Origin of the sequence: Paenibacillus sp. FSL M7-1455 (assembly GCF_038004655.1) — a bacterium.
Classification (GTDB): Bacteria; Bacillota; Bacilli; order Paenibacillales; family Paenibacillaceae; genus Paenibacillus_AQ; species Paenibacillus_AQ cookii.
Genome location: NZ_JBBORO010000001.1, coordinates 2,889,583 through 3,004,925 on the forward strand (window position 1 = coordinate 2,889,583; position 115,343 = coordinate 3,004,925).

Annotated in this window: 107 protein-coding genes, 2 pseudogenes and 1 riboswitch (2 of these 110 only partly in view); of the genes and pseudogenes, 46 read left to right on the forward strand and 63 right to left on the reverse strand. The window is 52.2% G+C overall.

All coding sequences use genetic code 11. The features are described 5' to 3' along the window. A protein-coding gene (locus NYE48_RS13315; RefSeq protein WP_340999012.1) for an RNA polymerase sigma factor crosses the window boundary here: on the forward strand, positions 1 to 598 show its 3' portion. Its footprint begins 20 nt before the window's first position; the window shows 598 of its 618 coding nt (coding positions 21-618); the start codon falls outside the window, past its left edge; it ends in the stop codon at positions 596 to 598. Continuing rightward, entirely contained in the window at positions 567 to 1,418 is an 852-nt protein-coding gene (locus NYE48_RS13320) for an anti-sigma factor domain-containing protein (RefSeq protein WP_340999013.1), read from the forward strand. Before NYE48_RS13315 ends, NYE48_RS13320 begins: the two co-directional genes overlap by 32 nt. A 52-nt stretch (positions 1,419 to 1,470) precedes the next feature. Here NYE48_RS13320 and queF read toward each other — a convergent pair whose 3' ends face one another. The 5 genes from queF to NYE48_RS13345 form a co-directional block, all read right to left on the reverse strand. Further along, the gene (gene queF, locus NYE48_RS13325; protein ID WP_212949620.1) at positions 1,471 to 1,968 is read right to left on the reverse strand and encodes a preQ(1) synthase; all 498 of its coding nucleotides are present in this window, start codon (positions 1,966 to 1,968) and stop codon (positions 1,471 to 1,473) included. A gap of 29 nt (positions 1,969 to 1,997) precedes the next feature. Next, positions 1,998 to 2,756, reverse strand: a complete 759-nt coding sequence (queE, locus tag NYE48_RS13330; protein ID WP_036709741.1) for a 7-carboxy-7-deazaguanine synthase QueE — start codon at positions 2,754 to 2,756, stop codon at positions 1,998 to 2,000. Next, positions 2,753 to 3,244 (reverse strand): 6-carboxytetrahydropterin synthase QueD, encoded by a 492-nt coding sequence (gene queD / locus NYE48_RS13335; protein ID WP_341000653.1) that lies wholly within the window; start codon positions 3,242 to 3,244, stop codon positions 2,753 to 2,755. The genes queE and queD overlap by 4 nt, the downstream gene beginning before the upstream one ends. Then, positions 3,244 to 3,912: a 7-cyano-7-deazaguanine synthase QueC gene (gene queC, locus NYE48_RS13340; protein WP_340999014.1), complete on the reverse strand. Its 669-nt coding sequence runs from the start codon at positions 3,910 to 3,912 to the stop codon at positions 3,244 to 3,246. Before queC ends, queD begins: the two co-directional genes overlap by 1 nt. A 128-nt stretch (positions 3,913 to 4,040) precedes the next feature. After that, positions 4,041 to 4,079, reverse strand: a riboswitch (PreQ1 riboswitch). Between the two features lie 258 nt (positions 4,080 to 4,337). Then, positions 4,338 to 4,979, reverse strand: coding sequence for an FMN-dependent NADH-azoreductase (locus tag NYE48_RS13345; protein ID WP_036709738.1), 642 nt, complete (start codon positions 4,977 to 4,979; stop codon positions 4,338 to 4,340). A 321-nt stretch (positions 4,980 to 5,300) separates the two neighbouring features. On the opposite strand from NYE48_RS13345, the gene NYE48_RS13350 reads away from it, so the two are divergent. Beyond that, positions 5,301 to 6,119, forward strand: coding sequence for a Cof-type HAD-IIB family hydrolase (locus tag NYE48_RS13350; protein ID WP_340999015.1), 819 nt, complete (start codon positions 5,301 to 5,303; stop codon positions 6,117 to 6,119). Between the two features lie 74 nt (positions 6,120 to 6,193). On the opposite strand, the gene NYE48_RS13355 is transcribed toward NYE48_RS13350, so the two are convergent. From NYE48_RS13355 to NYE48_RS13370, 4 genes are all read right to left on the reverse strand, one after another. Continuing rightward, a complete protein-coding gene (locus tag NYE48_RS13355) occupies positions 6,194 to 6,655 on the reverse strand; it encodes a hypothetical protein (RefSeq protein WP_340999016.1) in 462 nt (153 codons plus the stop codon). 159 nt (positions 6,656 to 6,814) lie between these two features. After that, the gene (locus NYE48_RS13360; RefSeq protein ID WP_340999017.1) at positions 6,815 to 7,789 is read right to left on the reverse strand and encodes an electron transfer flavoprotein subunit alpha/FixB family protein; all 975 of its coding nucleotides are present in this window, start codon (positions 7,787 to 7,789) and stop codon (positions 6,815 to 6,817) included. A gap of 88 nt (positions 7,790 to 7,877) precedes the next feature. Further along, positions 7,878 to 8,642, reverse strand: coding sequence for an electron transfer flavoprotein subunit beta/FixA family protein (locus tag NYE48_RS13365; protein ID WP_036709730.1), 765 nt, complete (start codon positions 8,640 to 8,642; stop codon positions 7,878 to 7,880). A 34-nt stretch (positions 8,643 to 8,676) separates the two neighbouring features. Continuing rightward, on the reverse strand, positions 8,677 to 9,273 hold the full coding sequence (locus NYE48_RS13370) for a TetR/AcrR family transcriptional regulator (RefSeq protein ID WP_036709727.1): 597 nt from the start codon (positions 9,271 to 9,273) through the stop codon (positions 8,677 to 8,679). A 261-nt stretch (positions 9,274 to 9,534) separates the two neighbouring features. On the opposite strand from NYE48_RS13370, the gene NYE48_RS13375 reads away from it, so the two are divergent. From NYE48_RS13375 to NYE48_RS13405, 7 genes are all read left to right on the forward strand, one after another. Further along, positions 9,535 to 11,712, forward strand: a complete 2,178-nt coding sequence (locus tag NYE48_RS13375; RefSeq protein ID WP_340999018.1) for a heterodisulfide reductase-related iron-sulfur binding cluster — start codon at positions 9,535 to 9,537, stop codon at positions 11,710 to 11,712. Beyond that, a complete protein-coding gene (locus tag NYE48_RS13380) occupies positions 11,709 to 14,111 on the forward strand; it encodes a 3-hydroxyacyl-CoA dehydrogenase/enoyl-CoA hydratase family protein (protein ID WP_340999019.1) in 2,403 nt (800 codons plus the stop codon). Before NYE48_RS13375 ends, NYE48_RS13380 begins: the two co-directional genes overlap by 4 nt. Positions 14,112 to 14,135: 24 nt before the next feature. Further along, positions 14,136 to 15,320 carry an acetyl-CoA C-acetyltransferase gene (locus tag NYE48_RS13385; RefSeq protein ID WP_340999020.1) on the forward strand — a complete coding sequence of 395 codons (1,185 nt, stop codon included), beginning with the start codon at positions 14,136 to 14,138 and terminating at the stop codon, positions 15,318 to 15,320. 24 nt (positions 15,321 to 15,344) lie between these two features. Beyond that, entirely contained in the window at positions 15,345 to 17,126 is a 1,782-nt protein-coding gene (locus NYE48_RS13390; RefSeq protein WP_339324927.1) for an acyl-CoA dehydrogenase family protein, read from the forward strand. A 170-nt stretch (positions 17,127 to 17,296) separates the two neighbouring features. After that, positions 17,297 to 18,991 carry an AMP-binding protein gene (locus NYE48_RS13395; protein ID WP_340999021.1) on the forward strand — a complete coding sequence of 565 codons (1,695 nt, stop codon included), beginning with the start codon at positions 17,297 to 17,299 and terminating at the stop codon, positions 18,989 to 18,991. 74 nt (positions 18,992 to 19,065) lie between these two features. Continuing rightward, the gene (locus NYE48_RS13400) at positions 19,066 to 19,506 is read left to right on the forward strand and encodes a PaaI family thioesterase (protein WP_340999022.1); all 441 of its coding nucleotides are present in this window, start codon (positions 19,066 to 19,068) and stop codon (positions 19,504 to 19,506) included. Between the two features lie 17 nt (positions 19,507 to 19,523). Continuing rightward, entirely contained in the window at positions 19,524 to 19,844 is a 321-nt protein-coding gene (locus NYE48_RS13405) for an SCP2 sterol-binding domain-containing protein (RefSeq protein ID WP_340999023.1), read from the forward strand. 136 nt (positions 19,845 to 19,980) lie between these two features. On the opposite strand, the gene NYE48_RS13410 is transcribed toward NYE48_RS13405, so the two are convergent. Both NYE48_RS13410 and NYE48_RS13415 read right to left on the reverse strand, forming a co-directional pair. After that, the gene (locus NYE48_RS13410; protein WP_340999024.1) at positions 19,981 to 20,853 is read right to left on the reverse strand and encodes an aminoglycoside 6-adenylyltransferase; all 873 of its coding nucleotides are present in this window, start codon (positions 20,851 to 20,853) and stop codon (positions 19,981 to 19,983) included. A 1-nt stretch (position 20,854) separates the two neighbouring features. Next, positions 20,855 to 21,709 carry an SDR family oxidoreductase gene (locus NYE48_RS13415; protein ID WP_340999025.1) on the reverse strand — a complete coding sequence of 285 codons (855 nt, stop codon included), beginning with the start codon at positions 21,707 to 21,709 and terminating at the stop codon, positions 20,855 to 20,857. A 242-nt stretch (positions 21,710 to 21,951) separates the two neighbouring features. Here NYE48_RS13415 and NYE48_RS28235 point away from each other — a divergent pair. Continuing rightward, a pseudogene (locus NYE48_RS28235) lies at positions 21,952 to 22,278 on the forward strand (MFS transporter); the annotation flags it as partial. Positions 22,279 to 22,291: 13 nt separating this feature from the next. Then, positions 22,292 to 22,939: an MFS transporter gene (locus tag NYE48_RS13420; RefSeq protein WP_445324069.1), complete on the forward strand. Its 648-nt coding sequence runs from the start codon at positions 22,292 to 22,294 to the stop codon at positions 22,937 to 22,939. A gap of 230 nt (positions 22,940 to 23,169) precedes the next feature. On the opposite strand, the gene NYE48_RS13425 is transcribed toward NYE48_RS13420, so the two are convergent. Further along, positions 23,170 to 24,525 carry a lytic polysaccharide monooxygenase gene (locus tag NYE48_RS13425; RefSeq protein WP_340999027.1) on the reverse strand — a complete coding sequence of 452 codons (1,356 nt, stop codon included), beginning with the start codon at positions 24,523 to 24,525 and terminating at the stop codon, positions 23,170 to 23,172. Positions 24,526 to 25,229: 704 nt separating this feature from the next. On the opposite strand from NYE48_RS13425, the gene NYE48_RS13430 reads away from it, so the two are divergent. The 6 genes from NYE48_RS13430 to NYE48_RS13455 all read left to right on the forward strand — a co-directional run bounded on the left by NYE48_RS13430 (position 25,230) and on the right by NYE48_RS13455 (position 32,679). After that, the gene (locus NYE48_RS13430; protein ID WP_340999028.1) at positions 25,230 to 25,949 is read left to right on the forward strand and encodes a YebC/PmpR family DNA-binding transcriptional regulator; all 720 of its coding nucleotides are present in this window, start codon (positions 25,230 to 25,232) and stop codon (positions 25,947 to 25,949) included. 253 nt (positions 25,950 to 26,202) lie between these two features. Then, positions 26,203 to 27,249, forward strand: coding sequence for a LacI family DNA-binding transcriptional regulator (locus tag NYE48_RS13435; RefSeq protein ID WP_340999029.1), 1,047 nt, complete (start codon positions 26,203 to 26,205; stop codon positions 27,247 to 27,249). A gap of 527 nt (positions 27,250 to 27,776) precedes the next feature. Next, on the forward strand, positions 27,777 to 28,739 hold the full coding sequence (locus tag NYE48_RS13440; RefSeq protein ID WP_445323986.1) for an ABC transporter permease: 963 nt from the start codon (positions 27,777 to 27,779) through the stop codon (positions 28,737 to 28,739). 12 nt (positions 28,740 to 28,751) lie between these two features. Beyond that, entirely contained in the window at positions 28,752 to 29,636 is an 885-nt protein-coding gene (locus NYE48_RS13445) for a carbohydrate ABC transporter permease (RefSeq protein ID WP_340999030.1), read from the forward strand. Positions 29,637 to 29,681: 45 nt separating this feature from the next. Further along, a complete protein-coding gene (locus tag NYE48_RS13450; protein ID WP_340999031.1) occupies positions 29,682 to 31,304 on the forward strand; it encodes an extracellular solute-binding protein in 1,623 nt (540 codons plus the stop codon). Positions 31,305 to 31,407: 103 nt separating this feature from the next. After that, a complete protein-coding gene (locus NYE48_RS13455) occupies positions 31,408 to 32,679 on the forward strand; it encodes a Gfo/Idh/MocA family protein (protein WP_340999032.1) in 1,272 nt (423 codons plus the stop codon). A gap of 130 nt (positions 32,680 to 32,809) precedes the next feature. On the opposite strand, the gene NYE48_RS13460 is transcribed toward NYE48_RS13455, so the two are convergent. Then, positions 32,810 to 33,127, reverse strand: coding sequence for a hypothetical protein (locus NYE48_RS13460; RefSeq protein WP_340999033.1), 318 nt, complete (start codon positions 33,125 to 33,127; stop codon positions 32,810 to 32,812). Between the two features lie 19 nt (positions 33,128 to 33,146). Beyond that, positions 33,147 to 33,380: a hypothetical protein gene (locus NYE48_RS13465; protein ID WP_036709694.1), complete on the reverse strand. Its 234-nt coding sequence runs from the start codon at positions 33,378 to 33,380 to the stop codon at positions 33,147 to 33,149. Positions 33,381 to 33,740: 360 nt separating this feature from the next. Here NYE48_RS13465 and NYE48_RS13470 point away from each other — a divergent pair, with 360 nt between their 5' ends. The 4 genes from NYE48_RS13470 (at position 33,741) to NYE48_RS13485 (ending at position 36,962) form a co-directional block, all read left to right on the forward strand. Next, entirely contained in the window at positions 33,741 to 34,352 is a 612-nt protein-coding gene (locus tag NYE48_RS13470; RefSeq protein WP_341000655.1) for a helix-turn-helix transcriptional regulator, read from the forward strand. 13 nt (positions 34,353 to 34,365) lie between these two features. Further along, on the forward strand, positions 34,366 to 35,169 hold the full coding sequence (locus NYE48_RS13475; protein ID WP_212949583.1) for a pyruvate, water dikinase regulatory protein: 804 nt from the start codon (positions 34,366 to 34,368) through the stop codon (positions 35,167 to 35,169). A 58-nt stretch (positions 35,170 to 35,227) separates the two neighbouring features. Further along, positions 35,228 to 36,202 (forward strand): class II fructose-bisphosphatase, encoded by a 975-nt coding sequence (gene glpX / locus NYE48_RS13480; RefSeq protein ID WP_340999034.1) that lies wholly within the window; start codon positions 35,228 to 35,230, stop codon positions 36,200 to 36,202. 370 nt (positions 36,203 to 36,572) lie between these two features. Continuing rightward, a complete protein-coding gene (locus tag NYE48_RS13485) occupies positions 36,573 to 36,962 on the forward strand; it encodes a RidA family protein (RefSeq protein ID WP_036709690.1) in 390 nt (129 codons plus the stop codon). A 93-nt stretch (positions 36,963 to 37,055) separates the two neighbouring features. On the opposite strand, the gene NYE48_RS13490 is transcribed toward NYE48_RS13485, so the two are convergent. Further along, positions 37,056 to 37,901 carry an NmrA/HSCARG family protein gene (locus tag NYE48_RS13490; protein WP_340999035.1) on the reverse strand — a complete coding sequence of 282 codons (846 nt, stop codon included), beginning with the start codon at positions 37,899 to 37,901 and terminating at the stop codon, positions 37,056 to 37,058. Between the two features lie 142 nt (positions 37,902 to 38,043). On the opposite strand from NYE48_RS13490, the gene NYE48_RS13495 reads away from it, so the two are divergent. The 4 genes from NYE48_RS13495 to NYE48_RS13510 all read left to right on the forward strand — a co-directional run bounded on the left by NYE48_RS13495 (position 38,044) and on the right by NYE48_RS13510 (position 41,636). Continuing rightward, positions 38,044 to 38,382, forward strand: a complete 339-nt coding sequence (locus NYE48_RS13495; RefSeq protein ID WP_036709685.1) for a winged helix-turn-helix transcriptional regulator — start codon at positions 38,044 to 38,046, stop codon at positions 38,380 to 38,382. 45 nt (positions 38,383 to 38,427) lie between these two features. Further along, entirely contained in the window at positions 38,428 to 39,435 is a 1,008-nt protein-coding gene (locus NYE48_RS13500; protein ID WP_340999036.1) for a phosphotransferase family protein, read from the forward strand. A gap of 246 nt (positions 39,436 to 39,681) precedes the next feature. After that, positions 39,682 to 40,176 carry a sigma-70 family RNA polymerase sigma factor gene (locus NYE48_RS13505; protein ID WP_340999037.1) on the forward strand — a complete coding sequence of 165 codons (495 nt, stop codon included), beginning with the start codon at positions 39,682 to 39,684 and terminating at the stop codon, positions 40,174 to 40,176. A gap of 20 nt (positions 40,177 to 40,196) precedes the next feature. Continuing rightward, positions 40,197 to 41,636, forward strand: a complete 1,440-nt coding sequence (locus NYE48_RS13510) for a hypothetical protein (protein WP_340999038.1) — start codon at positions 40,197 to 40,199, stop codon at positions 41,634 to 41,636. Between the two features lie 149 nt (positions 41,637 to 41,785). Here NYE48_RS13510 and NYE48_RS13515 read toward each other — a convergent pair whose 3' ends face one another. Next, positions 41,786 to 42,463 (reverse strand): cyclase family protein, encoded by a 678-nt coding sequence (locus NYE48_RS13515; RefSeq protein WP_340999039.1) that lies wholly within the window; start codon positions 42,461 to 42,463, stop codon positions 41,786 to 41,788. A 137-nt stretch (positions 42,464 to 42,600) separates the two neighbouring features. Here NYE48_RS13515 and NYE48_RS13520 point away from each other — a divergent pair, with 137 nt between their 5' ends. The 9 genes from NYE48_RS13520 (at position 42,601) to xerS (ending at position 49,748) form a co-directional block, all read left to right on the forward strand. Beyond that, complete coding sequence (locus tag NYE48_RS13520) at positions 42,601 to 43,155, forward strand: PadR family transcriptional regulator (RefSeq protein WP_156124568.1); 555 nt, start codon at positions 42,601 to 42,603, stop codon at positions 43,153 to 43,155. Position 43,156: 1 nt separating this feature from the next. Beyond that, a complete protein-coding gene (locus NYE48_RS13525; RefSeq protein WP_340999040.1) occupies positions 43,157 to 44,137 on the forward strand; it encodes a BtrH N-terminal domain-containing protein in 981 nt (326 codons plus the stop codon). Between the two features lie 87 nt (positions 44,138 to 44,224). Then, on the forward strand, positions 44,225 to 45,196 hold the full coding sequence (locus tag NYE48_RS13530; RefSeq protein ID WP_340999041.1) for a helix-turn-helix transcriptional regulator: 972 nt from the start codon (positions 44,225 to 44,227) through the stop codon (positions 45,194 to 45,196). 95 nt (positions 45,197 to 45,291) lie between these two features. After that, positions 45,292 to 45,810, forward strand: coding sequence for a DinB family protein (locus NYE48_RS13535; RefSeq protein ID WP_036709676.1), 519 nt, complete (start codon positions 45,292 to 45,294; stop codon positions 45,808 to 45,810). A gap of 37 nt (positions 45,811 to 45,847) precedes the next feature. Continuing rightward, a complete protein-coding gene (locus tag NYE48_RS13540; RefSeq protein WP_036709673.1) occupies positions 45,848 to 46,387 on the forward strand; it encodes a DUF1697 domain-containing protein in 540 nt (179 codons plus the stop codon). Between the two features lie 144 nt (positions 46,388 to 46,531). Further along, positions 46,532 to 46,864, forward strand: a complete 333-nt coding sequence (locus NYE48_RS13545) for a winged helix-turn-helix transcriptional regulator (protein WP_036709672.1) — start codon at positions 46,532 to 46,534, stop codon at positions 46,862 to 46,864. Between the two features lie 227 nt (positions 46,865 to 47,091). Beyond that, positions 47,092 to 47,820, forward strand: a complete 729-nt coding sequence (locus NYE48_RS13550) for an NAD(P)-dependent oxidoreductase (protein ID WP_340999042.1) — start codon at positions 47,092 to 47,094, stop codon at positions 47,818 to 47,820. A gap of 14 nt (positions 47,821 to 47,834) precedes the next feature. Continuing rightward, positions 47,835 to 48,293 (forward strand): DUF2269 family protein, encoded by a 459-nt coding sequence (locus tag NYE48_RS13555; RefSeq protein WP_212949570.1) that lies wholly within the window; start codon positions 47,835 to 47,837, stop codon positions 48,291 to 48,293. Between the two features lie 384 nt (positions 48,294 to 48,677). Beyond that, the gene (gene xerS, locus NYE48_RS13560) at positions 48,678 to 49,748 is read left to right on the forward strand and encodes a tyrosine recombinase XerS (protein ID WP_340999043.1); all 1,071 of its coding nucleotides are present in this window, start codon (positions 48,678 to 48,680) and stop codon (positions 49,746 to 49,748) included. Positions 49,749 to 49,911: 163 nt separating this feature from the next. Here the strand turns inward: xerS and NYE48_RS13570 are convergent, their stop codons facing one another. After that, a complete protein-coding gene (locus NYE48_RS13570) occupies positions 49,912 to 50,346 on the reverse strand; it encodes a hypothetical protein (protein ID WP_246536841.1) in 435 nt (144 codons plus the stop codon). Between the two features lie 246 nt (positions 50,347 to 50,592). Here NYE48_RS13570 and NYE48_RS13575 point away from each other — a divergent pair, with 246 nt between their 5' ends. Then, positions 50,593 to 51,255 carry a serine hydrolase gene (locus NYE48_RS13575; protein ID WP_340999044.1) on the forward strand — a complete coding sequence of 221 codons (663 nt, stop codon included), beginning with the start codon at positions 50,593 to 50,595 and terminating at the stop codon, positions 51,253 to 51,255. Positions 51,256 to 51,570: 315 nt separating this feature from the next. Here NYE48_RS13575 and NYE48_RS13580 read toward each other — a convergent pair. From NYE48_RS13580 to NYE48_RS13620, 9 genes and pseudogenes are all read right to left on the reverse strand, one after another. Then, positions 51,571 to 51,945: pseudogene (locus tag NYE48_RS13580) on the reverse strand (response regulator transcription factor); the annotation flags it as partial. Positions 51,946 to 52,287: 342 nt separating this feature from the next. Then, positions 52,288 to 53,121: a carbohydrate ABC transporter permease gene (locus NYE48_RS13585; protein ID WP_340999045.1), complete on the reverse strand. Its 834-nt coding sequence runs from the start codon at positions 53,119 to 53,121 to the stop codon at positions 52,288 to 52,290. A 26-nt stretch (positions 53,122 to 53,147) separates the two neighbouring features. Then, positions 53,148 to 54,026, reverse strand: a complete 879-nt coding sequence (locus tag NYE48_RS13590) for a carbohydrate ABC transporter permease (RefSeq protein ID WP_081992359.1) — start codon at positions 54,024 to 54,026, stop codon at positions 53,148 to 53,150. 195 nt (positions 54,027 to 54,221) lie between these two features. Continuing rightward, positions 54,222 to 55,553: an ABC transporter substrate-binding protein gene (locus tag NYE48_RS13595; RefSeq protein ID WP_212949563.1), complete on the reverse strand. Its 1,332-nt coding sequence runs from the start codon at positions 55,551 to 55,553 to the stop codon at positions 54,222 to 54,224. A 157-nt stretch (positions 55,554 to 55,710) separates the two neighbouring features. Further along, a complete protein-coding gene (locus tag NYE48_RS13600) occupies positions 55,711 to 56,547 on the reverse strand; it encodes a response regulator (RefSeq protein WP_331480304.1) in 837 nt (278 codons plus the stop codon). Then, entirely contained in the window at positions 56,522 to 58,315 is a 1,794-nt protein-coding gene (locus tag NYE48_RS13605; RefSeq protein ID WP_212949559.1) for a sensor histidine kinase, read from the reverse strand. Before NYE48_RS13605 ends, NYE48_RS13600 begins: the two co-directional genes overlap by 26 nt. A 613-nt stretch (positions 58,316 to 58,928) precedes the next feature. Further along, on the reverse strand, positions 58,929 to 60,812 hold the full coding sequence (locus NYE48_RS13610) for a discoidin domain-containing protein (protein WP_340999046.1): 1,884 nt from the start codon (positions 60,810 to 60,812) through the stop codon (positions 58,929 to 58,931). A gap of 129 nt (positions 60,813 to 60,941) precedes the next feature. Then, positions 60,942 to 62,327 (reverse strand): response regulator, encoded by a 1,386-nt coding sequence (locus NYE48_RS13615; RefSeq protein ID WP_340999047.1) that lies wholly within the window; start codon positions 62,325 to 62,327, stop codon positions 60,942 to 60,944. Next, complete coding sequence (locus tag NYE48_RS13620) at positions 62,324 to 64,024, reverse strand: sensor histidine kinase (RefSeq protein ID WP_341000656.1); 1,701 nt, start codon at positions 64,022 to 64,024, stop codon at positions 62,324 to 62,326. The genes NYE48_RS13615 and NYE48_RS13620 overlap by 4 nt, the downstream gene beginning before the upstream one ends. A 254-nt stretch (positions 64,025 to 64,278) precedes the next feature. Between NYE48_RS13620 and NYE48_RS13625 the strand changes: the two genes are divergently transcribed. The 3 genes from NYE48_RS13625 to NYE48_RS13635 are packed head-to-tail and all read left to right on the forward strand — an operon-like array spanning position 64,279 to position 67,822. Then, a complete protein-coding gene (locus NYE48_RS13625; RefSeq protein ID WP_341000657.1) occupies positions 64,279 to 65,214 on the forward strand; it encodes an ABC transporter permease in 936 nt (311 codons plus the stop codon). Positions 65,215 to 65,228: 14 nt separating this feature from the next. Continuing rightward, positions 65,229 to 66,098, forward strand: coding sequence for a carbohydrate ABC transporter permease (locus NYE48_RS13630; protein ID WP_340999048.1), 870 nt, complete (start codon positions 65,229 to 65,231; stop codon positions 66,096 to 66,098). A 41-nt stretch (positions 66,099 to 66,139) separates the two neighbouring features. After that, positions 66,140 to 67,822: a hypothetical protein gene (locus tag NYE48_RS13635; protein ID WP_340999049.1), complete on the forward strand. Its 1,683-nt coding sequence runs from the start codon at positions 66,140 to 66,142 to the stop codon at positions 67,820 to 67,822. Between the two features lie 522 nt (positions 67,823 to 68,344). On the opposite strand, the gene NYE48_RS13640 is transcribed toward NYE48_RS13635, so the two are convergent. Continuing rightward, positions 68,345 to 68,797 (reverse strand): VOC family protein, encoded by a 453-nt coding sequence (locus NYE48_RS13640; protein ID WP_340999050.1) that lies wholly within the window; start codon positions 68,795 to 68,797, stop codon positions 68,345 to 68,347. Positions 68,798 to 69,098: 301 nt separating this feature from the next. On the opposite strand from NYE48_RS13640, the gene NYE48_RS13645 reads away from it, so the two are divergent. Next, positions 69,099 to 69,329, forward strand: a complete 231-nt coding sequence (locus NYE48_RS13645) for a hypothetical protein (RefSeq protein WP_340999051.1) — start codon at positions 69,099 to 69,101, stop codon at positions 69,327 to 69,329. Positions 69,330 to 69,385: 56 nt separating this feature from the next. Here NYE48_RS13645 and NYE48_RS13650 read toward each other — a convergent pair whose 3' ends face one another. Further along, on the reverse strand, positions 69,386 to 70,249 hold the full coding sequence (locus NYE48_RS13650) for a LysR family transcriptional regulator (RefSeq protein ID WP_340999052.1): 864 nt from the start codon (positions 70,247 to 70,249) through the stop codon (positions 69,386 to 69,388). A 139-nt stretch (positions 70,250 to 70,388) separates the two neighbouring features. On the opposite strand from NYE48_RS13650, the gene NYE48_RS13655 reads away from it, so the two are divergent. Continuing rightward, entirely contained in the window at positions 70,389 to 71,606 is a 1,218-nt protein-coding gene (locus NYE48_RS13655; protein ID WP_340999053.1) for an MFS transporter, read from the forward strand. 482 nt (positions 71,607 to 72,088) lie between these two features. Here the strand turns inward: NYE48_RS13655 and hxlB are convergent, their stop codons facing one another. The 11 genes from hxlB to NYE48_RS13705 all read right to left on the reverse strand — a co-directional run bounded on the left by hxlB (position 72,089) and on the right by NYE48_RS13705 (position 84,193). Further along, complete coding sequence (gene hxlB, locus NYE48_RS13660; RefSeq protein WP_036715412.1) at positions 72,089 to 72,640, reverse strand: 6-phospho-3-hexuloisomerase; 552 nt, start codon at positions 72,638 to 72,640, stop codon at positions 72,089 to 72,091. A gap of 134 nt (positions 72,641 to 72,774) precedes the next feature. Continuing rightward, on the reverse strand, positions 72,775 to 73,578 hold the full coding sequence (locus NYE48_RS13665) for an orotidine 5'-phosphate decarboxylase / HUMPS family protein (RefSeq protein WP_340999054.1): 804 nt from the start codon (positions 73,576 to 73,578) through the stop codon (positions 72,775 to 72,777). Further along, complete coding sequence (locus NYE48_RS13670) at positions 73,575 to 74,876, reverse strand: MFS transporter (protein ID WP_340999055.1); 1,302 nt, start codon at positions 74,874 to 74,876, stop codon at positions 73,575 to 73,577. The genes NYE48_RS13665 and NYE48_RS13670 overlap by 4 nt, the downstream gene beginning before the upstream one ends. After that, complete coding sequence (locus tag NYE48_RS13675; RefSeq protein ID WP_212949549.1) at positions 74,873 to 75,835, reverse strand: sugar kinase; 963 nt, start codon at positions 75,833 to 75,835, stop codon at positions 74,873 to 74,875. The genes NYE48_RS13670 and NYE48_RS13675 overlap by 4 nt, the downstream gene beginning before the upstream one ends. A gap of 40 nt (positions 75,836 to 75,875) precedes the next feature. After that, complete coding sequence (locus NYE48_RS13680) at positions 75,876 to 76,724, reverse strand: sugar phosphate isomerase/epimerase family protein (RefSeq protein WP_340999056.1); 849 nt, start codon at positions 76,722 to 76,724, stop codon at positions 75,876 to 75,878. A 288-nt stretch (positions 76,725 to 77,012) separates the two neighbouring features. Then, positions 77,013 to 78,020: a LacI family DNA-binding transcriptional regulator gene (locus NYE48_RS13685; RefSeq protein WP_340999057.1), complete on the reverse strand. Its 1,008-nt coding sequence runs from the start codon at positions 78,018 to 78,020 to the stop codon at positions 77,013 to 77,015. Positions 78,021 to 78,166: 146 nt separating this feature from the next. Next, complete coding sequence (locus tag NYE48_RS13690; RefSeq protein ID WP_340999058.1) at positions 78,167 to 79,246, reverse strand: ankyrin repeat domain-containing protein; 1,080 nt, start codon at positions 79,244 to 79,246, stop codon at positions 78,167 to 78,169. An 88-nt stretch (positions 79,247 to 79,334) separates the two neighbouring features. Further along, positions 79,335 to 80,066, reverse strand: a complete 732-nt coding sequence (locus NYE48_RS13695; RefSeq protein WP_036715404.1) for a hypothetical protein — start codon at positions 80,064 to 80,066, stop codon at positions 79,335 to 79,337. A gap of 165 nt (positions 80,067 to 80,231) precedes the next feature. After that, positions 80,232 to 80,525, reverse strand: coding sequence for a GNAT family N-acetyltransferase (locus NYE48_RS28240; protein ID WP_445324070.1), 294 nt, complete (start codon positions 80,523 to 80,525; stop codon positions 80,232 to 80,234). A gap of 296 nt (positions 80,526 to 80,821) precedes the next feature. Beyond that, on the reverse strand, positions 80,822 to 82,753 hold the full coding sequence (locus tag NYE48_RS13700; protein ID WP_340999059.1) for a fructose-1,6-bisphosphatase: 1,932 nt from the start codon (positions 82,751 to 82,753) through the stop codon (positions 80,822 to 80,824). A 171-nt stretch (positions 82,754 to 82,924) separates the two neighbouring features. After that, positions 82,925 to 84,193 carry a DUF4073 domain-containing protein gene (locus tag NYE48_RS13705; RefSeq protein ID WP_340999060.1) on the reverse strand — a complete coding sequence of 423 codons (1,269 nt, stop codon included), beginning with the start codon at positions 84,191 to 84,193 and terminating at the stop codon, positions 82,925 to 82,927. A 261-nt stretch (positions 84,194 to 84,454) separates the two neighbouring features. On the opposite strand from NYE48_RS13705, the gene NYE48_RS13710 reads away from it, so the two are divergent. Beyond that, complete coding sequence (locus NYE48_RS13710) at positions 84,455 to 84,865, forward strand: hypothetical protein (protein WP_340999061.1); 411 nt, start codon at positions 84,455 to 84,457, stop codon at positions 84,863 to 84,865. Between the two features lie 4 nt (positions 84,866 to 84,869). Then, complete coding sequence (locus NYE48_RS13715; protein WP_340999062.1) at positions 84,870 to 85,232, forward strand: FAD-dependent oxidoreductase; 363 nt, start codon at positions 84,870 to 84,872, stop codon at positions 85,230 to 85,232. Positions 85,233 to 85,866: 634 nt separating this feature from the next. Here NYE48_RS13715 and NYE48_RS13720 read toward each other — a convergent pair. The 9 genes from NYE48_RS13720 to NYE48_RS13760 all read right to left on the reverse strand — a co-directional run bounded on the left by NYE48_RS13720 (position 85,867) and on the right by NYE48_RS13760 (position 91,031). Then, complete coding sequence (locus NYE48_RS13720) at positions 85,867 to 86,487, reverse strand: TVP38/TMEM64 family protein (protein WP_340999063.1); 621 nt, start codon at positions 86,485 to 86,487, stop codon at positions 85,867 to 85,869. A 148-nt stretch (positions 86,488 to 86,635) separates the two neighbouring features. Continuing rightward, positions 86,636 to 87,139, reverse strand: a complete 504-nt coding sequence (locus NYE48_RS13725) for a DUF3600 domain-containing protein (RefSeq protein WP_036714803.1) — start codon at positions 87,137 to 87,139, stop codon at positions 86,636 to 86,638. Further along, positions 87,129 to 87,692 (reverse strand): sigma-70 family RNA polymerase sigma factor, encoded by a 564-nt coding sequence (locus NYE48_RS13730; protein ID WP_036714805.1) that lies wholly within the window; start codon positions 87,690 to 87,692, stop codon positions 87,129 to 87,131. The genes NYE48_RS13725 and NYE48_RS13730 overlap by 11 nt, the downstream gene beginning before the upstream one ends. Positions 87,693 to 87,902: 210 nt before the next feature. Beyond that, a complete protein-coding gene (locus NYE48_RS13735; protein WP_340999064.1) occupies positions 87,903 to 88,664 on the reverse strand; it encodes an ABC transporter permease in 762 nt (253 codons plus the stop codon). Positions 88,665 to 88,667: 3 nt separating this feature from the next. Next, positions 88,668 to 89,426: an ABC transporter ATP-binding protein gene (locus NYE48_RS13740; protein ID WP_340999065.1), complete on the reverse strand. Its 759-nt coding sequence runs from the start codon at positions 89,424 to 89,426 to the stop codon at positions 88,668 to 88,670. Positions 89,427 to 89,441: 15 nt separating this feature from the next. Next, positions 89,442 to 89,792: a DUF1048 domain-containing protein gene (locus NYE48_RS13745; RefSeq protein WP_340999066.1), complete on the reverse strand. Its 351-nt coding sequence runs from the start codon at positions 89,790 to 89,792 to the stop codon at positions 89,442 to 89,444. Between the two features lie 9 nt (positions 89,793 to 89,801). Then, positions 89,802 to 90,149: a DUF1048 domain-containing protein gene (locus NYE48_RS13750; RefSeq protein WP_036714812.1), complete on the reverse strand. Its 348-nt coding sequence runs from the start codon at positions 90,147 to 90,149 to the stop codon at positions 89,802 to 89,804. Continuing rightward, a complete protein-coding gene (locus NYE48_RS13755) occupies positions 90,146 to 90,454 on the reverse strand; it encodes a PadR family transcriptional regulator (RefSeq protein WP_281422527.1) in 309 nt (102 codons plus the stop codon). The genes NYE48_RS13750 and NYE48_RS13755 overlap by 4 nt, the downstream gene beginning before the upstream one ends. A gap of 244 nt (positions 90,455 to 90,698) precedes the next feature. Beyond that, positions 90,699 to 91,031 carry an iron-sulfur cluster biosynthesis family protein gene (locus NYE48_RS13760; protein WP_036714827.1) on the reverse strand — a complete coding sequence of 111 codons (333 nt, stop codon included), beginning with the start codon at positions 91,029 to 91,031 and terminating at the stop codon, positions 90,699 to 90,701. Positions 91,032 to 91,199: 168 nt separating this feature from the next. On the opposite strand from NYE48_RS13760, the gene NYE48_RS13765 reads away from it, so the two are divergent. Further along, positions 91,200 to 91,802, forward strand: a complete 603-nt coding sequence (locus NYE48_RS13765) for a TetR/AcrR family transcriptional regulator (RefSeq protein ID WP_340999067.1) — start codon at positions 91,200 to 91,202, stop codon at positions 91,800 to 91,802. 5 nt (positions 91,803 to 91,807) lie between these two features. Beyond that, positions 91,808 to 92,554, forward strand: coding sequence for a type I methionyl aminopeptidase (gene map, locus NYE48_RS13770; protein ID WP_340999068.1), 747 nt, complete (start codon positions 91,808 to 91,810; stop codon positions 92,552 to 92,554). 244 nt (positions 92,555 to 92,798) lie between these two features. Here map and NYE48_RS13775 read toward each other — a convergent pair whose 3' ends face one another. The 6 genes from NYE48_RS13775 to NYE48_RS13800 form a co-directional block, all read right to left on the reverse strand. Next, positions 92,799 to 93,662, reverse strand: coding sequence for a pentapeptide repeat-containing protein (locus NYE48_RS13775; protein ID WP_340999069.1), 864 nt, complete (start codon positions 93,660 to 93,662; stop codon positions 92,799 to 92,801). A 14-nt stretch (positions 93,663 to 93,676) separates the two neighbouring features. Then, entirely contained in the window at positions 93,677 to 94,006 is a 330-nt protein-coding gene (locus NYE48_RS13780) for a PadR family transcriptional regulator (protein WP_036714822.1), read from the reverse strand. 256 nt (positions 94,007 to 94,262) lie between these two features. Beyond that, on the reverse strand, positions 94,263 to 94,841 hold the full coding sequence (locus NYE48_RS13785) for an MBL fold metallo-hydrolase (RefSeq protein ID WP_340999070.1): 579 nt from the start codon (positions 94,839 to 94,841) through the stop codon (positions 94,263 to 94,265). 15 nt (positions 94,842 to 94,856) lie between these two features. Then, a complete protein-coding gene (locus NYE48_RS13790) occupies positions 94,857 to 95,381 on the reverse strand; it encodes a DUF5946 family protein (RefSeq protein ID WP_340999071.1) in 525 nt (174 codons plus the stop codon). A 379-nt stretch (positions 95,382 to 95,760) separates the two neighbouring features. Beyond that, positions 95,761 to 96,981 (reverse strand): MFS transporter, encoded by a 1,221-nt coding sequence (locus NYE48_RS13795; RefSeq protein WP_340999072.1) that lies wholly within the window; start codon positions 96,979 to 96,981, stop codon positions 95,761 to 95,763. A gap of 514 nt (positions 96,982 to 97,495) precedes the next feature. Continuing rightward, positions 97,496 to 97,933 carry an Rrf2 family transcriptional regulator gene (locus NYE48_RS13800; protein ID WP_212952216.1) on the reverse strand — a complete coding sequence of 146 codons (438 nt, stop codon included), beginning with the start codon at positions 97,931 to 97,933 and terminating at the stop codon, positions 97,496 to 97,498. 242 nt (positions 97,934 to 98,175) lie between these two features. Between NYE48_RS13800 and NYE48_RS13805 the strand changes: the two genes are divergently transcribed. Further along, entirely contained in the window at positions 98,176 to 100,350 is a 2,175-nt protein-coding gene (locus tag NYE48_RS13805) for a catalase (RefSeq protein WP_340999073.1), read from the forward strand. A 591-nt stretch (positions 100,351 to 100,941) separates the two neighbouring features. Here the strand turns inward: NYE48_RS13805 and NYE48_RS13810 are convergent. The 9 genes from NYE48_RS13810 to NYE48_RS13850 all read right to left on the reverse strand — a co-directional run. Next, positions 100,942 to 102,441 (reverse strand): DHA2 family efflux MFS transporter permease subunit, encoded by a 1,500-nt coding sequence (locus tag NYE48_RS13810; RefSeq protein WP_340999074.1) that lies wholly within the window; start codon positions 102,439 to 102,441, stop codon positions 100,942 to 100,944. Between the two features lie 34 nt (positions 102,442 to 102,475). Beyond that, the gene (locus tag NYE48_RS13815; protein ID WP_340999075.1) at positions 102,476 to 104,665 is read right to left on the reverse strand and encodes an ABC transporter ATP-binding protein; all 2,190 of its coding nucleotides are present in this window, start codon (positions 104,663 to 104,665) and stop codon (positions 102,476 to 102,478) included. Positions 104,666 to 104,681: 16 nt separating this feature from the next. Continuing rightward, positions 104,682 to 105,578 carry an ABC transporter permease gene (locus tag NYE48_RS13820; RefSeq protein ID WP_340999076.1) on the reverse strand — a complete coding sequence of 299 codons (897 nt, stop codon included), beginning with the start codon at positions 105,576 to 105,578 and terminating at the stop codon, positions 104,682 to 104,684. Positions 105,579 to 105,597: 19 nt separating this feature from the next. Then, positions 105,598 to 106,524, reverse strand: coding sequence for an ABC transporter permease (locus tag NYE48_RS13825; RefSeq protein ID WP_340999077.1), 927 nt, complete (start codon positions 106,522 to 106,524; stop codon positions 105,598 to 105,600). Between the two features lie 19 nt (positions 106,525 to 106,543). Beyond that, entirely contained in the window at positions 106,544 to 108,199 is a 1,656-nt protein-coding gene (locus NYE48_RS13830; protein WP_340999078.1) for an ABC transporter substrate-binding protein, read from the reverse strand. 83 nt (positions 108,200 to 108,282) lie between these two features. Continuing rightward, complete coding sequence (locus NYE48_RS13835; RefSeq protein ID WP_340999079.1) at positions 108,283 to 109,611, reverse strand: LLM class flavin-dependent oxidoreductase; 1,329 nt, start codon at positions 109,609 to 109,611, stop codon at positions 108,283 to 108,285. A 390-nt stretch (positions 109,612 to 110,001) separates the two neighbouring features. Further along, on the reverse strand, positions 110,002 to 110,202 hold the full coding sequence (locus NYE48_RS13840; RefSeq protein WP_212952222.1) for a hypothetical protein: 201 nt from the start codon (positions 110,200 to 110,202) through the stop codon (positions 110,002 to 110,004). A gap of 328 nt (positions 110,203 to 110,530) precedes the next feature. After that, positions 110,531 to 113,710: a bifunctional cytochrome P450/NADPH--P450 reductase gene (locus tag NYE48_RS13845; RefSeq protein WP_340999080.1), complete on the reverse strand. Its 3,180-nt coding sequence runs from the start codon at positions 113,708 to 113,710 to the stop codon at positions 110,531 to 110,533. Between the two features lie 504 nt (positions 113,711 to 114,214). Continuing rightward, a protein-coding gene (locus tag NYE48_RS13850; RefSeq protein ID WP_340999081.1) for a M56 family metallopeptidase crosses the window boundary here: on the reverse strand, positions 114,215 to 115,343 show its 3' portion. 725 nt of this gene lie beyond the right edge of the window; only the last 1,129 of its 1,854 coding nucleotides appear in the window; the start codon falls outside the window, past its right edge; its stop codon occupies positions 114,215 to 114,217.

Consider the following 115,343-nt stretch of genomic DNA (forward strand, 5'->3'; position numbering starts at 1 on the left):
GTGGCTCAAAGAAATTGCGCGAGGCTCGGCGTCAGCCTTTAACCGTTTCTATGATGCGTATGCTCCCATGGTTTTCCGGTTAGCGGAACACTGGCTGAAGGACGCGGCCGAAGCGGAGGATGTCTGCCAGGAAATTTTTATCGAAGTGATGCAAAGGGCCGATCAATACGATCCGGAACGGGGGAGCGTCGAAGCTTGGCTGGCGGTTCGGGTTCGGAGCAGGGCCATGGACCGGCTGCGCAAGAAACAGCGTATCGCCGCCATGGAACAAAGCGAAGCAAATCTGGCCGAGTCGGAGCGTGCGCTTTATCTCGAATCCGCCGAATTGGAAGCGTTCCGTCATCTGGACCGCGAACGGATCCGGCATGCCATGAGGGGCATACCGCCTTTGCAGCGCATGGCCCTCTACGGGAGCTATATCATGCAGCTCTCGCATCGTGAGCTTGCCGACAGGATGCAGAAGCCGGTGGGGACCGTCAAATCCTTGATCCGGTACGGCATCCGGAATTTGCGCGGACAATTGCAGGAAAACCAGACCAAGCGGGCAGCAAACGGAGGTGAGGCGCATGCGTTCATGGAATCCGGTAAATGGGAGTGAGGAAAGGCTCGGTTCCTGCGTTGAACTGCCTGAGGAGAAGCTGGTCGATTACGTCATGAACCGTTTGGGGGAAACGGACCGGTTGCGGGTTGCGGGACATGTTGCGCAATGCGCCCGCTGCGCAGAAAAGCTGCGCGAATGGGAGCTGTTAATGCAGGTGCCCGAAATGCAGTCCCTCTGCCTTCCACGGCAGGATGCGGCAGTGATGGACGAAGGGATCGCCGTTTTGCAGGAACAACGGTCTGCCCGTCAGGTCCGCGAAACCTTGGAACCTCCCGCACGTTTAGGCAGAAGGCTGAAAGCCCGAGCTTCGCTGCGCTCTTTGCGAATCAAGGTTTGGCACAACCGCCGCTTTATTTTTCCGGGCGCTGCCGCGGCCGCGTTGGCCATATTCTTGTTTGTCGGACTGTTTACGTTCAAGCACCAGGCAGACCCGTCCTCCGAATCGATCGAGCGGCAAGTATCCACCAAAATCGCGTTCATGCAATCCGCCGATTACGATAAATATTCCATTGCGCCGCTGCCGCCGCTTCACGGTCCGGGAGGCGTGTGGCTCAATCCGGACTCCGGAGAGCTGCTGATCGTCATGGACGGCCTGACCCCGTCCGAAGAGAAGGATTACCAGGTATGGCTTCAGCATGAGCAGCAATCCTTCAGCGCGGGCATGATGCTGACCCGTAATCTCCAGGGGAAAGGGGATTATTACGGATTCGGCATCATGAACCCCGACCGGATCGTGATCAGTTTGGAGCCGAAAGGGGGAAGCCGGGTGCAAACCGGGCCGGAGGCCGTCAGAATCAATGTCAACAAACAGCCGTAACCAAAGGAAAAAGCCGCATTTCTGCGGCTTTTTTTTGCATTCCTCGGCGGAATTAGCGGTTATCTATTTTTTCCGGGTACAGGTCATGGTTCATCAATCGCTGTTCGGCCATTTTTTCATATTTGGTGCCGGGTTTGCCGTAGTTGCAATAAGGATCGATGGAAATGCCTCCGCGCGGCGTAAATTTGCCCCACACTTCGATGTACCGCGGGTCCATCAACTTGATCAGATCGTTCATGATGATGTTCATGCAGTCTTCATGGAAATCGCCATGGTTGCGGAAGCTGAACAGGTACAGCTTAAGCGATTTGCTCTCGACCATTTTCTGATCCGGAATGTAGCTGATATGCAGCGTCGCAAAATCCGGCTGGCCCGTAATCGGGCATAAACTCGTAAACTCGGGAAAATTGAATTTCACGAAATAATCGCGGTAAGCATGTTTATTGTCAAAGCTCTCCAGCACCTCGGGCGCGTACTTAAAAACGTATTTCGTCCCTTGGTTGCCAAGAAGCGTCAAATCTTTCATTTCTTCAGGTTGTCTGCCGGTCATTTCAGTTTCCTCCTTAGTCGGTCAGCGCGCTAGACGCCTCGTTTGTTGCCCCATACCAGCGTGTGAAGCTGCGGAAGGACCCTTACGTCGTTCAGGGTTTCCGACGCCGTCACTTTGTCGATAAGCCTTTCATACTGCAGCAGCAGATCGGCGGCATGGTTTTCCTTGTCCATTCGCGATATGTCCGCGTTCCCGACCTGCAAATACATCGGGGCGCCGGGATAACGGGCATGCACGGTTTGCGCGTACGCGAGGTCGCGGTCGTCGAAAATGACGACCTTCAAGCTGTACGCATAGGGAGCAGGGCGTTTGCGAAGCCGCTCCACGATGTCGTCCAGGCGCTCCCAATCGGTCGTCATCCCGGAGCTTGGCGGCTTCGGCGATATCGTGACTTCATCGATCTCCGCCAGCCAATCCTGCCATCTCGAGCCTTGGGTTTCTACGGCGATCCGGATGCCTTCGGATCGAAGCAGTTCCACGAGGGAAGAGAGCTGGGGAAGGAGAAGCGGGTTGCCGCCTGAAATCGTCACATGCGAGAAGCGGTTTCCTCCGATGCGTTTCAGCTCGTCCCATATTTCCGCGGCGTTCATCTTCCGGATGTCCTTCACGCCGCTTCCGTCCCAAGTAAATGCGGAGTCGCACCAAGCGCAGGAGTAGTCGCAGCCGGCGGTGCGCACAAACATCGTTTTTTGGCCGATGACCATCCCTTCCCCTTGGACCGTTGGACCGAATATCTCCAATACCGGAATGGGGGGAGGGGACTTCACGGTGCTGCGCGTTTCGCTCATGCTTCCACCCACTCTCTCCGGAATTCGGCGTAGCTGGTCGGCGTTTCGTATAATCTCACGAATTCCGTGCGGCCTTGCTCGATCAGATCGGCATACGGCTTATCGGCAAGCGCGGCTTCCATTTGCTCATACAGCCAAACCGCCATGTTTTCCGCGGTCGTGTTCATCGGAGGCAGCGTTTCATTGAGATAACGATGGTCGAGATAAGGTTCGATCCGCTGCTTCCATATTTCTTTGACCAGCCCAAAATCGGCAGCGATTCCGATCTCGTTCGGGTAGGCGCTGATCCCGAACACCGCTTTATAGGTATGGCCATGCAGATTTTTGCATTTCCCTTCGTAAGCGTGCAGGTGATGGGCGGCGTCAAAAGTGAATTCTTTGCTGACCATGACGCGGTAATGGCGGTATTTCAGTTCGCTTGGCTGAATGTCGGTTCCCAGCTGCTGCAGATTCTCGACGATCCGGAATTCGCCCGGCGTTCGGCCCATCATCGGGATGCCTCCAACGTCCGGCGCTCCAGATATTGTTCCAGGCCTTTGCGCCGCAGCTGGCATGAAGGGCATTCGCCGCAACCGTCGCCGATGACGCCGTTGTAGCAGGTCAGCGTCCGCTCGCGAACAAAATCGAATGCGCCGAGATCGTCCGCCATGGCCCACGTTTCGGCTTTATCCAGCCACATCAGCGGCGTGTGGATGACGAAATTGTAATCCATCGCCAAATTCAAGGTCACGTTCAGCGACTTGACGAAAGAGTCCCGGCAATCCGGATATCCGCTGAAATCCGTTTCGCAAACGCCGGTCACCAGATGTCTGGCGCCGGTCACCTTGGCCAGCACGGCCGCAAAGCTGAGGAACAGATGATTTCGTCCTTCGACGAAGGTGCTCGGGAGCTCGCCGTCTTCCTGCGTAATTTCGATATCGCTGCGGGTAAGGGCGTTCGGGGCGAGCTGATTGAGCAGACTCATATCCAGAACGGTGTTTTTGACGCCGAGTTCTTTGGCGATCTCTTGCGCGCATTCGATCTCCAGGCGATGCCGCTGGCCGTAGTCGAACGTGACCGTTTCTACCTCCGCAAACTGCTTCGTGGCCCAAAACAGGCAAGTGGTGCTGTCTTGGCCGCCGCTGAAGACGACGACCGCTTTTTCGTTTTTGAGCATAAAAAAACCTCTCCATCTTCAAAATTTGTCGTACAAGCGCGGATAAAACGCTTCTACCTTCGAAGAGAGAGGGTTCTTGAACTGACCGTAAAAAACAAGCCCAGACGGAAATAAACCCGACGGGCGACCTTAGTTTTTTATAGAGGGAGTTCGCGAACCTCTCCCGGGCGGTGTATTACCGCAGCCGGATTTTCTTCTGTTTTGTGCGCGATTGAATCGCACCAATGGTATTATAGCACAATCTATGGCTTTGTGGATACGTCCGCGTCATATCGATAGTCCTGATTGATCGGCATGAACCGCCGATAGAATTTTTCGCCTACCGGCACGACTTCGGCAAAAGAAAGGAAACACCTTTAAGGTGCGCCGCGAACGGAGGACCGTAAAGGTGTTTCCTGAAAAGCCGGTTCGATCGGGATGCCCGATTAAGCGTGTTGAAGCACCAATTTATTGGCAACTTCCTTCACTTTGTTCAGGCCGGCTTCGATGATTTCGCTTGCTTTATCCGGCATCGCGTTGTGGCCTTCGATCACGACTTCGTCGAGAATGGTCATGCCGAATACGCCGCCGAAGACGTTGCGCATGTAGTTGACGGCCATTTCCATCGGCGCGGTTTCCGGCGTGGAGTAAACGCCGCCGCGAGCGTTCAGGAAGATCGCTTTTTTGTCCGGCATCAACGAAATCATGTTGCCTTCCGCGTCATATTTAAAGGCGAAACCTGCAGCGTAGACATAATCGATGAATGTTTGCAATTTGGCAGGGATCGTCAGGTTCCACAGAGGGAATGCGAACACGACGACGTCAGCAGCCGTCAAAGCGTCCATCGCTTTTTGTTTGGCAGCCACGAGGCGTTGTTCGAGGTCGGTCAATGCTCCGCCGTTTTGCATTTTGCCGAAGGCATTGAACAGGTCTTGTCCAAAGTAAGGCGTATCTTCTTCATATACGTCGTATGTCGTTACGTTCAGGTTCTCTGCGCCTTTGACGGCTTCCATGAATGTTTCGTACATTTTACTGGAAACGGCATCGGACGCCGGACGGTTGTTGGCTTTTACGACTAATACGTTCATGTTGTTTCTTCCTCCTAAAGTCGACACAAAGATGGACTTGGTTCAGTACAATATCTTGTGTTCGTGATTTTTGATATCAAGCAAATTGATATAGTTGAATTGTAAGCAACTTTCAAAAATTCTGCAACCCCCAAAATATGATTTTTTGAAGACGCGAACCATAAAAGTTCAAAGAATATTCAATTTTGTAGGGGCGGGTCGGCACGGACTTGCACAAAAGGACCCGAAAACGACGCCTTATGCTTACGAATAAATCGTGATATAGTAGAGGAATGGTTTCGAATCTTTCGATCTATCACATATAAAAAGGATGTTGCCAACATGAAATACAAAATGATCGTTTTGGACCTGGACGATACGCTGCTCCGCGACGACCTGACCATTTCGCCCCGCACGAAAGAGGCGTTGATGGCCGCGCAGAAAGAAGGCGTAAAAGTGGTGCTGGCATCCGGGCGTCCGACTTTCGGGATGAAGCCGATCGCCAAGGAGCTTGAGCTGGAGAAGTTCGGGAGCTACATTTTATCGTTTAACGGCGCAAAAATTACCGATTGCCGGACGGAAGAAGAGATCTTCAGCAGCACATTGTCCGTCGAAACGGTACAAAGACTGTACCGGATCAGCCAAGAAGAAGGGCTGTCCATCTTGACTTACGGCAAGGATCATATCATCACGGAGCAAAGCAACGAATACGTCGAGATCGAATCCGGCCTGACCGGGATGCGCATTCAAGAAACGGCAAGCTTCGTCGAAACCGTTCAGGAGCCGGTCGTCAAAACGTTGATGGTCGGAGATCCCGACAAGGTGGCGGAAGCGGAGAAAAAATTGCAGCGGCAATTGGCCGGCGAACTCAGCGTCATGCGCTCGAAGCCGTTTTTCCTGGAATTCACCGAAGCGGGCGTCGATAAGGGGACGAGCCTGCATCAACTGATCGGCCGCCTGGGCATCAAGCAGGAGGAAGTGATCGCCATGGGCGACAGCTCGAACGATCTGCCGATGATCCGTTTTGCCGGCCTTGGGGTTGCCATGGGCAATGCCCGGGATGAGATCAAGGAAGCCGCCGATTACGTGACAGACTCCAACATGGACGACGGCGTGGCGAAGGTGATCGAAAAATTCGTATTTGCCTATCAAGAGGTTTGAAAACAAACAACCGGTGTTGGCCGAACGGCTAACCCGGTTGTTTTTCGGTAAGTTCAAGCGGTTTCATCATCGTGTCATTTCAAAGTGAACGTTGCGGCGGCGGCCGCGTCACTCCATTCGACCCGAAGCGAATATGTTCCGGATTTTAGATTTTTGAACGTTTTGGCGTCCGTATAAGCTTCTCCTTGCGCGAGATCGATGTAGTCCTTGATCGGAACCGCGCCTTTTTCCACGAGGGCGTCGTCTTTCCAAAGCGTATATTTTGCGCCGCCTACGATGTGCAAGCGACGTTCCGTTTGGTTGTGGAAGGTGTACGTCGCTTTGACGCTTGATCCTGCCGCTTCGATCTTGATTTTTCCTTCCAAACGGCCTGCGGCGATGCCATGGGAAGACGGTAACCCATTGGAGGACGGCATCTCCTGTTTGGGCGTCGAGGCGGCGGTAGGGAGGGAGGTTCCTTTTGAAATCTCATGGCAGCTTGCCAGCATGGCCGAAGCGATGATGATTGACAAAAGGAGCAGAGACGCGTTTTTCATGGTTTTTTCACCTCGCTTTACGCCTGCTTTTCTCTATCCGTAGACGTAGGGGAGGCTGATTTTGTTGCTGCGGGATCGTCATAGACGGGCAGTAAAAAAGCATGGGAACGGTCCGCCTTTCAACGAACCCGTATCCATGCTTTTTCGCGAACATTCGGATTAAACCAGCACCTTGCGGAACTCTTGGGTAAGCAGCGGCACGACCTCGAACAGATCGCCGACGATGCCGTAATCCGCGATCTTGAAGATCGGCGCCTCCGGATCTTTGTTGATCGCGATGATGATCCGGGACTGGCTCATGCCGGCCAAATGCTGAATCGCGCCGCTGATGCCGCAGGCGATGTAGATTTCGGGCGTCACCACTTTGCCGGTCTGGCCGATTTGCATCGAATAGTCGCAGTATCCGGCATCGCATGCGGCACGGGAGGCGCCGACGGCGCCGTGCAATACCTCGGCCAGCTCTTCCAGCGGCTTGAAGCCTTCCGCGCTTTTGACGCCGCGGCCGCCGGAAACGACGATTTTGGCTTCGGTCAGATCGACTTTGCCCGAGGTTTTGCGGACGATGTCCTTGACGATGGAGCGGAGGGAGCCGGACGGTGCATAATCCAATTCGACGATTTCAGCGGGCGAGGACGCGGGCGCGGCCGGGCTGAAATTGTTCGGACGGATCGTAACGACCTGGGGACCGCCCGTAAATTGCCGCTGCTCGAAAGCTTTGCCTGCGTAAATCGGCCGGGTGAACAAGACGTCGTCACCGTTTTTTTCGATGGCGGTCACGTCGGAGATTTGCCCTGCGCCCAGATGCGCCGCAATGGCGGGAGCCAGATCGCGTCCGAGCGCGGTATGCCCTAAAACGACCGCATCCGGCTTCGCGCGTTCAAAAACGGTCTTCATCACGTCCAGATAACTTTCCGGATTATAAATTTCAAGATCGGGATGATCGACGGAATAGACATGACCTTCCACGTAGTTTGCCAGCTCCGACGCAAGCGTCGTGATTTGCGAACCGATGAGGACGGACGCGACGTCGTCCCCTTCCTGCTTGGCGGCGGATACCGCTTGAAGCGCTTCCAGCGAAACTTGGCGCAGGCTGCCCCCGCGAACCTCGGCTACCACGATATACGTTTTACCCATATCAGATTCCTCCTTTAACGGTTAAAACCATATAGCAACTGCTTATTGCCCCAATTGGGCAGTTTTTTTGCTCGCCAACAACGCTTACTTAGATCAGCTTGGCTTCGGTGCGCAGCAGATTGACCAGTTCGGCCGCCTGCTGGGCGTAATCGCCTTGGAGAATCCGTCCGGCTTGGCGCTGCGGCGGCAGGGAAAGGGAGACGCGTTTCGTTTTTGCCGCCGCCTCGTCCGTGATCCCCAGCTCGGCAGGCGCGATATGATGGAATGGCTTCTTTTTGGCTTTCATGATGCCCGGCAGGGAAGGGTAACGGGGATCATTGAGCCCTTGCTGGGCCGTAAACACGGCGGGAAGAGCGACTTCCAGCGTTTCCGTGTCGCCTTCGGCATCGCGCTCCACGGCCGCCTTCTGCCCGTCGATGGCCAATTTGGTGACGGAGGAGGTATGCGGAAGGCCAAGCAGCTCCGCCAGCCGGACCGCGACCTGTCCGCCGCCGCTGTCGACCGAGAAGTTGCCTCCAAGTATCAGGTCCGCAGACTGCTTTTCCAGGTATGCCGCAAGGAGGCGGGAAACCGTATATTCATCCGACTCCAAGCCGTCGTTTCCGATCAATACCGCCTCGTCCGCTCCCATCGCCAGCGCCGTTCGCAGCGCCTCGGCCGTCCGTTCGGGCCCGACGCCGACCACGGTTACCGTTCCGCCGTGTTGATCCCTTTGCAGCAGCGCTTCCTCAACGGCATATTCGTCGTAAGGATTGATGACGTACTTCACGCCGTCGTCGGAAATTTCCCCATTTTGAATCACGATCCGTTCCTCCGTATCGAAGGTCTGTTTCAGCAGTACAAAGATATTCATGCGGCAAACTCCTCTCATTTTATATTGGCAGGCGCTAAACGCCGCCGAATGATTTTAGTCCTCTCAGAAAAAAATCAACCGTCTTGTCGACCTGGGCGGAAAGGGAGTATTTCCGTCCCGAGATCAGCCAGGAGGTGACGACTTCGTCCATGGCGCCGAAGATCAGCAGCCGGGTCAGCTTCGCGTCGAGGTCCTTGCGGAAAGCCCCCTCCGCCATGCCTCTTTCCACAATATGCTCGATGAGCTGAATATAGGGCTTGACGACAAGTCCGATGGCCTTGCGCAGCTCAAGGGAGCTTTGTCTCAGCTCGATTTGGGTGACATAGGCGAGGTTCACGTTATTTTCGAGTTCGTTAAAATGGATTTCGCACACCTTGCGCAGCGCGTCCTCCGCCGTAGTCGATTCCTTGATGCTGCTGTGGAACATCCCGACCAGGTTGCCGAGGCGTTCCTGAAACAGGGAAATAAGGATATCTTCCTTGTTTTTAAAATATAGATATATCGTACCGTCCGCGACACCAGCCTCCTTTGCGATCTTGGAAATTTGGGAGCCGTGAAAACCGTTCTCCGCAATGACCTTTAAAGCCGCATCCAAAATTAACTCATATTTTTCCAATTTTCTACTTGTCATCAGGCCACCCCAGTGATAGAATTCAATTAACTGAATGAATGCTCATTCATTTTTCTTAATCTTAATGGTAAAGGATGCCAGTTGTCAATCGTTTAAGACAAGATTTGTTGGAAAGGTTTTGCGGCGGTTTGGTTAAGGGAAGGCCTTCATTTACGGCGCAACCGTTGCTGCCATGTTTCGGCAATGTCGCATTTTGTAACCGCTATCTATAGTAAATAAGTTATTTAATGCCTTTTATATCAATAAAGGGAGGAACCGCGAATGATGTGGCAAATGGTCAATTTGATCTTGTTTCTCACTGCGGCAGGTTACGGCATCTACCTCTTTTACAAAGCGGTATACCACCGGATCCTGTACGTGAAGCTCGGCAAGCCGTCCGACTTTCGCAAGCAGCGCGAAGGAAAATGGGGCGAATTCCTGTCGCAGGTATTCGGGCAGAAGAAGCTGTTTAAAGACTTGAAAAGCGGCATCATGCACGTCGTCGTCTTTTACGGCTTCATCATTCTTCAATTCGGCGCCCTGGATTTGATCGTCAAAGGTTTGACAGGCGGAGGCCATCTGCCGCTGCCGGCTTACGACGTATTCGGGCTGCTGCAGGAGATAACCGTCATCCTCATTTTGGCGGCCATCGGTTACGCGGCATACCGCCGGTACGGCGAGAAGCTGCCGCGACTCAAAAAAGGCTGGAAGCCGAGCATCGTCATCTTCTTTATTTTCTTCCTCATGTTGTCGGTCGTTTTTTCCCTGGGTTTCGAAAGAGTATGGCTTGAACAGGAGCCCTCGGGATACGCGCCTATTTCTTCGCTGCTGGCAGCGCTTTTCGGCGGACTATCCACGTCGGCTGCCCAAATCCTATTCTACGCATGCTGGTGGGCGCATCTGCTCATTTTGCTCGCATTCCTTGTTTATGTGCCGCAATCCAAACATTTTCATTTGATGTCCGCACCGGTCAACATCTATCTCGGCCGCTCCGAGCCGGTCGGCAAACTTAGCAAGCTCGATCTGGAAGACGAAGAAGCGGAAAGCTTCGGCGTCGGCAAAATCGAAGATTTCACGCAAAAGCAGATGATCGACTTTTACGCTTGCGTTGAATGCGGCCGCTGCACGAGCGTCTGCCCGGCATCCAATACCGGCAAAGCGCTGTCCCCGATGCATCTGATCGTCAAGCTGCGCGACCATTTAACGGAAAAAGGGACCGCCGTTACCGGAAAATCGCCTTACGTGCCGGAATTCGCTTTTTCGACCATCGGTGCCCACGCGTTGTCTGCCTCTTACGGGGAACCCGAGTTTGACGGCGTCGAGATCACGGATATCCGTCCGACCCTGGCCTGGCAAAAATCGACTTGGACGCATCAAGCCAAAGATCCGAAGGACTTGAACCTGATCGGCGACGTCATGACGGAAGAAGAAATCTGGTCGTGCACGACGTGCCGCAACTGCGAAGACCAATGCCCAGTCGGCAACGAGCATGTGGACAAAATCATCGATTTGCGCAGACATCTGGTGCTCATGGAAGGCAGCATGCCGACCGAAGGCCAACGCGCGCTGCAGAATATCGAGAGGCAAAGCAATCCGTGGGGGCTCAATCGCAACGACCGCGCCAACTGGAGCGGGGAAGTGGAAGGAATAAAAGTGCCGACCGTCAAGGATAACCCCGGTTTCGAATATTTGTTTTTCGTCGGTTCCATGGGGTCTTATGATCTCCGCAGCCGAAAAGTGTCCAGAGCTTTCGTCCGGCTGCTGAATGAAGCGGGCGTCAATTACGCCATCCTCGGCAACGAGGAGAAAAATTCGGGCGACACGCCGCGCCGCATGGGCAATGAAATGCTTTTTCAGCAGCTTTGCATGGAAAATATCGCAACGTTCGAAAAATACGGAGTCCAAAAAATCGTGACCGCGTGCCCGCACACCTTCAACACCTTCAAAAACGAATACCCGGAATTCGGGCTGGAAGGCGTGGAGGTGGTTCACCATACGCAGCTTCTGGATCAATTGATCCGCCAAGGCAAGCTGAAGCCGAAACATGAGGTCAAGGAGCGCATCGTGTATCACGACTCCTGCTACCTCGGGCGCTACAACGACGTTTACGACCAGCCCCGCGACGTGCTCCGGGCGATTCCGGGCGTCGAGCTCGTCGAAATGAAGCGCACCCGCGAAAACGCGATGTGCTGCGGCGCCGGCGGCGGGATGATGTGGATGGAGGAGACCTCCGGCAAACGCGTCAACCTGGCGCGGACGGAGCAGGCGCTCGAAACGAACCCGGGCATCATCAGCAGCGCGTGCCCTTACTGCCTGACGATGATGGAGGACGGGACCAAAGCGAAGGAAGTCGAAGAGCGTGTGAAAGCGAAGGATGTCGCGGAAATATTGGAGCTTTCCGTATTCGGCGGCCATCCCGCTCACAATAAAGGACTAGAAATGGAGGCAAGCGCACAATGAACAAAGCCATTCGCAAAGCAGCCGTCATCGGCTCGGGAATCATGGGTTCCGGCATCGCGGCACATCTGGCCAACGTCGGCATCCCGTGCTTATTGCTGGATATCGTTCCGCGGCAGTTGACCGAAGAAGAGACGGCCAAAGGATTGACCCTGGAACATCCGTCGGTACGAAACCGGCTTGCGGCTTCGGCAATCGCGAAGCTGGCCAAGACGAAGCCGGCTCCCCTTTACGACCCAGCGTTCGCCGAACGCATCACGCCTGGCAACCTGGACGACCATCTGTCCCGGCTTGCCGAGGTTGATTGGATCATCGAGGTCGTGGTCGAGAATCTGGAAGTGAAAAAGGGATTGCTTGAAAAAATCGAAAGCGTGTGGAAGCCGGGCATCATCGTCAGCTCCAATACTTCCGGCATCTCGATCAACGCAATGGCGGCGGACCGGAGCGAAGCGTTCAAAAAGCATTTTATGGGAACGCACTTCTTCAACCCGCCAAGATACATGAAGCTGCTGGAAATCATCCCCGGCGAGCAAACGGATCCGGCGCTTGTGGACTTTATGAAGGGATTTTGCGAAAAGGCGCTCGGCAAAGGCGTCGTGCTCGCCAAAGATACGCCGAACTTTATCGCCAACCGCATCGGAACTTATGGACTGCTCGTGACGCTGAAGGAAATGACCGACAACGGTTTTACCGTGGAAGAGGTCGATGCCGTCACCGGCCCGGCGATGGGGCGTCCGAAGAGCGCTACCTTCCGCACGCTGGATCTGGTCGGTCTGGACACGTTCGTGCATGTCGCGAACAACGTCTATGACAACGTGACGGACGAAAAGGAAAAAGAAATCTTTGGCGTCCCCGCCGTCATGAAGAGCCTGGTCGAAAAGGGCTGGCTCGGCGAAAAATCCGGGCAGGGCTTTTATTTGAAGAAAAAAGGGGCCGGCGGCAGCGAAATTCTCGCCCTGGATCTGAAGACGATGGAATACGCGCCGCAGACGAAACCGAAAGGAGCCTCGCTGGAAGCCGCCAAGCTCGCGAAGGGCGCCAAGGAGAAGACCAAAGCGCTGCTGTCGGCCAAAGACCGCTATTCCGATCTGGCCTGGAACATTCTGAAGCAAGTGCTGGTTTATTCCGCGGAAAAGGTCGGCGAAATCGCGGACTCCGTGCAGGAAATCGACGACGCGATGAAATGGGGATTTTCATGGGAGCTCGGACCGTTCGAAACCTGGGATGCGATCGGACTCGTCCGGTCGGTGGAACGGATGGAGGAGGAAGGCGTTTCCGTTCCGGCCTGGGTGAAGGAGTGGATCGCGGCGGGGCACACCTCTTTTTACAAGCAGGAGGAAGGAAAGCTGTATTCCGTCCACATCGGCTCCTCCCGTTATGAAGAAATCGAGTTTGCGCCCGAAATCATCAACCTGCGCCGGTTGAAAGAGCAAAACAAGGTGATCAAAGCCAACAGCGGCGCCAGCCTGATCGATATCGGAGACGACGTGGCCTGCCTCGAATTCCATTCGCCGAACAATGCCATCGGCGAGGACATTCTAAGCATGATCACCCAAAGCCTTGAAGAGGTTCGCAACAACTACAAGGGCATGGTCATCGCCAACCAAGGCCGCAATTTCTGCGTCGGCGCGAACATCATGCTCCTCTTGATGGAAGCCCAGGACGAAGAATGGGATGAAATCAACGACATTATTCATCTATTCCAAAACACGATGTACAAAGTCAAACGCTTCGAAAAACCGGTCGTGGCCGCTCCGCACCGGATGTGCCTGGGCGGCGGCGTCGAAGCCTGCATGCCGGCCGACCAGGTGGTGGCTTCCGCCGAAACCTATTACGGACTCGTGGAAGTCGGCGTCGGCCTGATCCCTGCGGGAGGCGGATGCAAGGAGCTTGCACTGCGCGCCAGCCAACAAGCCGGCGTCGAAGGCGTCGATGCGCAGCCGTTCATCAATCACGCGTTCCAGACGGTCGGCATGGCCACCGTGTCCAGCAGCGGGCATGATGCGAAAAGGCTCGGTTATTTGCGCCCGACCGACCGGATTGTCGTCAATCAGGACTTTGCGATCTACGAAGCGAAGCAATCGGTGCTCGGGCTTGCGAATACGGACTATAAGCCGATACCGGAAGAAAAAATCCGCGTCGTCGGTTCGGAAGGCAAGGCGGTGCTGCAGCTCGGAGCGATCGAGATGAAACGCGGCGGATATATCAGCGACCACGATCTGTTGATCGCCAAAAAGCTGGCCCATGTGCTGGCTGGCGGCGACGTTCCGACCGGTTCGCTCGTCACCGAGCAGTACATGCTCGACCTGGAGCGCGAAGCGTTCCTCAGCCTGTGCGGCGAACCGAAAACCCAGCAGCGGATGCACCACATGCTGACCAAAGGCAAAGCGCTGCGCAACTAACATCCCAGGGGAGGGTGAATCCAAATGAAAGAAGCAGTAATCGTATCGATGGCCCGCACCGCCGTCGGAAAAGCCAAAAAAGGCAGCCTGGCCCAGACCCGGGCGGATGATCTCGGAAAAGCCGTGTTGGAAGCGGTCGTTGACCGCGCGCCGGGGCTGCTTAAGGAAGACGTCGAGGACATCATTATCGGCTGCGCTATGCCGGAAGGAGAACAGGGCTTGAATTTTGCCCGCATCATGTCGCTTTATGCCGGTTTTCCGGTGACGGTGCCTGCCCTGACCATTAACCGTTTCTGCTCCTCGGGGCTGCAGGCGATCGCTTTTGCGGCGGAGCGGATTATGCTCGGGTCTGCGGATGCGCTGATCGCGGGCGGCGTAGAAAGCATGAGCCATGTGCCGATGACGGGATTCAAAGTGTCGCCGAATCCGAAGCTGGTGGCCGACATGCCGGAAGTGTACATGGGGATGGGGCATACCGCCGAGGAAGTGGCCGAACGGTTCGGAATTTCCCGCGAAGATCAGGACCGCTTTGCCGCCAGGTCGCATGCAAAGGCAGCCAAGGCAATCGCGGAAGGGAATTTCAAGGATGAAATCATCCCGATTCCGGTTGAGCTGAAACACGTCGATGAGAAAGGAAAAGTCCAGACCCGTTCCTTTACGTTCGACACGGATGAAGGCGTGCGTCCCGACACGACCCCCGAAGTTCTTGGCAAACTCAAGCCTTCGTTTAAATTGAACGGCACCGTCACCGCGGGCAATGCTTCGCAAACAAGCGACGGAGCCGCCGCCGTCGTCGTCATGAGCCGGGAGAAAGCGGACGCGCTGGGACTCAAACCGCTGGCGACTTTCCGCTCCTTTGCCCTCAGCGGCGTCGAGCCGGAAATCATGGGCGTCGGCCCGGTCAAAGCGATCCCGAAGGCGCTCCGCATGGCAGGCATTACGCAAGACGACGTAAAACTCTTTGAAATCAATGAAGCTTTTGCTTCCCAATGCGTGCACATTATCCGCGAGCTGGGCATCGACGAGGAGAAGGTGAACGTCAACGGCGGCGCCATCGCGCTGGGCCACCCGCTCGGGTGCACCGGGACGAAGCTGACGACGACGCTGATCAGCGAGCTTCGCCGCAGGGGCGGGGGATACGGCGTCGTCTCGATGTGTATCGGCGGCGGCATGGGCGCCGCAGGCGTTTTTGAAGTCCATCCCGAATAATGATGATAAAGGAGAGGAAAGCGCATGAGCACGACGATGAATAAAGTGGTTGGCGGCAGTTTTATCATTGAAGATACCGATTTCAACCAAGTCGTTACCCCGGAGGATTTTACCGAAGAGCATCGCATGATTGCGCAGACGACGGCCGATTTCGTGGAAGGCGAGATCATTCCCCGCGACGAGGAAATCGAAAAGCTCAATTATGAGCTGACGGTCGAAAAAATGCGGGTGGCCGGCGAGCTCGGCCTTTTGGGAGCGGATGTGCCCGAAGCTTACGGGGGACTCGGCCTGGATAAGGTCAGCTCGACCCTGATCAACGAAAAGCTGACGAAAGCCTCTGCCTTTGCCCTTTCGATCGGCGCCCACGTCGGCATCGGCACGCTGCCGATCGTCTACTTCGGCACGGAAGAGCAAAAGCAAAAATATTTGCCGCTTCTCGCCACGGGCGAAAAGATTGCCGCTTACTGCCTGACGGAACCGTCTTCCGGTTCGGACGCGCTCGGAGCCAAGACGACTGCCACATTATCGGAGGACGGCGAATATTATGTATTGAACGGCACGAAGCAGTTTATTACGAATGCCGGATTTGCGGACATCTTTATCGTCTACGCCAAAGTGGACGGCAAGGATTTCAGCACGTTCATCGTCGAACGCACGATGGAAGGCGTCAGTATCGGCCCCGAAGAGAAAAAGATGGGGATCAAAGGCTCTTCGACCTGCCAGCTTATTTTGGAGGATGTGAAGGTCCCCGCCGAAAACCTGCTCTGGGAAGTCGGCAAAGGCCATCTGATCGCATTCAACATTTTGAACATCGGACGTTTCAAACTGGCTGCAGGGTGCGTCGGCGCAGCGAAAGACACGATCGAGCTCGCCGCCGAATATGCCAATGAACGGACGCAGTTCGGACGCAAAATTTCCTCTTTCCCGCTGATCGGCAAAAAACTCGCCGACATGAACACCAAAGCTTTTGTCCTCGAAAGCATGGTTTACCGGACGGCAGGTTTGTTCGACGTGGGTTTGGCCGAAGTGGACCACGCAAGCCCGGAGGTCGGTTATCAATCCGCCAAGGCCATTGCCGAATACCAGCTGGAATGCTCCATCAACAAAGTATTCGGATCCGAAGTGCTTGATTTTATCGTCGATGAAGGCGTGCAAATCCACGGCGGCTACGGTTTTACCCAAGAATACCGGGTGGAGCGCAACTATCGCGATTCGCGCATTAACCGAATTTTCGAAGGCACCAACGAAATCAACCGTCTGCTTATCCCCGGCGCATTGGTGAAAAAAGCGATGAAAGGCCAGCTGCCGCTCATGCAAAAAGCGATGGCGCTGCAAAACGAGCTGATGGAACCAATCCCGAACCAGATTTTTGACGGCACGCTCGAACAGGAAGCCCATTTGCTGAAAATGTCGAAAAAGATCTTCCTGATGTGCGGCGCGCAAGCCGTTCAAAAATATCAATTGAAGCTGGAGGAACAGCAGGAAATTTTGAGCAACCTGGCGGATATCATGATTTCGGTGTTTGCGATGGAAAGCGCGCTGCTGCGCACCCAGAAGATGATCGATCGTTCGGGCGAGGACAAAGCGCAGCTGGCGATCCGGATGACGACCGTCTTCATCCACGACGAATTTGCGAAAATCGAGCAATGGGCGAAAGAGGTGCTCGCGGCGATGGAATCCGGAGACACGCTGCGCACGCAGCTGTCCGTGCTGAAGAAACTGGTTCGCAAGTCGCCGATCGATTCGATCGGCATCAAACGCGAAATCGCCGAACGGGTGATCGACGCCGGATCCTACGTGTTGTAAATGGATGAGAAGAGAATAATCCTTCTCGGCATAAGCATCCCGTGCTCGCAAAAATCAGCTGAACCGGTCTGTCTGCAGCGAGAGCACAGCGGTCAACGTTTTTTCTTAATACGAATTTCGCGTTGTCTGATTATGGCAAAACCTCAATTACGTGAGATGGGGTGACCTGGATGACAAATAATCCATGGTTGGATCAATATCCTGAAGAGGTCCCGCACAGTTACGATTATCCGAAACAAAACCTTGCCAAGTTTTTGGTCGATTCAGCCGCAGCCTATCCCCAGCAAATCGCTCTTGATTTTCTAGGGAAGAAAATGACTTATGCAAGCTTGCTTCAATCGGTTTACCGGTTTGCGAACGCCCTGCAGCGCCTGGGCGTTCGCAAAGGGGACCGGATCGCGATTATGCTGCCCAACTGCCCGCAGGGAGTGATTGCCTATTACGGCACACTCCTTGTCGGCGGTATTGCGGTCATGACGAATCCGCTGTATGTCCCGCGCGAAATTGAGCATCAGCTGACGGATTCCGGCGCCAACATCATCGTCACGATGGATGCGCTGGTCGAGCGCGTCCATAAAGCGATGGAGCGCAAACCGCTGCAATATACCATCGTAACTTCGATGAAGGACTACCTGCCTTTTCCGAAAAACGTGCTGTATCCCATCAAGGCGAAAAAAGACGGCATGGCTGCCAACGTCGAATACAACGAGCACATATTATCGTTCGTTTCGCTTTTGAAAAATTCCGTTGAAACGCCTGTAGAAGTTCCCGTCGATCCGGAGCATGACCTGGCTTTGATTCAATATACCGGGGGGACGACCGGATTTGCCAAAGGCGTCATGCTGACGCATATGAACCTCGTATCCAATACGATCCAGGCGCAGCTGTGGTCATACCGCACCCAAATGGCCCAGGAAAAATACCTTGCCGCGCTGCCTTTTTTTCATGTCTTCGGCTTGACCGTGCTGCTTAACCAAGCCATGTATATTGCCGGTACGCTGATCTTAATCCCGCGTTTTCAAGTCGATGACGTCCTGAAGACGATCCACAAGAAAAAAACGACCATTTTCCCGGGGGCGCCGACGATGTATATCGCGGTAATCCATCATCCCGAGGTCGGCCGGTTCGATCTCTCTTCGATCCAAATTTGCGTCAGCGGAGCCGCGCCGTTGCCGCTTGAAGTGCAGGAGCGGTTCGAGCGGATTACCGGCGGCAAACTGATCGAGGGTTACGGTCTGACCGAGGCTTCCCCGGTCACGCATGCCAACAACATTTGGGAAAAACGGAAGAACGGCTCCATCGGCATTCCTTTCCCGGATACGCTGGCGAAGATCGTACATCCCGAGACGGGCGAAGAGATGCCGGTCGGCGAAATCGGCGAGCTAGTGGTCAAAGGTCCCCAGGTCATGAAAGGCTACTGGAACCGGCCGGAGGAGACCGAACGCACGCTGCGCGACGGATGGCTGTATACCGGCGATTTGGCGCGAATGGATGAAGAAGGTTTCTTTTATATTCTCGACCGGCGCAAAGACATGATCATCGCTGGCGGATACAACATATATCCCCGCGAGGTGGAGGAAGTGCTGTTTGAGCATCCCGACGTGGAGGAGGCCGTCGTCGCCGGCGTGAAAGACCCGTACCGGGGCGAAAATGTAAAGGCTTACATCGTGCTGCGCAAAGGTTCGAACCTGACGGAACAGGAGCTGAAAAGCTGGTGCAAGGAACGTCTTGCGGTCTATAAAGTTCCGAAAATCTATGAATTCCGCGACTCCCTGCCCAAGACGCTGGTGGGCAAAGTGCTTCGCCGCAAGCTGATTGAAGAGGAAAACGAAAAACTCGTCAACCAATCCCGGGTGGACTTGTAACTTTGTAAGAAAGATCCAAAAGGACTTAACCGCCAAAGAGGCCCCAAATTTGAACAGCAAGGGAGGTATGGCACATGGAGCATGCATCCGGGGGTAAACTTCCCGATCTGGAACGTATGGAGCGTGCGGCAAAAGATACGTTCTGGGATTTTATCGGCTGCAAAATCGTTGACGTGAGCGAAAAGAAAGTTGTCTTGGCCTTCGAGATCGAGCCGCATCACCTGAACCTGATCGGGATTTTGCATGGAGGGATGCACGCATCGGCCATCGATTCCGCCATGGGAATCATCGTGATGCTTGCACGGCCGGAAGCAAACGTCGTCACCGTCGGTTTGAACATGAACTATGTCGCGCCGACGTCCGAAGGACGCGTGCTTGTCACGGCGGAATTGATCCACAGCTCGCGCAAACTGATCACCGCTCAAGCGTTCGCGCGCAAAGAAAACGGCGATCTGCTTGCATTCGGCACGGGAACCTTTCGGGTGCTCGAAAAACCCATTTCTGCGAACCATTGAAAGTGAGGAGACATCGCATGGCTATTAGAGAGGAGCTGCGGTTACTCGCGGACCGGATGAACGCAAAGCCGGAGCCGATCGCATCGCTTTACGCGGTATATCAGTTCAACATTGGCGACGCCGCCCCGATCCAGGTCGCATTCGACAACGCTAAAGTAAAGGTGCTGGACGAGGCGACGGAATCGGCGGATTGCACATTGACGCTATCGGAGAAAAATTTCCGGAAATTGCTGGCGGACGATTTGAATGCAACGATGGCGTTCATGACCGGCTCGCTGAAGATTGACGGCAAGCTGGGATTGGCGTTGAAGCTCCAGGAGGTACTGAAACAGTATTAACGATGGCCATCAAAACAAGCCCAATTTCTTGAGGTTTTCTCAGAAAATTGGGCTTTTATCGTTGTCGAATTATTATTCATGGCATTAATCATTAATGCAATAAATATCGACAATATCATATAAATAACGATATGAATTAATAAATTTCGACCGCATCGGGCGGCAGCTTGCGGACGCGTTCCAAATAGGCGGTCACGAGCCGATCGTCCCGTTCAGGATACTCGAATCCAAAATGGTCGGATACGAAAAGCGCGCTATCGCGGAACAACCGGCACATCGTAAACAGCGCGTTCCAGGTTTCTTCTACATTTCCGCAGGCATATGTAGACATCAGTTCGTCCCAGCTTTGTTTGGACATGTATTTTTCGAGATATTTGCCGTTTTTCCCGATGCTGATTAAGAAATCCGTCCGTATTCCGGCCTGCCATTCGAGCATTTTCATCAGCATCGGACGAACGACTTGATGCAAATGGTCCTGGGCATACAGCATTTCTTGTCTCCACAGCCCTTTGGCGACATAAGTGGATACCCACCAAAACTCGTTGCAGCAGTCGGCGAAAAACTCGCGCGACGGCGGCTTTACCCGGTAATCTTCATCGGTTGGCGGCGGAAGCTGCGGCAAAGAACGGTCTTTGTCGAGCAAAACAACGGTCAGTTTATCCTCCTGAAGATATTTTTCCTGTTCATGGATGGGAACCAGGGTGAGATCAATGCGGTTCCCATCCTGAAAAAGCATCAAATAAGAGAACCTTCCGCCGAGCCCCGGCGGAAACATGGCCATCTTTTCCGGCGTTTGCATGATGATCCGCTCCCCGAATACATCCACCCATCCGGGATTGCGAACAAAGGAACCCAGTTCGGTGACGAGATACACGATGTCGTAATCCTGGAACGGATCGGCCGGGGCATTCGGATTGGTGCGCGAACCGTTCATGCAAACGGCACGAACCCGTTCATCCTGATTGGCGACATGCAAAATGATATCCATCATCTGTTCGGTCGTTCGCATCTTATTTTCCTTTCCGGGTCAGTTGGGCCAGCACGTCCCACTGCTCCTCCGTCACTTGTCGAAGATCGTTGAACTGTCCGGCTCCCTGCAGCCATTCCCCGCCATCGATCGTGATCACTTCCCCGTTGATATACGCAGCATAATCGGATATCAGGAACGCGGCCAGATTCGCGAGTTCTTCCGGATTTCCCACTCGCCCTAGAGGGACCCGGTCCAGCATTTTCGCTTCCAGCTCAGGCGTAGGGGAAAGCCGCGACCATGCCCCTTCCGTCGGAAAAGGTCCCGGAGCGATTGCGACCTGCCTGATGCCGTATTTGGCCCATTCGACGGCCAAAGAGCGGGTGATGGCCAGCACGCCGGCTTTGGCGGCCGCGGAAGGCACGACATAGCCTGAACCGCTCGTAGCATACGTCGTAACGATGTTCAGCATGGTGCCCGCACGGTTGCTCTCAATCCAGCGTTTTCCTGCTTCAAGCGTCGCATAGAAGGTACCGTGAAGCACGATGCCCAGCACCGCGTCGACGGCACGCGGAGACAGGCGCTCCGTCGGGCTGATGAAATTGCCGGCAGCGTTATTGACAAGGACGTCCAGACCTCCGAAGCGTTCCTCTACGGCATCCATCAATGCGCTGATTTGGGCGGGATCCCGAACATCGCAGGACTTGTAAAAAACATCAAACCCGTTAGCGGTCAGCTCGGCAGCCGTTTTCTTCAACACCTCTTCCCGGCGGCCGGCGATCGCCAGCCTGGCTCCGAGCCTTGCAAACTTTTCGCCCATGGCGCGGCCAAGCCCGGTTCCGCCCCCTGTAACCAACACGACTTTCCCCTTCAGCAAATCACTCGAAAACGGTTCCATACCTAAGTCCTCCTTTATCGTCAATAGGATGCAAAATATGATCGCAAACGCAGTCAGAGCCCGGCCATGGCCGGAAAATGACGGCTTTTCAAGCAGGGAGCAGGAAAGTAAAATAGGGGCAAGCATGAAATATCTTCCTTTTACCTTGCTTACTATCATTGTACTTCATGCCAATTCACTTCGAAAGGAATGAATCGATGTCCGGTCTACGAAATAAATGGGGAATATTGCAGGTCGTGAATATGGGAACCTTGATATCGACCCTCGATGTAGGCATCGTGAACGTATCGCTGCCGTTGATGGCGCGGCAATTCTCGGTAACGCTTGCGCAGATCCAATGGGTGGCGACGGCATATCTGCTCACCATGGTCGTATTGCTTCCCTTCTTTGGGAAAATGTCGGACCGCATGGAACGAAGGAAGGTATATAGTTACGGGTTCCTGATATTCGGGGTTGGATCGTTATGCATCGCGGTGTCCCATAGTTTTATGCTTCTTTTGCTTTCCAGATGCCTTCAAGGGGTCGGCGCCACCATGATCATGGCCAACAGCCAAGCGATGGTAAGGCATGCGTTTCCCGACCATGAACGGGGGAGAGCGCTCGGATACAATCAGGCACAGGAAGGTATGGCTGGGGAATACGTCTTCGTTCATCATAAACTTGGCGCAAACGGCGACGCTCATCCCGGTTACGTTTTATTTGCAAAGCGAGATCGGCTTCTCTGCTTCGGCCACCGGCGCGCTTTTGATGCTGCAGCCGCTTGTCATGGGTATCGTGGCTCCTTTCGCCGGCTGGTTCAGGGACCGTTACGGCGGAAGTTTTCCGATCCTTGCCGGAGCGGCGTTATGTTCCGCATCCATGTTATCCGTCATGTTCTTGCCGACGGTTCCGGCATGGAGCATTGGCCTGCATTTAGCCGTTTTCGGCATTGGTACGGGATTGTTCCATGCCACGAACAACGCCGAAGTCATGAGCGCGACACCGGCCGAAAAAAGCAGCCTCGCCGGCAGCCTGCTGGCGCTTGTCCGCTATCTCGGCCAAATCGTCGGCATCGGACTGGCTACGGTGTTTGTAGGCACCATGGGAAGTCAAGCACAGATTCACGAGAGCCATGGAGTTTCCATCCGGATCCTGTTCGGGATCTGCTGCGCGTTATGCCTGGCCGTAGCCATTGCCGGTCGGTATCTCCCGAAGGAAAAACCGAACAGCCCGAACTTGTCCGCATCATGAGCGATCCTGCGTCAACGAATGCGGAGCCAACAATGTGAAAAGAAGCTGCGCTTCTCAGCCCAAGTTACTGAGAACACGCAGCTTCTTCCTTATTTTCATCGAACCGCGAAACTTCCTATGCAATGAAAAACTTTCTAAGAGAGTCATATTATCTAGCAGGCGACATATCTATCACTATACGGAAGTTTTTACGAGAGTGAAGTAGTAGGCTCTAGTTTTTTGACCTCTGGTTATTTCAGAAGCCAGAGCGCCGGGACGTTCGTTGGCTCCCATCCAACGAGCGACGTGTGCGCCTGACGGCATTCATACGTCTGACCATTGTAAGTCACGAGGGTTCCAGGCGTGTAGGCCACGTTTGGAGCCCAGGGTGCGACTGCCGGTCCTTGAGCGGTCGTTGCCGTTACGGCATTGCTGCTCGCGGATTCGTTGCCTGCGGCATCAATCGCCCGAACGGTGAACGTATACGCGGTGTCCGGATTCAGACCGGTAACGGTGTAGTTCAGCGTCGTTCCGGAAACGGATCCGGCAAGGGCAGTCCCTTTGTAAATACGGTATCCGGTTACGCCGACATTATCGGTTGCCGCATTCCAGGACAAGGACACCGAAGAGGAAGTCGGCGTTCCGTTCACCTGAAGGCCGGTAGGCGCTGTCGGGGCTTGCGTATCGGCCGGAGGGAGAGCGGATGTCGTGAACGTCACCGGATTGCTGGCAGCGGATTCGTTGCCTGCGGCATCCACGGCTTTAACGGTGAATGTATAGGAGGTATTAGGCGCAAGTCCCGTAACGTTATAGCTCGTAGCGGAAGCGTTGGTTGTCGTTACCAACGAGGAACCGTTGTAAACTTTGTAGCCCGTTACGCCGACGTTATCGGATGCGGCTCCCCAGGCAAGCGTGGCGCCCGAGCTGGTAATGTTGGAAACGGCGAGATTGGAAGGTGCGCTTGGAGGCGTCGTATCGGCAGGATTGCCGCCGCCGCCAAAGTCTACGTCAATGACGTTGTAGAAGGCGTTGGCCGTGTCCGCGATTTCCCACACCGCAAGGATGACTTGGTAACCGGTTCTGTTCGGCACCGTGCACGTATCCGAATAGGAGCCCGGAGGCTGTTTGCCGCCGTAGCCAACGGAGCAGAACGGAGTCAGGTCGAAGGAATCGCGCGTCAACGGGGCGTTTGGATTCCAGTTTTGCTTCGTAATGTAATATTTCCAGCTTGTCGTGGCATGTCGGGCCGTCAAATTCCAAGTGAACGTTTTAGTGCCCGGGGTCATGCTTACTTTCGTCCAGCGCGTGGCGGACTGTTGGTCCAATTCCGGAAAGGCGCCGTTCGCGCTGGCGATTTTACCGTCTGCAGGTCCCGCCTCGGGAAATCCTTTTTTGGCTTCAAGGCTTTGAGGCTCGTACTGAATCGCCCCGCAATTGGTATTTGCCCCCGTTTTGCAAAGATAAGCACGGCTGGCAGGCGATTCTACATAACCGTGGGCGGAAGCGCGGTCGGCGATCAGAAGCATGAGGGCCGTCATTACGAATAGCATCCCCCCGGCAAGCAGCCATTTCATAAACCTGTGGTTAGGCAAACGAAGCGTTGTCATTGAAATTCTCCTCTCAAATTTTTTTTCGAACGCAAGCAGCAAGCCAACATTAAAAAATAACCTGAAATCGTTGGTGAGTCGCAACACCCCCTTGTCATGAATGAAGAGAAATACGGACAGCGCCAACATGGATGTCGAATGTATATAAACTCAATAAATGAGTCTATACCAATTAATTAAAGCGGTTACATTTTGGGATGGCGAGAACTTACCGAATGGTTGAAAAACCGTCACGATTCGCGAGCGAAATAAGGCGGCGCCGAAAACATCATAATATCGAAATATTAACGCAGTTAAAGTTATAATTGCCAATAAATAGTATTTGTACTATTAAAATAAACCATATTTTGGGGATCTACAATGATATAAAACTACGATTTCCTATACATTTTGACGATTCCGACAGTTGATCAAGATATAATTTCTTAATAAACGTTATGGTGTCATCACCACAGGTTAACCACAAATATGTTATGTAAACTGATATTGATCAATTGCAAATGAAACAACTTACTCATGGGGATGTTGCAGCAAAAAGCAGGAATCGACATTCGCTTCGACGATCCCGTTTCCTTGCGCGTGCTCTTGCAATATTCGTGCTGCATCAAGGGTAAAACTTGTTCATCCGCCGAATTCAAGCTATAATATATCAGTGTATTTATTAGACCGAAGTCAGAATCAATAGCGAAAGAGAGCGGAAAAGCATGGGTCGTAAGTGGAATAATATCAAAGAAAAGAAAGCTTCGAAAGACGCAAATACAAGCCGTATATACGCCAAATTCGGACGCGAGATTTACGTCGTCGCCAAGCAGGGCGAACCGGATCCCGAATCCAACCGCGCGTTGAAGGTCGTTTTGGAACGCGCCAAAACGTATAATGTGCCGAAAGCCATTATCGACCGGGCGCTGGAAAAGGCAAGAGGAAACTCCGATGAAGTCTATGACGAGCTTCGTTACGAGGGCTTCGGACCGAACGGTTCGATGGTCATCGTCGACGCTTTGACCAACAACGTCAACCGCACGGCTTCCGAAGTCCGTGCCGCATTCAGCAAAAACGGCGGCAACCTCGGCGTGAGCGGCTCCGTTGCGTATATGTTCGATCAAACGGCCGTGATCGGCGTCGAAGGCAAAACGGAAGAGGAAGTGCTTGAGCTGCTGATGGAAGCGGACGTCGACGTGCGCGATATCGTGCAAGAAGACGAAGCGGTGATCGTATACGCCGAGCCCGACCAATTCCAGGCGGTTCAAGGGGCGTTCCAGGCTGCGGGCATTACGGAGTTTACCGTTGCCGAAATCACGATGCTGGCGCAAAACCATTTGACGCTTCCGGCAGACGTTCTGCCGCAATTCGAAAAAATGATCGATGCGCTTGAAGATTTGGATGACGTGCAACACGTGTATCACAACGTCGAATTCGAAGAATAAGATCATGGTTTAAAAAACATCCGCCGATCGGCGTTTGCACCAATAAAAAGACCTGCAGCGGTTTGTGGCCACTGCAGGTTTTTTTGTTTTTTAAGGGAGGCGGTCGGTCTAACTGAAAATGATCCTGTTTACATCCGGTTACGAAAACCGTTTTTTCGATCGAATTTTGCATCTTTCCGTAAAGCGGATTATGATATGATCTAACGAGAGGATTTTTTGGCTCCAAAAAGATAAGAGAGAGGAGAGGGGAGCTTTGGCGAAACTTAAAGATATCGCGGAACGCGTCGGCGTCTCCATTTCGACGGTATCCCGCGCCATCAGCAACGACACCAGCAGGCCGGTCAACGAAGAAACCAAGCGGAAAATCCGCGAAGCTGCGCAGGAACTCGGATACCCGCTACAGGAAGAGCTTGACTCCGGCAAGCCGGGAAGCGCTTCCGATAAACGGATCGCCTGCGTCGTGCCGCAGCCGCTGATCGAAAACCATCCGTATTTCAGCGAGGTGCTTGCCGGGTTCCATGACCGGATGAACGAGCTGGGCCATCCCCCGGCGATCGTGCGGACGCTGGACGAAGTAAGCGATGCGGAGCAGATCCGCAACCTCGTGAAGGAAAACGGCATCCGGGGCGTCGTCATAATCAGCTGGTACGACCAGGCGCTCATCGAACAGCTCGAAAGAGAAAAGGTGGCCGTACTGGGCGTGAGCTTAAACGATGAACGCTTGACGGTGCCGGTCGTCGATTGCGACCGCATTTTTTCGGCAAGAACCGCGGTCCGCCACCTCATCGACCAAGGACACCGCCGCATCGGCTTCATCGGAGGCCCGGCTTATTCGCGGAAAATGGACAACGACGAACGTTTTATCGGATATAAATTCGCGATGATGGAAGCAGGCCTTTCCATGCCGGAGGACTGGATCATCAACACCAACTGGAACGTGGATTTAAGTTATAGTATGCTCACTGAACTGCTCGTCAACCGGCCGAAAAACGAATGGCCGACGGCCATGTTTTGCGCGAGCGACATGCTGGCCATCCCGGCGATGCGCGCCGTCGTGGAGCAAAAAGCGCGAATTCCTCAAGACATCGCTTTTGTCGGAATGGACGACATCTCGTTTGCACAGTACACGAATCCGCCCCTGACCTCCGTCCACGTCCCTAAATACGAAATCGGAAAAGCGGCGGCCCAATTCATGATGGATTATTTGGACGGCGATTACCCGGCGCTGCCGAAAATCCTTTTGCCCTGCCGGCTCATGATCCGTGAATCTTCGAATTTCGTCCGACGGCCGGAGGAATAAAGCCGTTCCCGCTCCGATTCACCAAGCAAGAACCTGATACGAATGCCGTGTCAGGTTTTTTTGTGCCGTTTTTACACGCCCGAATCCAAATTGTGCGCCAACAATATCCAAAAATAAGGTTTGACAATCCAAATCATCGTGTATTATGATGAAAAAAATTAAAACACGTTCACAAAACATCCAAATTTGTACAACTTCGAGTTCAGAAGTTATATTTTTAAACATAATTGATTTCGCTTACATTTGTTGTTATATAAGGTATTATACAGATTGTGAGTGTTGTTTATTAGACTCGTCTTTCCGAATGAGCCACTTTAAATCAATCCAAAAACACCCCAAATTTGATTTCAGTATCCGCCAAAAGCACTCGATAACCTTGCTGTTTTACCCTTTACATAGCAAACGCATCCAGGTTCCACGACTACATTTGCCTTAACGTTGGAAGGAGGAACATGATGAATGCCTTAAACGTACTGTCGCCCGGAATGTGACCGCCGTATCCAAGTCTATACCAAGGGGGGAGCCACATGGCCAACGCCAAAATGTCTGCCGTGACAGGCGCGGTACCGGGTACGAAAAAGGAACCCAGGCTGAAATGGAGCCGGATCGCCCGCAACTGGCAGCTGTATTTGCTTATTTTGCCGGTCGTCGCGTATTACGTTCTATTTCACTACGTGCCGATGTACGGCATCCAAATCGCGTTCAAGGATTTTATCGCCACGAAAGGAATCACCGGCAGTCCGTGGGTGGGAACGGAGCATTTCGAGCGTTTTTTCCACAGTTACTTTTTCTGGCGCTTGATCAAAAACACGTTGGGACTCGGGCTGTACAGCCTTGCCTTGGGTTTTCCGATCCCGATCCTGCTCGCGCTGCTGATGAATGAAGCCAAGTCGGCCAAATTCAAAAAATTCGTGCAAACCGTTACCTACGCGCCGCATTTTTTATCCACGGTCGTCGTCGTCGGCATGATGATGATTTTCCTGTCTCCGCGTTACGGCATGGTCAACCATCTGATTACCGCTTTCGGCGGACGCCCGATCGATTTTATGGCGGAGCCGGGATGGTTCAATACGTTGTACGTCCTGTCGGACGTGTGGCAAACGATGGGCTGGAGTTCGATCATTTATTTGGCGGCTCTCGCCGGCGTCGACCACCAGCTGCATGAAGCGGCCCGCGTCGACGGGGCCGGCAGGCTGCGGCGGATCTGGCATATCAATTTGCCGGGCATCCGTCCGACGATCGTCATTTTGCTCATCCTGAACATCGGCAGCATCATGGGCATCGGCTTCGAAAAGGTGCTCCTGATGCAAAACAACCTCAACATGGAAACCTCGGACATCATCGCGACCTACGTATACCGGGCCGGGATTCAGGGCGCCGAATACAGCTTCTCCGCAGCGATCGGATTGTTTAATTCCGTCGTGAACTTCATTCTGCTCATCACCGTGAACTGGGTAACCAAACGGATGGGCGAAACGAGCCTATGGTAAGGAGGAAACGGCATGTTACTGGAATCCCGCGGAGACCGCGCATTCAATATGATCGTTTACGTCATTCTTGGCCTGGTTGCCGTCGTCGTGCTGTACCCGCTCATTTTTGTCCTCAGCGCCTCCTTCAGCGATCCGCAAACCGTTTTGCGCGGGGAAATGCTGCTGTGGCCGAAGGGCTTCAACCTGAACTCTTATTCTAAAATTTTTCAGAATCAGGACATTTTGTCCGGGTACTCGAACACGCTGCTGTACACCACCATCGGGACCTTGATCAATCTCGTGATGACCGTTTTGGGGGCCTATCCGCTATCGCGCAAAGATTTTGTGGGCAAAAACGCCGTGATGGCGCTGTTCGTATTTACGATGTTTTTCGGCGGCGGACTGATTCCGACCTACCTGCTGATCAAAGACCTGGGCATGTTGAACACCTTTTGGGTCATGGTCATTCCGAACGCCGTCTCCATCTGGAACATCATTATCATGCGCACCTTCTTCCAGCAGTCCATTCCTTACGAGCTGCAGGAGGCGGCAACGATCGACGGGTGTTCGAACATCCAGATTTTGACCCGCATCATTTTGCCGTTGTCGATGCCGATCATCGCCGTCATGATCCTGTTTTACGCCGTCGGCCACTGGAACGCATTTTTCAGCGCGCTGCTCTATTTGTCGGATAAGGAAAAATTCCCGCTCCAGCTGATTCTGCGCGAAATTCTTATTCAAGGCCAAACGAGCGACATGGTTAAAATGTCCACCGAGTCCGCGATCAAGCAGCAGCGCGAAGTTGAAGGCATCAAATATGCCGTGCTCGTCGTCGCCAACATACCGGTGCTCATCCTGTATCCGTTCCTGCAAAGGTATTTCGTGAAAGGCGTCATGATCGGTGCCATCAAAGGGTAAACCCTTGATTGGATAAAAGTTGAGGCAAAGGGAGGAAGGAAAAAGATGAACAGAAGCAAAAGGGGGAACATGCTGCTCGCCTGCCTGGTTTCCGTCGCGTTGCTTGCGGGATGCAGCTCAGGCAAATCGGGAGATGCCGGCGGCGGAAAAGCCAAAGACGCGGACGAGGCCCAAGTCAACCAGACAGGCTTCCCGATCGTCAATGAAAACATCACGGTAAAGGGATTTGCCGCCAAATTTTTCGCAAACGCGGATTGGAACAACATCAGGCTGTGGAAGGACTACGAGCAAAAGACGAACATCCGCGTCCAGTGGGAGACGGTCCATACCGAAACGCTGAAGGAAAAGCGGAATTTGCTTCTCGCCGGCAACGATTATCCCGAAATGTTTTATGCTTCGGCGTTTTCGAGATCGGATTTGCTGAAATACGGCAAACAAGGCGCTTTTATACCTTTAAATGATCTGATCGACAAATATGCCCCCAATTTCAAAGCCGTCATGGAAAAATATCCGATCATCGCCAAGGGCATCACGATGCCGGACGGGAACATTTACGGCCTGCCGACCATTTACGACCCCGAGTTCAAATCGGTGTTGTACGGTACGCCGTGGGTGAAGCAGGAGTGGCTGGATAAGCTCGGCTTGAAGCAGCCGGAGACGCTGGACGATTTTTACGCCATGCTGAAGGCGTTTAAGGAAAAGGATCCGAACGGCAACGGCCAAAAGGACGAAATTGCCTGGGGCGCGGTCGGCACGGCCGGCATCGTCAATTATTTGCGCGGCTCTTTCGGGCTCAACAATCACGGCACCTCGAACATCAACGTCGACACGGATCCGGAAACCGGCAAGATCCGGTTTATTCCAACCGACGAACGTTACAAAGAGCTGCTCCAGTTCGTGAACAAGCTGTATAAAGACGGGTTGCTCGAACAGGATATCGTCTCGGTCAAGAGCACCGAGGTCGATGCCAAAGGCATGCAAGGGCTTCTCGGCGTGTCCGATAGCGTGGATCCGGTCGCGATCTACAACCAAAAAGGGTATGTCGGCCTGTCCGTTCTGAAGGGGCCCCATGGCGACCGGCAGTATAACGCATACGGTTCGCCGCTCGGCAACATCGGCATGTTCGTGCTGACCGACAAGGCGAAACATCCGGAAGCCATGATGAGATGGATGGACTATTTCTACAGCGATGAGGGCATCAAGCTGTTTTTCATGGGCTGGAAGGATGAAACGTATACCGAGGACGCAAACGGCAACGTCGATTATACGGACGAAATCAAAAACAACCCGAAAGGGCTGAACCTGGACCAAGCGGTAGGGCAATATTTGATCTGGCCGGGCGGGTATTATCCCGGATTCGTCAAACAGAAGTTTTTCAAAGGGGCGGAAGGCCTTCCGACTTCGGTCGAAAACGCCAAAAAAGCCGAGCCCTACGTGCTGCCGCAAGATCAGGTCTGGCCGCCGTTCAACTTCACGCAGGAGGAGCAAAGCGAGCTGACGACGATTCAGACGGACATCGAAACCTACGTCAACGAAATGCGGGATAAATTCATCACCGGCAACGAGTCGTTCGATAACTGGGATCAGTATGTCGCGGCATTGAAAAAAATGGGCGTCGACCGGTACGTGGCGATTTATCAATCGGCATCCGAGCGTTACGCCAAATAAAAAGCAGAACAACGTTAGCAAATCCGTACACGCAGGAGTCTCGAAATCTACCGAAGGCACCCTGTAAGGATTTCCATCATATCAAGGGTAGGGGAGAACAAACATGAACAAACTGACAGCCGTATTGGTTGGAGCGGGAGCACGGGGAGGAGCGTATGCCCGGTACGCATTGGATTATCCGCATGAACTTGACGTCGTTGCCGTGGCCGAGGCCGACCCGGTAAGAAGGGCCAAATTCGCCGAAGCCCACGGCATCCCGCCGGAGCGGTGTTACGAATCATGGGAGCTGCTGCTGAAAGAGCCGCGTTTGGCCGACATCGCCATCATTTGCACGCAGGACCGGATGCATCATGGGCCTACGATGCAAGCATTAAAACAAAAGTATCACGTTCTGTTGGAAAAACCGATGTCGCCTTCGCCGGAGGAGTGCTTGGATATGGAGCGAATGGCGAGCGAGCAAGGCCGTTTGCTGACGATCTGCCACGTGCTGCGTTACACGCCGTTTTGGAGCACGATCAAAAAAGTGATCGACGAAGGGCGGATCGGGGAAATCGTCTCCATCCAATTAAACGAAAACGTCGGGTATTGGCATGTCGCCCACAGCTTCGTCCGGGGCAATTGGAACAATTCTGATAAATCGAGCCCGATGATTCTGCAGAAATCATGCCATGATATGGACGTTCTCTCTTGGCTTATGGACCGTCCTTGCGTACGGGTCAGCTCCTTCGGTTCCTTGAAGTATTTCCATGAAGGCAGCGCCCCGGAAGGATCGGCCGACCGCTGCTTGACCTGTTCCGTGGAACCCAACTGCGCTTACTCCGCGCCGCGGTTTTATTTGAGCGACGAATTCCGCGGGTGGGCAAGGCATTTTACGCCGGAACTGACGAGGGAAAGCATCGTCAAAGGGTTGCAGGAAACGGACTACGGCCGCTGCGTGTTCCGAAGCGACAACAACGTCGTCGATCACCAGGTCGTCAATTTGGAGTTCGAAGGCGGCGCTACGGCGATGTTCAGCATGTGCGGTTTCACGTTCGAGCAGGAACGGCGCATTCAAATCATGGGCACGCAAGGCGAGCTGCGCGGGGAAGAAGACAAAATCACGCTGTACGATTTTCTTACCCATCAAAAGACGACCATCGAAATTCCGGTGCAAACGAGCGGACATGGCGGCGGCGACAGCGGCATCGTGCGGAGCTTCATCGATCAGGTTCGGAATGCGGGCAGCAAGGAAGGATTAACGTCGGCATCCGTTTCCGTCCGCAGCCATATGATCGCTTTTGCCGCGGAAGAATCCCGTTTGAACGGCGGACAGGTGATCAAACTGAACGATTTTATGCAGAAATGGCAGCCGGCGGGCGTCGACTCCAATTCTTAAGGACGTCCTAATACATGAAATAGGACGTCAAAAAGCTCTGTTTTCTTCCCGATCCGGGAACGAAAGCAGAGCTTTTTTTACATGTCTGAAGCCATCGGGGGCTGTCTTTTGCATCATGCGGTTTCTCGGGTTAAAGCCGTTCTTCGAGCACGTTCATCGACGCAATATGGTCTTTGGTTTCCTGCGTCCCCAGACGATGCAGCAATTGATAAATATCCTTCAGGTCGCGCTCGAAATAATCGTTATCGCGGTCATAATGCTCGGGGATGCCCGGATAATGCATGCGGTAGTAGGTTTCCATGTCGAAGTGGCTCATGGAATCGAAAAGTCCGCGAAGCTCCGTAATTTCCTCCGGCGTCGCTTCGATGACGAATTCATAGGAAGAGTCCCCTTGGGATTCCATGATCGTCCGGGATTGTACCGATACGTAATATTTTCTTTTGTCCACATCAAACACTCCTGACGAATTAAGTTAAGCCCTTGATCTCAAAATACCACCAGACTAACGCGCCCAAGACGATCAGCACGGGGACGGCCAAATACAAGATGACAATGGGATTGGCAAGCAGCGGGTGCCTGGCGATCGTGGGATGGATGTGATCCCGTTCATGGTGTTGTTGTTTGCGCATGATGGAGATGGACATATATAACGAAACTGCGCAGACGATGACGGCCAGGACGGCCAGCACGGTGTACATCATCGGATTCCTTTCTCCCCTTTCGGCATTGGAACATTATATCGGAATGCGTATGCAAAACGAAGGTGATCGTTTCGATTTGCGGCAGAATTAGCGGAAGTTTACTGCCAAGAATGTGTTATTATGGTGTGCTTAATCGACAATATTATTCATGAACCATCGAATCGGCAAACATGCTGAATATGAATCAGACATTCAACTTCTACTATTATGCATGATATATATCCTAATCAGGGTGTCCGAAATCAAATTAGGACGTATTAAATATTGATTATTTTATTTATATGACGTATTATACAAACAGACATTTATCGCCAGAGAGAGGAGGCAACCATTATTAAACTGACCCCGCGGCAACAGGAAATTCTCGATATCGTAAAAAAACACGCGCCCGTGACAAGCGAGCAGATCGCCGAAATGCTTCACTTAACCAGGCCAACGATCCGTTCGGATTTGTCGATCCTGGTCTGTCTCGATTATATCGCCGCCAAACCGAAGGTCGGGTATTTTCCGGGAACGAAAAAAACGGCGGCCGAAGAAAACAAGGCCTCGCTCTTGGATTTGAAAGTTGGCGATATTCACGGCGTTCCGGTTATCGTCAGGGAAACGACGACCATACACGATGCGGCGGTGACCCTGTTTCTTGAAAATGTAGGCCACCTCATCGTCACCGACGAGGACGGCAAGCTTGTAGGCATCGTCTCCCGTAAAGATATGCTTAAAGTAACGCTCGGCAATGCCTCAGCGGCCGCCATGCCCGTCAGCTTTATCATGACCCGGAGAGCCAATGTGGTCACCGTATCTCCGGAAGATACCGTTCTTGACGCCGCGCGCAAAATCATTGCGCATCAGATCGACAGCCTGCCGGTCGTCGTTCCGGCGGAGTCCGGCATCGACGGAGAAGTTCACGTGGTTGGACGGATTTCCAAAACGAATATCATACGAAAAATGCTTGAGATATTAGCACCGGAATAATGGGAGGAATGGGATGAAACAGGCGTCAACCCGTGTTATAGCCATATGCTCGGATGCGATCGGGGAAACCGCTGAGGCGGTGGCGATGGCCACCCTTCGGCAGTTTGAGCTGGCCAACACGGAAATCAAACGAATCATGAATGTACGGCATGAAGATGAAATCACCCGGTTGATGGAGGATGTGGCTGAGCGCGGCGGACTCGTCATTTACACGATCGTTCAGCCGGAACTTAGAGAAGCCATCAAGGAGGAATCGATTCGGCTCAATGTCCGCACCGTCGATATTATGGGACCGATGATGCAGGCTGTGATCGATACGTTCAACGATACGCCGAAACGGCTTCCCGGGCTCCTTCACCGGCTGGACGAAGATTATTTCCGCCGCATCGAAGCCGTGGAGTTCGCGGTCAACAACGATGACGGCAAAGATGTCGGAGCGATCCTGAAAGCCGACATTATCCTGCTGGGCGTATCCCGGGTTTCGAAGACGCCGCTGTCGATTTTTTTGGCCCATAAAGGAAAAAAGGTCGTCAATTATCCCGTCGTTCCGGAATTGACTCCCCCGGCGCAGCTGCGCGAGGTCACAAACGGCAAAATTTTCGGGTTAACCATCGATGCGGAGCAGCTGGTCAAAATCCGCTCCGAGCGGCTCAAATCGCTTGGCCTTCCGCTGGAAGCCCATTACGCATCCCTGGAACGCGTTCAGGCCGAACTGAAATACGCGCATTCGCTGTTCGAAACGTTAGGGTGCCCGGTCATCGACGTCACGGATAAAGCAATCGAGGAGACGGCAGGACTTATTATGCAATACTTCTAAATTAAGATGCTACAAATGCTTTTAAACGAGAAAAATGGATCGATGGAGGGAAAACAAAATGGAACATCAAATAGCTTTGGAGCTCGTCCGAATCACCGAAAAAGCCGCGCTCGAGGCTGCCCGCTGGACAGGTAGGGGAGACAAAAACAGCGCGGATGAGGCCGCCACCACGGCGATCCGGAGCCATCTGAACTCCGTGGCTATTGATGGCACCGTCGTGATCGGAGAAGGAGAAATGGACGAAGCCCCCATGTTGTACATCGGTGAAACGGTTGGGAACCGGCGGGGACCGAAAATCGACATCGCGGTCGATCCGATCGAAGGAACCGAAACGGTCGCAAACGGTTTGAATGACGCGATCTCGGTCCTTGCCGCGGCCCCGAAAGGCAATCTGCTGCACGCACCGGACATTTATATGGAAAAATTGGCGGTAGGCCCGCAGCTGGCAGGTCATCTTTCGTTAAACGATCCGATCGAAACGACGCTGAAAAAAGCATCCGCAGCGTTAAACAAATCCATGTCCGAGATGACCGTTTCGATTCTTGATCGCGAGCGTCACCGGGATTTGATCGGCGCGCTCCGGAAAGCGGGAGTACGCATCAAGCTGTTGAAGCACGGGGACGTGATGGGGGCGATCGAAGCCGCTACCGACAGCGAAGTGGATATGTATATCGGTTCCGGAGGCGCCCCCGAAGGCGTGCTGGCGGCAGCGGCGCTGAAAAGCCTGGGAGGGGAAATGCAAGGCCGGCTGCTGCCGGACGGTCCCGAAGAAACCGAGCGCGTGCAAAAAATGGGATTGGCCGATCCGCGGCAGCTGCTTGGCATGGATGATCTGGTCGGCACGGATCACGTCATTTTCGTTGCCACCGGCATTACGGGGGGAGACTTCCTGAGCGGTGTTCGCTACATGCCGAATCAAAAAGCCGAAACCCATTCCGTCATCATGCATTCGGGAAGCCAAATGGTCAGCTTCCTGCGCACGATCCATAAGCTGCCTTTAACCCGGGAAATTTTCACGCATGCCGCAATATAAATAACGGATCTTATAAAATAGAAAACAAACCCGGGAGTGGTACCTCATACCGCTTCCTGGTTTGTTTTTTTAGGTTTATATGTTTTCCCGGAGAACGGCGACGCCGTATGGCGCTAACCGGTCTTAAGTATATAATCGAAATGAAGCTGCTTTAAAATGGGACAAATGATACTTGATAATTTCATATCATAATAATAAAATATTATTATAAATGACAGATTGTTGACCTTTGGTCTGCTATAACGCCGCGCGAGTTTTTTTTTTCAGCCATTGAAGCGGCAATTTATGGCGCATATGCATTATCACTCGGTCGAACAATATTTCATTCCATCCTGATTGCACTAAAAATACGGACTAAGGAGCCATGATCATGACACAACCAACGATTCAACCCATCGCAACCTCAAATGCCCCCGGAGCGATCGGTCCATATTCGCAGGCCGTTCGCATGGGGAACCTGCTGTTTGCTTCCGGACAACTTGGCATCGATCCCGCGACAGGCGAAATGCCGGCAACGGTCGAAGAGCAAACCCATCAATCCTTGAAAAACGCGAAAGCGATTCTGGAAGCGGCAGGCACGGATTTGTCCCATGTGGTCAAAACGACGGTTTTCCTGAACGACATGAACGATTTTGCGAAAGTGAACGAAATTTATGCAAGCTATTTCGCGCAGCCGTTCCCGGCCCGCAGTGCCGTACAGGTCGCCAAATTGCCGAAGGACGGACTCGTGGAAATCGAAGTCATCGCCATGATTCCGTAAAGGCCGGCAAGCAGCCCATGTAAATGGGCTGTTTTTTTATAGTTTTTTTCCCCGTTTTCTTCGGAAGCTTTTGGCATGACGGCTTGATGCGATTTAAAAGGATATGTTCGATTGCGGCAGCCAATCTGCAAATCTTAAGAGCTCTGGATGGAGCTGACGGAGATATTCCAAATCCGCCTTATAACCTTCCCTGATAAAAAAACGGGTGGCTTTGATTCCGTCATGCTCGTGTTTCGGCTCAGGAGCCGATAGCGGATACACCGCATGGACGCCAAAAAAACGGCTGATCCGCTCGGCAAGCTGTCGGACCGTCAGTTCGTCGCCGGCGATTTCGAGCGATTGTCCGATAAACCGATCCGGCTGCTCGAAAGCTTTCCGCGCAAATCCGCCGATATCTTGAACGGCAATCATTTGCACTTTGGTATCGGGTTCCCCTTTATAAGGAAGAAGAATTTGGCCATCTGCCTTTTGGAGCGTGAATTTAAAGTTTTCCATGAACATCACCGGGCGAAGGATCGTTGCGGGCAAATGCAGCTCACGGATATACCGCTCAATTCTTCCCTTGTTTTCAAACGAGGTGATCCCGGTATTCCGATCGGCTCCTGCGGCCGAGCTGTAAACCAAATGCGATACTCCCGCTGCCTTGGCGCATTCGGCAACGCGTTTCCCCTGAAGTTCTTCCTTTTCGGGATGGTCCAAATCCAGCGCTTGAACGCTAAATACCCCATAGACGCCGTCCATGGCTTTTACCAATGTATCCGGGTCATCCAAATCCCCTTTCACGGTTTCGATCCCCAGCTTCGCGAGCGATTGCGAAGCCGCGTGCTTGGGATCCCGCACCAATGCCCGAACCTTCCATCCCTTTGCCGCCAACTGTCGGGCCACCGCGCCTCCTTGTTGTCCCGTGGCCCCCATGACCAAAATCACTTGTGAAGACATTCATTTTCCTCCTAGCACAATGTATCTTAGCGATAATCCGCTGTTGATAGTGTAACGGCGATGAAATATGATTTAAAGAAGGCAATATTTTTAAATATAATTTCAGAAAGTAAACTTACTATCTTTTTTATAGGAGAAAAGCATGGACATCCATACAGAAGAAGAACAGTGTCTTTATAACATCCAGCAGGCCATCGAGGTATTGGGAGGGAAATGGTCCTTTTTGGTTCTGGGTCAATTGTTTTGCCATGACGTCCAGCGTTTTAACCAGCTGCGAAGAACTTTGAAACAGATCAGCACCAAATCTTTGCGGGATACGCTGCGCCATTTGGAAGAAAATCAAATCGTGAAGCGGACCGTGCTTCCCACCGTACCCGTGACCGTGGAATATTCCTTGACCGATAAAGGAAGGGATTTTAAAACCATTATTTCCGAAATGCGGAGATGGGGCGAAAAATGGGGCAGCGGCGCAAGCGAATAATTCCTTGCAGATGCAAAGGGCCGTGCAGGGAGAAGGAGGGACGGGGTGACCACCCGGATATTTTTTTCAACGAATTCATTGGGCAGCATCGCTGCAGGACAAATCCAGAACATGCTTGACCGGTTTCATCTGGGCGAATTTGTTTCGTCCGAGCGGACCGCCGAAGGAGTCATGCAGCAGACGATGTTTATTACGTCGACTTCCGGAGAATTTGTGCTTAAAGGCAATCCGATTTATGAAGGGCAATGGGCGGAGGAGAAGTTTTTTGTCGATCACTTGCATGAAATCTGCCGTGTGCCCGTGCCGGTCCCGTACATCATCGATGACCAAAGCGATATTTTTGGGTGGAGCTACGCCCTCATGCCGCGTCTTCCCGGCGTACATTTTAATGATCCTGCTGTTCAAGCTGCGTTGTCGGGGACAGATCAATTGATGATCGCTTCACGTTTGGCCGAGACTTTAACTCAACTCCATCGCTGGAAAACGGATACTTTCGGTGAATTCGATCCCGTGCTGCGGCGCATCCATCCTTTTGCGGATACCTATGGGTCATGGCTTTATAGCACGATCAAGTTTTGGCTGGCTGACGCAAAAAAATATTCCGATATCCGTGCCGAAGATCAGCGCTGGGCAGATCGCGTGCTGCAGCACTCGAAACCTTCATTTGATGCTTTGGAAATTCCGTCTTTCGTCATGGGGGATTTCAAGCCCGAGAATGTTCTTATGGAGCATGATGGGGACGGATGGCGGGTTAGCGGCGTCATCGATTTTACCACCTCCTATTTCGGGGACAGCATCGCCGATTTATGTAAAATAACCCTGCATTACCTTGATCTAGGCCAGGAAAAACTGGCTAAACGGTTCATTATGGAATATATGGGGCGAACGAATGCCGGCGAAGCCGAGATTCAAAGACTGAAGGTGCATTTGCTTCATCAACGCGTGCTGGATTGGGGATGTGCATACGCCACCCAAAGCGTAACCTGGGACAAACGGCTTTCGTTTTCGGAATGGGCGGATCGCTTTGTCCAGTTTGCTGCGGACATCAACTGAATATGTCCCTTCTCTTACAAACTGTCCCTTCTCTTACAAACTGTCCCTTCTCTTACAAACAGCCTGATCGATCCATTCGTTTGGGCTGTTTTGCTGCGTTTTAGAAAATCAAGCGGAAAAAATTCGAAAAATAAATTTTAATCGTTTTTTCGAGCTGCCTCGTCTTACTTATGTGAAACGAGTTTGGAAGGCTTCCATCGCAAACCGAAAAATAGAGAAGGGGGGCGGTTATGGGTGGAAAACACGATGAAAAAAGCGAATGTCGCAAGCTTGGACGTGATGGACGAAGAAGCTTTTTTCAGAGCTATAGCCGGCGAGCAGCGTAAATTGTATTCGATTGCCTTCAGTTATATGCGCAATGAGACGGACGCGCTGGAAATCGTGCAGGAGGCGGCATGCCGGGCTTGGATGAAACGCAAAAAGCTTAAAAACGAGCAGGCCTTTGTCCCGTGGCTCATTCGGATCACGATCAACTGCTGCATGGACGAGCTGCGCCGCAAAAAACGCGTTGTGCCAACGGATACGTTTAAAGAGGAAGCCGTTCAGGAGATGAAAAGCAGCGACAAGATCGACCTGGAGCGGGCGATGGCCAAATTGAAAAAGAAGTACCGCCATGTCGTGATACTGAAATATTATCAGGACATGACGACTGCGGATATCGCCAAAGTGCTGCAAAAGCCCGAGGGCACGGTCAAAAGCTGGCTGCGCGAAGGATTAAAACAGCTTCGGAAATATCTGTAAGGACAGGAGGCGAATCGTACATGTTGGAAAAAGAACAGCGCATACTGGCACAGGATTCGGACGACATAAGCAAAAAAGTCCATGACCTTCCCGAGATGAAGCTTTCCACTGCGGTACGCCGCGGCATGATGCAAGGGAGGAACCGGGAAATGCGAAGACGCAAACTATTTTACGGAATCGGGGCTATCGCCGTTGGAGCGGCAGCCATTATGATCACTATTTCATCGCTGGGAGTTGCCCCAAAGGAAAAACCATACGAACTGGTGCAAACGACAAGGAGCCCGCAACCGGCAAATTTCGAATCGTTCCGGCCGATTGCTGCACAAGACCAGGGCATTGCCGCCGCGTTGGACCACGGGCTCGTGAAGCGGATCGATCAAAGCGTGGAGAAAAACGGTTTCCGCATCGATATTGCAGGCGCTTTTACGGATGGACGAAAAGCATACATCATGTACAGCGCGCAGAATCTTACGGACCATACCGCGGATCCCCTAGTGGAGTCGCTTGATTTTGGGGGAGTCGAAGCATCGCACTTTCGGGCACAGTCGAAACATGCCATGGGCAGCAACATACTAATGCCGGGCCAAACAGGCTACTATGTTTATACGGCAAACTTCGTCCCATCCGCGTCGTATAAAGGAGACGCCACATTAGCCGTTAAAATTTGGGATTCCACCACCAATGAATACCGGGATCAATTGAAATTTACGATTCCGCTCGAACCGAACATGTTCAAAAACGAGGAACGCATCTACCATCCGGGCAGCACGCTGACCGTCGACGGGCAAAAAATCAACGTGCGCCAGGTACAGTTTACGCCGCTGAACACCTATGTGGATTTGGAATACGATCGCAGCAACGGCAAGCAGATTTTTAAACTGCTGAATCCGGTCTTGATCGGAAAAAGCGGAGACAAGATCCAGAAAGCGTATTATCCGGATACGATGTTTTCCGACGAAACGAAAGTGACGCTCGTGTTTAAAACCAACACGTTTGACCAACTGGACCGAACGGAGCTGAAGGTTGCCGGTGTTGCGGCTTTGGATAAAGACAAGATGAAAATCGTCGTCGATTTGAACAAAAAGGAGATCATTGAAGCGCCGGACGATCATATTCAAATCATCGAACCGGAGGGGCGGCCGGCGGGAGCGGGAGAGATTTTGTTCCATTATAAGCTTGAAAAAGCTCAGGCTGCGGAAAGCTTCGGCTTGTGGCTGGAGGACAGCTTCACGGATGCCGAAGGCGTCAAGCATAAAAGGCTGTCGCCGGAACACATTAAGCAGAGCGGACATACCGTGTCGGGAAATCCGGATGATTCGACCGAAGATTATAATCCCTATAATTTCGGAAAAGAAGCTCTCGACTACCCGCAGCCGCTGACGATCGGCATCAAACAATACTGGAATCCCATCATGGAATCGCAATCGGTCGACTTGGTTTCGAAAAAAGGGAACCTATAGACCATGAAGCCGAAAAAAGCAAGCTGAGGAGCCCGCAAGGTTTCTTGGCTTGTTTTTATATTGTCCATGGACCTGCTTTCCGGCAAAAGAACAACGTTCATTTCGACATACAAAAACACGCTCGCTTTAAATGCGGCGTGTTTTGTTTCTTACGGCAAAATGGCGAAGGATCGCACCGGAAATCCGGATGCCTTCTCCGGCTTAGGCACGATGTTGAAAATGACGGCTCCTTTGGCAGGCACCTTGTCCAAATTTTTCATCAGTTCGACTTGATAGGCGTCTTGTCCGAGTACGTAGTATTCGGCCAACAGGGCGCCGTTTTTTTGGTAATCGACGCTTGCGTCCGTATCGAACGTTTCATGCCCGATCGCTTTGATTTTGCGTTCCTGGAACAAAAACTCAAGAGCGGGGAGCGACCATCCCGGCGCATGGCTGTTGCCGTCCGCGTCTTTGTTATCGAAGGCAACCTTGTCGGGCCAACGTTTGCTCCAGTCGGTGCGCAAAGCGACGAAGGAACCTTCCTCAATCAGTCCATGCTCCGCTTCGAATTGCAGAACGTCCTCCACGCCCAGCGCGAAATCATGGTTGGCTTCAGCTTCTTTCGATTTGTCGATCACGACGAGGGGGAGAACCAGTTCCTTCAAATCAAGCTCTTCCAGATAACGGGTATTTCGGACAAAATGGATCGGAGCATCCAAATGGGTGCCGTACTGCCCGGGGAACGTAAAGCTTTGGGCAAAAAAGCCGTCATCATGCTGAAACAACGTCGTAAATTGCGCATCGGCAAACGCCGAAAAATGGGGCGAATACTTTTGATGCAGCGGCATGTAAATAACCGCAAGGAATCCTTTGGATTCGGCATGGAGATGAACCAGGATTTTAAAGAGATTCCATCTTTGGTTGATTTTATATTACACTACTGTTATATTATACTAGTGAAATATTAATGAAACGAGTGAGCTCCGTGATGAACTTATCCAATGTGGAATTTATGCTGCTCCAATTAATTGCTGAATTGGATCAAGCTTCGGGATACGATATCAACAAATTAATCGATCAGCGCGGTTATCGGCAGTGGGCCAATATAGGCACGACTTCGGTGTATGCGGGACTGAAAAAATTGAACGAAAAAAAACTGGTCGAGTCGGAACCCGTGGGCGAAAAATCCGGAAAAGGCCCGATACCGACGCGATTTGCGATCACGGAAAGCGGAAAGGCAGCGCTGCGTAACGAAATCTTAACCAGCCTTTCCACGTCGCGGGAGCGGGAGCAGCGTTTTGATCTCGGGCTGGCGGCGTTGCCATTCATCGAGGAAAACGAAGCTGTCGAAGCTTTGCGGAAGAGGCTGGATGTTCTTGATGAGGCTGCACAAACCATTACACGAACCTTTGAATCGCAGGGCGGCGCTCGGCTGCCGATTCACGCAAGGTCCCTGTTCCGTCATCCGCTGAACCTTATCGAAAGCGAACGGGCATTTGTGCTTGAACTAATCCATGAATTGTCGGAGGAGAGGAAATAGTATGTCTCATATCATCCAAGGTTTCGTTCCGTATGAAGGCGTGCATTGCGAAACGACGGCGATGGGCAATTTGCTTCAATTTGCAGGCATCCGGCTGTCGGAACCGATGTTGTTCGGGCTTGGGGAAGGATTAGGTTTTATTTATTGGGATTCGAAAAACATGGATTTTCCTTTTATCGGGGGAAGGATCAAAACGGATCGATTGTCTGCGCGGATCGCATCCCGGCTGAATTTGACTCATCGCGTCCAGGAAACAAGTTCGATCGAAAAAGCGCGGAAAAACGTGCAGAACTGCCTGGAACGCGGGATTCCGGTAGGGCTTAAACTGGATTCCTATTACTTGGATTATTTTACGAACAAAGTACATTTTGCAGGCCATTATGCGGTGATTTACGGGATGGATGCGGAATACGCTTATATGGCGGACACGCGGCAGCAAGGGGGACTATTGAAGACGCGTTTGGACCGGCTGGCCATGGCGAGGAATGCCAAGGGGCCCATGAGTTCCCGGAATCTTTCCTTTACCATCGAACCCGCGGGCGATCTTCCGCCGCTGAAACCCGCCGTTCGTTCGGCTTTGTCCCAAAATGCGCATGACTTTTTGAATCCCCCCATCCAAAACGCTGGCCATAAAGGCATACTCAAAATGAGCAAAGAAATCTTGAAATGGCCCTCCCGAAGCAAAAATTTTGAGCATGACCTGTGCCTGACCGCGTTGCTGATGGAAAGGGGCGGTACCGGAGGGGCGCTTTTCCGGAACTTGTATCGGGATTTCCTGAACGAAAGCGCGGAGCTGTTGGAGGACCCCAAAGTCAAACAAGCCTGCTTGATGTTCGAGCGCATCGCTCCTATGTGGGCCGCCGTTTCATCCCTGATCGACGATGCCGGAAAAACGGGAAGCTTCCACAACTTAGAGCAGGCTTCCAGGCTTTTGCTTGAGATCGCGGATCAAGAACGGAAGGCCATGGAGTTATTATTGTAACGAGGATCGATGGATATAGGTTGAAGCTGTGCTTTGCCATACGCATACTAAAATCAATATTTTTGTGAGGAAAAGGGGGTGTTCCTTATGGCGAAATGGGATAACATGTTGTCCATGCTTTGGATGCTGCGGTCCGGCAGGAAGCTTACCGCCGCGCAGATCGCGGAGAGCTTGGAGATCAGCGTCCGTACCGTGTACCGGTATATCGACGCCTTATGTGCCAGCGGCGTGCCGATCGTCGCAGAATCGGGCCATGACGGGGGCGTGCGCATTCTGGAAAGCTTCAAGGAGACGCCGTTGTTCTTCAACTCGGTAGAGCTGAAAGCGCTAGTGGAAGCGTTTAAATTTGCGCAAGGCGCCGGCTACCCGTATACCGAGGAGCTGGAAACCGCGCTTACGAAGGTGGAAAACGGGCTGCAGGAAGAGCAGCGTCACGATCTGTCTCGCCGGACGAGCGGCTTGGATGTCATTGCTCCGGCCCGTCCGCCGTCCGTTATTCCCTTGCTCAGGGAACTGGAACAGGCGGAGAAGGACAGGCGAACGATCCGCATCGCCTATCGCAAAGCAAACGCGGAGCAAGCCGACGAACGGGAAGTCGATCCGTATGGCTTGGCATACGACCGAAACGAATGGTACGTTGTTGCGTTTTGCCATCGTTCGCGGGCGGTGAGGACGTTCCGGGTAGACCGCATCGCGCGAATGGAACCGACGGAAGCGTTGTTCGAAAAGCCGGAGCATTTTTCCGTGACCGCTTTCTTCCGCGACCAGTCCGAACGGGAACGGGAGGCGGACGGACCGCTGACGGTTATCCGCATCGAAGGAGAGCCTGAGACGCTGAACGCGCTTTGCGTTCATTGGCATATGCGCCACTATCTGACGGAACGGACCGACCGGGAGGCGCGGTTTCTGATCGACATTCCGACGATGAACAAATACCTCCCCATGTATCTGATAACGTTCGGCACGGGCATCCGCATCCGGGAACCGCTGGAGCTGAAGCATCGGATTCAGGAAATGGCATACGGAATCGCCAAACATTACGAAAACGATCCGGATTGAACTTCCCTGACAACCTTTGTCAGCGAACCCGATGTAACATGAACATAAGGCTGCAGCAGCCAAATGACGTTAAACAAGGAAGGGGGGCTTCAACCATGCTTTCACACCCTCATCAATTATACGAATATCATGTTTGGGCAAACGATCGGCTACTCGCACACCTGAAGCAGCTTCCAGAGGAAGTATTCCATGCCGAAGTGACAAGCGTGTTTCCATCCGTGTCGCAAACGTTCGGGCATATTTACTTGTATGAACAGCTCTATAAGTCCGTTCTTGCGGAAGTTCCAAATGAGGACATTTATCCGAAGATCCCGGGCTGGACGAAGGAAGTGCAAGGTATAAGCCTGGATCAGATGCGGAAGCTGTTTGACGACGTTGCCGAACAGTTCCGCGATTTGCTGCGGTGTACGACCGACCCGGAGAAGGCGATGTCGATATGGCATCCACATTACGGGCGAATCGATACGTTTTTCTCCGAAATTCTGCGGCACGTGGTCAACCACGGGACTTACCATCGGGGCCACGTAACTGCCATGTTAAGACAGCAAGGGTATGCCGGCGTGCCGACCGATTACATGTTTTATTTGCTGGAACGACAGGGATGTCATCAGTGACCTGCGGATTTCAAGTCGGGTAGTCTAGGAGGCCATTATGGTTTATGTTGCATTGCTTCGGGGAATCAATGTTGGCGGAAAAAATAAAATCGACATGAAACTTCTAAAAAAATCCTTCGAGCAAGCCGGTATGAATAACGTCGTTACATATATCAATTCAGGCAATATTGTTTTTACGGACAGTCACCGAACAAAAGCAACAATATCCCGCATCCTGGAAACGTCTATTCAAGAAAACTTCGGTTTACAAATCAAAGTATTGGTGCTTGATATAGATGATATGAATAGAATCATGTCTGCGCTTCCGGAGCCGTGGACGAACGACGATCAGACGAGATCCGATGTGCATTTTTTATGGGACGAAATCAATCATGAATCCGTGCTGGACATGCTGGTCATCAAACCGGGCATTGATGAGGTGATATACGTTCCGGGAGCTATTTTATGGTCCGTTAGCAGGCAAAATGTCACAAGAAGCGGGATGACGAAGATCATCGGATCGGATATTTATCGGCAAACGACCGTAAGAAACGTAAATACGACCCGCAAAATATATGAACTCATGCGGCATTCGTAGAGGAGGAATTGAGTAACTGCATTCGGTAAAGGCTTTATCTGTTTAGATACATAACGATTGACTCGAATGCAGACCTTATTGTAAAATTTTGTTATGTGGACTTTAGGTAAGGCACTTCCTGATAAGTAAGGGAATGATTCATCAATGATTCATCAGCGCGAATGTCCAATCGAGACGCTCGTTCATGTTTTAAACGGCAAATGGAAGCCGATGATTCTGTGGCACTTGATCGAATCCACAAAGAGATTCAACGATCTGGAAAAGCTTATACCTGATGTTTCACAAAAAATGCTTACACAACATCTCCGGGATTTGGAACGGGAAGGCATCGTCGATAGAAAGGTCTATCCTACGGTCCCTCCAAAAGTTGAATATTCTCTTAGCGAATACGGCCAAACATTGATTCCCGTAGCGGAAGTCATGTGTGCTTGGGGGGAGAATCATAATAAGCGGAAATATGCAGAGCCGGCGTCATAAAGCGGTTTAATGAACTTGCATATTGAATACAGTCAACTCAAAATAAAAGCTGCTCGGGATTCCGGGCGGCTTTTTGTTTACTCCTTACCCGAATAAATTGTTCGGTTCCCTCATGCTTACTTTTAAGTAAGTCCCCTACTTTAAAGTGGGTTCTTAACATCATGTAGCTGCGATGCTAAGCTTGAGCTATCCAAATATTAGGATCCATTAAAGGGGAGGAAAAAACAGTGAACATCATTGTTTTTGGAGCGACGGGGAATACGGGGAAAAGAGCGTTAGTGCAAGGGATGAAACGGGGACATGAAATGACCGCTTTTGTACGAAATGCTGAGAAGCTTGCTGGCCAACTAGGTCAATATTCCGCACAACATGTGAAGGTAATCGAGGACGATATGATGGACCCGGTAAGCGTCCGTAAGGCACTCGCGAACCAAGACGCCGCTATTATTGCAGCGGGCCATGCGGGACAGGGAGAAGAGTTTGTTCGGATCGTCGATAACATAATAAGCCAATGCGAATTGGAGCCAAGTTTCTCCGGGCGGGTATGGGTCATGGGAGGAGCGGGCCTGCTGGATATTCCTTATACCGATCTGATCGGCAATAATCTACCCGGCTTCCCGCCTGAATATCAAGATCACAACCGGAATTTCGAAAGGCTGCAGCAGACGGGACTCGATTGGTCTATGATGTGTCCGGGAACCATGATGGATCCGATGGAGCATCCAGATCCGGTTCGTCTACATGTAACAACGGATATCTTGCCCGTTCCGATGCCGGAGGAGATCAGGGAATATGCCGAGGCTGAGATTGCCGGTCATTTGTTTAGCAGATTTCAAGAGCTGAATGTTGCTTACGATGATGTCGTCATGTGTATGCTTGACCATCTTGAGCCAGGAGGAGCATATAAAAGGAAACGGGTCGGCCTAGCCTATCAAAGCAATGTTTCGGTTCGTTGAGGAGGAGGGGGATTATGGGATTGTTTGGATTATTGCTTGCTCTGCACATCTTGTCTTCGATCGCCATCATTGGCCCCGCTTTCGTGATGCCCATCTTTCGAAGATCTGCTAAAACTGCCGACCAGCTGCACTTTGTTTTGGGTATGACGACGAAGCTTGCCATTATACCTAAAATTGGCGGAACCATGCTTGTTATAACCGGAGTTTGGCTTATGATTCTGACCAAGATGGGGTTATCCCAAATGTGGCTGAATGTATCCATCCTTTTATCGCTGCTCATGGTCGTCATGATCGACGGATGGGTCGAGCCGCGTATGAAAAAGATCGCAAAGATCCTATCTGAAAGTCAAGGGCAGGGTCACGTAATCCCCGCCGAGTTCGGACTGCTGATCCGGAAGATCGCACCTATCGAGACGGCGGCACAGCTGCTGATGATTGGCACCCTGGTGCTTATGGTCGTTAAGCCATTTTAAAGAAGCCGATGAGAGGCGCCCTAACCAAATTGTGATCAGTAATGCACCATCAGCAAAGGAAAAGGGAGTTTCGGATGTGGAAAAGGCTTTTGCTTCCTATACGGAAGCTCCTTTTTATATCGGAAGACAAGACTTATGTTTTTCCTCTACCAATAGAAAAGCTAATACTCGTCAACAGAAGAGGGTATTAGCCTGTTTTAATAGCAAATTTGCCGTCGGCCAAAGCATTATCATTCGGATTTGACCGATCGAGTTAATGTTTTTAATACCTCGAATTAGCGCCTTCATTTGCATCAACTAATGCATCAACTAAATTACGTAAAATAATAATTTGACGAATAATTAGAAAAGAGTTACTCTGATGATAAGGAGGTTTGGCAATAAGTGGATAAAACTGCGAAGCTGCATTATATGAAACGCGTCGAAGCCAAATGCGCCGAGCTGCCTTGGTATGTAACCGAATACATCGATAGCCGCAAACGAAAACTGTCGCATACGACGCTGCTGAATTACTGCCACGATTACCTGATCTTTTTTGATTGGCTTGTTTCGTTAAAACCCGCGGTCGATGATCGCAAAAACATTGAATTGTCGCTACTGGAATCGCTGACCGTACGCGAGGTCGAAAACTTCCTGTATTTCCTGGAATATCAATTGGATAACAACAAATATACGATTAACCGGAAATTGTCGGCTTTAAAATCGCTGTTTGATTATCTTCAAAACAAAGCTGAAACACCGGACCTCAAGCCGTATATTCAGCGCAATGTCATGGCCAAAATCGATTTTAATTCCATCAAGGAAAGCCAGGAAACGATCGCTTATCGCATTGAAGGCAAAATTTTGCGCGAAGATGATTTTGAGAAGTTCCGTCAGTTTGTGGCGCATGATTTTGGCGTATTAAACCAGGATAACCGACGCTTACAGCGCTTTCATGAATTTAACCGGGAGCGGGATACGGCCATCGTGTCATTGATTCTCGGATCCGGACTGCGATTATCCGAAGTAGCGGGCATCAACCTGGAGGATCTGGATATGAACAAAGGCCAGGTGCGCGTGCTGCGTAAAGGCGGCAAAGAGCAATACGTATATTTTAGCAAGCAAGCGTTATTGGACCTGGAAAATTATTTGAAGATCCGGGAAACCCGGTATGTACCGGCAAAATCGGAAAATTGCCTGTTTATAGCGGCGCCGATCGGACGCAAAGGCCAAAGCCGGCGATTGACGCCGAGATCGATCGAAAAGCTGATCGAAAAATACGCTGCAGCGTTTGGCAAGCCGGCATTAACCGTGCATTCCTTGAGGCATTCGTTTGCGACGCGATATCATTTGGAGAACAACGACGTGCCGAAGCTCAAAAATCAGCTGGGACATTCGTCGATTCAAACAACGATGATCTACACGCATTTGACAGATGAAGAGATGAGAAAAGCCGTCAATAATATGGATAAGTGAAAAATCAATAAAATAGCCGCTTCCGGCGGTTTTCTTTAATAGATTTTCACAAAACTCGTATTTTGTACATATGTCTTCTAACGCCAGTTATTTTATTTTCAGCTCCAACTGCTTGTTGTATCATTCATGAAGAACTGAAATGTAATGTTAAAATGGTCTTTCACTATTCCGAAGCAGGGACTGAATTCAGTTTCTTGCAACGGGAATATAACTTGTCCTTTTTCGCTGAATTTTTGCTCTCAGGACGCTTCATCAGAATTTCTATGAATTTAGACATCAGTTTCTCTACTTCTTTCTCAGTCGCATACTTTGCATAGCCTCGAATTGCAGTCAATCTCATATCTAGATAGCGCTCTTTTTTAAACGCTTTTAAGAAGAATTCCTTTAAATCAATATCTTCACAGAACACAAGTGCTTTCAATATAGTGTTGCGAAAGTACAAATTTTTAGCCTTAAAATATAGTTCTATTAAAAATTCAACATCTTCATTTGACAACGTTATATCCTTACATCTTTCCAGCAGCTGTTGAAAATCGTCTTTATTTTCAAACCCTCTTTTTTGGGACATTTTCTTAAGCTCTTCAATTATGTTTATCATTTGTACTCCCTCCATCATTTCCTTCTCTTCTCTGGCTAAGTGACCGGCTCAGGTAAACTAATCAAAATAAGCTCCTCGCGCCGCGACCTAATTTAGCCAAAGCAGCTTATTGAGCAAATTTATTTCTATGGAACCATGCTCTTGTCCTTCGTCAATACATCAAAGTAATTTTTTGCCCTCTTCTTATGTTCATTATCCATTACGGCAATCGGTACAAGCTTGTCACGATAAAACATAAGCTGCGGAGTGATTCCCCGCAGCTCTCTCGTCAAACCAGATTGTATCCGCCTTATTGTTGAGTGGCCAAGTAATTGGCTAGTTGCTCGAACGTGCCTTCAAAACCAACGTCCGGCGGCCGAAACGCCTGATAAGTGGACATCTGGCAACATCGGATGGGGACTGGGTTGGATGCTTTATGACTGGAACGGAGTTTCTGTGTTTGGACACGACGGTGCAACGATCGGGCAAAACAGCTATTTGCGCGTAGTCCCCGGATGCGGCGTAGCCGTTGCCTTATTGGCTAACGGCGGAAACACAGATCTGCTCCAGTCGGCTCTTTTTCGGGAACTTTTCAAGGAATTGGCCGGTGCGAGTATGCCTGACGCCGTGTTCGAACCGGCACCATACCCGCCAGCGGTTGATATTAAGCCGTTCGTTGGTACCTATAAGCGTCAAGGAGTCGTCATGACGGTTACGGAAAGAAACGGGATGCTGCATTTGTTATACGAAATTTTCGATGGCAGGCAAATCCCCTCTCCACCGCTGGAAATAACCCTCAGCCCCGTGTCAGAAACGGTATTTGCAGGGGCGGGCATCGGCCAGGACTGGATACCCGTGGTTTTCTCAACGCTGGCGGACGGTTCCGTATATTGCTACATCGGCATGCGAGCCGCACCGAAAATCGCGTAAGCGCTAAATTTTCTTTATAGTCACTCTGCGGGTAGTGTCAGCTTCACTGGGACTACCCCAGTAATAATCCTTCATCCATCCCCCGTTTTCGGTAACAATCTCTGTTGGATCGAAAGACCATTCCCTCCTCCTTGGCCGCTAAGTCGATATTTTTCATGGCATGAGGCCATCTTTACGGGTTTCCTATCGGAGCACGCGATCGTTTGACGATTACAAGTCTATCGGGCAAAATAATGGTTACCACCCGGATGTGACTCATCCTCAACAACTATTAAAGACAGTGCCATCATACCGCTCCAATGGATAAGAACCATTGCGTCCGGAAGGGGTCCCACCCCTTCGACGGATTAACACTTCTAATCTTGCAACCAACTCGTCCGTATGGAATGGTTTCGTTAAATAGTCATCAGCAAATTGCAAACCATCTACCTTATCAGTGACCGATGTTCGCGCAGATAATAGCAAAATAGGAACATCAGGAGCTGCCTTTTTTAATCGTTTCCCCACCGTAAATCCGTCTAAACCGGGTAACATGATATCCAAAACGACGACTTCATGCTGATGTACCTCTGTTTCGGCTCCTTCCCCAGATAACAGCCATTTAACGGTAAATCCCCGCTGTTCCAATTCTTCTTTTAGCAGGCTGCCTATTTTCTCATGATCTTCAATATATAATACATTTCTTTTCAAGCAACATCCCTCTCTCTATATCGTATTCATAAATGCTGCAAGAGAATCAACGGCATTGAGAAACCTCCAGGTTGCCTCATCCTCAAGCCAATGATCCCATTCGTCAATGCCATATAGCTCACTTTCTTCTCCATACTTTTTCATATATTATCATAATTTGGGTTCCGGGATATAACCCGAACGGCAGCAATTACTTGCTGGCCAGGCATCTTTCTCCGCCCCTCTTCGTAAATGAAAGCCAAAAAGCGTTGATCAAAACAGTTACGCAAAAAGCAGCATGGTCAAGGAACCTGACCATGCTGCTGCAACTTTGCTTGGATCAAAGACGAAGGAGCGCGATCGCTAACCTTTGATCCCGGAAAGCGTTACTCCCTCTATTATATAACGCTGACCGATGATATACACGATCAGTACCGGAATCAGCGCAATCGAGGCGCCGGCCATCATGAGCGTCCAGTCCGTGGAATACATGCCGCGGTACAGGTTCAGCATCATCGGGACGGTGAATTTTTCGGGAGTGTTCAGGAATATGAGCGGATAGAAAAAGCTGTTCCACATGCCGAGGAACGTGAAAATGCCGAGCGCCGACAAAGCCGGCTTCACCAGGGGCAGCATGATCCGCGCATAAATCGTCCAGCGGTTGGCGCCGTCCACGATGGCGGCCTCCTCCATCTCCTTCGGAATGCCTCTGAAAAACTGGCGCAGCAGAAACACGCCGAAGGCGTTAAACAAGGCGGCGGGCACAATGATCGACAAATGCGAATCGAGCCAGCCGATGCTTTTCATCATCAGATACAGGGGAATGATCGTGACTTGCCCCGGCACCATCATCGTCGCCAGAAACAGGACGAAGAGGGGCTCCCGGAGGGGGAAGCGGATCTTGGCAAACGCGTAAGCCGCCATCGAGCAGGTGAACAGCTGCGAAGCAACGACGATCACGTTGATGTAGAAGCTGTTGAAATATGCTTTTCCGAAAGGCAGCGCGGTTAACGAGGTTTTGAAATTGGACCACACGAACGGATCGGGGATCCATTTCGGCGGCACGATAAAAACTTGGGACAGATCCTTGAGCGAGCTGAGCAGCATCCATATAAACGGAAGTGCCATGATGCACGCGCCGATCAGCAATATAATATGAAGCAGGACGGTGGACAAGCGTAGTCCTCTGGTCTGCATGCGTTCTCCTCCTTATCCGGTCGATTCTAGTCCTCGTAATGAACCCAGCGTTTGGATATTTTCATTTGGAACAGCGTCAGCGCCAAGATCATGATGAACAAAATGACTGCGGTCGCCGTGCTTTTCCCGAACGTAAAGTCCACGAACGCCGAATCGTAAATATGAAACACGATCGTATAGCTCGCTTTCGCGGGCCCGCCGGAGGTCATGACGAACGACTGGTCGAACACCTGAAACGAACCGATGATCGTCATAATCGTCACGAAAAAGGTCGTCGGAGATAGCAGCGGAACGGTTATGTTGATAAACTGCTGCCATTTGCTGGCGCCGTCAATTTGTGCCGCTTCGTAATAGCTGGCGGATATGCCCTGCAGCCCGGCCAGGAACAAGACCATGTTCCCGCCAAGACCCATCCAGACGCTGAGCATGGCGATCGACGGCATGACAAACCGCGTATCGGTCAGCCAGCGGGGACCGTCGATCCCGAACCACTCCTTCAAATAAAGGTTGATCAGACCGAAATCCGCGTTAAACAGCCACATAAAGACGACGGCGACCGCAACGGACATCGTAATGTTCGGCATAAAATAAATGAGTCTGTAGATCAGCTTGCCTTTTACCCGGTTCAAGCCGACCGCGATGAGCATCGCCAAAATAATGCCCGTAGGCACGGTCAGCACCGTATAGTACAGCGTATTGACCACGGCGATCCGGAAATCCTCATCCTTGAACGTGTTGATGAAGTTGTCCAGTCCGACAAACTGCTTCTCCCCCATCCCGTCCCATTTCATCATGCTGAGCACGAAAGCCGAAATCAGGGGAATTAAGGAGAACAGCAGCAGTCCGACCAATTGGGGAAAAATAAAGACATACCCCCAAATCCCATCCGATGTCTTGCTTGTCATAGCGGTCTTCCGTTTGTTGTCCGGCTGCAAGGCCGGTGCAGAAGCCGTTCTGCTGGCCGTCTGATTCTGCATAAACAACCACCTTCCCTTTTGCGAATTATGCCTTATGAAGCGCTGGCCGTCAGCCGCCGGCCGTATGGAAAGAGGGAAGGAACGCTGCGCTGTGCCCTGCGCTCCCCCCCCTCCGGACTTTCGTTATTTGCCGTTTTTATAATCGTCGATTTTTTTGTTGGCCATGTCTTGAATGTCTTTGAGCGACGCGTCCAATTCGCCGTTCTTGAGCCACAGTGCCTCGAACTTGGAAGTGATGTCCGTGCTTAACCCCGGAATGCCGGCCTCGAACGGCGTCAGCGAATAACCTACCTCACGGGCATCGAGGAACAGCTGCGCATGCTCCGGCAGGTTGCCTTCCAGAACGACGTCATCCACGCCTTGAACGGACGGTACGGCATTGCCCCCGCCTTGCAGACGGAACTTCTGTCCTTCCGCGCTCAGGAACTCGGAATAGAAGGTATAGGCGGCGTCTTTATGCTTCGATGCGCTGTTCATGACCAGGAATGCCGTCGGAATTCCGGCCGGTTCAATCTTGTTGCCGGTGTTCGTCGGCCAGGTCACGACATCATACTCCAGGCTGGCGTTTTTCTTGAACAGCGGCAGATACCAGCGTCCGGCTCCGACGAAACCGACTTGGTTGGACATAAACATGGCGTCGCCGCCCTGCCCCTTCGGCAGCGTACCTGCAAATGTAATATTTTTCTCCTTCACGTTATCGTACAGGAACTGGAACGCTTCTTTCGCCTTCGGATCGTCATAACCGATAAACTTGCCGTTATCGTCGTAGACTTTGCCGCCGTTGGACGTTACCCAGCTGTAATAGCTGTTCCAGGAGTTGTCCAGTACGTATCCGTACTTTTTCGAGTCGCGGATTTTCTCCACCATGCCTTTGAAAGCGTCCCAGGTCCACTCACCCTTCGCCTGAAGGTCGGCCGGCATTTCCGTAATTCCCGCGTCCTTCAACACTTTTTTGTTGTACCACAGCACCATCGGGTTGCAGTCGACCGGCACGCCGTAGATTTTGCCGTCACGCTTCGCCGCGCCCCACAGCCCCTCGAAATAGTCCTCCGGTTTGATTCTGCTGTCTGCCGCCGTCATTCGCGGCGTTACTTCCTCGATGCTTTTGTTCTCGATCAGTTTCACGACAAAGCCATCGCCGGCATAAAACACGTCAGGAGCGGTTCCTCCCGTCAGCTGCGTCAAAATTTTCTGGTCGTATTCCCCCGGAATCGGAATCAGCTCCGCCTCAATGTCCGGATGCTTCGAGTTGAAGTCCTTCGTAAACTCTTGGAAGCGGGTCAGCTCTCCGGGATTCCCCCAGGTCGCCCATTTAATCTTGACCTTCTCCCCGCCGCCTTTGCCGTCTTCCGACACCGCTCCCTGGTTGTCGCTGCCGCCACCCGATCCGCATGCCTGCAGCACAACCGACGCCAACAATACCACCGCGAGCAAGGACTTTCTGAGCTTCTTCATTTCTTTACTCCCCCATTCAAAAGAGTAGTCGTCTGCTTCGTACCTCATCCTGAAAACGTTTACGTGAATATTATAAAACGGCTCCCTTCGCCATTTGAACGGCACTAATTTCCGAAATCGTGTCATGTTTTCCTATGTTTTCTATTTTGCGGAGTGTTCAGCTGAAGGGCGCTGATCTGCGCGGCATTCCCTGGAATTCCGCCGGCGTCAGTCCGACGACTTTTTTGAACTGTTTGCTGAAATGCTTGGTGTCATTGAAGCCCGACATCTCCGCGACCTCATATACTTTCAGCGTTGGATTTTGCAGAAGTTCCTTGGCCCGGTTCACCCGCAGCGTAATCAAATAATCGATGAAATTATGCCCGGTGACCCGCTTAAACATTTCACTGAAATAATTGCGGCTGACGCACACTTTGTCGGCAACCTGCTGCAGTGAGATCGACTCTGTAAAATGCTCCGAGATATACTCGACCGCCTGCTGAACGATGCGCTGGTGCAGCGATTTATCCGGAGGCGGACAATCCGCCGGGAGGGGCAGCGGCATCACGGCGACCGCCGTGTCGGCGCTGTTTTTTTCCTTATACTGCTCCAAAATGCGGTGATCTTCCTTCTCCTTCTGCAGGCTGTGGCGCATTTCATACAGCACCGTTTTCAGCGATTCCGCACTCAGCATTGGCTTTAAAATATAGTCAAAGGCACCCAGCCGGATCCCCTCGCGGACATACTCGAAATCGCTGTGGCAGCTGAGCAGAAGCACCTTGACCCAAGGGCAGATCTCCCTCGTCCTGCGCGCAAGCTCAAGTCCATCCATCACCGGCATGGCAATATCGGTAATCAGAATGTCGATTTCCTTGCTTTCGACCCATTTCATCGCCCGCTGGCCGTTGGAAGCCTCTCCCACCAGCTCGAATCCGTTGACTTCCCAATCAAAAGTAGACCGAATTCCCATTCTTGCGATGGCTTCATCATCAACCAACAGCACTTTGTACATCATGATCCCCCTTCAATGTCGTAAAAGTAATCGTGACCTTCGTCCCCTGCATGAGCTCGCTGGTCACGCTGACCCCGTATTCGTTGCCATAATACAGCCGAATCGTTTGGTGCACATGGCGCAGCCCGATGTTGGTCATCCCCCGGTTATGATGCGGCCCCTCCTCGGCGAAAATTTGGGCAAGCCGCTCCTCGCTCATACCTACGCCGTCGTCGGCGATGCTGATGATGATCTCCTCCCCCTCTTGCCGCGCACGAATCTGAATCGTACCCGGTTCATCCTTCGGCGCGATGCCGTGAAAGACCGCATTTTCAACAATCGGCTGGAGAAGCATGCGCGGAATCGGAATTTGCTTCAGCTCATCCGGACAATCCATTAGCAGCGTGATGGCGTTGTCATATCGGTACCCTTGAATGACCATATATTTCTGCAGCAGGTCCAGCTCTTCTCCTAATTGGATGAAAACGCCGTTACGCCCCATGCTGACCTCGAGCAGCTGTACGAGCGAAGTCACGGCTTTGTCTACATCGTTCGTGCGGTTCAGCTTGGCAAGCCAGCGGATCGAATTGAGCGTGTTGTACAGAAAATGCGGATTAATCTGATACCGAAGGGCCCGGATTTCCGCCTTTTTCTTCTCGGATTCCTCCTTGGCGATCCGCTCGACGAGCAGCTCAATCTGTTCAATCATATTGTTGAAGCTGCGGCCAAGCTGCCCGATTTCATTGCGTCCGATGCTGCGGCTGCGGATGGTCAAATCGCCGGCTTCTCCTTTGCGCATCAAGCGGCTCAAATAGACGAGCGGATTCCCGATTCGGCGTGTAACGTAGTAGCCCATGCCAATCGCCAGCACGATGGAGCATAGGGTTATCAACACCGTCAGATTTCGAATGCTGGACGAGTCTGCAGTCAACTCCTCGAGCGGTACGACGCCTACCACGAGCCAGCCGTTGTTCAGTCGCTCTGGAATCATGAGCGTGTTGCGCTTGCCCTCGCGCAGCTGCATTTTCCGGGCCGGCATCGGCAGCTTGGACGCCTTCCCGTACTCGTCCGGATTGGGATGATAGAAATATTGATTTTGCTCATTGACGATGTAGACGTAACCCGTGTCGCCGAATTGAACGCGGTTCAGCTCATCGATCAGCACGTTTCCCATGACCTCGACAAACATGACGCCGATGACTTCGCCCGTCTCCCAGCTCCGGATGGCCCTGCCGAGGCCAAAAACCGGGAATCCCATCCCGGTCCTTTTCAGGTATGAAGTTTCGGAGAGCCCAAACCATACGGTATTGCCGTTCGCTTTCAATATGGCCTTATACCAGTCGGAATCCCATTGATTCGGAATCGACATGAGGGAGTCTGCGCTAAGCACCGAATTTTTTCCTTTTGTATCAAAAATGTAAATATCGAGAATTTCCGGCGAATTGATCATAATCGAAGTCAGCATGTCCTTGCCGTCCTTCACCTTAAGCGTCGTTTCGTAGGCGGTATCACCCTGTCTCTGCTCCAAAATGTTGTGGACGATTTTGCTGTTGAGCACCATCATCGAGGAGTCGTCCAGTTTCTTGAAAAACATGTTGAGCTTATCGCTCACCTGCACAATCGTTAGCGCGGCCACTTTACTGACCTGCTCTTCAACGATCATGGACGATTTGTGGTAGGATATGAATCCTCCAATCAGGACAGGAAGAGTCATCCCGAAGAAAAAAAAGAGGAATAGCTGCACGACGATCGAGTGCAATGGGGGAAAACGAGTGTGGAACCAGGATCTCATTGTTGCGAATCACCCTCTTTTTTCAAAAGTATCACTTGCGTAATGCTATTTTATATACGAATGATTACGCTTTCAAAGCAATGTTGCGAAAATTCCGAACAAAGCACGAAAAATCGTAAGAAAAACCTCTTCGTCGTACGAATCAATCAGGAAGATAAGGGGTTGACAGATGTAAAATAGGCTTAAACGTTGGAGACCGTTACGGGCTCCAGCCATTCCGGCGTACCCGCAGTGAGTGCAATGTGTTCAAACCAGCTGTCTTTGTGAGATTCTCCTTATACAAGCAGTCCCTTGAAATGACTTAAGGATATGATTGCGGACAAAGCAAAAGCTGCCGGGAGATGCCCGGCAGCTTTTGAACAAACAGATGTTCTAACTTATTGAATCCCATTTTCGGCAGATATGCTTGCCACTGCTCCTTCCATTCCTCCTGGATTTTATCTTGGCCTGCTTACTCTGTCCGCCATCCAGGCAATCGAATGTCGACTCATTTCCAGAAAGGATATTCTCCGAGCAAGTGACCGACGGCATAGCTGCTGCCGTTTTGAATTCCAATAAATGGTTGGCTTGGCCATTTGGGTTTTGCTGCAGCCTGGAGGGTCGAATCTTCGGCTTACGGGGTCCCGAAAACCGCCAGCTCAATGATTCCGTCCGCCCATAGGGCGTTCTGGCCGTTATGCACGTTGACAATATTGTTAACCGTCATGCGCACATACCTGTAGTGCCCGGTATCGGAGATCGGATTGGCGACATAACCGACAACGTTGTTCGATGAGCCGTCAACAAGCTGCGTCCAATGTTGCCCATCGGCGCTCCCCTCCAATTTATAGCGGTAGACGGCATCCGATCCGCCTACGACCCGGGTCGTAAAGTTAATTTCGGTCAATTGCGCGGATTGCTCCAGGTCAATGACAATATTGTAGTCGAGCGCACTATGGTGAACGAGCGGAGCCGTCGCCAGATCCGCACCGTCCGTGACTGCCGCCGCGTCCAGCCCCTGAGAATCGGTCGCTTTCTTTCCCAGGGAGAGGTACTGGCCAGACTGTACAGGCACCAACCCGTACACAGGATCAATATCCAATTTTTGGTACCAATCTGCCGTTGCCACCCCGTTGGAGAAAACCATCGGGAACAGCCTGGAGTACGTGCCCATCGGATCCTTGAAATTCTCGGCGTACTGTTCGCCCCAGTGATAGCCGTTTAAAACGAACGAAGTCCGCCCATTCGCGCCGGTGATACCCCAGGCTCTATTTGCTTGGGTGGCAAAGGTGGCACCGTTGCCGATCGCTCTAAGCGGAGTCCACTCACCGCCGATCGACTCTGCGGACGCATACTCCGCTTGGCTTGGATACCAGCCGTTTGCCGTGGATCCAAAGAAATAATAACGTCCCTCATGCTTAAGAATCGTTGGCGATTCCTTATGCTTATCCTTGAACACCGTATTTACGACTTTTTCGGGTCGTTCCCAGTTCTCGTCCAGCTTGACGATCGCGATGTCACTGTTGTTACGGGTAGCGAAAATAAGATAAGCCGCATGATCCTCGTCCACAAACAGCGACATATCGCGAGATTCTTTCTCGAGCGGACGTCCTCTGAAGGTAGCCGCAAAATCATTTCCGCCCGGGGTAACTGAGGCGATGAACACCGCAGCTCTTGTGTATCCGTTGCTGGATTCCTCATGGGCGGTGAAAACGACTTTGCCTGTAACGGGATGGCGCGTGTAACTGGCCCCTTCCACACGCATATCTTCAAAAAAGCCCAACAGGCGGTCATTGCCGTATGTCCGTCCGTCGGTAGAGGTCTGTTCGTAAATACGGGTTGTCACTACGCCAGTTGCGGCGTCCTTTGCGGCCTGATAGAAATAGTGGTACCAAGTATTACCCGCTTTGATCCCATAGGTGTTACCCGCCTGGAGACTATCGGCACCGGTGTAGTTGTCTTTCTTCTTCGTGATTGCGGAAGGATCGTAGGAGAATGTGCGTACCGCATTGGTTTGGGCAATCCCGATTTGTTCTGTCCCGCGGTATGCCTTAACGGTATACACGTATTCTTGTCCCGCTTCAAGACCATACTCGTCCGTAACATCGCCGTTGACCCGATTGATGAGTTGTTCTCCTCGATAAACCTCGTAATATTCCGCTCCCGCAATCTGCGGCCATGAAATTTTCACGTTATTGGCTGTGGACTGTCCATTCAGCCGGAAAACGTTCGCTGTAGCAGCCCACTTTTCATCGTTGAAAACTATGCTCTGTTGTTGGTTCCAGCCGCCGTTATCTGTCCACTGGATAACACCTCCGCCATTGTCTGTGGAACCGTCCGAGATGTCCAGCACCTTGCCGTTGCCTCGGTTCACGATCTTGTAGTTCGCCGCCGGACTAAACGCGCCGGATGCCGTGTCATCGGACACTTTAATTTCCGCACTGGCAGGAACGCTCAGGACGGAAGTGATAAAAATCATCACGATCAGGGCCGAATATAATTTGACTAGCTTATTCATAAGTAGCCTTCCTTTCTTTCATAGGATTTGAGACAGATTACGTTATTCAAGGACGTTTTATTTTATTTATCCCTCCCTTCAATGTAGTCGAAATTGCTTTCAGGGACAGTTGTTTGATATTCGGGTTGGTTATTTGCGCAGGGGTTGCATTCCTCCGATCTTGGCTTTCCTTTTGCGGTACTGCTGAGGCGTAACTCCATAATGTTCCTTAAAGAGTTTGATGAAATATTGTGGTTTCTTGTAGCCTACCATTCGTGAAATATCCCCCACGTGCAGATGGGAAGCGGTTAACAACCCGGAGGCTCTTTCCAATCGTTTCAGCATGATATAACTTGAAAGATTCTCTCCGGTCTGCTGCTTATAGAGTTTGGAGAGATAGGCAGGATGAAGGTGAACGATTCTCCCCAGATCCTCCAGACTGAGTGCTTCATCGAGATGATCGTTGATGTAGGTCTGAACGCTATGGACCGTATCTTGGTAGGTGAGCTCATCTTCCCGAGCTAACCGGGAGATGGTACAGAGAATGAATTTATAAGCTTCATCCGGATCATGTAATTGGTTGAACAGCCAGTCCAGAACTTCATTCGTACGGTTTTTTTCAATGGAAAGATACAAATAATGAGCAGCTTTCAAAAGGTATAGGATCCTATATTTTCTGCCCGTTAATTGGGGGTACCGCTTCACCATTTTATTACGAGCGCATTCCCACTCGCGCGATTCAAGCTTTGAAAATTCCATCCCTTCCTGCATCACATGAAAATCATCGGATGTTACCTCTTCTTCATAGAAGAACTGGTAGAACGTATGCTGAACCTTATGTATATCCCTGAATTGAAACAATTCCGATAAGCCGATCGAAGGAAGAGCGGCTCTGAGCCTATCTGCCGTTGATTCGGGCACAACCCCCGCCAATAATGACGGCGTCGTCCAGACAAAAGTATGCCATCCCTCTAGAAAATCCCGAATCCTCGTTTTCATCCCCTCAGTTGCAGGTGAAATCCGGAAGTAACGTAGCGGGATATGCGCAAAGGAGGTTTCATCGAAGTTACATTCCAAATTCAGCGGCCCGTGTGCGCTGAGAAGCGATAGCAAATAGCGAAAACCGTCTATTTTATCCAAGGAGGGGGCACCTTCCTGTTGGCTCTTTCCGATTTCACAAGTGACTTTCTTTATGGCTTTCTCAACATCTTCTTTATCTACGGGTTTGAGCAAATAGTCGAACGCTCCCAATCGAACCGCCTGCTGCGCATACTCAAATTCTGAATAGCCGGACAGAAAAATGACTTTGGTTGCTAAGTTTAGGGCTTTGACATGCTCCAGCAGATGAATTCCGGATATTTCCGGCATCCGAATGTCCGTAATCAGGATATCCACTGGGGATTGCTCCAGTATACGCTTCGCTTCAACGGAATTGGTTGTTGTCTGGATCCGGTCTATGCCGAATTTGCCCCAATCCAGCAAGTGCTTTAAATATTCCACGATGTAATGCCCGTCGTCCACAATGAGCAATTTCACGCTAATTCTCCACCTTTCAGTTGAAAATCGATCAGCAGGCAAACCGTGAGTCCTCCCCATTCATTCGTCATAAAATGTAAACCGCTGCGCTCACCATATGAGTTTTTGACGCGTCGATTAATGTTCCACAAACCGATGCCTTTCGTACCCTCCGGTGGTTCTTCGTTTTCGATCCGTTCCATTAGCTGGGCGATCTCTTCCGGCGAGAGCCCTTTACCATCATTGGAAATGACGATTCTGAGGCCCCCGTTCATGTCCTCTACTTCCACAAACACGCGATGTGCCCCTTGATGCCCTTCGATGCCGTGCTGAATCGCATTTTCCACGATGGGTTGAACCATCAGGGGCATCATACGGCGCGACCCGAGTTCTAAAGGAAGCGTGATCCGGTAATCGATTTGTTTACATAGAGCCATGATGGCCAAATAGTGATCCGCAAGCTTCAGCTCGGAGGCCAGCGTTACTTCTCGAGAGTTGATATTCGTCATATAGCGGTAATACTCCGCCAGATGTTTGCTCATCCGCATGACCGCATCAGGCGAAGTTTTAGCCATGGACATGATGAAAAACAGGCTATTATAGAGAAAATGTGGATTGATCTGTGCTTGAAGCTGCTTCAGTTCGGCATTCTGACGAAGATCCGTCTCCGTTTTCAAGGAAACAAACAATGCCTGGATTTGCTCAACCATGTGGTTAAAGCTTTGGAACAAATTATCAAACTCATTGCCGGAATGCACTTTGATCCTTGTGCTGTAATCCCCCTGCTCCACTTGATGGAAGCGCTTGAGAAGCAAATATACATTTCGGTAAAAGTTCCTATAGAACATGGCGATAACCAATAGTCCAATGATGAGAACCACCAGTATGCTGATAAAGAACACGCGGTGGTTCCGGTTTAGCGGATTCAGGAAATCGTTCAGCCGCGTGTAGGTAACCAAATAGGTGTCGATCGAATCGATATACTGGGACAAAATCACAAAGTCTCCGTCTGCCTCGTGAAATTCATATTCCATGACCTGTTTTGGATCTGGTTCAATCATTGTTGTAGACGCTTTCACGATATTAGGATCAACATTCCGATCTCCGACCAAAAAAGACTTGTTTAGCAGGAAAAAAGCATTGGTATTTTCGCTGTTGAGCGCCTTATCGAGCAGTCCCTTCAAATAATCCGTCTTGAGCTTAACACCCACGATATATTGAATATTCGAGGGACTGCTGGGCTCCTTGATATATGGATACACAGAAAAAAAGTACAAACTCCCGTTCACGTTTTTCCATCCCCGGCGTGTAACCTCTTTAAAAGGGACAACGGCTGTTTTGCTCGAATTCGTTGAAATAAACGTTTCATCCGATTTCCAGTAGATTCCCACCAAGTCAACAGACTGGCTGGAAACCAGCGTGTTTTTGATCATATTCCCAATCTCGTTTTTCTTCATTTGCGAGTCATATACACCAAGGACTTCCTTCTGTTTCTCAAAATAACGGACCGAACTGTCCGTCGTATATTGGATGGCATACATTTGAGCCTCCGACAACACTCCATCAAGCATACTATTCGCATAAACCACCTGGTTTTTTGAAGCATGGACCAAGCTCTGTTTAAGCGTACGCCCGCTCAGTGTCTCCATGACATAAAACAGAACCAGCGTGAGCACAAGAAAAAAGACAAAGAAATAAATAAACCGCTTCATATTCACTTTTTTCAAGCGTGCTAGCCTCCTTCTTTCACTTGGCTGACGGTAAGTTCTATAATAGCTTAACTGCAGCTTCAGGAAAAGATGGGACCTATTCCCTTTCATCATGTCATTAAGATCGTGGTTATAATATTAAAATAATGACATTTTATAATGAAAGCGCTTTTGCTAACCTATATGTGAACAAAAGATAGAAAAAGCACCTTGTAAAGGGGGGAAAAACCATAACACAAGCAATGAACACTCAAACGAACGAAATGAGGCTTGATAAACTGCTGCGGGCCAAAAAGAACCCGTGGAAGAAGGAGATCCAAAAGAACTGGCCGCTGTATATTCTGTGCCTCCCGGCCTTGGTATGCGTGCTCATTTTCTCGTATAGCCCCATGGTAGGATTGGTCATGGCTTTTCAGAATTTCAAGCCTTGGCTTGGAATTACGGGATCGGATTGGATCGGTCTCGATAATTTTTCCAGAATATTTCAGTACCAAGAATCGATTCAGGCCATTATCAACACGCTTATCATTGCCGTCGCCAAGATTATCGCTGGAATCATCGTACCGATCGTCATGGCCATCCTGCTCAGCGAAATCCGACATGTTGGGCTCAAGAAGAGCATCCAAACCTTGGTATACCTTCCGCATTTCCTCTCCTGGGTAACCATAGCCGGTATAATGATTGATATTCTGGGACTGGATGGGGGCATTAATCACGTACTGACAAATCTGTTCGGAACGAAACCGATCTTCTTTTTGGGAGATCCCTCGCTTTTCCGCCCAACCGTAATTCTCAGCGATCTGTGGAAGAACTTCGGATTCGGCATGATCGTGTATCTGGCCACCATTACAGGTATTGATCCTTCCTACTACGAAGCGGCTGAGATCGACGGAGCCAACCGTTGGCAGCAGATTCGCCATGTCACCCTGCCTAGCATGCTGCCGATGATCATCGTCATTGCTACGCTCAGCCTTGGAAGCATTTTGGACGCGGGCTTCGACCAAATCTTCAATCTCTACAATCCGCTTGTATACAGTACCGGGGATATTATCGATACATATGTGTACCGCTCTTCCCTGCTCAACGGTCAGTATGGCTTCGGTACGGCGGTCGGATTGTTCAAATCCGGCATCAGCTTTGTTCTAATTGTCATTTCGTACCGGATTGCCTATAAGCTCGCTAACTACAAAATTTTCTAAAAGGGGGAGTAGATGTGTATTACAAATCGAGAGGGTATAAGATCTTCTCTATCTTTAACCATATCCTGCTCGTTCTGGCCGCACTATCCTGCTTCCTGCCCCTGCTCCATCTGCTTGCGCAGTCTTTTAGCAGCAAGGCGGCCGTTAACGGCAATCTCGTTTCGTTTTGGCCCGTTGATTTTACGGCGGATGCTTATGCCAAGACGTTCCGGAACTCCAATTTCACCGGATCCATGCTAATTTCCGTGGTACGGACCGTGCTTGGAACTCTAATCAGTATGTTCGTCATCACGACGGCAGGATATGCCTTATCGAAGAACTTCCGCGGACGCAACGTTTTGATGTGGATTTTTGTCTTCACCATGCTCTTCTCCGGCGGGCTGATTCCTTCTTACATTCTGATCACCAGTTTGGGCATGAAGGACACGATGTGGGCGCTGGTTCTGCCCGGTGCCTTCGGCGCTTACAATATGATCCTAATCATGAATTTTTTCAAGACGATTCCAAAAGCGCTGGAAGAAGCGGCTTTTATCGACGGCGCCTCCTTCTTCGCTATCTTTCAAAAAATATATTTGCCGTTGTCGCTTCCGGGCTTGGCTACCGTCGGCCTGTTCATCATGGTGGGACACTGGAATTCCTGGTTTGATGGAATCTTGTATATGTCCAATACCGATAACTATCCTTTGGCTTCCTTCCTTCAGACGGTTGTCGTGCAGGGTTCGGCGCAAAATATGGCCCTGACTCAGTCTGAGGCGGAGGCCATGTCTGAACAGAGCCTTAAAGCCGCACAAATTTTTATCAGCACGCTGCCGATTATACTGGTTTACCCCTTCCTCCAGCGGTATTTTGTCAAAGGGATCGTTCTGGGTGCAGTAAAAGAGTAATTCGTTTATCATCCAAATTTAAAATCAAAGGAGTCAACCATATGAAATGGAAAAAAACAGCCGCATACGCAATAACCGCTGTTCTCATGTCAGGGATGCTTGCCGGATGTATGACTAAAGGCAGTGGATCGGAAGCCGCGCCGAAGGCGACGCTCAAAGATGGTAAGTATGATCCGGTTCTGACCATAACGACTGCCAAGCAGCTGGATGAGAATGCAGGCAAGTATTTGAACGGAGAAAGCCTGAACGACAACGTCATGACACGCTGGGGAGTGGAAAAGCTTGGCATCAAGATCGAGACGACTTTACTTGGGGGCGATGCGGGGAATTACAATACAAAACTTCGTCTGGCCCTCACCGGTTCCGAAAAGTTGCCCGATCTTATTCCGGTATATGATACTTCCCTTGCGAGTGATTTGATCCAATCGGGTCAGGTGAGGGATATTACCGAAGATATCAAAAATTTTATGCCCGATCGTCTGAAAGAAATTTACAAGCAATATCCCACGACCTTCAATCCGGTTATTCAGGATGGCAAAGTTTACGGCATGGCGATTTCTCCTAACCTCACCGAAGGCGAAGTGATGCTGATTCGTCAGGATTGGCTTGATAAGTTGAATTTGAAAGCGCCTACGACGATTGATGAATTTGAAAAGGTTATTGCTGCCTTTACAAACAATGATCCGGATGGTAACGGAAAAAAAGACACTTACGGCTTCGACTTCTCAGGGAAGGAATCCTATAACACCGGCTGGGTCAGCGATCCGGTCATGATCTTCAGTGCTTATACTGGCAAGAGCCTTCCAGGTCAGTGGTACAATGACAACGGTAAGCTCACGTATGGATCCGTAGCCGAAGGGAATAAAGAGGCGCTCGCTAAGCTCCGTGACTGGTACTCAAAAGGTTATTTGAACAAAGAATTGGCGACGCAGGGCGCGTGGGACGCACTCGCCGATTTCACGGAAGGCAAAGCCGGCATCATTATCGGCCGTCCTTGGCTTTACGGCAGCGTGAAAGACGTCGAGAAGAATATCCCTGGTGCCAAGATTGCTGCATACCCTACAATCAAGGGTGTGAAGGAAGCTACAACTTATCAGTCAGGCCAACTCAATGACGGTGTATTTATGTTCAATAAGGACTTCAATAATATGGAGGCATTCTTCCTGTATTACGACAAGTTGTACGATGCGGCATTCGGTACGGGAGATTTCAAATACGGTTTTGCCAAAGGATATGACTATGACATTGTGGACGGCAAGGTTGTATTTGACTCTGCTCATTTCAATCAACCGCTTCAGAATGCGCCCTCTCCGTCTAAAATGCTTTTCACTAAAAATGCTCCCACTGTGAGTGAAGCAGGTAAAACCTACTATGATCTGGCAAATGGTACTAAACCGGACACCGGCCCTTTGATGTCAGCCGCAGCGGCCGATCAAACAACCAAAAACGGGTACGTCATCTCGTACGAAAACCGCGATGCGCTTCTGCCCAACGCCTTTAATGGCCCCCCAACAAAGACGATGCAGTCATCCTGGGAACAGCTCACAACCATGGAAAAGGAAACCTTCACCAAAATCATTTATAGCAAGGAACCTCTCGAAGCTTATGACGATTTTGTGAAGCAGTGGCATGAAAAAGGCGGCACACAGATTACCGAGGAAGTAAATGATTGGTATCGGCAAGCCAACGAAACGGACGTATTGTCATCTATGGGGCTGAAATAGTTATGTTTACATTGAACCTGCCAAATTAAATAGAAAAACCGTCTTCACGTGACCGATGGTAATATCTCCTCATGGTAGACAACGAAAAAAAAGACATCTGGTAAGATGAAACTTAAACGTTGGATACCGGAGGGGATTTTTTGTGAAGAAAAATAGAACAGTTGCCAGCTCCATGCTAGCTTGAAAATAACGTATCCCGTTAGGTTTAAACTTACGTTGGTTGAATCCTTTTTCTCATTTCACGTAATTTAGATAGAGTGCCCATTTTATTACGTCGATACTCATGCACTTGTTGTTGTAAACTGCCGTTAGCTTATCGGCCTGTAGCCCGGAAAAACAAAAATAGCCGCGACTACGCGGCTATTTAAGCGTGCATTCTGCCACTCCTCGCTCGATCTCATCACGGAACATGTCGTCCCCTTGGGCGCTGCCCTCCTGCATGACATTGAAGCAATAGGCGGTCGGCTCCAGGATATTTACTCTAGTAATCTATATTCAGTGAAGTCTTCATCTAAACTGTGCTTATTTATTTCCGAGTTGTTCCGCCAAACCGATTAGAAGTCCTTCTTTGCTACGAATGTAGCAGAGCCGGTACGAGTCCTCGTACTGGACCACTTCGCCGACGAGCTGAGCACCATGCTTCGTGAGTCTGGATACCATTTCGTCAATGTTTTCAACGGTGAACATGACGCGTAGATAACCGAGGGCATTTACAGGTGCATTCCGGTGATCTGATATCGTAGGCGGGGTAATAAATCGCGAAAGTTCAAGCCGGCTGTGGCCGTCCGGGGTAACCATCATAGCAATCTCTACACGTTGTGAACCCAGCCCGGTTACTCGACCCGCCCATTCGCCTTCGACAGTGGTTCGCCCTTCAAGCGTCAAGCCAATCTCCTCGAAGAAAGAGATCGCGTCATCCAGGGATTCTACGACGATGCCCATATTGTCCATTCTTATTAATTTGTTATTTTCCATGGTTTTATCTCCTTTACGTTATCAGGCTGTGCCTCGCTGGCTTCATGCATACGATATCTCTGCATCTCTGCATAACCCATTTGGGGCTACATCCGGCTCCGGGATTTCACTGGACAGCAGTCCTTCAATAAAGGCACCCCTCCCTTCTGTCTTGCGCATAAGGCGGATGCTTTTCCAACTTCCATTCGACGCACCCGTTGTGCTTTAACCAGATAGTCGCGTTTTACAAGAAGTCCAGGAACGTATGGTGGTACGTTACCTATATACAACGTAAGTATGCTGGTTCTAAAGAGGATTCGACATGCAGTTAGGTTACACCTTCTACATTGGAGCCAGCGCGGAAGTGGCGTGGGACATGCTGTTCATCCCCGAAAAATCGTCCGGCGTTTTTATCGGAGGCGCCATCCAATCCTGTTTGAAAGCAGGCAACCCCATCCGGCTCGACGATCCTGGGCTGGACGGGGACACAAGTTTCGCATCTTTCGATTGGAAAAACACGCTCAAACAGCACTCCGCAGAGTGCTTTTTCTGATTAAGTAAACTGACCGTTAGCATAATAAGTCTCATAGTTGCCGAAAGCAGCTTGGTTCATGGTTCTCTCAACATACGGACAAATGCCATGGACGCGGGGGATATCTCCTCGAAAGAAAGCGCGATGACCCCAATCTCCCGGGTAATGGCAGGCGTAATTGGTTTGACGATGAGTTCGTGGGACACGGAAGACAGCGTAAAGTCGAACACAAGACCGATTCCGAGCCGTCTGCGGACCATCTGGATCAGGGTTTCGGCCGATTGGACGGTCAAGCTGCTTTCGAGATTCAATTGGTGCTGTTGAAGTATGCTGTTCATCGCCGCCTCATGCCCGCCTTTGCAATAAATCATGTCATGCCGGTATCTTCCGAGGTCGACAACCGCTGTACTCTGCAGCTCATGATCGTCCGGAATGACGGCCACCATGTGATCCTGAACCATGCTATGATACTCAAATCCCGTAAAAGGGGACGCGACGAGCCCAATCTCCACGGTACGGTCGGTGACCCATTCCTTGATCTGGTCGGATACCCCCTCATTCAGTTCGATTTGAACATGTGGATACTTGGCCCGGAACCTGGCGATAGCCTCCGGGAGTAATAGAGTCGACGCGGCGGGAAACGAGCCGATTTTGATTTTTCCGGATAAGAGCTGGCTCTCCCGGCTGGCTACCTGAAAAATGCGGTTTTCAATGGATTGCATCTGCCGGGCCAATACCAGCACCTCTTTGCCGACATCGGTTAAAATGATCCCCTTCTGCTTATCCCTGACGAACAATCTCACTTGCAGCGCCTCTTCAAGCTGTTTAATCGTCTTGCTCACAGCCGGTTGGGAAATAAACAATGCTTTCGCCGTTTCGGTAAGGTTCAATTTTTCGGCGGCTGTCATAAAAACATTCAGGTGGTTCAAGTTCATTTTCATCGTACACACCCTCATAACCATATAGTTATTTCCTACATAACAAATAGGTATTTCAGTTATGAACTATTATAACGTATTCTAATTGCACGGCAACACGGAGGCATGGCACGCATTTGTAGGTTGTAAGGAGGAGATTACCTTGATCGATCATGCAAAAAAAGCGGAAATTCCTCAAACATCGGAGGACTCCCGCATATCAACGCGCCGCATCTGGACTACGGCTTGGATCGTAACTGCCGTATTCATGCTGTCCAATTCAGCGACGCCGCTGTATGTACAATGGCAGACGGCGCTGGGATTCACGAACGGAACGCTCACGCTTATTTTTGCCGCTTATATCGCGGGTTTGCTTGGCAGCCTGCTCGCAGCCGGACAATTGTCCGACCGCTTGGGACGGAAGGCGGTGCTTTATCCGGGTCTACTGGCTGCGGTGGCCGCCTGTGCGCTGTTTGCATTGGCCGATTCGGTCGGCATGCTGCTCGCGGCGCGGTTGCTGACGGGCATAGCCGTCGGCGTCATCGTCTCCGCCGGCATGGCGGCGGTCGTGGATTCCGGTGGACACGCCAAGAAACAGCTGGCATCCCTTGCCGCTTCCGTGGCCATGGTCCTCGGAGCCGGACTTGGGCCGCTGCTGGCCGGAATGATGGCCCAATTTCTTGCGCACCCCGTCGTGCCGGTGTATTCCGCTCAATTTATCATTTTGGCAACCGCCTTTATGGTGGCAGCACGTCTTCCCTCCCGGCGGAATCCTGCGCACGAAGAGTGGAAGCTGCGCTTCCCGTCGGTTCCTAAGCATAACCGTCTGCACTTAGCTTTGGGAATATCCGTGTTTGCCCCGGGCATTACCTCGACTTCCTTTGTACTGTCGCTGGGTCCTCCGCTGCTGTCCAAACTGCTGCATGTGACCAGCCCCTTGGTGGCTGGAGGAACAGCCTGTGTCATGTTCTTGGCGGCAACGGGCATACAATTCGTTGTCAAAAGGCTCCCGGTTCGCAGTCTGTTTCTTCTGGGAGTTGCGGTTATCCTATTGTCCATGATCTGCCTGGTTTCTGCCGTCATGTACTCGTCACCCGCATTTCTTGTTATAGCCGCGGTGCTCGCGGGTGCAGGACAGGGATTGGGGCAGCTTGGAGGCCTGACGCTGATCAGCTTGCATGTCCCGGAACATCGCCGCGCCGAAGCCAATGCGGTACTGAATATCGGTGGATACGTACCTGCGGCGCTGCTGCCGATCGGGACAGGTTTTTTGATCGATAGGACCAGCATCTCCCTGGGTGCCTCGCTCTTTGCGGCTATCATCGCGGCGGTCTCGGTCGCGGGTGCTATTTTTGTAACCGTGAAGTTTAATAAAAGATAAAGTAAAGAGACGCTGATTTTCACGGGCCGAACGATTCAAAAAGCGGTGATCGTTTGGAAGCCCCCTTATTCGAAAGGTTTTTTATAGAAAAGGAAGTGCAGAGGCCAGACGGAGAAAAAAGCCGTTTTTCACAGATTATGCCTGACATGCATGATTTCAACAACGTATAGCGGATATGGGTTTGGTGATATACCGGAGGATGGCGATTACTGTTCCGCATATTATTCCAGCCTCTCTTCATTGCTTCAAAAACGCCATTACTCAACCATATTCTCATCAAAATCATGAGGGGGAAGTCGGTCTAGTCATACGAAAGCAGCCGGGTAATCGCACCCGGCTGCTTAATTATTATAGTTTCATGATCGACCCAATAAGCTACTGCCATTACATGTATTCATTGAGCTCTCGTTCATTAGCTTAAAAGGCTATGACCCGATAGTGAAATGCTCGACAGTAGAGCGGCGGTGAAAGCACGGATGTCGCTATTCCACGTTGCTGTGCTGCTTGAACGCCGCGGCGTTGTCCACGCCGCGAGACTCCGCGTAGCACAGGCAGACCGCGTCCAGCACAAGGTGGACGCATTGGTCAAACAGCGAGCCTAGCGGCTGAATGCTCGCGCTTTCGCCTTCCCGGCGGTGCTTCGTGGCCGCCGGAATGGCGAGCACCCGCACGGCCGACCGGGCGAGCGGGGATTCGACGTCGGTCGTCAGGGCGATGACCGACGCACCAAGCTCCCGCGCCTTCTCTGCGGTCCAGACGACGCTATGCGTCGTACCGGAGCCGGAGACGGCGACTACATAATCACCCTCGGCGATCGAAGGGGTGATCGTCTCCCCGATCACATAGGAGGTCGCGCCGAGGTGCATCAGCCGCATGGCGAAGGATTTGGCCATCAGTCCCGAACGGCCTTCGCCTACGACAAAGATCCGGGGAGCACCCGCCAGTAGGGCGGCTGTCTCGTTAACATCACTCTCGTCTACCCGTTCCAGCACGGCACGAGCTTCCGCGAGTATCGTCATCAGCTTGTTTATCATTGTTCAGTCTCTCCTTCTTCATTCCCGATCGAGCAGAATTCATCCGCATTCGCAACCTTCGGATGCAATGAAATCCGCTGCTCGGACGTTGCTTCTATATATAAATCTTTTCATTGGAGCCCGGGCATGACCCGCTACCTGCTCCCTAGCTTCCGGATGCAGTCCTGAAACGATCGGGCAGCGGCGACCGGGTCCGCAGCTTTCGTAATCGCGGAGCCGACGATGAGAACCTCCGGCTTCATCGCGAACAGTCCCGGCAGAGAATCCAGGGTGATCCCTCCCGCGGCAGCGATCCGAAGTTCCGCCGGGCTTTCGCTGACCGAACCGGGGGCACCGGATGCGGCGGCCCCCATACTTCTGGGCAGTGCTTCGCCAGCACCGATTCCACCAGCCCCACTTGATACAAGGGTCCCATTGGTACCTGTGGTGCTACGGCTCCCGCCCAAACCTGCGTTGCCTGCTCTCCCGGCATCCGAAGCGGCTTCATATGCGCCCGGCCCGGTCAAGCGGGAGCCGCCTCCCTCTTGCTGGTCTTTGCTGACATGGAAGCAATGGACCGCCTCCCGGTACCGGGCAAGCGCCGCCTGTTCCTCCGGCGTCGTATGAAGCAGGTCGATCATGACCTGCCTGCCCCATGTCTGGGCGGTCTTCATGCAGAGCTCAACGGTGACCGGGGGAGAGGCACCCATGACCGTTGCCACGTCAGCCCCCGCCTTATAGCACAATTCGAACTCGTATACGGCGTTATCGAAGGTTTTGACATCCGCTACGATGACCTTGCTGGGGAACTCGCGCTTCATCGATTCTACAGCCGCCATGCCGAATTCTTTGATCAGAGAAGTGCCGACTTCGATCCAATCGATATAAGGTTCTGTCAATTTCGCCATATCGATGGCTTCCTGTATGCTCATTCGGTCCAACGCAAGTTGAATGTTCATCTTGTCGACACCTCAAGCTTTCCCTCTGGTGTTGATTCCGCCGTTTTGCGAGATCTGCCCACGGTTAAAGTCAGAATTGCGGACATAAGCAGCGAGCCGGCCATAAAAATATAGGAGGCGCCGAAGCTTCCAGTGAGGCTGTTCAGGTAGCCGACGATGTATGATCCGGCAAAAGAACCGAGCGCCCCCATACTGTTAATCAGCGCCATGGCGCCGCCCGAGACGTTCCGGGGCAAAATTTCAGGCATGATGGCGAAGAACGGTCCGTAAGGGGCATACATCGCGGCGCCGGCGATGACCAGCAGAATAAATGAAATCCAAAAATGATCCGCTCCCAGCAAATAAGAGGCGTAGAAGGCGACCGCACCTACAATCAGGAACGGCCAGACAAAAGCTTTCCGGTTCTCCGTTTTATCCGAGAAATAGGACGCGACCAGCATCCCAATGACCGCGAGCACATAAGGGATGGAGCTCAGCCACCCGGTAGCGACCATGCTCATGTCAGGAGCGGCCTTGATAATCGAAGGAAGCCACATGACGAAGCCGTAGACGCCAATGCTCCAGAAAAAATACTGCAGGCACAGCCGGATGACAAGCGGCGACCGGAACGCCTCGCCGTAGTTCTTAACGGGCTTCAGTCCCTTCTGCTCTTCATTCAGGGTGCTCTCAAGTTCCTTTTTCTCCTCTGCAGTCAACCAGTTCGCTTCAGCGGGTTTGTCGTTCACGAACTTCCACCAGAAGAACGCCCAAATAATCGGAGGCAGACCTTCAATTATAAACATCCATCTCCAGCCGACGGCGGATACGAGATAACCCGAGACGATGGACATCCACAGCACGGTTGCAGGATTGCCGAGGATGAGAAAGGTGTTGGCGCGTGAGCGCTCTTTTTTCGTGAACCAGTGGCTCAGAAAGACCAGCATCGCAGGCATAACCGCACTTTCAACCACGCCGAGACAGAAACGGATGATGATGAGAATATGAACATTATGGACGATACCGGTAGCTCCCGCCAGCAGCCCCCATAAAATCAGTGAACCGAATACGAGCTTCTTGGCACTTTTGTTCTCGGCATAATGGGCACCCGGTACCTGGAAGAAGAAGTACCCCAGGAAAAAGAGCGCGCCAAGCAGCGAAGACATTCCCGCCGAAATCTGCAAATCCTTGGCCATGCCGGCAGCCGCGCCGAAGCTGTAGTTCGCCCGGTCCAGGTAGGCTAGACTGTACGTTACAAAGACGATCGGCATCAGACGCAGCCAGCGTGAAGCGACGAAGCTGCCTTTGTTCAAGTTGTTCATCTCGTTCTCACTCCTGTCAGATGATAGTGAAGATATGCCTTTAGCTCTTCCATCGTCGGGTATCCGTCGTGATCTCCAACGGACTGCACTGCAATCGAGCCGATTGCATTTCCCTGCCGCACCGCTTCGGTGATGCTTAACCCCCTCAGAAGTCCCCCGATCAAGCCTGTGGCAAAGCCATCCCCAGCCCCGACCGTATCCACAACCTTCTTCACCTCAAAGCCCGGAACCGTTCCCTCTTCATACGGGGTGCGGAAATAGGCTCCTTCCGGCCCCAGCTTGACGGCAACAAGCGAAACGCCCCGGTTCAGATAAAATTCGGCGATCTTCTTCGGGTCCCTGGAGCCGGTCAGAAATTCCCCTTCTTCGATCCCCGGCAGCACCCAGTCCGCCCGGCAGGCCAGGTCGTTGATGACCTCCCTCATCTCCTCTTTCGAAGACCAGAGGGAGGGGCGCAGATTGGGGTCGAAAGAAACGGTCCGTCCCGCACCCTTCATCGTCTCCAGCGCCGCATAAGCGAATGCGCGGGTGCTCTTCGTCAGCGCCGGCGGAATGCCGGTCATGTGCAGATGCCGGAAGCCGGTCAGATAGCCGGAGTCCACATCGGCCTCACCAAGCGTGCTTGCGGCGGAACCTTTGCGGAAATATTGCACCTGCGGATCTCCCTCCAGCACCATCGACTTCAGCTGGAACCCTGTTGGATAGCGGGAATCATGGGTAATACCGTCGATGTCCACCTTCTCCCTAGCAAGATATTCCACGATATAATCGCCGAACGCATCCTCGCCCAACCGGCTGATCCACCCGGAAGTTAGTCCAAGTCTCGAAAGGCCGACGGCCACATTGACCTCCGCCCCGGCTAGACGGCGGCTGAAGGTGTCAATGTCCTTCAATGCGCCGGGTCTGCCTGCTACGAACATAACCATAGCCTCTCCAAAAGTTACCGAATCTTTCAACATGGTTGCCATGCCTCCTTCAATCTGTCCGTTTTCGTCCTTTTCACGGCATGCCTGGCGCTTGCCGGAGCATCTTCAGATATCCTGACAGACTCTCCGGTCCGGGAAGCGTAAACTCAATCGCCCGGGGCGCATGTTCCGGCAAATGAGCCAACAGCTCTCGCCAGCTTGCGTCTTCTTCCTCGGGGATAGGAAGCGTTTGCAAAGCATTGTCTTCCGAATATACGACATGTTTGCAGTGAATGTAGCTGGTGTAAGGAGCCAACTCCAGCGCCGCCTTCACGGGCTCTTCTCCGGCATACAACCAATTGCCGGTATCGAACGTCATGGCTACTCCGCCAAGGCCCGAACGCTCCACCGCCTGAAAGAACGCTTTCAAATTTCCGGCGTTGCCTCCATGCGGCGTTTGGTCATTCTCGATCAGCAGGGTCAACGGCCCATGCAAAGCCCTGTATTGATCAAGCAGTTCGCCCAGACGGGTCAGGCGTTCGCCGCTGTTCCGGCTTGCATGGACTTCCGAAGACTTCCGGACTCCGGACGCTTCAATCGCATCTTCTCCTGGATCGGCCCAGTCCGCTGCCATGAAATGCCCAAGCGACACCTTCAGCATCTCCGGCCGTAAAATTCCCGCCTCTTCCAGAACCCCCGACAGCTTCGTTTCATTCAGCCTTCCGGCTTCGTCCCACAGCTCCAGCGGAACGGAATATATGCAGCGCAGCCCACTGTTCCGGTTGGCTTCGCGGCATTCGGCAAGCGGCAGCTTCCCCGGGGGGAACAATTCCCGTCTTATTTCAATGCCGTCTGCTCCGGCGGCGCGAACCGTCTGCGCCCATTCATGCTGCAGACCGGGAGTATTGCCAAATACAGAGGTCGGCACAAAAACTGCCTTCATATAGTCATCCTCCTTCATGCTACATCGGATAATCAGGATACCAGAAATAACGCCTCTTGAAGTAAATCGATTTAGTAAACCGATTTACTTGAACTCATGGGTTCATTATAAACCTGGATTTATTAATTTGCAACCCCTTACATTTAAGCGCTGTCATGATTCTGAAAAAGCATAGCCTTCAAACATGGAGACTTCTCCCATATCGGATAAACTACGACAAAAACCAGCTCCCGGTCCCGGACCCAAAGCTGGTTTTGTTTAAAGTGTATGATGACCTCGGCAGCACCTTCAACGGGCCTGGCCGGATGATTCGCGCACAACAAGCTCGCATTCAAAGACAAACTCGGCCGCCTCCGGCGCCTCTTCCGACCGGATGCGGGTAATCAGGCGCTCGGCCGCTTTTCTGCCCATCTCCAGGGAAGGCTGGTTGATCGTCGTTAGCGTCGGCGTCAACAGGTGGGCGAACGGAATGTTGTCGAATGCGACCAGCGCCAAATCCGCTGGCACACGCAGCCCCTGCTCCTTAACAAAAGCAAGCGCTTCGAGCAGCACCAGATCGTTCCCCGCAATGAGTGCCGTCGGCGCCTCCGGTTCCTCAAAGCGTTTGCGAAGCCGGTCTTTAAGCGAGGAGATCTCCGCATTGATGATGTTACCACTCCCGTCATCCAGACCGAGCTCACGCATAGCTGCGCGGAACCCCTCCGTACGCTCGGTTCGCGTGCTGATCGTCAGCGGTCCCGTAGCCAAGACGATGCTCCGATGGCCGAGCGACGCCAGATGCTCCACTGCCCGGGTGACTGCCTTTCTGTTATCGACCACAATCGTATCCGCCTTGACGTTGTTTACGCGACGGTCCATGAAGAGGATCGGATACCCCTGCTCGGCGAGGCTTTCATACAATGGCCCGTTTTTGCCCGTAGGCAGGAGAATGATACCGTCGACCTGCTTGGCCTGGAGCATTTCGGTATATTTCTTCTCCTTCTCGCCGTCCTCGTCACTGTTACACAGAATGACGCTGATGTTCTGCTCCTGGCAATAGTCCTCGATGCCCCGGCATATTTCCGTAGAAAGCCGGTGCATAATGTTGGCAACGATGACGCCGACCGAACCGGTCCGCTTCTGCTTCAGTCCCCGGGCAAGAACGTTGGGCCGGTAATCGAGGGCCTCAATCGCTTCTTCGATCTTGGTCCGCGTCTCCTGGCCCATATGCTGGTATCTTTTGTTTAGATATTGGGATACGGTGCTTTTGGACACGCCGGCGCGCGCCGCCACATCCCCGATTGTCGCTTTCCCCACAGTTCTCTACCCCTCTGTCCGATGATATCCCTACTATAAGGTGCATGAAGGCGCTTTGTCTAATCTTCAGGATATACTGCCCGAAGGCGAATATGTAAAGTGATCCAAAATCAAAAGGATAATTGTAACCCTCTTGAAGCAACGTTTTACAACTCTCCCTCCAGAAACTTCACGAGGTGCAGTTCGGGCTGCGCGAGGAATTCCGTAAAGCTGCATAAGTCCGCATAAGTCTGATGCTCCACGTCATAACAGCCGATCCGGCCTTTATTTTTCGGGTTCCAAACCAACTGCAGGTCAGAGTAATTGTCGATATCGGCGGAAAGACGCAGCAGCTTTTGCCTGCCGACTTTCATCTCTATCGTATCGGTCAAGGTGAAAAAATCAATATACCCGATTTCATATTCGTTTTGCGCCAGCTCAAGGCGCAGCTGGTCTCCCGTAAGAAAGCTGAGCAGTTCACCGGGTAATTTATATTTTTTAAGCTCGTATTTCTTGTTCTCCGCATGATGAAAATCAGCCGGTTCCAGCGATTTCAAATAATCAGCCATGACCGTATTCTTATTGCTGATGGCAATCGTATACGGCCGCTCGCCGTTTGTTTCCGCCAGAGTAACGTCCGCGCCGTGTTCAACCAAAAATTTGACCATGGCCATATTCCCCGTCCGAGCAGCCACGGTTAACGGAGTCGCCTGATAAGGATAGACCATATCCGGTTGGTTATAATTGATGTCCACCCCCTGATCGAGCAAATACTTGATTGTTTTCAGGTCATGGTCCGAGGCGGCTTGCCTCATGAGGGCACCGCCATGCAGCTTGATATCTAACCCCAGCACATGAATGAGCGGAATATTTTTTTTGTTGCCATAGTAAGCCTGTGAATACGCGCCCGCCCCCGTTTGATCGAGCTTGTCCATTTCGGCTCCTTGCGCTGCAATGTAACGGACGATGTCCTCCCCGCAATAGCGAACGGCCGTCAAAAAAGCTGGATGATGATGCACATTCAGGTTGACGCCGTGCTCTACCAGCAGCTTGATAACCTCCCTTTGCTGCGATATGAGCGCCAGATCTAACGGACTTAGCGTAATATGCTTACTAAGTACGATTCCCTCCTCAATATCCCAGCCTGCTGCGATTGCCGCATCTAAAGCCGGAATGTTTCCTTGGTAAATATGCATCGCGATTTCCGGCAGCTCCTCGAATCTCCCGATATCTTTCAGGACGATCAATCATACCCCTCCTTATTCAAAATCTATTTAAAGCCCCGCCTATTCGATCGATTTTACCCCGTAAAATACTGTTTTACCAGTGATAAGCTTACTTCCTCCCTCCTTTCAGCCTCGTTTGAATATCTTCATCCGAATCTACAAAACCATTTTCCGTTAACTCAACGAAGACTTCCGTATCATATTCATAACTCTCTAAGGAAGAAGGATCTATATTTGCAACTTTTTTCAACATTTCATTTACCTTTTGGTATTCATCATCTTTAAATATCCAATACGTTGCTGAAACAGAAGGACCCTTAAACTCTTCGTAGGCTTGTTGAACGATTGTTTTTAATTTCTCTGCTGTAATACTTTCATCACTTTTCATGACAATTTCAACATGAATATACTCGGCTTCCGATTGTTCAAGATACTGCTCAATGGTCGTTTCTTTCGTGATTTCAACAGGCTGTTTCGGATGAATTCTTATCCACGAAGAGGCATCTAGCTCTTGATCAACAATCGCTTGATTAAAAACGGATGCAAATTTATGCATTAAAAGCATTTCAGGGTAATTTTCGACGATATTTTCCGATGGATCCATCAGGGCAGTAAACATGATGCCAGAATCCAATGCCTTCACGTATGTCGTTACTGTATCATTGCTTGTTGTACCCCATCGTTCCCCTAAATATTTTACTTTAAAGGATTCACTATATTTTTCGGACAACTCTTTCTCAATGAGTTTAGCTGTTGTTTCACCGGAATGGCTGCATCCTATTAAACTGAATATAGAAATTCCAATTATAACCATGCTGGCATTCTTTAATAATTTCCTCATATCGTTTGCCTACCTTTAGAAAAATTGGAGGATCAGCACAGGTAAACATCCATAGAGATGCGGTTTCTCACGAAAATAAAAGCGGACACCGTCAGGTATCCGCAAAAATGGATTTATGACCTGCATATCCTGTAAGATTCAATAAAAGCCGCCTAAAAAATATGTTTAGCGATACATTTGTACATACCACATTTTGAATCCGTGCCGCTCATAAAAACCGACGGTACGTTGCCAATCCAGGTTCGATGAACCTACAAACGCATGAGTTATGCCGTTTGATTCAGCTTCAGCAATCATGCGGTCGACCAATTGAGACCCGATCCGATCTCCCCTGTAATCCGGGTGAACATAAACTTCGTAAATCTCCAGAAATCGGGAGTTTAAAGGGAATATAGGATATTGGGAAGTTTGAATAACCCCGTGCGTATATCCGACGATCCGGCCCTTCCGTAAAGTAATCTCCTAAGCGCTTGGAAATCTTTTCAGCATTCGATGCCGGATATGCGAACGTAACAGCCTCATCCGCCCATAACCGGGACAATTCAGCGATTTGAGTCACGTCATCCAGTGTGCATTTCCTAATTGTCTCCATACTTGCCCTCCGATGGATTTAACCCTGTTAACCTTGATTTGCCAATATAGAGATTCTGTAGGATCCTCAAAATATCCTCTTTATTGTCGAATAAATCCTGTCCGTTAGCTTCATGCCCCGATAAAACAAGCGATAGAACAAAAAAGCCGCTAAAATAGCGACTTTATTTGATGTAGCGATAATCCAACAGCTTCTTTAAATTGGAGATTTTCTGCTGCAGCTTCTCCCCGACATTGGTTTCCCGGACCAGCTTCCGCTCCAGCTCCTTGTCCACCAGCCTTTTTACAGACAGGACGTCCGTTCCATTGCATAACACGTCTTCCCTGGATTTGAATTTCTGATGGGCGACGAGCTGCATGCCAAAGGAATTATAGAGCAAGGTATATCCGGCGATGCCCGTTTTGGACTGATAGGCTTTGGAAAAACCGCCGTCGATGACGACCATTTTCCCGCCCGCTTTAACCGGGTTCTCTCCGCGGATTTCTCGAACCGGCGTGTGGCCGTTAATGATGTGCCCGTGATCCGGATTCAAACCAAACTCCAGCAGGATCTTCCGGCAGATCTCCTCATGTTCGCGCAGATGGTAGTAAGGGTTCTTTCGCTCCTTATGGGTTTCTTTATCTTGGATAAAATATCTTTCAAAGGTGGTCATTTCCCGCTTTCCAAAAAGCGAAGAACATTCCCCTGTCCAGAGGTACCATACCATATCCGTAGCCAGATCATCGGTTTCCTCCGGATGCGCATAGGCGTAACGCAAATAATATTCAAAAACGTCGAGCAGCTGACGGCCCGAATACCGCTTGTCTTCAATCTGCATTTCTTCCATGTTGCCTTCTTCGTCCATGGGAATACAGCCGTGGATTAACAAATTCCCGTTGTATTTCAAATAAAGGCTGCCCTTTTTCATAAGAAAGTTCATATGTCTGGCCAGCTTTTCGGAATGTTGGACGGAGAACAGCAATTTTTCCATCACCTGCTGTTCTTCCTCCAGCAACTGTTCCGGCTGCTGCGGATTTACGGTTGCGAAACAGGTGTTTTCCAGCGGGTAAGTTTTCCCGCCCATCTTGATTTCGTTTTTGTCGTAATCGATCTGCTCCAGCAAGAGCCGTTCAGACATGTTGAAGTAAGGACGTCTCTTGATAATCGGGATTTCAAGCTTAAATTGGATCATGGCAATGGCTTGATGAATTTTGGTAATCTGCAGGATTTCCTGTTCCGAACCGTTATGGTCGCTCTGCAGCTTCGGTCTGAAGGCCGGATTGTCGTCATAGTATTTCTCCGCCAAGTTCAGCAGCGGGCGCAGATTGATTCCGTATACGTCTTCGATGATGTTCAAATTGTCGTATCTGGCGCAGATCCGGATAATATTCGCGAGGCAGACCAAGGAACCCGCAAAGGCGCCGATCCACAGGACATCATGGTTTCCCCACTGAATGTCTACCGAATGGTAGTTGATCAGCGTGTCCATAATTTTATCGGGGTCCGGCCCGCGGTCATAGATATCTCCGACCACATGAAGATGGTCAACGACCAGACGCTGAGTCGTATAAGCAAGGCCGGTAATGAGCTTGTCCGCCTGGCCCAAGGAGATCAATTGCCGGTATATTTCCTCATAATAAGGATCCTTATTGTGGGACGAATCCGTCTTGTACAACAGCTCTTCCACGATATATACAAACTGCTCCGGCAGAGCTTTGCGCAATTTCGAGCGCGTATATTTGGAAGAGGCATAAGAAATGAGCTTAAGCATATGTTCAATCGTTTGTCTGTACCATCGGTCCAAGGCTTGTTTGTTGCACAGATCTCCTTTAACCAGCTGTATTTTTTCTTCCGGATAATAAACTAACGCCGCAAACTCATTGATTTCATGATCCGTCCACACCTCATGGAACAACGCTTTGATTTTTTCTTTTACGGTACCCGAACCGTTTCTTAATACATGTTGAAAAGCCTGGAATTCCCCATGCAAATCACTGACGAAATGTTCGGTTCCTTTGGGGAGATTGGAGATCGCTTCAAGGTTGATGATTTCGGTGACGACTTTTTCTTCCGTATCATATTTCTGGGCCAATAAATCCAGAAACTGCGCATCCAAAACAGATGTCCCCCTTCAAGGAAAGATGGTGATGTTAGTGTAAGCATTTTTTCTCCCTATTTATGCGGGTGCCATGATTCTTTCTTTTATTCCTGTGGTTGTCCCCAAGACACCATATGCGTGCGCAAAAAAAGAGCGCTGATAAAATCAACGCTCTGCTCTAATCAGGCATTATTTTTTAAAAGTCACCTTTTTAGACAGTCCATCCTCCAGATTCATTTCACCCTTGTGGCGAACGAATACCGTTTGGTTCCCTTCAAATTTTGGCGGGTTCTTCGGATCATAGTCCACCCAGCGGCTATTCCCATTTCCATTCCCATTTCCATTCCCATTTCCATTTACAGAATATTCCATGTATTGCGTAGCGCCAATGAGCTCGTTTTTTTCATCGTCAGCTTCAACATTGGGCGGTAATTGGACAATCGTACCATGATGCACGCCCAGTTCTTTTATGACCTTGTCCGTTTTGTAGTCATACGCTTTGATTTTCACGTCATTTCCGTTCACTTCAACCTGAAGACCCTGTTTAAAATCAAGGCCTGTCGGCACTTCGCCCCCATGAGGACCTGCCGATGCCCAGCCCATTTGAATACCAGCCGTGTTCACGACAGTAAAACCGCGCCGGTCCCCTCCTTTTACCACCTTTTTGCCGGCCCAATCCGGAAGATTGAGATCCCAGTGACTGTGGCTTGTAAAAAGAATGACTTGCGGATAATCCTTCAAGATGGCTTCCAATTTTTCTTGCTCTAAGTAATCACCGGTATAAGGGGATTGATTGGAGCCTGAAATACTGTCCTTGAGGATATGATGGCTAAACAGGAAAATGGGTTTATTGGGATCTTTTTTATCATATTCTTCAAGATTTTGCTTTAACCAATCAAGCTGCTCATCGCTAAGGTAAACCTCATCCCACAAGGATTTGTCATGGTAGTGCATGTATTTTTCGGTTCCTAAGAACAGGAACGGATATCCGTCTAATTCTTTTTTGTGATAGACTTTCTCCTCACCCGTGAAGTTATAAAAATTTTGGAACATTTCGGATTCCGGCGTCTGATTCGGCCACGTATTTTGCGCTAATTGGCCAGGGGATGCCCATTTCGGTTTATAAAACTCATGATTTCCGATGCTGTACCAAACATGTTCCGGATGGGGGTTGCGATCCAACACTTGTTGTACGGCTTGGTATTCAAAATCCCACCCTCGGTCTGTAATGTCGCCATTCACGATTAATGCTTTGGAAGCAGGGTTTACCTGTCTCATATCTTGAAGCACATGCCTAAAGTCGTCGATATCCCCTTGAATGTCACTAATGACATCAAAAGCAAGGCTTGGATTTTGGGAAAATGCATGTTCATCCGGTTGTGCCTGAGCTGATCCTGAAAATGCACCTATGCTGCAAATAATAGATGTTGCCATCATGCTTGTTAGTAACTTCTTCACAATGATTCCTCCTAGTTATTGTCATTTTCAGAATATAATCTGCAAACGTTACAAGCTTCTATAAGAATAAACCGGAAATATGAAGGTAATATTCTCCCGGAGTAAATCATGAACGAAAAAATGTAAACAAACCCAAAACCGGGACATCGATTTATTGACACTTAAGGGGAATTCGGCTAGGCTTGCGGGATCGCCAAGGGAACGTTTTATGATTATTTTCCGAGAAAAGATACGATTTTGCTTGAATTAGGAAGCTACCAGTTGGAAACCGTCCATCAAGTGATCAGCCTGACGTCGGGTTTCCCGGGAATGAAGGAACGGTTGCAAGCCATATTTAAAGAACTGTTCGGCTATCTCGAAAAAAATCGCGATTTGGCAAAGGTCTTTTACTTTGAGCTCTTCCACTCGCCCGTGCTTATGGAACAGGAAGGCAAGAAAGTCAAAGACTTTCAAGCTGCGCTGGTACCGATCATGGAGGAAGGCATGGCTAAAAAAGAATTAAATGGACAAATGAAACCGGAAAGCTTGTCGTCCCTCCTGATTTCCGTTTATTTTAAAACCGTTATAAGCTGGCTCTCTTTCCCTGATCAAGTGGAGAATCCGCTTTCGGTTTTCTTGGATGGGTTCGAAATGATTTGGGAAGGAATTGGCGTTCAGCAGAAGGGAGAATGATGAAATGGCAGAAGTCGTCGTTATAGGGGGCGGAATCGGAGGGCTATGTACAGCCTACGCCCTGCAGCAAAGAGGGCATGACGTCACGCTGTATGAAGGCGCGGGCACTTTTCAATCCCCTGGAGCGGGCCTCGGGATCGGGGCAAACGCGCTGAAAGCTCTAGACAAAATAGGGTTTAAAGAACAAGTGATGGAACACAGTAAAATCCTGCGCAAAATGATCATTCTGTCCGAAACAGGAAAGCCCATTACCGAAACGGATTCGCTGATGATCAGCGAACGGTTCGGCACGGACAATGTCACGATTCATCGGGCAGACCTTCTGCATGTCCTAAGAAATGCATTAAAACCTGGAACGATCGTCTGAAATAAGCGGTGCGTGGATTTCGTGCAGGATCAAGGCGGAGTGACGCTTTCATTCGAAGATGGAGAAACGATACAATCGGATGCCGTGGTAGCCGCGGATGGGATCAATTCCATTTTCCGCAGAAAGTTAGTCCCGGGCTCCACGCCGAGATATGCCGGCTATACATGCTGGCGCGGTGTGATATGTGACCCTGGTATCGAGATCAATGAACTGGCGGCCACGGAGACTTGGGGACCGTCAGGCCGATTTGGGATTGTGCCGCTTGCCGGCGGTCGAATCTATTGGTTCGCCTGCGTGAAAGCGACGCCGCTCATGCAACCACCCCCAATCTGGGGCAAGGCGCCGGGCAAGCGATGGAGGACGCCTATGTCTTGGCGAGAAGCTTGGAGACAGCCGGTGACACGGTTAAGGCATTTAAGGATTTTGAAAGCAAAAGAATAAGCCGAACGACGAAAATTATAAAAATGTCTAAACAAGTCGGTCAAATCGCCCAACTAGAGAACAAAGCGCTTGTCCAGTTAAGGAATTTCGTTCTCAGGAAACTTCCTCCATCTGCGAACATGAAACGGTTTGAGTTTCTATACGCAATAGATTGGGATTGAGTCCGGTTGATGAATATGCTCGCTCCCCGGCCTTATTCCATGGGATCCGCGGCCGCCGCGGACATAAAATAGGCCTGCAACCTCCGGTTCAACCATAGGGAAGCCGCAACAAACAACGCTACTCCGATGAACTTAACGGGCTGGTCGATAAAGTCGGACAGATGCGTTCCGATATAGGAAACGCAAAATACCATGACTCCCTTCCCTAAAGCAACGGCTGCCGCAAAAGAAACCGTCGGCATTCGCGTTAATCCCGCTGCCATGTTAATGACGACGAACGGACCGACCGGGAGCAGGCTTAAGAGAAAAACGAAGCTGAACCCGTTCCTTTGCGCCCACACCATGGCTTTTTGTACTTTCGGCTTGGCCGCCCAGCGACGAATAAAGGGTGTATCCGCTGCTTTGCGAATCAGCCCGAAGGTAAGCAAGCTGCCCATAACGAGGCCGATCCAGGAATATAAAAAACCCAGCCACAACCCATAGATGGCGGCGTTCGCCCCAACGATCACGATGGTAGGCAGCGGCGGTACAAACGATTTCAGAAAAGTTAACAGCACGCCGGGCAGCGGTCCCAGCGAGCGGAAACGCTCCAAAAAGAGTTCGATGTTTTGCTCCGTAAAATACTCCATGATGCTCAACTCGGCGCCTAACATAAAATGCGATCCCTCCTATAACTTGCAAGTGAATTCATTATACTACAGGACCGCCTGGTTTCCTGATGCATAAATTCGATGATTTCAAAAATCACGTTTAAAGCTGGAGGGACCTCATCCACCTCGGACGGGTCCCCGCTTCATTTGATTACGGCTTGGCGTTTCCGTTGATCTTCTCGAAGAACGGAGCCAGCTTGGAGACGAGCTGCTCAAACCGCTGCTTCTCTTCCTGGGTCAGCTTTTCCTCCAGTTTGATTCCTTTTTCATCGGTCATCTTCAGCTTTAATTGCACCATCTCCTTGAACAGCTCCATAAACTCCTTGAATTCGGCTTCCGAGAGCTTGCTTTTTGCTGTTTGAAGCATTCCCTCAATCTCTTGGTAACTTTCCTGCGAACCGCCGTGCTGTTCAATGGTTTTGACGGAACCGAATATTTCATCGGCTAGATAAGAAGAAGCAAATACGGCAGACGGAATCAGGATTGCTACTGCGGCAATGCCTGCAAGCAATCGTTTTTTCATAGGGGATCTACCTCTCTTTTCGTTAACATATTGTTGATAGGACTGCTGGACACGTCCGTACAAATCGGGTGGACAGTGCATCGAATCTGCAACCTGGCGAAGCTCTTCGCGCAATTCCTGGTCAATAGACATACTCGTTTCCTCCCGTCATTTCGATTCTTTTCCGGAGCTCATGAAGTGCCCGATGATGCCTGGATTTCACTGTGCCAACGGGGATTTGCAGAATGTCCGCGATTTCTTCCAGATCATAGTCGTGAAAATAGCGCAGGATGACGACCACACGCAGTTTGTAGGACAGCTGGCGGACTAAGCCGAACAGCTCGTGCTGCATTTCGGACTGCAGGAAAGCTTTGTCCGTCCAGTTGAACGGTTCGCAAGCCATCTGGCGGTTTCGTTCAAAAAGGCGAATTCGCCGCCATGCTTTTCTTTTCCAATCCTGGACAAGATGGATCGTGATCCCATGCAACCAAAACCGGAACGGCCTGTTCGCGTCGTATTGATGAAACGACCGCCACATGCGCATGTAAACTTCATTCACGATATCCTCAACGTCCTGTTTGTCGTAGACGAGAAAAGCAACCGTCCGATAGACGTCTTGATGAGTCGCCTCATAGACCAGCTGAAAGGCCGACTCGTCGCCGAGCGTCGCTTGTTCAAGCCACGACCGTAACTCTTTATCATTCATGGGGGCCCCTCCTGAACGTGTTACACCCCTTAATTCGCTCCAATGGGGAAAAAGGTTCCGTAAGAGAAAAAACGTATTTGAATAAAAATATACATCACCTGTGGCACGCCTGGATATAAACCAAAAAAACCTTGGTCGGCAGAAAGGCCGAACCAAGGTTTTTTGAGTGTTGAATATCGACAGTGGATTGATATCCGAATTGTCGGGTGGTTAAACAGCTCTCCGTTTATACGCTCGCATCGCAAAGACATAAGCGACGAGCATAATTCCGACGCACCATGCAAGCGCGATCCAGATGTCATTGCCTACCGGTTGACTTGACAACAGGGCACGGATGGTTTCGACGATCGAGGTGACCGGCTGGTTTTCGGCAAAAGCGCGAACGACTTTGGGCATGGAATCGGTCGGCACAAAGGCCGAACTGATGAACGGCAGGAAGATCAGCGGATAGGAAAATGCGCTCGCCCCTTCGACCGATTTTCCGGACAATCCGGCAATCGCCGCGACCCAAGTCAACGCCAGCGTAAACAGCACGAGAATGCCGGTTACGGCGAGCCATGGCAGAATCCCTGCGGTCGAGCGGAAACCCATGATGAGCGCTACGAGAATGATGACGACGAGGGAAATCATATTGGATACCAGCGAAGTTAGGACATGCCCCCACAGCAGTGCTGAACGCGAAATCGGCATGGAGTTGAACCGCTCAATGATCCCCCGCTGCTTATCCATAAACAGGCGGTAAGCCGTATAAGATATCCCGCTTGCGATCGCAATCAGCAGGATGCCGGGCAACAGGTAGTTCACATAGTTGTCCGTACCGGTTTGGATGGCGCCGCCAAACACATAGACAAACAGCAGCATCATCGCAATCGGGGTGATACAGACCGTGATGATGGTGTCCATGCTGCGGAAAATATGGCGCATGGAACGTCCGAGCATAACGCTCATATCGCTGAAAAAGTATCGATTCATCGATTATTTCCCCTCCTTATTACCGATGATGGCGAGGAAGATCTCCTCCAATGAAGGTTGTTTCTCCACATACTCCACCTTTGCGGGCGGGAACAGCTTTTTCAGTTCCTCAAGCGTGCCGTTGGTTATGATCCGGCCCTCATGCAAAATGGCGATCCGATCGGCAAGCTGTTCGGCCTCATCCAAGTACTGAGTGGTGAGAAATATCGTCGTGCCGCCGTCGGCCAGCTCCTTGACGGTCTTCCAAACCTCGATGCGAGCCTCGGGGTCCAGCCCGGAGGTCGGCTCGTCGAGGAAAATGATCTGCGGATTTCCCACAAGGCTTAGGGCGATGTCCAGCCTGCGGCGCATGCCGCCCGAATAGGCAGATGCCTTGCGGTCCGCAGCTTCTGTCAGGCCGAAGCGTTCAAGTATATGATCCGCAACCTGGCGCGGGTTTTTGAGGTGCCGCAGTTTGGCGATCAGGATCACATTTTCCCGTCCCGTCAAAATCTCGTCCACGGCGGCAAATTGTCCGGTCAAACTGATGGATTGCCGTACTTGGTCGGGCTTTGCAGCGACGTCAAAACCGTTGACGGTGGCAGTGCCTCCGTCCGGCTTAAGCAGCGTGGTGAGAATTCGGACCATCGTCGTCTTGCCCGCCCCATTCGAGCCTAGCAAGGCGAAAATCTCGCCTGGCTTCACTTCAAGATCGACACCCTTTAGGACATCCGTGTCCTTGAAAGATTTTCGCAGACCGTTGACTACAATTGCTTTTTCCATCCGGACATCCCTCCTTTACTTTGTTTTATCCTTAGCCTTTTTTGCGGCCTTGCTCACTTCCTTTCCGATGGACTCTTGATAAATATCAGCGTAAGTTTTGGAATCTTTGATGAGATCGTCGCAGAATGCCGCTACGTCCCGCCCCGTCACTTCGAGCACGCCTTTCCCCATGGCAGCGCCCTCCTCAAAAAGATCGACAATCCCCGAGAGCACCCCCGTCCCTTCGGTCAGCTCAACAGGGCCGACCTTAAAGAGATATTTTTGGATCTCTTTATAAACGATCTGGTAATCTCGCGGGAGCGCTTTGACACGCGCCACGTGCGCCCTCCATTCTTTTTTGCCTTCGATGATATCCCGTATTCTCATGTTCTCCTCCTACTTGCCTAATTTTTTGGCGATGTTATGGTTGAGTTGCTCGCGCCACTTGTCGCGAAAAGACTTTGCCCCATCGATGCCGGCCAGCGCTAAGCAAAAACCTTGGATATCATCACCCAGCACCTCTTCGACACGCTGACCGTCCGCCGCCGTTTCTTCGAGGAGACCAAGCACGCCGTCAAGAATCGGCATCAGATTGCGGCCGGAGAAGTCGGAGTGCGGCCAAAGATAGGCATTAATTTGTTTCCAAGCCGCCTGATAATCGGCCGGCAGTTTTGCGGCTCGCGATTCAAAACTTTTCATTTCTTTGGTCAAGTCGCTGCCGGTGATTTTTTCCCAAAAATTCATTGGTTTTTCTCCTTTAACTCGTTTATTTTTGAGGATACGAACTCCCATTTGTCCCAGAACCTCCGCAGCTCTTCGCGCCCCGCGTCGTTGATCGCGAGAAACTTCCGCGGCGGTCCCATGTCGGAGGGTTTCTTCGTGATCGTCACCAACTTGTTTTTTTCAAGACGGATCAGGATCGTGTATACCGTTCCCTCCACAACGTCTGTGAATCCGAGGGCATTCAGCTGCCGCGTGATTTCGTAGCCGTAGGTTTCTTGGCGGCTTATAATTTCAAGGACGCAGCCCTCAAGCACGCCTTTGAGCATTTCCGTTAAGTTTTCCAACACAATCGCTCCTTGCTATTCTGTGAGACTGGTATGAAGTATTACTAATTACCGCTATAAAGTAACACGTAGTAGTTGGAAAGTCAATGCCATTTCCTCATCAACGTTAAAAATAGGCTTCATTTTGGCTCTCGATATCAATGGTTGCACACAAAAAGCCGCAACGATGCGGCTTATAAGCGTGTATGTTCTTGTCGTTTTAGATTCTTCGAACCGAGTTGGAGCGCTATTTTGAAGCCATGTCCCTGGCGTCCTTGATTCTGACATTGGTACTGTATAATGCCGAATCGCTGCTCACCTTGAACGACGGGTATGACCGGTCCGCTTCCAGCTTGAGCGCATCGTCGAACAAGCTTTCCTGCTGCTTGTCGACCAGAAAAGTGAAGTTTTTTACAGAAATTCGAATGTCGGTGTCAAGCGGCTGATCCAAAATCTCGATGGCGAGCACCCCGTTGCACCCGCAATTTTCGGTATCATAAAAAAGCTTGAAATAGCCGGGACGCCCCGCCAAGCTGTTCGCGAGTTTTTCTTCCGTATAAGAATCAATGAAAATGATCATGTTTCGATCTCCTCCTTGCATCGTCTTCTTTACCATATCATGCTTATTATACTGGTAAAAAATCAGTTCCGCCATGATGGAGGTTCCCTGTCCGGATTGCGGAAATCCGTCGCATGATGTATATTGGTTTTACATTGACATTACAGCAGGTCTAAAAAAGGAGGAGCCATGTCACCACGTACCAAAGAACAGAATGACGCCATCCGGGAGATGCGCATGAACCAAATAATGCAGGCTGCTGCGGAAGTATATTTGGAAAAGGGCATTCAATTGGAAATACGCGATGTTGCTGTCAAAGCAGAGCTCGGCTACGGAACCGTGTACCATTACTACAAAAACAAGCACATGCTTCTGGAAGATTTATTGTGGGATGCCTTGTATCGAACGGAATCGGCAGTACAACCCGCTATGACGGGGGACGGCGGCAGCTTGCATAAAGCGGAGTCGTTCTCCAGGCTGCTTCTGCAGAAGTGCGTCCAGGATCCTTCCGTATTTATATTGCTTAAAACGGTTGCGGATAATTTTCATCACTTCCCGGGAAACCGGTTCAGCAAGCTGTCTGAACATTTTCAGGAACGGATCTATTTGCCGTTTGTGCACATGATTCGCGAAGAAATCGATTCCAAGTCACCGGATAAAACGGCTAATCTGATATTCGGCTCGCTGATCGGCTGCACAGCATTGAACATCCACCATCAAATGCGACATGAGATGGATGCGGACGGCATCGTTGACATGATTTTTTCAGGCCTGCAGGCAAAGGAGAGATAAACGGAATGATCATCCTGAAATCGAAAGCGGAAATTGAAGAAATGAGAAAAGCCGGCCGCATCGTCGCCGCTTTTCACAAAGCCATCTCAAGTATGATCCGGCCGGGTGTCACGACGCTTGAGATCGAGTCGTTCGCGCTGCAGTTCCTGAAGGAGAATGGCGCCAAGGCGTATACGATCGGCTACAACGGCTATCCGTACGCGACATGTGCTTCGGTTAATGACGTCATTGCGCATGGTTTTCCGAACCGGACCCCGCTCAAAGAAGGCGACATCGTCACTATCGACATCGTGGCGGAAAAGGATGGCTGGATCGGCGATTCTGCCTGGAGTTATGCGGTCGGCGAGGTATCGGAGGAGGCCCGTAAACTGATGCGGGTAACGAAGGAATGCTTGGATCTGGGCATCGGAAAAGCTGTCGTCGGAAACCGGATCGGCGATGTGATGCATGCGGTTCAAACCCATGCCGAGCGGAACGGATTTTCGGTGGTGCGCGATCTGCTCGGTCACGGCGTAGGCCGGGAGATGCACGAGGAGCCTAACTATCCCCACGTCGGGAAACCCGGCAAAGGATTCCGCTTGAAGGAAGGAATGGTGTTGACGATAGAGCCGATGATCAATGCGGGAAAAGCGTTCATGACGGTGGATGCCGACGGATGGACCGCCAGAACCGCCGACGGCTCGCTTTCTGCGCAATACGAGCATACGATTGCCATTACTGCGGATGGACCGGTCATATTGACCGCGCAATAGAAATCAATCCTTAGTTTGTGGCAGTGTTGATCCGGAAGCTGAGTGGTGATCCCCTCTTCCTTCCGAATTTCAAGCAAAAAATCGGCCGCGATTCGCATGTCTGCGAAAAGGCCGATTTTTATTTTTACGTTTTCCTTTTACCGTGGTGTGTTTTTGCAGCAAAAAGACAGCCGATCCCCGCGCCGGCCGCCTAATTATCTTACCTATATTATCGCACGAACTGCATCCGCGAGTTTCTCCCTTTTTAGATCACGGTAACCTTCGACAAATCCGCCTCCATGCCCTTGAGCGCGGCAAAGGTCAACTTATCCATCCAGGCGCCGTCAAAGCAGACGGTTTGGATGGCATGATAATATTTCTTGGACAACATAGACCCTTGGAAGGACACGTTTTTAAGCGTGGCGTCCTTGAACGAAACTTCTTTCAACCCCGCTCTGTCGAATTTGACGCCGATGAAGATTTGACCGTCAAAACGCTGCCCGCTCAGATCGGAAGACGTGAAGTCCACCCCGTCAAAAACACAGTTTTTGAAGACGGTTTTGGTGAGAGCAGTCATCGACAGGTTGACGTCGGTCAATTGGACGTCCACGAATGCGGCGCCGGCCAGCCACGACTTGCTGAAGTTGGTTCGCACAAGGATGGATTTATTGAAGCTTGCATTCGCCAGATCCAGGGTGGACAGGTTGCAGTCCGTCAGGTTCGCGCCGTCGAAACGGGCATCCCGCACGTCGCTGTTCTTAAAAGAGCTGCCGCTCAAGTCCGCGTTCGTGAAGTCGGAGCCCCGCAGCGCACTTGCTGTAAAATTCCCCTTATGGGCGGTAACGCCCGCAAAGTCGCTGTCAATCAAGTTGCTTGCGCTGAGGTTGGTCAACACCTGCCGCTCCAGCGAACGGGAGAGGTTGGCCACCTCTAATACGGTTTGCTCAATGTCGCCGATGCTGTCGATGGTCATCTCAAAAGCCGTTTCGTCGTCCTTGCCCTCCGCTTTCAGTTCACGGTAACGCTCCTGCAAGTCGGAGTGAAGGTCCGACTTTAATTCACTGACGCTTTTCACTCCGTCATATGGAGCAAAAACCCCGTTCAGATAGTTCGTCAATTTCTCGTTCATCCCATCGACTCTCCTTATAACAAGTCTTCGAGCACGCGCTTGGCGTATTCCCAGTTGCTTTTGTTGCGCTCATAAGTTTCCTTGCCCTTCTCGGTAATTCGAAAATACTTGCGCCGTCCGCCCTGCGATTCGTCGCCCCAATACCACTCGATATCACCGTCCCCTTCGAGCCGCCGGACGCTGGAGTACATCGTGGCTTCCTTTAACTCATATTCACCGCCCGAACGTTCGGCAATCAGCTTGACAATTTCGTAACCGTAGCGGTCCGCTTCGGATAAAAGTCGTAAAATCATCGTGTCGGTATGGCCACGCAGCAGGTCGGATGTGATTTTGTTGTCGCTCATGCAATCACCTCCATATCTGCATAATACGATATACTACTATGACTGTCAATGTAATTTATTGATTATAACAATGTATTGAGTTTTCCATCCGCATGATGAGACAAACTCTAATCCGATCTACAAGTTTACATAATTAATTTATCGTTAACTCATTTTGTTTATTCTATTCGATTGCGGCCTATGTCCTCATCCTAAAAACACAAAAAGCCGCAACAATACGGCTTTCGCTGCAGGGGGCTTGAATCTCCGGATGAATTCAAAGAATGGCATGCGGACCGTGCCCGGGGAACACCTTCCGTTCGTTGGTGCTTTTTAATAGCGCCCAGCTTTTATCAACCATTTCATTGGATTCAACGAACATAGGGTTCATCAGAGGCAGATCACCCGTAAAAATGCCCAACCCTTCGATAACAATGCTAATGGAATCATCCGAGTGACCCGGAGTATGCAGAATATATCCTGGGATGCCCAATTTTTTAATGAAGCTGGCTTTATCATATTCATTGATGATGTTATCGGCCTCCACCTTTATTTCTTTGAAGCCGGGGAATTTTTTCATCGACTCATTCGCCGCTTCAAGAAAATCCGATTGCGTTCTGCTGATCATAAGCGCTACGCCCATGGATTGCAGCTCTTGCACGATTCCGCAATGATCCGGATGAAAGTGGGTAACCATGACATAGGGAATGTCCTTCCAATCGATTTGATACTTTCGCAGTTGGCTCGCCATCTTACCAAGCGTACCAGGCAACCCTGTATCGATGAGAAGGTACTTGTTTTGGCAGTCAATCGCATAATAATTCGTCGAACCGTAGCCAATGTTAATGACATTCATAAGTCCGCCTCCATCTTATCGTTCATATTCGTCGATATAGAGATCGCCCACAATTTTTGCACTTGAATGATATCGATCATACGACCGGTATACGTCATTCGCCCATTTTAATAACATCGATTCTAGTTTTTTCTCCTTCAGTCCGATGAGGTCCATAACCGTTAAACCTCCTCTTTCTTGAACGGGCAATGCAGGAATCAAAATTTCCGGATGGGACGATTTGTATTGATCCAAAACATGGCTCAACCGACTTGTCTTGGCGTACTTCCATTCGATTTCTTTTTCAAGCATCAAATACATTCTGGTGAGATGCAAATTGTTGTTCCACTTCCCATGAACCTCCGAATGCTGCAAACAATGGGCGTCGGCAAAAATAAATTGGTTTACTCCGCTCCCATCCATGAAATGAATTTGCATATCATTGAAAACGTCAAAACATTCAAAGACTCCACCCTCGGTGCGTGATCCACAAAATTGACATCTTCCGTAATCCTTTAACTCTAAGCCCTTTTTTTGGGCTTGTCGCACTATGTTCTGCATAGCCCCCACCTTCCCTTCAGGAACCATGATTGAATCATTATTGAATCCGAATCCCTTAGCGCCGTCTTAACGTTCCGCACCATAATTCTGTAAATAACAGTTCATAGGAAATCATTCTTTGGGTAATGCCGGTTGCCCGCTCCAACTGTCCCGTAGGTAAATTCGGATCGCCCCCTATAGAGCCATATTAAGGGCTAACGTTACGTTAGAGTCAATATGCAAATGAGCCATTGCAACAACGTCAACGCGTTCCCCCCCGCCATTTTGATGATGGGAAGCGGCAGTGCTTCTTGTGCGACTGGCGGATCGACAGGACGCGGAGCTTGGGCTTCGGCATCTTGTTGCGGATGCGGTCAATCAGTTCCGGATGCCGTCGGGTTTAGCCTGCGGCACCCGTCTCGTCTGCGGAGGACGAGTGTCCCGGAACGGCCGCCCCCTGTTTTACGCGCCGCTCGAGGCGCAGGCTCGCCGCAAACACGGCAAGCGACAACACCGTCATCGCGCCTGCAAAATAGCCGATTTGCCCGACGGTAGCGAAGCGCACGACTGCTCCTCCGACCGACGCGCCCAACGCGCTTCCCACGTAAATGACGGAGGACTGCAGCGACAGGACGATGCCGGACGAAGGCCCCGACAGTCCGATCAGCCGATGCTGCTGGGCAGGATTAAACATGTAGCCGCTGAAGCCGTACAGAGCCATGGCAGCAATCGCCACGGCAAGAATGCCGGGCCGGCCGGCAAAGCCGTACAGCGCCGACATCAGGAACAACGAGGCGGCGAGCAGTATCAACGCCAGCGGAATCGCCCGATTCGGGCCGATCCGGTCCGCGGCGATGCCCCCCGTCCGGACCCCGATAAAGCTGGCGATACCGGAGATGCACAGCACGATGCTGATCATCCGGCCTCCAGCTCCGTATCCGGCAAACAGTTCGGAAACGTACGTAAAGAGCGCAAAAATTCCGGTGGCCCAGGCGAGCGTTGTCAGCAAGGCGGATAGCAGCTCCGGCCGCTTCAGATACGACAGGCGCTCCCGCATGCCGACGGCCCCGGCCGGCGCCACCTGCGGGAACAGCAGCCGAATGGCTAGCGCGGCGAGCAGCGTCATGCCGCCGACGATCCAAAACGTCGTGCGCCAGTCGAACGCCTGGGCGACCCACGTCCCGAACGGAACGCCAAGGATCAGGGAAACGGTCTGCCCAGCAATGACAATCGACACTGCGCGCCCCCGTTTCTCAGGCTCGGACAGCGTGGAGGCGACAGCGACCGCCCCCGGCGAAAATAGTCCCGCTCCCAGCGCGGCGACGATCCGCCCGGCCATCATCAGGCCGTATGAGGAAGCAAGACCGCACACCACGTTTCCGGCGGCGAGCAGCAGCAGCGCACCGAACAACAGCTTCCTGCGCTCCATCCTTCCGGTCAGTGTCGTCAGTATCGGCGACGACACGGCATAAACGAGCGAGAATGCCGTCACCAGCTGTCCGGCAAGCGCCGTCGAGACATGCAGCGCCGCCGCCAGCGTCGGCAGCAGACCGCCGATCATGTACCCTTCCGTGCCGATCGCAAACGATCCGAGCGCCAACCAAAATATCCGTTTGTCCATGAAATCCTCTCCTCATTTAATTTCGACTTTTCAATGGAACTGAATGAGTTGCATTGAATGATATAAAACACTCTCTTTTGCGGCTGCACACTGAACTGTTCCCCTCCTCAAAGTAACCGTAACGGTTACATTGAATGCCGAGATGATCCCTACTGCCGGCCTTTAGACGCATACAGCGGACAAGCCGCAAGCTGAAATCGGATATCCAACATTTTCTTAGATCATTTCCGATCAGGCAGATTAAAAGCGGATATCGACCTGTTCTGCCGCTTCCATCCTAACCTGAATCAGGAAAGCCAGCCGACTCCCTCCTTTCATTGAAACTGAATCAGTTACATTGATCGCCGCAGAAAAAACGTGGCTCGCGGATCGGTCTTCATCAAACAGCCAGCAGCATGCCTCTCCGGTTCATCGACGGGCCGGAATCCGAGCCGACAGCTGTTTCCGATCGGCCCGCTTACCTAAGATCTTCCGGCGACCGGCTCCTTGCGGATGCCTGCCGCTTCCTGCGGCATCAACGCTTCCCGTGCTCCAGCGATGAACCGACCAGATCCTTGATCGTTTCCTGAGCCAGCCGTCGCTTCAATGCTTCTTCGCTGTCTTCGTAGATCTCTTGCAGAGCCGGCTGAATGCCGTTGCCGATGATGCAGCTCGGGTTCGGCTGGCTGTGGTGAAGCTCGAACAGGGGCGTCTGCACAACGGCTTCGTACACGTCCAGCAGGCTGATCTCTTCCGGTCGGCGCGCCAGCTTCCAGCCGGCTCCTGTCCCGCCGTGCTGCACGAGCACCAGGCCCGCCTTTGCAAGCTGACCAAGAATCCGCCTCAGAAAAACCGGGCTCGTTCCCACGCTGTTTGCGATCCGGTCGGAAGGGAAAAATTCGTCCTTCTCCGCCCAAAAGGCCAGCCAGGTCAAAATATGAAGCGCAATGGTATAACGGCTTACGATGGCCATGTTCGGCATCCCCTTTCAATAAAACCATTATAGTTTCATTGAATCCCCCTCGTCAACGAATCCCTTTCCCCTTTTCAGCGGAATGGTATAAATCAGCGTCTTAGACACATCACCTTTTTGCGGCCTGTTCACCTCGAATCCGCCGCCCCCGTTCATCTTCCCGTTTGGACGTATTTTGATCCGGGTAAATAAACTTGTGAAATACTCGGACACCGTCCGTAACCAACAGGAGGGATTCATTGATGAACCATAAGAAGGGACAGCAGCCGCATAAGGACATGAAGGACAGCCAGTTGGAGGAATTCCGCGTAAGCGATGCGGGCGAACCCATGACCACCAATCAAGGCGTTCGAATTTCCGAGGACGAGCATTCGCTCAAGGCCGGCGAACGCGGTCCGACGTTAATGGAGGATTTTCATTTTAGGGAGAAGTTGACCCATTTTGACCATGAGCGCATTCCTGAGCGCGTCGTTCACGCCCGGGGCTTCGGCGTTCACGGTTATTTTCAGGTATACAAGCCGATGACAAAGTACACGAAGGCCAAATTTCTGCAGGATCCGTCCATAAAAACGCCGGTATTCGTGCGTTTCTCCACCGTGGCCGGTTCGCGGGGTTCGGCCGATACGGTGCGGGATGCCAGGGGCTTTGCCACCAAGTTTTACACGGAGGACGGTAACTTTGACCTTGTGGGCAATAACATCCCCGTGTTCTTCATTCAGGATGCGCTGAAATTCCCTGATCTGGTGCATGCGTTCAAGCCGGAGCCCCACAACGAAATGCCGCAGGCATCCACGGCGCATGATACCCACTGGGATTTTATTGCCAACAATACCGAATCGGCCCACATGGTCATGTGGACGATGTCGGACCGGGCGATTCCGCGCAGCTACCGGATGATGGAAGGCTTCGGCGTACATACCTTCCGGTTTGTCAATGACAAGGGCGAAGCGCATTTTGTCAAATTCCATTGGAAACCGCTGCTGGGCGTGCATTCCCTGGTCTGGGACGAAGCGCAGAAAATCGCCGGCAAGGATCCCGACTTTCACCGCCGCGACCTGTGGGAAGCCATTGAAACGGGCAACTATCCCGAATTTGAGTTTGGCGTGCAAATGATCCGCGAGGATGAGGAGTTCAATTTCGATTTCGATATTCTCGACCCGACCAAAATATGGCCGGAAGAGCTCATTCCCGTCCAGCGCATCGGAAAAATGACCCTGAACCGCAACGTGGACAATGTGTTTGCCGAAACGGAGCAGGCTGCCTTCCACGTAGGCAACGTGGTTCCGGGAATCGATTTTTCCAACGACCCGCTGCTCCAGGGGCGCCTGTTCTCTTATACCGATACGCAGCTGATCCGTTTGGGCGGACCGAATTTCCATGAGATTCCGATCAACCGGCCCGTGGCAGAGGTTCACAATAACCAGCGTGACGGATACCATCGCATGACGATCAACCGGGGGCAAACCAGCTATCATAAAAACTCCCTTGGAAACAATGACCCCCGCCCCGTTTCGCAGCTGGACGGCGGATACGCCCACTATCAGGAAAAGGTGGAGGGACGCAAAGTCCGGGCGCGCAGCAACAGCTTCAAAGACCATTACACCCAGGCTAAACTGTTTTGGAACAGCATGTCCGACGTGGAAAAGCAGCATATCATTAAGGCTTTCCGGTTCGAGGTGGGCAAGGTAAGAAGCAAAAGCGTGCAGCAGCAGGTCGTCGACATGTTCGCGAACGTCGATTTGACGCTGGCCGAGGAAATCGCCCTTGGCGTCGGCGTCACCCCGCCGAAGGCGAAGGCCGGTGATGAAGCATCCGGGACAACGATGGCCGGAGGTGCCGAAACCAAGGCTTCGCCGGCGCTGAGCCAGCTTCGAACCGCCATGTCCCCGGCCACCCGCAAGGTGGCGGTGCTGGCCGCCGACGGATTCGACGCCGACGAGATGAAGGCCGTCCTTGCCGCCTTTGCCGAAGCGAAGGTCGTGCCGGAAGTCGTCAGCGAAAATCTGGGGATGATTGCCGGAAGCGACGGCAGCCGGCTAGAGGTTATGCATACCTTCCTAACGGCAGATTCCGTGCTGTTTGACGCGGTCTATGTGGCCGGCGGGGAACAAAGCATGGCCAAGCTCCAGGGAATCAAGGAGGCCGTCAACTTTGTAACGGAAGCTTATAACCATTTTAAAACCGTGGGGGCTTCTGCCCAGGCTGCCGGGCTGCTGTCCGGCTCAGGCATTCATCTCGCCGATCCGGCCGCTACTTCGGGCTATCTGACGTCTCCGGACGAGGATACCGGGCTGGTCATCCGAAAGGAGACGGAAGACGCCGGCGTCTTCGCCCGTCAGCTGGTCGACGCAATTGCCATGCATCGCCACTGGGGGCGTGAAATGCAGATGATTCCTCCAGCGAAGCGAACCGATTGAAATCGGATCGATATGAATGATGATCCTGCCCAGCTTTTTGCGGGGCAGGATTTTTGAATTTCGGACCGTTTAGAAACAGGGAAGCCGAATTACGATTCCCATGATTTCGTTCGACGAATATCTCCGAAGCTGATTGCTGCTGGAACAACCTTCCGTTCTCAAGCGGTAAGAGCAGGCGCCTGTAACCGTTGGCTAATGGCGTTGCCTGCCTGGTCCACGAACCGGAGCCGCTATTATCATTCAAGTAAATATCGGAGGTGTTTTTCTTGATTCAAAATCATAGACAAGGTAGGTGCCAGCTATCTATCTCGAAAAAGGATGGCCCAAATATCAAGAATTTAGGCGTTTTTGCCGTATAGCACTAAGAACATCGGGCCCTGCGTCCCACTTCAGATCCGGGTTGTTATCGAATTGTTTTTTCACATTCAGGAGCCATTGCTGTACCTTGCTTTGTATGGTGTAGTGTGTTCCTTCGATCCCGAAATTCGCAAGCAATCGGCCTTCTTCGCTGTTTACTTAATCAATGCATCGTAATGCCGCATCGGAATCTTTTCTAATCGCGCCTGAGATCTGCCTCCTATCCATTCAAAATCAGTTGAGTTCGGTCGGCTGCTCCAGGCGTGGTCCGGCACCTGCCGCTTCCTTCCGTTTGCGCAGAAGGAGCGCCAGCGGAATGGCCAGCGCCACCAGCGCGCTCGCGAACAAAAACGCATCGTCGATGCTCCGCGTATACGCCTCGCGGCGTATCCATTCCGTGCCCTGCGCCGCATAGTTAGCGTGCAGACGGGACTCGTGCACGCTCATCCGCGCATAAAACACCGACGTGAACATGCCGAGCGCTCCCGCGCTGAATAGCTGCCGCAGCCAGTTGATCAGGGCCGACGCATGGCCCGATTCGGACTGCGGAACCGCTGCCATCGCCGCGCTGGTCGCCGGCGTCAGCGACAGCCCCGTACCGACGTTGCGGATCGCCAGCCAGATCATGACGGAGACGAGCGTCGTTTCCGTGCCGAGACGGCTGAAGCGAAACGTCGTCACCAGCAGGATCAGGCTGCCCAGGGCAATCAGCGCTGCCGGCCCAAAGGTGCGGTATCCTTTCCCCGACAGGAACGTGGCCAGGGTCAGACACGCGGCCGCAGGAAGAAAGAGCAGCCCGACCTGAAAAGACGACAGCCCTTGAACTTCTTCCAGGAACAGCGGAACAAAGTATACGCCGGAGTAGAGGGCAAAGGACAGGATCAGCGATACACCGAGGCTCGCGGCGAACGTGAAATTGCCGAACAGCCTGAGGTTCAGCAGCGGCTCCTTCGCGCGCAGCTCGACCCGGATGAAAAGAGCGGTGCATGCGCCGCCGATCAGGAGGCTGCCCCACGTCCAGACCGACCGCATGCCCCAGGCATGCAGATTGCCGAACAGCAGCAGGATGGCAAGACTGCCCGCGGTGGCCAGCAGGAGTCCGGCAGCATCCAGACGCTTTTGCTGACCCCGGATATCCTTCGGGAGCAGGATACGCTCCGCCAACCAGGCAAGAATGCCGGCCGGCAGCGTCACGAGAAAAATCAGGTGCCAGTCGTGCTGCTGAAGCCACCCGCTAACCGAGGGGCCCACCGCCGTGCCAAGCACCGTCGAAAACGACCAGACGCTGACCGCTAGAGGCTGTCTTCCTCGCGGCAGCGTCTGATAAATCATGGCCAGGGACACGGGCTGAATCAGTCCGCACCATACGCCCTGCAAGATGCGGAAGAAAATCAGCGCCTGAATATTCCAGGACAGGGAACACATTACGGAACTGACGGTGATTCCGGCCAGCGACAGCAGAAACATCCGTTTGCCGCCGAAACGGTTGGAGAGATAGCCGCTGACGGGAGCAATCATGCCGAAGGCCAGCGTAAAGCCCGTAATGATCCACTGCACGGTCCCGAGGCCGGAGTGAAAGATGCCGATAAAGCCGGGCAGCGAAACGTTTAAGGAAACCATGGGATACATGCCGACAAAGGAACCGCAAAACAGGGTGAGCAGAACCGGCCAAAACGGCAGACTGCCCTGCCCCTCTCCGGCCTTTGCCGCGGCAGTATTCATCGTGACAGACAATTCATAACCTCCCGTTCAGGTGGCGGCCATCCCGTCACAACACATAATGGCAGGCCGCGTGGTGACCGCTGTCCAATGGGCGCAGCGCCGGCTCTTCCTGCCGGCAGCGGTCCGTGGCAAACGGACACCGGGTATGAAACCGGCAGCCCGAGGGCGGATTGGCCGGCGAGGGAATTTCCCCTTCCAGGCTTCCGGCCGCCTGGCCTTGGCGGGGCGTGGTCTGCGGTATGGCCTCAATCAGAGCCTGGGTATACGGGTGGGCCGGGGCGAGAAACAGCGACTCGCTCGGTGCGATCTCCACGAGCTTCCCGAGGTACATCACGCCGATCCGGTCCGACAGATGCCGGACAACCTGCAGGCCATGGGCGATGAACAAGTAGGTCAGCCCCAGCTTCTGCTGCAGGTCCTGCAGCAAATTGATGATCTGGGCCTGAACCGATACGTCCAGCGCGGATACGGCTTCGTCGGCGAGAATGAACCGCGGGTTCAGGGCGATCGCGCGGGCGATGCCGATCCGCTGCCGCTGCCCGCCGGAGAACTCGTGCGGATACCGCTGCGCCCACGACGGGTCGAGCCCCACCAGCTCCAGCAGCTCGCTGACGCGGCGGCTGATGTCGGCCGGGGAGCGCTGCCCCTGACCGTGCACCTTAAGCGGCTCGGCGATGCTGTCGCCGATCTTCCAGCGCGGATCCAGCGATCCGTACGGATCCTGGAAGATCGTCTGCATATGCTGGCGGGCGGCGCGCAGTTCACGTCCTCCCAGGTTCGTCAGGTCCTTGCCGTCAAAAAGAACCGTCCCTGCCGTGGCACGCTCCATCTGGAGCAGCACCCGGCCCAGCGTCGACTTTCCGCTGCCGGACTCGCCGACTAAACCGAAGGTTTCGCGCTTGCGGATCGTAAAGCTGACGTCGTCCACGGCGCGGATCAGCTTCTTCGCTTTGCCGATGCCTCCGCCATGCACCGGGTAATACTTTTTCAGGTGATCCACGGTAAACAAAGCGTCCGCCGCTTCTTCCGCTGCCCCGGCGGAGCCGGCTTCGCGTCGTCCTTCAATGTTCTCTTCTGCGCCGCCTTCCCGTGTAACGCGTAAAGCAGCCGTCACGCTGGAAGCCGCCGGGTCGCCAGAACCTGCAGCTGCACCCGAAACAGCCATCGCATTGGATGCCGCCGCACCGAAACCTTCAGCTGTACCGGAACCCTCAGCTGCACCGGAGCCTGCCGGCACAGCGGGGGCCATCCAGCCCTCCGACTGAACTAGCTCCTCCGCATGCCAGCAGGCGCTCCGGCGCTCGCCGGATTCGGTTAAGGCCGGCGCTTCCTGCCTGCAGCGCTCCGTGGCAAAGGGGCAGCGCGGGTGAAAGCGGCAGCCCTGCGGAAGTGCGGCCAGGCTCGGGATCGACCCTTCGATGGAGTGCAGCTTCGTGCCGCGGACCGTGTCTCGCGTCGCGACGGAACGGAGCAGGCCCCGCGTATACGGGTGGCGCGGAAGGCGGAACAGCTCGGAAGCTGGCGCCTCCTCGACGATTTCGCCGGCATACATGACGACCACCCGGTCGGCAATCTCGGCGGCGATCCCGAGATCATGGGTGATCAGCAGGATCGACATGCCGAGCTCGGCCTGCAGTTCTTTCAGCAGGCGCAATATTTGCGCCTGGATCGTGACGTCCAGCGCGGTGGTCGGCTCATCCGCAATGAGCAGGTCCGGCCCGCAGGACAGCGCCATGGCGATCATGGCCCGCTGCAGCATTCCGCCGGACAGCTCGCCCGGATACTGCTTCAGCCGCAGCTCCGGCTCCGGAATGCCGACCCGCTTCAGCAGCCGGACGGCACGCTCCCTGGCCTCCCGCTTGGAAACTTTCTCATGCTGCAAGATGGTCTCCTGAATTTGCTGCCCGATCGTAAAGACCGGGTCGAAGGCCGCCATCGGCTCCTGGAACACCATCGCCATCCGTTTGCCGCGAATCCGGCGCAGTTCGGCCTCCGGCAGGCCTGCCAGGTCCGTCCCGTCCAGAAGAAGGCTTCCTCCGCTGATGCGCCCGTTCTCATGGTCGATCAGACGCATGATCGCTTTGGAGGCTACCGTCTTGCCGCTGCCCGACTCCCCGACGAGGCAGACGGTTTCCCCGGCTTCGATCGACAGCGTCACGTCCCGGATCGCCTGCAGTGTCCCTTTCCGGGTCGTAAAATCGACGGACAGCTCCCGGATATCAAGCAATGTGCTCATTGATGCTCCCCCTCCTTTAGCGCTGGGTGACTTTCTTCGGATCGAAATGGTCCCGGAGCCGGTCGCCAATAATGTTGACAGACAACACGAAGGCGGTGATGGCCAATCCCGGGAAGGTGCAGATCCACCAGGCCGCGGTCAAATAGCCTCTGCCTTGGGAGAGCAGCGTCCCCCAGTCCGGAACCTCGCGCAGAACCCCGAGGCCCAGAAAGCTCAGGCCCGATCCCGTCAGAATGGACGTGCCGATACCGATAGCTGCCATGACCAGCAGCGGAGACAGGCTGTTCGGCAGCACATGCTTCCAGAACACGCGCAGCGGCGAAGCGCCGATGGATACCGATGCTTTGACGAACGTCCGGCTCTTGATGCTCAGCACCTGCGCCCGCATCACCCGGGCATAACCCGGCACGGAGGATACGGCTACCGCCAGCACGATGTTAAACAGGCTCGGACCGAGCGCGCCGGCGATGGCCAGCGCCAGCAGGATGCCCGGGATCGTCATCAACACGTCATTGAGACGCATGATCGCCGTGTCGATCCAGCCGCCCGCGTAACCGGACAGCGCCCCGATCGTTCCCCCAAGCAGGCCGCCGACGAGGACGGAAGCAAAGCCGATAAAGAGCGAGTCCCGGCTCCCGTACACGACCACGCTGAAAATATCCCGACCGAAATAATCGGTGCCGAACAGATGCGCGCCGCTTGGCGCCTGCATGATGTTGTCGGACCGCATCTCCGTCGGGGCGTAAGGCGCAATCCACTGCGGGACGATGGCACAGGCCGCCACAAACAGAATGATGAATCCGGCCGCCACCAGGAACAGGTCGCTTGCCGTGAACTTACGGACTTTCGGTGCGGCCGCGGCCGCAAGCTTCCGCTCGCGCCAGACCGTCTTGGCGGATACCGCCTCCCTCATAACCGCTCCCTCCTAAGGTTTAAGTTGAACGTCTCACGCGCGGATCGATCAGCGTATAAGACAGATCCACAAGCAGGTTAACCAGCGTATAGATGATGGCTGAGAACAAAATGACACCCTGAACCACTGGGAGATCCTTGGCCATGATCGCGTCCGAGATGATCCGGCCGATGCCCTGGCGGGAAAACACCGTCTCGACGACAACCGTGCCGGCCAGCAAGTCGCCGATCAGCATACCCGTCATCGTGACGGCCGGTATCAGCGCATTGCGCAGCGCGTGACGGTACATGACCGCCCGCTCCGCCAAGCCCTTGGAACGAAGCGTCACGATGAACTGCTCGCTGATGACCTCCAGCATGCTGTTGCGGACCATCCGGATAATAAAGCCGCTCCCGACCGTCCCAAGCGCCAGTGCGGGCAGAACCAGCGTCCGCCACCCGTCCGATCCCATCGCCGGAAACCAGCCCAGCGTAATGGAGAATATCAGGATGAGCAGGATGCCCGACCAGAAGGTCGGCATGGAGATGCCGAACAGCCCGATGACGCGGGCGATGATGTCAATCGCCCCGTTCCGGTGAATGGCCGACAGGACGCCAAGCAGCAGGCCTACGGTCACGGACACCAGCACGCTGGCTCCGGTCAGGGCCAGGGTAGCGGGGAAGCTCTCGGCAATTTTGGGCAGCACCGGATCGGAATTCAGCAGGGATTTGCCGAAATCCCCCTGCAGGATGCTCCCGAAATAGTGGAAGAGCTGGATGTGAAACGGCTGGTCCACGCCCAGCTGATGCCTTAAGTTCGCAATGACCTCCGGCGTCGCCATCGAGGGATCGACCATGTTGTCGGTCGGATCCCCGGGAAGAACGTAGAGGATCGTGAACACCAAAACGAGCGAGCCGATAATGACGAGGAGCGACGTTAACAGGCGCCGGGTTACCATCCACAGCATGCCGCCTCAAGCCTCCTTTCTATTTTTGCAAAGATACGTCGTTGAACAGCGGATACCCGAGGGAGTCAAAGGTAAGTCCCTGTACCGATTTGGAAGCGGCCACCGTATACGGGAAGACGTAAATCGGCAGAATGACCGCATTGTCGATGATATAATGCTGAATTTTATGGTACAGATCCTCACGCTTGGCATCGTCCTTCTCGACCCGTCCCTCTTCCAGCCACTTGTCGACTTCCGGACTGGCGAGTCTCGGCAGCGTCGGCCGGCTCTTTGGATCATAGGAATGGTAGAAGGAGTACAGCGCGTTCGGATCGGAGTTGACCTGGCTGTTGCCGTACAAATCATAGTTTCCGTTGGTGTAGACCACAGTGCGGACATCCTTCGTGATCTCGATCTCAACGTCCACGCCGATTTGCTTCAGCTGCTGCTGCACCATGACCGCGATGTCGTTGCGTTTCTCCCGGTTTGGCGTGCCGTCGACGTAGTGCAAGGTCAGTTTCTTCCCGTCCTTGCTCCGGACGCCGTCCGCTCCCTTAACCCATCCCAGCTCGTCAAGCAGCTGATTGGCTTTGGCGATATCCGGTTTGACCGAGTTTTCCAGCGACGGGTCATAACCGAAGGTGCCCGGGGTCAGCGGGGACCAGGCCCGCTCGTACGTGCCCAGGTACAGCGTTTTGACGATGGCGTCCACGTCCACGGCCAGCTGCACCGCCTGCCTTGCCTTCAGTTCGTTCCACGGCGCGCGCTCCTGGTTGAAGAACAGCGTGTACGGCAGGCCGAGCGTATTTGCCTGCAGCAGCTGGAAATTCGGATCCTTTTTCAAGGTCAGGATGTTCTGAGGCGGCACCGTCTCGGCAGCCAGCACCTGCTTGCTCTGCACACTGCCGATCCGGGTGGCCTCTTCGGGTACGATTTTAAAATCGATGCCGTCCAGGTAAGGCGCCCCCGTATTGGTCACGATCTCCGGCGCCCAGGCGTAGTCCGGATTGCGCTCGACCTTGATGTCGGCATTCTCATCCCACTTGACGAATTTGAACGGCCCCGTGCCGACCGGATGCTGCCCCAGCTGATCCCCGTATTGCTTGGCTGCAGTCGGTGACACAATGCCAAGCAGCGCCTGGCTCAGGTTGCCCAGAAAAGCCCGTGAGGGCGTCGACAAATTCAGCTTGATCGTGTACTCGTCAATGACCTCGGAGGACTTGTAGGGCTGAAGCAGGGCGGCCGCATTCGCCGCCTTGGTGGCGGGATCCAGAATCCGGTCGAAGTTGAACTTGACCGCCTCGGCGTTAAATGGCGTTCCGTCCTGGAACTTGACGTCCTTCCGCAGCTTAAACGTGTAGCTAAGCCCATCGTCTGAAATGGTCCATTCCGTCGCCAGCCACGGCTTGATCGTATTGTCCGGCAGCTGAACGACCAGACTGTCGTAGATGGTGCGGATGACGCGGACCGCGACGGCCAGGCCGCTGCGGTGCGGGTCCAGTGTATCCGGCGACGTCGCCAGAGCGTAGGTGAGCTCCCCGCCCTTGGCGGATGCTCCCTGTACGGCCGGTGCCGCCCCGCTATCCGTCTGCCCTTGGGAGGCCGTCTGCTTGCCTCCGCAAGCGGACAGCAGCATAACGGTGACCAGCAGAGCGGCTGCTGCCGATTTGCGCCTGTTTTTCGAATCAAACTTCATCTCTCTCAGACTCCCTTCAGATCCAAATATCGTTTGTATGCAGGGTGCAGGGACTCCGCAGATTGGCAGAGACCCCGTCCCGTTTAGGACAGCGCTTTTTGCTTCGTATAGCGGTTCTCCGGCACCGGCAGGCCCAGATTTCCCCGCAGCGTATCTCCCTCGTATTCCGTGCGGAACAGCCCACGTTCGCGCAGAATCGGAACCACCAGCTCGATGAAATCGTCCAATCCGCCCGGCACGCCCGATCCGATAATGAAGCCGTCGGCAGCCTCTTCCTCAAACCACTGCTGCACCAAATCCGCCACCTTCTCCGGCGTCCCGATAAACACCGTCCGCGGCGTCGCTTCCTGCAGCGCTATTTCGCGCAGCGTCAAGTTCTCCTCTTTGGCGCGTCTCTTGATACGGTCGGTCGTGCTGCGGAAGCTGTTCGAGCCAAAGTCACCCAGGTCGGGGAACGGCTCATCCAGCGGGTATTGGGAAAAGTCGTGGTGCTCGAAGTAGCGCCCAAGGTATTCCAAGGCCTTCTCAATCGTCACCAGCCCGGCGATTTCCTGGTATTTGCGCTCGGCTTCCTCTTCCGTGCGGCCCACGATCGGCCCGATGCCCGGAAAGATCAGAATTTCCTCCGGAGCGCGCCCGAGTGTGGCTGCCCGCTGCTTCACGTCCCGGTAAAAAGCCTTGGCCTCCTCGATCGTCTCCGGGCCGGTGAACACGGCGTCCGCCGTTTTCGCCGCCAGGCTGCGGCCGCTGTCCGAGGAGCCCGCCTGGAACACGACCGGCTGCCCCTGCCGGGAGCGCGCAATGTTCAGCGGCCCCTGCACAGTGAAGAACTCCCCTTCATGGTTCAGCCGGTGCAATTTGTCCGGATCGAAGAACACCCCGCTCTCCTTATCCCGCACAAAGGCATCGTCTTCCCAGGAGTCCCACAGCCCTTTGACCACCTCGAGGTACTCTTCCGCGATCCGGTACCGCTCGGAATGGGCCGGATGCGGCCGGCCGCCGAAATTCAGCGCGGTTCCCTCCAGTGGTGAAGTCACGACGTTCCACCCTGCGCGCCCGCCGCTGATGTGGTCGATGGAGGCGAACTGCCTGGCGACCGTAAACGGCTCACTGTAAGAGGTCGACAGCGTGCCGACAAGCCCGATCCGGGAAGTGGCTGCGCCGAGCGCGGACAAGATCGTAATCGGCTCAAACCGGTTCAAAAAGTGCGGGATCGACTTTTCGTTGATATACAGGCCGTCGGCAATGAAAACAAAATCGAACTTGCCCTCTTCGGCCTTCTGTGCCTGCTGTGTATAGAACGAAATGTTTACGCTCGCATCCGAAGGAATTTGCGGATGTCTCCAGGCGGTGTGGCTGCTGCCCACGCCGTGTATGGTGGCCCCCAGTCGAAGCTGTCTGTTTTTGCCCATCGTTCACTCACTCCATCTTTTTTTAAATTTGGGTTGATGCTTGAAATGACTCCAAAAATGACCCTCGACGGTTTCAATATGATTTATTTTTCCAATGTGTATAGTCGGGATTATTTATTGCTGATACTGTACCATTGATGCCTTTCCGGCCACAATATCGTATTAAAATCTTCTATTCCGGCTTTTCCATTCTCTATAAGGGGTTACACTGCGGGCTTCTCCCGGTATGAGAAAAACCGCGGTCCGTGCTTGGCGGACCGCGGTTATCAGGGTTGTTTCGGGCAGCTCTGTATTATATGTGGAGTACAGTAGGTATGAAATAGAGGTCACACGGCCCTTTTCTGCATTATATTTGCTTGGTAGTCGGTGTCGAACGAAATGTTCATGAGGTTACTTATGCTTCGAAGGCTTTTCTTCGCCAACCGGATGGTCCTCATTCCACTTTTCCGCCTGGGCGGTGCCGATGGCAATGGCGCGCCCTTCCTCATAGCCTTCTTCGAGCAGCGCGTTTGCGATTTCGACCGCTTTATTCCGCACGCGGGGCTCCAAATTTTTCATGGACACAGGGTAATCATGCTTATTCCAAGGCATTGCGAATCCCTCCAAACAAGTTCTCGTTTATCCTATATTACCCGGCGTCACGCGGATCAAACGATGGTAATCCGCCCGGCGAACGTTTGCCCGTCTTTTTCCCGGTCAAAACTTCGACCACCCGAACACCGGCCTCAACATCTTGCGAATCCAATAAGCGATGATCATCCCTGCGGTCCATGAACCGGGATGCTGCAAGCACTCCATCTCTTTTTGACCTTGCTAACTCCTTTCCGAAAGACTTGTGCCTCTCTCTCCAACATATTTGTCTACAGCAAGTAAGCAAATCTAGATCATGCGACTTACCAGACACATGGAAGCTTGTGGTTCAACCGGCCCATACGTCTTTCGCATAGTTGCGTGCCGCTTCAAGCGCGGCAAGCCATTCAGCCGCTTCTTCGCGGCTCGCCCCGCTTTTTTCCCGATAAGACTCCATGATCGTTTGTTCCACCTGCGGGGCCATCCGGATGCCGTCGCCGCAAACGTACAACTTTGCCCCGGTTTCGAGCAGCGACAGCAGCAGCTCCCCGTCCTGCTTCATAAGATGCTGGACATAGCACTTATTTGCGCCTTCCACTCTGGAGAAAGCCGTATGAAGTGTGACCAGGCCGTCCCTTTCCGCCTGCTCGAACTCCGCGCGGTATAGGTAATCATGTTCCGGATTCCGGCAGCCAAAGTACAGATGGGCTTCACCCAGCACCTTTCCTGCCGCTTGGAGTGCCCGTCTGGCCTGGATAAAACCTCTGAACGGAGCCACGCCCGTGCCGGGACCCACCATGATCAGCGGTGTGGCGGAATCCTCCGGAAGTACAAAGCCGGATTCAGGGGACCGGACGAATATCAGCACCTCGGCTCCCGGTTCAAGTCCGGCCAAGTAGTTGGAGGCGATGCCGCGGTACTCTCCCTTGCCGTTCCATGCTTCCCCCCGGACCACGCCGACCGTGATGCAGGCCGTATCTTGGCTGACTTGAGGCGAGCTTGATATGGAGTAATATCTCGGCTTCAGTGCCGGCAGCAGCTCCAGAAAACGCGCAAACGGCAGCTCACAGGCATCATACTGCTCGAGCAAGTCGAGCATCGTAACCCTCTTCGCCCGAATGTCCGTCTGGTACGTCTCTTCTACGAGCAGCGCCTCGAGTTCCCTGGCATGCGGCGGGCAAACCGTGCACGCGGCCATCTCCCGGATTTGGGCACGGGTCGCCGGCTCCTGCAGCTCGACACTGCGGGACAGCAGTTCGTCCAGTCGGACCGGAACGCCTGCCTTCAAGTGGGGAATGTTTTTCCCGCCCGATTCCAGAATCAGGTGAGCTGAGCCATCCAGCCGGAATCGGCGGAGTACCCGCCGTACCAATGGGTCAGGGTTGACCGGGAGCACGCCCAGATGATCGCCCTCGCAATAAGTCGTGCCTTCCGGCAGCGCAATTTCGATGTGCTGCGTGACCCTTCCGCTGTCTGCATGCTGAAGATTGTAACTGCGCACAATCCGGCCGGACACGGCTCCGTAGGTTTCCGCCAGCGGAGCTTCGGCCACGCCCTGGACAAAACGAAGCGACAGCGTGCTCCGTTTCGGCTCGCGGTTGGCCGTGACCGGCAGTCCCAGCGCCTGCATCAAATCCGGCCATAATCGCTCCGTCCAGTCGTCAACCTCCCGTTCAAAATCGCCGCTGGCATCGCACTCCCCGAGCGGGATAAGCCGCTCGGCGCCTTTGTCTGCCAGCAGCTCATCGATCAGGCGCGGGATCCGCTGGTATGTGCTGGCCCAATTATGATCCCCGCAGCCAAATACCATGTAGCGGACATCCCGGACGGCCGAATTGTCGGCGGATTCCAGCCATTCGACGAAAGCTTTCGCGTTGGAAGGAGGCTGGCCGTTATAGGAAGCCGTTACAATGATCACCGCTCCCTCCTTGGGAAGGGCGCCGACGTAGTCGTCCAAGGTACCGACCTGACTGCTGAATCCCTGATACTTGGCGAGATCGGCTACTTCTCTGGCAATGCCTTCGGCCGTGCCCAAATTGGAACCGTACAGGACGAGCAGCGGCGTATGGTGCGCGTTTTCCGCCAATGAAGCCGGCTTGCCGGATTCGCGAGCAGCGGTATCCAGCGGTTCGGAGCTGCCGGAACCCATCGGGATCACGGCTCCCTTCCGACTGCGAACCCGAATCCGGAACCCTTCAGGTTTCAGTGTCAACGTCTCTTTTACCTTGAGTTCGTAGTGGTCGGGATCCGTCAGCTCAAAATACTTCAGAACCATACCCAGCACCAAGGTGGCTTCCTGCAGGGCGAACTGCTGCCCGATGCACGCCCGCTGGCCGTTGCCAAACGGCTTATACGCGTCATGGGGCACTTTGCTTGGATCTTCAAAACGCTCGGGTCTGAACGCCTCCACATCGTCCCCCCAGACGCGTGTATCCCTGTGAAGTCCCGGAATGAGCACGGTCACGCTGTCACCCTTTTGGAGCGGATAGGTTCCCCCGATCCATGTATCTTCTTTGGCATACAGCGAGAAAGCCGGCGCAGTCGGCCATAACCGCAGGGACTCGCTAAGTACCATTCGGACATATTTCAGGTCCCGCACCTGGTTATACGTCGGTACCGGGTCTTTCAGGACGCGATCCACCTCTTCCACCGCTTTACGCAGCTTTTCGGGGTTTTTCAACAGAAAATAGATCGCAAAGGAGAGCAGGCCGCTCGTCGTTTCATGTCCTGCGATCAGAAATGTGATGATCTGGTAGCGGATATTTTCTTGATCCAGACGCTCACCTGTATCCGGATCGACGCCTTCCAGCATGTGAGCGAGCAGGTCATCCTCATTCCCGCCATGCGCCTTACGTTCCCGGATCAATTCGTCGACAAGAGAGAACATCGTCTGAATATCCTCTTGAAACTGCCGTTTCTTCCGGACCATAAACATATCCTGGATGCCCAGGCGGTGAAGCTGGTTCATCCCTTCGTCAAGCGCCCGCACCATCGCATCGATAAAGGGATGGTTGCCTTCCCGGTAAAAACTGTTGAAACGGTAACTAAAGCCGCACAGTCCGATCGTATCGAGCGTCAGCCGGGTCATGTCCGCAGGTACGTCCACCGTTTCGTCCGGATTCAGCCGCCCCCATTTTTGAATCAGCTGCAAGGCAATATCCAGCATTTTTGCGTGGTACCCTTGCATGGCCCTTTGGCTGAAGCTGGACAGCAGAATGTTATGTGCTTTTTTCCAATTCGTTTCCTGGGTCGCACTCGTAAACAAGCCGTCGCCTGCAAAAGCGCGTACGTTTTGCAGCGGAGCCCAGATCCGTTTGTCAAAGCGCTTTTCGTCGCAAGCGTCCTTCACATATTCATGGCCGGAGACGTAGAGCTCCTTGCGTCCGCCGGGATATTGGAACTGAAAGATGGGCCCAAGCTCCGAGGCCACCTTCACCAACGATTGCACCGGCGCGGAGGAATCCAGCAGCGGCAGATTTCCTAAAGGTCCATAAGTTTTGGGTTGAGGCACCTGAATATTTTCTGTCATGGTATTTCCCTCCATCATCCTGTTTGCTTTTCTTTAAACTAAACCAATTGACCAAATTGGTAATTCGGTCAAAATATTAGAAAAAAGGAGGATTTGACGGCTGCTTGGCTGTTACGCCTGACAACACCGTCCTATCCTACCTTTTACCATAACATGATATGAACGTCCCGCACATCAGCCAGAGGTCCGGAATTCATCGGTCAGGCCGAGGGCTGCCTGTTACTTTTCAGCCAGGATTATTTCAGTCATGCACGACTTCCGTCCTGGCGATAAAGCCATGAATCGATCGTTTATCCCCACGCATCCCTGCTATTTGACCGCACAATAGAATTCAATCTGTTTATGGGTTCAAATTTGATTTCGAGCGGTGAATCTATAGTATCTCCCCAAGCACTATTTGTTCCATTTCGTGGCGTGTTAGGTGCCGGCAACAAAAAAAGAACCCATGCCATCCTGTGTCAACAGGACGACATGGGTCGATGCATAAAACGGATCGCTTGACGCTTATTTTTTTACCGCAGCCTTCAGAATTTCAATTTTCTCTTTACGAGGGATATCCGAAGTGGCAGAGACCCCGTATTCGTATTTGCCGCCGTCATACCAGAATACGGATTTTGGATAGATATGCTCAGGGAGCGTATCGTTAAAGAAACCTTCCTTTTTGCTTCCCTCCGGATCTTTTGTATACTTTGAGAAAGTCAGCGTGTCCTTTCCGTTCGTATACTTGAGGCGGATATCCGCCGCTTCCTTCCACTCTATTTTCTTCGCATAGATGGGTTTGCCGCTTTTCTTGCCTTCAGCCTTTACTTCATCAACGAATTTCCCTTTTGTTGGACCTTCGATGGTCGCTGACAAGAATTTATACCCCTCCGGCAAGTTGGCAGGCTGCCTCAGGATCGAACCCTCCAATGCGGAAGCTCTTTTCAAGTAGTCCTCGTAAGCAGAGAATTCTTCTATCCCTCCCCAATAACTGAGGTCGAGTCCGCTATTAAGATCCTTATATTTATGATACAGAACGTACATATCGCCTGTCTCTTTGCTCAGTTCCTTCACTCGATTCGTCTCATCTTCGATATACTTCTTTTCCTCTGGAGTTAAAGCCTTGGCTGCCGCTTCAGCTTTTTTTTGGATCTTCTCCAGTTCTTTCTTGTAGAGCTCGCGGTCTATGTTTCCCTCGGGATAAATAATGTCATTCTCTTTGTCCACGGCAACTTTTGAATTCTGCTGCAATTTTTGCGGTGCGCTTTCCTTCGCGTTAACCAATGTCACGCTGCCAAGCGCGAGAATCATCCCCATGCCCAGAATGGACAAGCGGTAGGATTTTTTATTAAAATGTCGGATCATCATAAGTCTCCTTTTCATTTCTTTATGCGTGGCGGACAAGCCGGCAAGACCAGGCCGGTAATGACTGACCGACAAATGCTCCAACACATGAATAATCGTTTGCCCGTATGCATTTTTTTGCTGCGGCCTCATCCGGTCCAAGGCGCATGCATCGCAGGCAATCTCCTGATCCTGCCTTGCTCTATGTATCGCGAACCATAGGAGCGGATTAAACCAGTGGAGAATCAAGATCATGTGCATCATCCAGTTCACTGCCACATCCCGCCGCCGAATATGCGCAAATTCATGC

What these genes read in the sequence shown, in the direction of transcription:
- NYE48_RS13405 (WP_340999023.1), top strand. Translation starts at nt 19,524, where the DNA reads ATGGCTATTAGAGAGGAGCTGCGGTTACTCGCGGACCGGATGAACGCA.
- queD (WP_341000653.1), bottom strand. Translation starts at nt 3,244, where the DNA reads ATGGGCCGAACGCCGGGCGAATTCCGGATCGTCGAGAATCTGCAGCAG.
- NYE48_RS13525 (WP_340999040.1), top strand. Translation starts at nt 43,157, where the DNA reads ATGTCTCATATCATCCAAGGTTTCGTTCCGTATGAAGGCGTGCATTGC.
- NYE48_RS13670 (WP_340999055.1), bottom strand. Translation starts at nt 74,876, where the DNA reads ATGAACAACTTGAACAAAGGCAGCTTCGTCGCTTCACGCTGGCTGCGT.
- NYE48_RS13795 (WP_340999072.1), bottom strand. Translation starts at nt 96,981, where the DNA reads ATGGACAAACGGATATTTTGGTTGGCGCTCGGATCGTTTGCGATCGGC.
- NYE48_RS13735 (WP_340999064.1), bottom strand. Translation starts at nt 88,664, where the DNA reads ATGAATCGATACTTTTTCAGCGATATGAGCGTTATGCTCGGACGTTCC.
- NYE48_RS13715 (WP_340999062.1), top strand. Translation starts at nt 84,870, where the DNA reads ATGGCAGAAGTCGTCGTTATAGGGGGCGGAATCGGAGGGCTATGTACA.
- NYE48_RS13545 (WP_036709672.1), top strand. Translation starts at nt 46,532, where the DNA reads ATGATTCATCAGCGCGAATGTCCAATCGAGACGCTCGTTCATGTTTTA.
- NYE48_RS13640 (WP_340999050.1), bottom strand. Translation starts at nt 68,797, where the DNA reads ATGGAAAATAACAAATTAATAAGAATGGACAATATGGGCATCGTCGTA.
- NYE48_RS13490 (WP_340999035.1), bottom strand. Translation starts at nt 37,901, where the DNA reads ATGTCTTCACAAGTGATTTTGGTCATGGGGGCCACGGGACAACAAGGA.
- NYE48_RS13450 (WP_340999031.1), top strand. Translation starts at nt 29,682, where the DNA reads ATGAACAGAAGCAAAAGGGGGAACATGCTGCTCGCCTGCCTGGTTTCC.
- NYE48_RS13555 (WP_212949570.1), top strand. Translation starts at nt 47,835, where the DNA reads ATGGGATTGTTTGGATTATTGCTTGCTCTGCACATCTTGTCTTCGATC.
- NYE48_RS13440 (WP_445323986.1), top strand. Translation starts at nt 27,777, where the DNA reads ATGGCCAACGCCAAAATGTCTGCCGTGACAGGCGCGGTACCGGGTACG.
- NYE48_RS13410 (WP_340999024.1), bottom strand. Translation starts at nt 20,853, where the DNA reads ATGCGAACGACCGAACAGATGATGGATATCATTTTGCATGTCGCCAAT.
- NYE48_RS13585 (WP_340999045.1), bottom strand. Translation starts at nt 53,121, where the DNA reads ATGCAGACCAGAGGACTACGCTTGTCCACCGTCCTGCTTCATATTATA.
- NYE48_RS13380 (WP_340999019.1), top strand. Translation starts at nt 11,709, where the DNA reads ATGAACAAAGCCATTCGCAAAGCAGCCGTCATCGGCTCGGGAATCATG.
- NYE48_RS13635 (WP_340999049.1), top strand. Translation starts at nt 66,140, where the DNA reads ATGAAATGGAAAAAAACAGCCGCATACGCAATAACCGCTGTTCTCATG.
- queE (WP_036709741.1), bottom strand. Translation starts at nt 2,756, where the DNA reads ATGAGCGAAACGCGCAGCACCGTGAAGTCCCCTCCCCCCATTCCGGTA.
- NYE48_RS13350 (WP_340999015.1), top strand. Translation starts at nt 5,301, where the DNA reads ATGAAATACAAAATGATCGTTTTGGACCTGGACGATACGCTGCTCCGC.
- NYE48_RS13785 (WP_340999070.1), bottom strand. Translation starts at nt 94,841, where the DNA reads ATGAATGTCATTAACATTGGCTACGGTTCGACGAATTATTATGCGATT.
- hxlB (WP_036715412.1), bottom strand. Translation starts at nt 72,640, where the DNA reads ATGATAAACAAGCTGATGACGATACTCGCGGAAGCTCGTGCCGTGCTG.
- NYE48_RS13430 (WP_340999028.1), top strand. Translation starts at nt 25,230, where the DNA reads ATGGGTCGTAAGTGGAATAATATCAAAGAAAAGAAAGCTTCGAAAGAC.
- NYE48_RS13385 (WP_340999020.1), top strand. Translation starts at nt 14,136, where the DNA reads ATGAAAGAAGCAGTAATCGTATCGATGGCCCGCACCGCCGTCGGAAAA.
- NYE48_RS13415 (WP_340999025.1), bottom strand. Translation starts at nt 21,709, where the DNA reads ATGGAACCGTTTTCGAGTGATTTGCTGAAGGGGAAAGTCGTGTTGGTT.
- NYE48_RS13395 (WP_340999021.1), top strand. Translation starts at nt 17,297, where the DNA reads ATGACAAATAATCCATGGTTGGATCAATATCCTGAAGAGGTCCCGCAC.
- NYE48_RS13530 (WP_340999041.1), top strand. Translation starts at nt 44,225, where the DNA reads ATGGCGAAATGGGATAACATGTTGTCCATGCTTTGGATGCTGCGGTCC.
- NYE48_RS13845 (WP_340999080.1), bottom strand. Translation starts at nt 113,710, where the DNA reads ATGACAGAAAATATTCAGGTGCCTCAACCCAAAACTTATGGACCTTTA.
- NYE48_RS13535 (WP_036709676.1), top strand. Translation starts at nt 45,292, where the DNA reads ATGCTTTCACACCCTCATCAATTATACGAATATCATGTTTGGGCAAAC.
- NYE48_RS13425 (WP_340999027.1), bottom strand. Translation starts at nt 24,525, where the DNA reads ATGACAACGCTTCGTTTGCCTAACCACAGGTTTATGAAATGGCTGCTT.
- NYE48_RS13390 (WP_339324927.1), top strand. Translation starts at nt 15,345, where the DNA reads ATGAGCACGACGATGAATAAAGTGGTTGGCGGCAGTTTTATCATTGAA.
- NYE48_RS13675 (WP_212949549.1), bottom strand. Translation starts at nt 75,835, where the DNA reads ATGTTGAAAGATTCGGTAACTTTTGGAGAGGCTATGGTTATGTTCGTA.
- NYE48_RS13515 (WP_340999039.1), bottom strand. Translation starts at nt 42,463, where the DNA reads ATGCCGCTGCATCAAAAGTATTCGCCCCATTTTTCGGCGTTTGCCGAT.
- NYE48_RS13320 (WP_340999013.1), top strand. Translation starts at nt 567, where the DNA reads ATGCGTTCATGGAATCCGGTAAATGGGAGTGAGGAAAGGCTCGGTTCC.
- NYE48_RS13475 (WP_212949583.1), top strand. Translation starts at nt 34,366, where the DNA reads ATGAAACAGGCGTCAACCCGTGTTATAGCCATATGCTCGGATGCGATC.
- NYE48_RS13755 (WP_281422527.1), bottom strand. Translation starts at nt 90,454, where the DNA reads ATGCTCAAAGGCGTGCTTGAGGGCTGCGTCCTTGAAATTATAAGCCGC.
- NYE48_RS13420 (WP_445324069.1), top strand. Translation starts at nt 22,292, where the DNA reads ATGAACGGGGGAGAGCGCTCGGATACAATCAGGCACAGGAAGGTATGG.
- NYE48_RS13740 (WP_340999065.1), bottom strand. Translation starts at nt 89,426, where the DNA reads ATGGAAAAAGCAATTGTAGTCAACGGTCTGCGAAAATCTTTCAAGGAC.
- NYE48_RS13465 (WP_036709694.1), bottom strand. Translation starts at nt 33,380, where the DNA reads ATGATGTACACCGTGCTGGCCGTCCTGGCCGTCATCGTCTGCGCAGTT.
- queC (WP_340999014.1), bottom strand. Translation starts at nt 3,912, where the DNA reads ATGCTCAAAAACGAAAAAGCGGTCGTCGTCTTCAGCGGCGGCCAAGAC.
- NYE48_RS13765 (WP_340999067.1), top strand. Translation starts at nt 91,200, where the DNA reads ATGTCACCACGTACCAAAGAACAGAATGACGCCATCCGGGAGATGCGC.
- NYE48_RS13650 (WP_340999052.1), bottom strand. Translation starts at nt 70,249, where the DNA reads ATGAAAATGAACTTGAACCACCTGAATGTTTTTATGACAGCCGCCGAA.
- NYE48_RS13825 (WP_340999077.1), bottom strand. Translation starts at nt 106,524, where the DNA reads ATGCTGTGGATGGTAACCCGGCGCCTGTTAACGTCGCTCCTCGTCATT.
- queF (WP_212949620.1), bottom strand. Translation starts at nt 1,968, where the DNA reads ATGACCGGCAGACAACCTGAAGAAATGAAAGATTTGACGCTTCTTGGC.
- NYE48_RS13355 (WP_340999016.1), bottom strand. Translation starts at nt 6,655, where the DNA reads ATGAAAAACGCGTCTCTGCTCCTTTTGTCAATCATCATCGCTTCGGCC.
- NYE48_RS13805 (WP_340999073.1), top strand. Translation starts at nt 98,176, where the DNA reads ATGAACCATAAGAAGGGACAGCAGCCGCATAAGGACATGAAGGACAGC.
- NYE48_RS13345 (WP_036709738.1), bottom strand. Translation starts at nt 4,979, where the DNA reads ATGAACGTATTAGTCGTAAAAGCCAACAACCGTCCGGCGTCCGATGCC.
- NYE48_RS13815 (WP_340999075.1), bottom strand. Translation starts at nt 104,665, where the DNA reads ATGAGCACATTGCTTGATATCCGGGAGCTGTCCGTCGATTTTACGACC.
- NYE48_RS13840 (WP_212952222.1), bottom strand. Translation starts at nt 110,202, where the DNA reads ATGCCTTGGAATAAGCATGATTACCCTGTGTCCATGAAAAATTTGGAG.
- NYE48_RS13510 (WP_340999038.1), top strand. Translation starts at nt 40,197, where the DNA reads ATGTTGGAAAAAGAACAGCGCATACTGGCACAGGATTCGGACGACATA.
- NYE48_RS13375 (WP_340999018.1), top strand. Translation starts at nt 9,535, where the DNA reads ATGATGTGGCAAATGGTCAATTTGATCTTGTTTCTCACTGCGGCAGGT.
- map (WP_340999068.1), top strand. Translation starts at nt 91,808, where the DNA reads ATGATCATCCTGAAATCGAAAGCGGAAATTGAAGAAATGAGAAAAGCC.
- NYE48_RS13570 (WP_246536841.1), bottom strand. Translation starts at nt 50,346, where the DNA reads ATGATAAACATAATTGAAGAGCTTAAGAAAATGTCCCAAAAAAGAGGG.
- NYE48_RS13820 (WP_340999076.1), bottom strand. Translation starts at nt 105,578, where the DNA reads ATGAGGGAGGCGGTATCCGCCAAGACGGTCTGGCGCGAGCGGAAGCTT.
- NYE48_RS13800 (WP_212952216.1), bottom strand. Translation starts at nt 97,933, where the DNA reads ATGGCCATCGTAAGCCGTTATACCATTGCGCTTCATATTTTGACCTGG.
- NYE48_RS13610 (WP_340999046.1), bottom strand. Translation starts at nt 60,812, where the DNA reads ATGAATAAGCTAGTCAAATTATATTCGGCCCTGATCGTGATGATTTTT.
- NYE48_RS13780 (WP_036714822.1), bottom strand. Translation starts at nt 94,006, where the DNA reads ATGAGCGACAACAAAATCACATCCGACCTGCTGCGTGGCCATACCGAC.
- glpX (WP_340999034.1), top strand. Translation starts at nt 35,228, where the DNA reads ATGGAACATCAAATAGCTTTGGAGCTCGTCCGAATCACCGAAAAAGCC.
- NYE48_RS13645 (WP_340999051.1), top strand. Translation starts at nt 69,099, where the DNA reads ATGCAGTTAGGTTACACCTTCTACATTGGAGCCAGCGCGGAAGTGGCG.
- NYE48_RS13505 (WP_340999037.1), top strand. Translation starts at nt 39,682, where the DNA reads ATGAAAAAAGCGAATGTCGCAAGCTTGGACGTGATGGACGAAGAAGCT.
- NYE48_RS13730 (WP_036714805.1), bottom strand. Translation starts at nt 87,692, where the DNA reads ATGAATGATAAAGAGTTACGGTCGTGGCTTGAACAAGCGACGCTCGGC.
- NYE48_RS13720 (WP_340999063.1), bottom strand. Translation starts at nt 86,487, where the DNA reads ATGTTAGGCGCCGAGTTGAGCATCATGGAGTATTTTACGGAGCAAAAC.
- NYE48_RS13725 (WP_036714803.1), bottom strand. Translation starts at nt 87,139, where the DNA reads ATGTCTATTGACCAGGAATTGCGCGAAGAGCTTCGCCAGGTTGCAGAT.
- NYE48_RS13680 (WP_340999056.1), bottom strand. Translation starts at nt 76,724, where the DNA reads ATGAAGGCAGTTTTTGTGCCGACCTCTGTATTTGGCAATACTCCCGGT.
- NYE48_RS13775 (WP_340999069.1), bottom strand. Translation starts at nt 93,662, where the DNA reads ATGAACGAGAAATTGACGAACTATCTGAACGGGGTTTTTGCTCCATAT.
- NYE48_RS13400 (WP_340999022.1), top strand. Translation starts at nt 19,066, where the DNA reads ATGGAGCATGCATCCGGGGGTAAACTTCCCGATCTGGAACGTATGGAG.
- NYE48_RS13625 (WP_341000657.1), top strand. Translation starts at nt 64,279, where the DNA reads ATGAGGCTTGATAAACTGCTGCGGGCCAAAAAGAACCCGTGGAAGAAG.
- NYE48_RS13595 (WP_212949563.1), bottom strand. Translation starts at nt 55,553, where the DNA reads ATGAAGAAGCTCAGAAAGTCCTTGCTCGCGGTGGTATTGTTGGCGTCG.
- NYE48_RS13745 (WP_340999066.1), bottom strand. Translation starts at nt 89,792, where the DNA reads ATGAGAATACGGGATATCATCGAAGGCAAAAAAGAATGGAGGGCGCAC.
- NYE48_RS13695 (WP_036715404.1), bottom strand. Translation starts at nt 80,066, where the DNA reads ATGAGGAAATTATTAAAGAATGCCAGCATGGTTATAATTGGAATTTCT.
- NYE48_RS13485 (WP_036709690.1), top strand. Translation starts at nt 36,573, where the DNA reads ATGACACAACCAACGATTCAACCCATCGCAACCTCAAATGCCCCCGGA.
- NYE48_RS13750 (WP_036714812.1), bottom strand. Translation starts at nt 90,149, where the DNA reads ATGAATTTTTGGGAAAAAATCACCGGCAGCGACTTGACCAAAGAAATG.
- NYE48_RS13540 (WP_036709673.1), top strand. Translation starts at nt 45,848, where the DNA reads ATGGTTTATGTTGCATTGCTTCGGGGAATCAATGTTGGCGGAAAAAAT.
- NYE48_RS13830 (WP_340999078.1), bottom strand. Translation starts at nt 108,199, where the DNA reads ATGAAGTTTGATTCGAAAAACAGGCGCAAATCGGCAGCAGCCGCTCTG.
- NYE48_RS13495 (WP_036709685.1), top strand. Translation starts at nt 38,044, where the DNA reads ATGGACATCCATACAGAAGAAGAACAGTGTCTTTATAACATCCAGCAG.
- NYE48_RS13665 (WP_340999054.1), bottom strand. Translation starts at nt 73,578, where the DNA reads ATGAACATTCAACTTGCGTTGGACCGAATGAGCATACAGGAAGCCATC.
- NYE48_RS13600 (WP_331480304.1), bottom strand. Translation starts at nt 56,547, where the DNA reads ATGATGTACAAAGTGCTGTTGGTTGATGATGAAGCCATCGCAAGAATG.
- NYE48_RS13760 (WP_036714827.1), bottom strand. Translation starts at nt 91,031, where the DNA reads ATGATCATTTTCATTGATTCTTATACGGAAGAAAAACTCGCGAACAGC.
- NYE48_RS13835 (WP_340999079.1), bottom strand. Translation starts at nt 109,611, where the DNA reads ATGGGCAAAAACAGACAGCTTCGACTGGGGGCCACCATACACGGCGTG.
- NYE48_RS13455 (WP_340999032.1), top strand. Translation starts at nt 31,408, where the DNA reads ATGAACAAACTGACAGCCGTATTGGTTGGAGCGGGAGCACGGGGAGGA.
- NYE48_RS13590 (WP_081992359.1), bottom strand. Translation starts at nt 54,026, where the DNA reads ATGACAAGCAAGACATCGGATGGGATTTGGGGGTATGTCTTTATTTTT.
- NYE48_RS13445 (WP_340999030.1), top strand. Translation starts at nt 28,752, where the DNA reads ATGTTACTGGAATCCCGCGGAGACCGCGCATTCAATATGATCGTTTAC.
- NYE48_RS13365 (WP_036709730.1), bottom strand. Translation starts at nt 8,642, where the DNA reads ATGAATATCTTTGTACTGCTGAAACAGACCTTCGATACGGAGGAACGG.
- NYE48_RS13605 (WP_212949559.1), bottom strand. Translation starts at nt 58,315, where the DNA reads ATGAGATCCTGGTTCCACACTCGTTTTCCCCCATTGCACTCGATCGTC.
- NYE48_RS13370 (WP_036709727.1), bottom strand. Translation starts at nt 9,273, where the DNA reads ATGACAAGTAGAAAATTGGAAAAATATGAGTTAATTTTGGATGCGGCT.
- NYE48_RS13790 (WP_340999071.1), bottom strand. Translation starts at nt 95,381, where the DNA reads ATGCAGAACATAGTGCGACAAGCCCAAAAAAAGGGCTTAGAGTTAAAG.
- NYE48_RS13360 (WP_340999017.1), bottom strand. Translation starts at nt 7,789, where the DNA reads ATGGGTAAAACGTATATCGTGGTAGCCGAGGTTCGCGGGGGCAGCCTG.